This window comes from Fictibacillus enclensis, from assembly GCF_001457035.1.
GTDB lineage: Bacteria > Bacillota > Bacilli > Bacillales > Fictibacillaceae > Fictibacillus_C > Fictibacillus_C enclensis.
Window position 1 is genome coordinate 173015 of the sequence record NZ_KQ758618.1, and the last position, 115343, is coordinate 288357.

A 115343-nucleotide genomic window follows, 5' to 3' on the forward strand; every position below is an offset into this window, starting at 1 on the left:
ATCAGTTCTACTGGAAACCAGCCGATATGGAAAATGTGATGGTGAAAGTCCAGGATGGCGCAAAACCTGCAGATGCTGCAGCGGATTGGGTTAAATCACATAAAAGGCAAGTGGCGAAATGGACCAAAGGCGCACCAAAAGGCAACGGCAAAGAAGTCAGCCTTGTTTATGTAGCCTGGGAATCTGAAATTGCAAGTACGAACGTCATTGCCAAAGTACTCGAACAAGAGGGCTATAAAGTAAAACTTCAGCAAGTGGAAGCAGGCCCGATGTTTGCCGGTGTGGCAGGCGGGAGCGCTGATGCCATGGTTGCCGCCTGGCTGCCAACCACTCACAAGGATTACTACGACAAGTACAAAGGCAAGTTTGAGGATCTTGGACCAAACCTGAAAGGTACAAAGCTTGGTTTGACGGTTCCGAAGTACATGGACATTAATTCCATTGAAGATCTGAAAAAAAGCAAATAATTGATGGAGGAAGGACAGCCGCTTAGGCTGTCCTTTTTTTACTTGGACTAATGCATTTACTTCGCTAATAAATATATAAAGGAATACGCAAAAGCAGTGAATGGGGAGGCCAGCATGAATAACATCAATTGGGTTGTCAGTGATCCATATGTATTTCAAACCCTTCAGACTGTAATAGGTAAGGCTGTTGTTGTTCAAACGGAAAGGGGTTCTGTCCGGGGAACACTTAAACAGGTGGTACCGGATCATATTGTCGTGGAATCCGGAGGTAATTCGTTTTATATCCGAACCCAGCAAATCATCTGGGTAGTCCCGAATCCGCAGCTTGTTCCAGAGTAACTCAGCCATGAAAGAGATGGCGGCGAATCAAGCGGAAATCAGCGGAGGTGGAGCAACATGATGAAACGGGTCAATAAACTGGCAATTGAACTTCCAAGGCCGGAGCATGGAGATATGAACGGAGCTGCGGCCGTTCAGGAACTGCTCGGCGGGAAGTTTGGGGAAATGTCCACACTTAATAATTACATGTATCAATCGTTCAATTTTCGCGGGAAGAAAAAGTTCAAACCGTTTTATGATCTGGTGGCAAGCATAACAGCCGAAGAGTTTGGCCACGTGGAGCTCGTGGCAAGTGCAATCAATTTATTGTCATTCGGCAATACCTTTCCGGGCGATCCGGATATGACGCCTTTACAAAACGGCAAGGACGCACGTTATTCATTGCACTTTACCACGACCGCGCAGGCCGCCTATCCTGGGGATGGAATGGGCCGTCCATGGAATGGGGAATACGTAACCAACTCGGGTAATCTCGTGGCGGATCTGCTTCATAACTACCTGCTTGAAATTGGAGCCCGTACCCATAAAATGAGGGTGTACGAAATGACCGACCATCCGACAGCACGAACGATGATTGGCTACCTGCTCGTCCGCGGAGGGACGCATATTATTGCTTATGCAAAAGCCATTGAAGTGGCAACGGGTGTGGAGGTAGGAAAGATGCTCCCGGTACCGAGCCTTGATAACAACAAATTTGATTATGCGAAGCCATTCATGGACCAGGGACTCTATAATGTGCTTTATACATGGGGTGAACCGGAGTACCGGGACATCAGCAAGATCTGGAAAGGCAAGAACCCTGAAACCGGTCAGCAGTTAACGGTTATTGACGGCATGCCGGAAGGAGGAAAGGTGCCAGACTTTGAGGAACTGCCAGAAGAGTTTGCCCCAGGTATTGACCGGGACGATTATCAGCGCATTTTAAAGCGGCTGATGTCGAGTCTGTAAACGCAAAAACCCTGGCAAAGCTGCCAGGGTTTTGTTTATTGAAGAGCTTTCTTTAAAATGTCCAAGTTGCCTTTCATTAAGCTGATATAGTCTTTATCGCTGTCTTTTTTAGCTGGCGATTCAAGGTTGTGAAAGGACAGGGCTTCAGCACCGACTTCAGATTTTACTGTATCTGCTACACGGGGTTTCACGTTGTCCTCGAACAGTACATAGTTAATGTTATGTTTTTTAGAGAGCTCGATGATGGACTGCAGCTGTTTTTGTGTCGGCTCGTTGGAAGGAGAAAGACCGGAAATCGGAATCTGCTTTAAACCGTATCGTTTTTCCCAATAGCCGTATGCGGCATGGGAAACGAGAATCTCTTTTTTAGAGCTGTTCTGTATGGTTGTTTTGTAACTTTTGTCAAGCTTCATCAGCTCTGATTTTAATGCTGCATAATTCTTTTCATATTCATTTTTATGTTTGGGATCTTTTTTTATTAAAGCATCCTTAATATTTTCAGCCATTTTGACAGAGTGCACCGGATCGATGAAAACATGCGGATCGGTATCGCCGTGATTGTGTTCATGATCACTATCTTCACCTTCTGCGTGTTCTGCCTCAAGCCTTATTCCTTGTGTAGCTTTAATGACAGTCGTTTTATTTTGATCAAGTGTGTCAATCGCTTTATCGGCAAATCCCTCGAGACCAGCACCATTATAAATAAACAAATCCCCATCTGACAGTTCTGACATCGTTTGTATAGTTGGCTCGTAATCGTGGGGTTCCACGCCTGCAGGAACCACATTTTTAACCGCGACATATTTTCCCCCGATTTTACTTGCAAAATCCTTGAGAGGAAAAATGGTCGTATTTACTGTTAATTTATTAGGATCTTTATTCGAACTTGTTTCCTTTTGGCCGGAACAGGCAGCAAGAAGGAAGGAAAAAATAGAAAGCATCGCAATAAGTTTAAGATATTTCATTGAATAATCAGCCTCTCCGTACAATCTCTTTTCAAAATATATCGTAATCGTTACGATTTGTAAAGGCGTTTGTTTATTTAAATGGATTTGGAAAAGATGCCCACCATTTGTATAGTGGTATTCGGTAGAAATGATAACAAAAAACGTTTAAAAGCAGCTTCTTTGACAACTTTGTTTATCAAGAGTAAACTACAAAACGAAATGAGTACGATTTATGATAAGGAGGATTGACTGAATTGGCAAAGAAAGCAATGATTGAAAAGGAATTGAAGCGTCAGGCCATCGTTGACCGGTACGCAGAGAAAAGGGCTGAACTGAAGGCCGCCGGAGATTATGAGGGCTTAAGCAAGCTTCCTAAAAACGCGAGTCCCACACGGCTGCATAATCGATGTAAAGTAACAGGACGGCCAAGAGGCGTACTCCGCAAGTTTGAAATGTCCAGAATCGCTTTCAGGGAACTTGCCCATAAAGGCCAAATCCCTGGTGTTAAAAAATCCAGCTGGTAATGAAGGATAAAAGCATTTTTTCCAAAGCAGGAAAGAATGCTTTTTGTCATTTTGCGGAAAGATCCATATCAAATACACCCATAATATCAAGAAAGATTTCAGAAGTCATGGTTATTGCTTTTTCTGGTTGGTTGCTCCATTTTCATGTTAAGATAAACCATAATGATTACGATTTATATAAAGTTATTAAGGGAGGAACCAGAAGATGACAATCCATAAAAAAATTCCAACATACATATTAAGCGGCTTTCTTGGCTCAGGTAAAACGACGGTATTGCTGAAAATGCTTGCCGACTTTAAAACCAGAGGCCTTAAACCGGGAATTGTATTGAATGAGCTGGGGCAAGTCAATGTGGAAGGGCATCTGTTTAAAGGTGAAAAAATGCTGGAAATGCTGGACGGCTGCATCTGCTGTACGATTCAGGATGACCTGAGGGAGGAGCTCAAATTCTTTTTGCAGGAAGAAAATCAGGTGGATGTTCTGTTGATTGAGGGAACGGGCGTGGCCAATCCGAAGGAAATTTTGGAGGCCCTCACTGATCCGCGGCTTCATAACGGGTTTGAAACTCAATCGGTCATCAGTCTGGCAGACGCCAGCAAATTTCTTGAATACCAAAGCATTTTCTCCAGTTCGAGGGAGATCCGGGAGATGCTTAATGAACAGATGAGCAGCACCACGCTGATTCTTTTGAACAAGATGGACCTTATTCAGGAAAAAAATAAAGATAAAATCTATAAAAAATTGAGAAAGCTAGTTAAAGGTGAAGTAAAAATCTTTGAGACGGTGTATGGCAACGTCTCTCTTGATGAACTGTTAAAAAAGCGGATGAGCACGGTCTCCGTTACCCTGGGTGAAAGTGAGACAAATACCCACCATCATCATGACCATCACCACGAGCATCCGTTTAAAGCGGTTAAAATTGAAAATATTCCGGCAGTGGAGCGGATTCGCTTTGAAAAGTGGCTGAAAAAATTACCGGAAAGTGTGCTTCGGGCGAAGGGGATGGTGCAACTTGCTTCTCCAAGTGGTCTCTATCAATTTCAATTTGCCTCAAAAGAAGTGGAGATGGAACGGATGGAAGACCAGGAATGCTCTACGTGTCTAATTTTAATTGGCTACAATATGCCGGTTGATGACCTTCAAACATCATTCCAGAAGGAATTTCTGCAAACGCTGCAAGCATAAACGGATTTTAACGGACAAAAGGCGGAAATATGGTAAACTGGCTGTTGAACAGTGAATTGAAGGAGGATCCATCGAGTGATACGTTTTGGTGTGATAGGTACAAACTGGATTTCAGATGCCTTTTTGAAAGCAGCAGGTGATCTCGAAGAGTTTAAGCTGAATGCAGTTTATTCGCGTACAGAGGAAAAAGGCAGGAAATTTGCAGGGAAACATGGAGTTTCGACTGTTTACACGGATTTTAACGAATTTGCTTCATCCGATTTAATCGACGCGGTTTATGTGGCAAGCCCAAACTCATTTCATGCCCGGCAGGTCATTGAGCTGATGAACCATGGCAAGCACGTGCTTTGCGAAAAACCACTTGCTTCAAATGCCGATGAAATCAAGGAAATGATTGAATCGGCCAAGGCGAACAACGTGGTTATGATGGAAGCAATGAAATCAACATTTCTTCCCGGCTTCAAAGCCGTCAGGGATCACTTGTCCGAGATTGAAACCATCAGAAGGTATGTGGGCAACTACTGTCAGTATTCTTCACGATATGATGCGTACAAGGAAGGAACGATTCTTAATGCGTTCAAACCAGAGTTCTCAAATGGAGCACTCATGGACCTTGGCACATATTGCATATACCCGCTGGTGGTGCTGTTTGGCCGGCCAAAGTCGGTTAAAGCGAGCGGAATTAAGCTTGAGACCGGGGTGGACGGAGAAGGCAGCATTTTACTGACCTATGACACGATGGAAGCGGTTATTACGTATTCGAAAATTACCGATTCCTCCCTTCCTTCCGAGATTCAAGGGGAGAAGGGAAGCATTGTCATCGACCGGATCCATACACCGGAGAAGGTCGAATTACGGTACAGGGGCGGAGATTCACGGGATATCTCGGTTTCTCTCGAACATGAACCGATGTACTATGAAACGAAAGAATTCATCTCCTTGATTCAGCAGGGAAAACTGGAATCGGATATCAATTCGCACGATAACTCGCTTGCCGTAATGGAAATTATGGACGAGGTTCGCAGCCAGCTTGGCGTTGTTTATCCGAATGACCGTAAATAATAGAAAGGTAAAAGCTGCTCAAACAGAAAATTTGGGCAGTTTTTTTATTTTCAGGAAAAACTAATACTAAATTAAAGAAATTTTAAAAATGATCTGGTAGGCTGTTAGGGCAATTTGAGTGGAGTGGGGAGTTGAGATTCAATGAAGATACTTGTTGTAGAAGATGATAAGGGAGTACGTCAGGGAATTGAGAACCTTCTTTTGGACGAAAAATATATAGTTGTTTCTGAGGAAAACGGGGAGGATGGACTTTTCTCGGCAGAGGACGGCGAGTACGATGCGTTAATTCTGGATATTATGCTCCCTGGAATGAACGGATTGGAGATAGTCAAAGAATTAAGAATCCAGGGGAACCATGTTCCTATCTTATTATTGACAGCGAGGGATTCTGTAGAGGACAGAGTAAAGGGGCTCGATGCCGGAGCGGACGATTACCTGATTAAGCCGTTTGCCGGGCCGGAATTGCTGGCTCGGCTGAGAGTCCTCTTGAGAGACAGAGGGACAACTCCGGCAGAGGAGCTTTCCTTTGGCAACATTACCTTGAACAAATCAGAATACGATGGTTATGTTGATTCGAAAAAGCTCAGTTTGACCGTTAAAGAATATCAGCTGCTTGAGTATTTCTTAAGGAACCCAAATCAAATTCTTTTAAGGGATCAAATTTTTAACCGGGTTTGGGGGTATAGTTCAGACGTTGGTTTGAATGCGGTTGACGTATATGTGCATTATCTCCGGAAGAAACTTGCTCTTCATGGCTGTGAGCATCTTCTGAAAACCGTCAGAGGCATCGGCTTTATGCTGCAGGAGGAGAAGTAATGTTCAGGAAAACCCGAATACGGCTGGTCGTCATGAACACAGTTGTTCTTGTCCTTGTTCTTTGTGTGTTCAGTTCGGTTATATATGGCTACATGCATTATGTGGTCTATCATAACATTGATGATAAGCTGCATAACATAGCCGGGAAGCTGAAGAAAGAAGGGTATAAGGAAGTTGACAGTGAGCATAAAGAAGAGCGGGAAGAACGGAAGGTCAGCTATCTTTTATGGGACAAGAACGGCGCGTTTGTCAAAAGCTTTCCGGATCATACGGCTTTCCAAACAGATCTTGCCGGATTTAAACCTTCTACGTCTGACCGGCACGTTCTTTGGAACAACGAAAGTAACGAACATACCTATCGGGCTCTCGATATAAACGTAAAGGATAAATTGCCAAAATCAGTTTCAAAAGCGGACATTGAACATCTCCAGCTGGTGCTGAATATTGATCCGGAAGTTTACATGCTTAAAAATCTTCTTAAGCTGATTGTTGCATGTACGCTCCTGGGTTTGGCCATTTCAATCTTGACCGGGATGTTCCTCGCTGAGAGATCACTTATTCCCATAAGAGCCGCGTGGAATCGTCAAAGCTCGTTTGCAGCTGATGCTTCCCACGAGCTTCGCACCCCGTTATCCGTCATCCAGACCCATTTGGAAAACGTATTTCGGCATCCGCAACATTCGGTTGAACAAGAAAGTGTTGCGTTGTATAACAGTTTAAAAGAGGTGAAGAGGACCAATAAATTGGTTGCTGATCTCCTCACTCTCGCACGGACGGATTCAAATGAGGCAATGCTCTTAAAAGAAATTTTTAATCTCACTGAACTGATTACAGATGTGGTTGATCAATTTTCATTTATTGCAGAAACAAGGAATGTCAATTGTTCGAGCACAATAGAAAGTGACATCTACTTTAATGGGGACAAGGAACGCATTCACCAGCTTCTTATTATTCTTTTGGATAATGCCTTAAAGTATAACGTGGAAGACGGGAGCATTTTCCTGATCTGCAGGAAGGAGCATCATGACATCCTTCTGGTGGTTAAAGATACGGGCATTGGCATTCAAAAAGAAGACCTTCCGTTGATTTTTGACCGTTTTTACAGAGGAGATAAGAGCAGATCCCGGGAAGAAGGGGGAACGGGTCTTGGACTTTCCATCGCCAAGTGGATTGTGGAAGAGCATAAAGGAAGCATTAAAGCGGAGAGCCGTCCCGGAAAGGGCACTGAGATTCAAGTACGGCTTCCTGTGGGCATAAATAAAAGTCCCGCCAAAGAATAATGGCGGGACAGGGTTTAAGGAAAATGCTTGCGGCGGGCGGGTCGGGAATAAGAAGTTTGCCTGAGGTTTTGTAAATATGAAGAAAACTCCTTTTTGTTGGCGTTCCAAGCTTTCCATACATTGGCCGCCAGTACACCGACCAGAAGAAAGGAAAGGCCGCCAAACAGGACATAATCCGCGAGGCTAATTACGGCTGCAATTCCTCCAAACAACACTTGATCCTTGTATTTGGCAGGTGAGGTTGGCGGATCGGTCACCATGAAGAAAGCCAGGAACAAAACGGATTGGATAAATGGTGGCCGCAATGCATCCGTTACATCTCCCGTACCCATCAAGCTTAAGACAAGCAAAAGGATAAAATAGATGCCCAAAAAGGAAAACACTTGTGGAAACTTGTTCACTTTGCTGGTTATAAGATATCCTCCAATCAGTACGAGGGGGATGAACCAAACGGGGAGAGTGGCCATAGCTCCCCACCAGCTTTGGCCGCTATGAAAAGGAATGGCCGCAAACAGCAGGCCGAACGCTGCAGGATTAAAAAGAGGTTTGCGCTTAAATGATAAAAGGTTCTTTGAAACAATGGCTGCTGCAGAAGCAGCGGCTGAGACATAAAGCGGTGAGGCTTCACTCAGAACAAGAGCAATGATTAATCCTGTTATTACTGCACCATCCCAGCTGATGGTTTTTCTTTTTTGCCTAAGCGAAAAAATCATATCCACCGCAACTGCCGCTAACACAGCAGCTGCTATACTGCCAAGTCCCTGAAAAGGATGGGAATGGATGCTTCCTGTAATGGAAAGAACAAGTAACAGATATAAAAGGTAGCCTTTTGGCTTTTTAAAGAAGGCTGCAGTTTTTTTTGCAGGGGCAGACTTGGTTTTTACATTAGAAGGAGGGGCCATTTTTTTTCGGTCCATTCTGCTTTTTCCTTGCTCAGGTAAAGTATTGTAATTCATAACGTTCCTCCATTTGGTTGGTCTTCTCTATGGTCAAGTCATGGTCCACCAGAATACCGCCACAGCCCATCTTTTCCAAAAATGCTTTGCCCTTTGGCTTGCCAAGTATAAAAGCTGCTGTTGAGTATGCATCTGCAGCCATTGTATAAGGAGCTATGACGGTTGTACTGATGTAATCTGTAACGGATTGTCCATTGACGGGATCTAAAAGATGATGAGCAAAAGGAATCGCTTTGCTCTGCCGTTCATAGCTTCCGGAAGTGCAAACCGCAGAGTCGGTCATTCTCAGCAAACACAGAATATTTTTTTTGTTACCGGGATGCTGGATTCCAACCTCCCACAAATCGTTATTTTCATTTCTTCCGCCAACATATACATCTCCTCCGGCATTAATGGAGAAACCATGCATTCCCTGAAAGTGGCGGATGGCCAGGTCGACAGCAAAACCTTTGGCAACAGCCCCCAGGTCCAGAGACAAAGGCTTCCGCAAAAGAATGGTTTGTGTCTGACGGTTCAGGATCATATCCTTGTAGGTTGAAGAAGTATCGATACATTCAAATCTGGGCGCCAGCTTGCTGGTCAGATAGTGCCGATTGAACCCATGAGCAGCAAGGAGTCTCCCAAGGGTTGGATCAAACGCTCCATTTGTCAGAATGGCCATTTGCTTGGCAAAGCTCAATGCTTCAAACAATACGGCACTTACAGGAACAGCTTCACCACATGTTCTTGTTAAGCGGGATAACTCGCTGTCTGCATCAAAGCGGCTGCAGATTCTTTCTACTTCATGAAAAACATGTATGGCGCTTTTTATTTTTTCTTTACTATCTTCTTCTGAATGGGAAGAAATGGCCGTAAAATGAACCAGTGTACCCATTATCAATATGCTTTTTGTGTGTTTGTACAGTTGATTCATGGTTGCATGATCCTTTCGTTTTAGCTATATCTTGGCTTGCTGAATACAGTCATCGACAGCCTGCTGAAAATCCTCCGTGCTTAGTGTCGCCCCGCTGACAATGTCGACGTTTGCACTTTGACGAATCAGCACCTGCTGAGGAAGGTCCTGTATATAAGAAGGAGAATAGTGCGTATCGCAATTCGTAATTTCAACATCCGTGATTTTGTCTTTTTTGAAAGTAACGGCTACTTCCACTGACCCGATATGGTTGGTGGCCTGTCCGATAAAGGTTCCGTCTTTGTACACTTTATTGGTAGGCACACTATTTTTTGAAACTTGACGGGGTGGTTTAGCACCGTTTGCCGGTGTGTCAGTTTTTGTATTTGTATGATCAGTGTGAGTATGTGGAACTGCAGCGCTCTGGTCAGGCTGTGATGACACAAATCCCGCCAAATATACGGCTCCTATGGCAGAAGAGCATAGGGCAATCATTTTATTTCCCATTTTCGCCATTTTATTCCCTCCTGTCCTTGGGATAGAATTAGTGTAAAGCGCAAGTTTTAAAAAACTTTTAAAAGGAAATGAGCAGTAACAGAAATAGTTTCAGTGAGGAGAGAGGATATGACATCAATGAGAGTAAAAAAAGCGATCATTCCGGCAGCGGGGCTGGGTACACGATTTTTGCCGGCTACAAAAGCCATGCCGAAAGAAATGCTTCCGATCGTGGATAAACCAACTATTCAATATATCGTGGAAGAGGCAATCAATTCCGGAATCGAGGATATACTGATCGTTACCGGAAAAGGGAAGCGGGCGATTGAGGACCATTTTGATTACTCATTTGATCTGGAACATAGTTTATTCTCGACAGGCAAGGTCAAACTATTGGAAGAGGTGCAGCGCTCTTCGGAAATGGCTGATATTCATTATATCCGGCAGAAACATCCGAAAGGGCTTGGCCATGCGGTTTGGAGCGCACGGAAGTTTATCGGCAATGAGCCTTTTGCCGTTTTGCTTGGAGATGACATTGTTCAGGCAGAAACTCCCTGCATCCGCCAGATGATAGAGCAATTTGAACGCACGGAGTCCTCCGTGATTGGGGTAAAACCAGTCCCGGACGAAGAGACCAGCCGGTATGGTATTGTGGAAACGAGTTCAAAGTCCGGGCGCCTATACGAGGTAGCAAACTTTGTGGAAAAACCGCCTCGCGGTGAAGCGCCCTCCAACCTTGCCATCATGGGGCGCTATATTCTGACACCTGAAATTTTCTCATTTCTGGAAAACCAGGAAGCAGGAGCCGGAGGTGAAATTCAGCTGACCGATGCGATCCAAAAACTGAATCAGGTTCAACACGTATATGCCTATGAGTTTGAAGGGAATAGATATGATGTGGGAGATAAGCTGGGCTTTATTACAACTTCCGTTGAATTCGCTCTGCAGAATGAAGAGCTTCGCGAACCTCTCCTTCATTATTTAAAAGAAAGAATACTGAAACATCCTTAAAAAAAGCACCTAAGGATAAAATGTGAGGAGTGGCAAGATGGCTAAGTACTGGTCAGATCTACAGCCTGAAAAAAAACATCTGATACTGGCCTGGGCACTTCTTTTAATTTTTATGTCGCCTCCTTTTATTCTTGGTGAGGATGCACACATCAGGGTGCATGATAATATGGATTCCAATATCGCATGGTACAGGGTGCTGAAAGAAAGCGGGCAGTTGTTTGGTCCGATGGACAGCGTTATTCCCCAGATTATTAATGGCCTGCCGCGCAACGCGTTCGGCACAGAATTCAGCCTGATTCAATGGTTTCACAATTGGTTTTCATCCATGACAGCCTACGCGCTGAGCCAGGCGGTCACACGGATTTTTGCTTTTCTTGGCATGTACCTTCTATTGAAAAAACACATCCTGCCAGACAAGAAAGCCTATCCTGTATCGGTTTGGGTATCGGTTGCCTTTGCACTCACTCCGTTCTGGCCATCGGGTATGCTTAGCACCCTTGGCCAGCCTCTTGCCTTATGGGCCTTTTTGACAATCTGGAAGCATGAGGACACATGGAAGGAGTGGCTAACACTTATTCTTCTTCCTTTATACTCGAGTTTTGTTCTTGGATTTTTCTTTTTTCTCAGTGCTTTGGGTGTGTTTTGGCTTTGGGAACTGGTCACAAAAAAGCGGTGGAATTTACGTTTTTTGGGAAGCATTGCATTGATGACAGCCATTTATCTTCTGATTGAATACAGGCTTGTTTATTCACTGATAGTCCCGCAAGCCCCAACCAGCAGGGATGAATTCCAGATTTCGACCCTTGCGTTCTTGCGATCCGTCCAGCTCGTGTTCAAAAACTTTCTTTTGGGACATACCCATGACATGACGGTACATACAGTCGTCATTTTACCTGTGTTGTTTGTAGCGCTGTATAAATCCTGGGGCAGAAAAAAGGATGAAAAGCAGGTAAAGCTCTTTCAGTTTTTATTTTTACTTAATGTTTTCCTGTCCGTTTGGTATGCTTTCTGGTTTTATAAAGGCTGGATTCCCATCAAAGATCACTTTCACTTTATTACTACGTTTAACTTTGCAAGGTATCATTTCCTTCGCCCGCTTGTCATTTATGTACTCTTTGCATTGGGCATTTGGCTGTTATGGGATAAAGAGAAATGGCGGACGTGGATCCGGGCCGGTTTGATGCTTCAGGTTTTTATCCTGTGCTGTTTTAATGAGGAAATTTATTATCGTTTCTGGCAAACTCCTTCGTTTAAACAATTTTATGCGGAGAAGCAATTCCAGCAGATTGAAAGCTATATTGGAGAGCCACAATCCTCCTATCGTGTAGCCAGTTTGGGCATTCATCCTGCGATCGCTCAATATAATGGATTTTATACGCTGGATACGTACAATAATTATTATCCGTTGTCCTATAAACACGAATTCCGTAAAATCATTCAGAAAGAATTGGAAAGGAGTCCGCGGCTTGCGGCTTATTACGACGATTGGGGAAACCGCTGCTATTTGTTTTCGGCAGAGCTGGGAAAGCGTTATAACTACACGAAAAACTCCAAAAAGAGTATTAAGCATCTGCAGCTTAACACGACTGTTTTTACACGGATGGGTGGAGAATACATTTTATCTGCGGTTCCGATTGTTAATACAAAGGAAAATAATCTGCAATACATAAGGAAATTTACTCAGCGTGACTCGGCATGGACTATCTACCTTTACCGTGCCGTCAAAGAGGGTCAATTATGAAAACAGGAACAGGTGGAAAGTCGATGAATCATTCGTTTGTGCGTTTCTTAATGGTAGGTGTGGTCAATACACTTGTCGGTTTAGGATCCATCTATCTTCTGCTGCATGGTACGGGGGCTTCGTATTGGGTGGCTACATTTCTGGGAAATGCCATTGGTGCTTGTGTCAGCTATGTATTAAACCGGGTATTTACATTTAAAAGCCAATCTCCCGTCAGCGGCAGCATTATGCGCTTTATCGCAGTCATTCTGGCTTGCTATGTTATTGCCTATTATGCGGCGATCCGGATGGCTGTTTGGGGCTTTCATGCCCTGCTGCCCGAATATGGCCAGGCGGCGGATGATGCAGCGGTATTGATTGGAACAGGGCTTTATACGTTGTTGAATTATGCGGGACAAAGATGGCTGGTGTTTCCCCCGGAAAAAGGGGTCGGAAGCCATCTTTAGCTGCTTGATTTTGAGGGTTTAAAAGAGTATCATTATAAAACTGGGTTTTTTATTATTAAAGGAATGATGGATATGTTGACTTCAAACTTTAAATTGACCGGCCAATCCTGAACCGCAAAGCGGTTCGGGATTTTTTTTTCCTAAGGGAAACATTATTTTAGGAGGGGAACATGGAAATCGTACATGAAAGAGAGAAGATTGGAAAAAGGGTTGCCTGGCTTGCATTGGTCAGCAACTGTATATTAACCATAGGGAAAGTTGCAGTGGGGCTGCTGGCCGGAAGTGAATCTGTGTTTGCGGACGGAATTCACTCGGCTGCGGACATTGTGGCTTCTATAGCTGTTCTCGCTGTGGTCGGCATTTCCAATAAGCCGCCTGATGAGGACCATCCGTTTGGACATGGGAAAGCAGAAGTCCTGAGTGAAGGCTTTGTTGGAATCATTCTATTTCTTGTCAGCATTTACATTGTTGTTGAAGGGATTCTTGGTTTCCTGGGGGAGCCTGAAGCTCCTGAATACATTGCATTGGTGGCGGCTCTGTTTTCCTATGTTGCGAAACATCTTCTGTATCGCAATTCAATGAAACTTGGAGAGAAGTATAACAGTAAAGCCATCATAGCGATCGCCTTTGACCATAAAGCAGATATTGTGGCTTCTCTGGCTGCTTTTTTTGGTGTAATTCTTTCCATTATCGGCGAGAAATATAATATACACTATTTGCTCTATGGCGATGCAGCAGCGAGCTTGATCGTGGCCTTTCTCATACTAAGAATTTCTCTGAAGCTTCTGGGCTCGTCGATCGACATCCTCATGGACAAAAATATTGAGAAGCCGGTTCTTTCTCAATATCGAAAAGTCGTCATGGAGTTTCCCGATATAAAGCGAATAGACCGCATGAGAGCAAGAACACATGGACATTACATTATTTTGGACCTGCGCATATCGGTTAATTTTGATTTGAGCATTAAAGAAGGGCATGATATCGCCAGAAACCTGAGAGATGAACTTCAAACACAGTTTCCGGATATATCAGAAGTCTTTATCCATATCAATCCATACTTTCCCGACAAAGAGTGACTGATGTCACTCTTTGTTTATGCTGAAGAAAAACGGGAATAGGTTTTGCATAAGAAATGAAGGAGGAGATCTCAAATGAAAACGATTAATGTTCAGCTTGAATATACGGCAGAAGCACATGAAACGTTTGATAAGGACCTTCGTAACAAGCTAAATGATAATCTAAACAGTTTAGGGCTTAAAGTAGTTTCAATTGCAGATTTCGGCTCATCAAATGATAACCTGCCAAGCTCGGAATCCGGAAAAGCAAAACCTGACGCTTCAGGAAATCAGGTCGCCATTATCCCTGATGACAATACTTCGGCGGGAGGCCAGTCCACTCCTGATGAACAGCTGCCCGGCCATGAAAATTCCGGAAAATAGAAAACAAGACACAAAGCTTCTCATCTTCGGATGGGGGCTTTTTTTTGACTCAAGAAGCAGGAGCAAATGAATAAATCTGCATGCGAAGGAAATAGAAGAAAAATGCCGAAATAAGCAGTTAACACCGTAAACAGCTGAATATGTAGTAATATATCCTCAAATCAGAACAAATTTGTTGAAATAAAAAGGAATAATACTTAAATTGTTGAAAGGTATGTGGAGTATAGTTTCGTTTTACATTCTGAAGTTTTTACATAATCCCATATCCCGTGCCAGTAGGAAGTAAGCACTACCAATAATCCAGGAATAGAGGTGCTTACCGTGAACTATCACCAGGTTACGGTTGAAATAAAACGTGAATACGATATCTTCATCGCCCGGCAGAAGGGAAAGGTACTGGCACGGGAGATCGGATTTAATGCAGTTGATCAAGTGAGAATTAAGACAGCAATATCCGAGCTTGCAAGAAATATCTATCTCTACGCAGGCGAAGGAAAAATCATTGTAGAAGCGATCAGGGAAAACCATCGCGCCGGTATCCGTGTTTCGGCCGTCGACCGCGGGCCTGGTATTCAAGATATTAATCTGGCACTCCAATCCGGTTACACCAGTTCGGGAGGATTGGGAACAGGCTTGCCGGGTGTTCAGAAGCTTATGGATATCTTCAACGTTCATACCATGCTGGAAGTAGGAACCGAAGTTACTGCCATCAAGTGGTGTATGCAACGAATAAATTAACAGCCGCCAACTCCTTATGGAAAAAGGAATAGCGGCTTATTTTAATTCTTCTTCCATTTCTATACCGTGTTATAAGATAAAAGAAAAACACCCTCCCTTATGACCGAAGGCGGGTGATGTTTTTTGATTTTATATTTTTGGAATGAAAAAGGGACCGGTTCATAAAAGATAGTTTCCGGGCATTTCCCTTGTAATGAATAATCTCCAATAGTTGATTCAGTGCTTTTAACTGGTCGGTTTCGTTCATGCGGATGCGCCTCCTTCTTCCTACACTATATGGAGAAGTGACGGCTGATATGTTTGGGGAACAAAAAAATCAGGTTAAGTATTTCTTGTGGGTGACGGTGTTGAGCAAGATGTATTGTCCTTCTTTTAACACTTCAGCATATAATTTGGCTTCGCTTTCGGAAACGCCGATCATTATGAGTTTTTGCAGAATATTTGGTGGAGCTGGCAGGTTTTTTTGAGGCTCAGAGGGGTTGACGATGATCATGTGTTCTGTTTTCATGCCATCTTTCTTAAGTAACTTTAGTTTATTGAGAACTTTATTTTCTGAAGGATAAATACCAATAACCCTGCGAGTATTCATGGAAAAACCTCCTGTTTAATTGTTAATCGCAAATAAAAGGGAATATTATGTAAATTCCCTTTGTAGGTAACTTCAAAACTCTTTTTTAAAAACTTTTTTTATTTTAATGTTTGAACAAGAGTTAATGAGGGTAAAAAGCTTTTGAAGCAACTCACCCCCTTTATTGCCAAAGCCTATGGGTTTTGGTTTTTTTCTGCTTAGCGTACCGAGGAAAGCAGAAAGAATAGAGGAAAAAAAGAATGACAGAGGTTATTCTGGCAACGGTATTGCCGATGGTAAAGGGGGAAACAACCCGGGTAAGCCATTGCCGCATGCTCCCTGGTGATCGGATTTTGGCTGGGGTTGGGCATCCATAAAAAACAGGCACGTAAAGTGATATAAAAAGGTCTGCCTTTTCAGAGGGCTGGCTTTTTTTGCTTATATGAGCGAATTTCTTTAAAAAAAAGAAAAACAGTAGCATACTATACATTCTTCCATGCGGTATTGATTTCCAATATTTGACGCGCGAATATTTGTTCGTAAAAATTAGAGTTTCACAGGTTTGCTGTGTTATAATCTTATTAGCAAAATTTAGGACGGAGGTTATGAATGTGAGCGAAACATTTGAGCTCGTATCTTCTTATAAACCTCAAGGAGACCAGCCTGAGGCAATACGTCAGCTTGTAAAAGGAATTAATGAGAAGAAGGAAAAAATGACGCTTCTTGGGGCTACAGGTACAGGAAAAACCTTTACGGTATCCAATGTCATCAAGGAAGTAAACAAACCGACTCTGGTAATTGCCCACAACAAAACGCTTGCCGGGCAGCTCTACAGCGAATTCAAGGAATTTTTTCCGAATAACGCTGTTGAATACTTTGTAAGTTATTACGATTATTATCAGCCGGAAGCCTATATTCCGCAGTCTGATACATTTATAGAAAAAGATGCAAGCATTAACGATGAAATCGATAAGCTAAGGCACAGTGCCACGTCTTCCTTGTTTGAAAGAAAAGATGTCATTATCGTATCCAGTGTGTCCTGCATCTATGGCCTCGGGTCCCCGGAAGAATACAAGAGCATGGTAATTTCGCTGCGTACCGGAATGGAACGTGACCGCGATCAGCTCTTGAGGGATTTGGTGGACATTCAGTATAACCGCAATGATATTAATTTCACCCGCGGTACTTTTCGCGTGCGCGGCGATGTCGTGGAAATCTTCCCTGCTTCCCGTGATGAACGGTGCCTGCGTGTGGAATTTTTTGGTGATGAGATCGACCGGATTACAGAGGTAGATGCCCTCACAGGTGAAATTGTCGGCGAGCGTAATCATGTGGCCATTTTTCCGGCATCCCACTTTGTCACCCGTGAAGAAAAAATGAAGATGGCCATTCAGAGGATTGAAGCTGAACTCGAAGAGCGGCTGAAGGAATTGAATGATGCCGGCAAGCTGCTTGAAGCCCAGCGTCTGGAGCAGCGCACCCGCTATGATATTGAGATGATGAGTGAAATGGGCTTTTGCTCGGGGATTGAAAACTATTCTCTTCATCTGACATTGCGCCCCATCGGATCCACCCCGTACACACTTCTTGATTATTTTCCCGATGATTCTATGATCGTGATCGATGAGTCGCATGTGACACTGCCGCAAATACGCGGAATGTACAATGGTGACCAGGCACGTAAAAATGTACTCGTTGAACATGGATTCCGCCTGCCTTCAGCGAAAGACAACCGACCGTTGACGTTCGATGAATTTGAAGGAAAAGATAAGTTTCAGCACATTTATGTATCTGCAACACCCGGCCCATATGAAGAGGAGCATGCTCCGGAACCCATCCAGCAGATCATCCGGCCTACCGGATTGCTGGATCCAACCATTGAAGTGCGTAAGAGCAAAGGTCAGATTGACGATCTTCTTGGTGAGATTAACGACCGTGTTGCCAAAAATGAACGCGTGCTCGTGACTACGCTCACCAAAAAAATGTCTGAAGATCTGACTGATTACCTGCAGGAAATGGGTATAAAGGTAAGATACCTCCATTCTGAGATTAAAACGCTGGAGAGGATTGAGATCATCCGGGATTTGAGGCTCGGTGTGTTTGATGTGCTAGTGGGGATTAACCTTCTCAGGGAAGGACTCGACATTCCTGAGGTTTCTCTTGTTACGATACTCGATGCGGATAAGGAAGGATTCCTTCGTTCCGAAAGATCCCTGATTCAGACGATCGGCCGTGCGGCACGTAACAGCAATGGACATGTCATTATGTATGCCGACAAGATCACCAGGTCCATGGAGATTGCTATCGGTGAAACACAGCGACGCAGAAACGTACAGATGCAGTACAACGAGGAACATGGCATTGTGCCGCAAACGATAAAAAAAGCGGTTCACGATGCCATCCGGGCCACTCAGGCGGCAGAAGATGCCGAAGAGTACACATCCAAGGCACCAAAACAGAAGATGAGCAAAAAAGATCGCGAAGCCTTCATCGGGCGAATGGAAGCTGAAATGAAGGATGCGGCAAGAAATCTGCAGTTTGAACGTGCAGCAGAACTTCGCGATTTGATACTTGAGCTAAAAGCTGAAGGGTAAGGTGATAACAAGTGTCTACGAAACAAAACATTACGGTGAAGGGTGCACGCGCTCATAACCTGAAAAATATAGATATTACGATTCCTCGTGATAAGCTCGTGGTTCTGACAGGACTGTCAGGATCGGGGAAATCCTCGCTTGCTTTCGATACCATTTATGCCGAGGGGCAGCGACGCTATGTCGAGTCCCTCTCAGCCTACGCGAGGCAGTTCCTTGGGCAGATGGACAAGCCGGATGTTGACTCCATTGAGGGCCTTTCTCCCGCTATTTCCATCGACCAGAAAACAACGAGCAGAAACCCCCGTTCCACAGTAGGAACGGTCACAGAGATTTACGATTATTTACGGCTTCTGTTTGCCAGGATCGGGCGGCCGGTCTGTCCGAATCATGGCATTGAAATTACCTCTCAGACCATTGAACAGATGGTTGACCGCATTCTCGAATATCCTGAACGCACCAAGCTCCAAATTTTGGCTCCGGTCGTTTCCGGGCGAAAAGGAGAGCATGTCAAAATTCTTGAGGATATCAAGAAGCAGGGCTATGTTCGTGTTCGAGTGGACGGAGAGCTTTTGGATGTCAGCGAAGACATTAAGCTTGAGAAGAATAAGAAGCATTCCATCGATGTGGTTGTCGACCGGATTGTAGTGAAGGAAGGAATCGCCACCCGGCTGGCGGATTCGCTTGAGACGGCATTGAATTTGGCAGGCGGAACGGTAACGGTAGATGTCATGGGAGAAGAAGAGCTTTTGTTCTCTCAAAACCATGCGTGTCCGTATTGCGGATTCTCCATTGGGGAACTTGAGCCAAGATTATTCTCCTTCAACAGCCCATTCGGAGCCTGCCCATCATGCGACGGACTCGGAATGAAACTGGAGGTCGATCCGGAACTCGTCATTCCGGACTGGGACCTGACGCTAAATGAAAATGCCATTGCACCCTGGACGCCTGTAAGTTCACAATATTATCCGCAGCTTCTGAAAAGCGTGTGCACTCACTTTGGCATCGATATGGATGTTCGCGTAAAGGATCTGCCAAAAGATCAGCTTGATAAAATTTTATATGGCGGCGATACGGAGCGAATCCGGTTCCGCTATAAAAATGATTTCGGGCAGGTTAAAACGAGCGATATCTACTTTGAAGGAGTACTTGCGAACGTAGAACGCCGTTACAAAGAGACAGGTTCGGATTACATCCGTGAGCAGATGGAAGGCTACATGGGCCAAAAAGCATGTCCGACCTGCAAAGGATACCGTTTGAAAAAAGAGGCGCGGGCTGTGTTAATTAATGGTCAGCATATTGGTGAAGCGACAGCGCTGTCCGTGACCGAAGCCAAGGAATTTTTCGAGAACCTCGATCTTACCAACAAAGAACGCGCGATCGCCCGTCTTATTCTTCGTGAGATCGTTGACCGGATCGGATTCCTCGTTAACGTCGGCCTTGATTATCTGTCCTTGAACCGCGCGGCAGGAACATTGTCCGGTGGAGAGGCACAGCGAATCCGTCTGGCCACACAGGTAGGTTCAAGGCTGATGGGTGTGTTGTATATTCTCGATGAACCGTCCATCGGACTTCATCAGCGGGACAATGACCGGCTGATCCGTACGCTTGAAGAAATGAGAAGCCTCGGAAATACGCTGATCGTTGTCGAACATGATGAGGACACCATGCTGGCGGCCGATTATATTATCGATATTGGCCCTGGAGCAGGTGCCCATGGTGGAACGATTACGGCACAGGGCTCGCCGAATGAAATTATGGATGATCCAAATTCCCTGACCGGGCAATATCTGTCAGGCAAACGTTTTATTCCGCTCCCGTCCCAAAGAAGGAAGCCGGACGGAAGGAACATTGAAATTGTGGGAGCTACCGAAAATAACCTTAAAAACGTAAAAATAAAAATTCCATTGGGGCTCTTTACCGGAGTAACCGGTGTTTCCGGTTCAGGAAAAAGTACGCTCGTCAATGAAATTCTTCATAAGGCATTGGCCCAGAAGCTTCATAAAGCGAAAGTAAAACCGGGGCAGCATAAGGAAATCAAAGGGCTGGAGCATATTGACAAGGTTATTGATATCGACCAGTCCCCGATCGGACGAACTCCTCGTTCCAATCCGGCAACCTATACCGGTGTGTTCGATGACATCCGCGATGTATTTGCCTCTTCCAACGAAGCAAAGGTTCGCGGCTACAAAAAGGGCCGGTTCAGCTTCAATGTAAAAGGCGGCCGCTGTGAAGCGTGCCGCGGGGATGGGATCATTAAAATTGAGATGCATTTCCTGCCGGACGTGTATGTGCCATGTGAAGTTTGCCATGGAAAACGCTATAACCGTGAAACACTGGAAGTGAAATACAAAGGAAAAAATATTGCGGATATCCTGGATATGACAGTGGAAGAAGGGGTTGAATTCTTCGCCAACATTCCAAAGATCAACCGCAAGCTGTCCACCATCCTTGATGTCGGATTAGGATACATCAAGCTGGGCCAGTCCGCGACTACCCTTTCCGGAGGAGAAGCACAGCGGGTGAAGCTTGCTTCCCAGCTTCATAAGCGTTCAACGGGTAAAACGATCTATATCCTTGATGAACCGACAACAGGACTGCACGTTGATGACATTTCACGTTTGCTCAAGGTGCTTCAGCGCCTTGTGGATAACGGAGATTCCGTCGTCGTGATCGAGCATAATCTGGATGTTATCAAACAATGTGACTACTTGATTGACCTCGGACCGGAAGGCGGAGATAAAGGCGGTACCCTCGTGGGTGCAGGAACGCCCGAAAAGCTTGCCGAGGTTGCCGAATCTCATACCGGCCGTTATTTGGCGCCGATTTTAAAACGTGATAAAAAGCGAATGGAAACATTGCTGAAACAAAGAGAATCAGTAACAAAATAATTTGAGGCAAAAAGAAGAGCCTGCGAGAAAATCCTCGCAGAGCTCTTCTATTTTTTTAGAAATAGTAATAGCTTGTATATAAGAAAGTTGATCAAAAGGACGATCAAACTGCCGACCAGGGCAGCCAGAATCCGTTCACCAGCAGAATAGCCGGCTCCTGTGTCGGAAAACGCACTGTATACAATTCCTGCCACCATAAGCAAGGTTAAAAAAATCGTAAAAAATTTAATTCCTTTTTCAGTTGAAAACATGTTATCCTCCATTAAGATTTCCCTTTCTAGTTGGGGAGCCAGTTACCCATAAAAACTGTGGGAAGGCAAAAACAAATATCCTCTTCTAAGATAGCTTATAATAAGGGAAAAAAACAAATACTCACCCTATTTTTAAAAGGATGTCTTTTTATTTGGTAGAATTACAAAGGGTAATCCTTTTCATTGCAGCAGTAAACCAGGAGGAAATGCAGCATGAGCACAAATTTGAATCGTATTTTATCATCTCTATGTTATTTCAGCATGTTTTTTGCCCCGTTTTTATTTCCAGTCGTAATTTATTTAGCTGTGCAGGATCAAGAGGTCATGAGACATGCGAAGCGGTCCTTTCTCTCGCACCTTTTTCCCGTCATCGCTATTCCTTTGAGCATCATTATTGTGGCCGAAACCGAATTCAGCATTACATCCATTGTGGTGTGCGCCATTCTGTTTGGACTGAGTTCACTCGTAATTATGGTATGGAATATTGTTCAGGGAATAAAAACCTTAAAAGCATAAATGTAGTGCGGTATCCACCGACCGGAACAGAAAAGAACCCTGCATCCAGAAACAGCCGGCGCCGGTTTTTAAACTTTGAAGGAGGCGTCAAGTTATATGGAAGAGCGAAAAATGATTTTAAACATGCTTAACGAAGGCAAGATATCAGTGGAGGAAGCTGAAAAATTATTGCTTGCGGTTAATCATAAAAAAACGTTTGCGCTGCCTTCGGGGACATTGGGCAAAAAAAATAAAGACCATAAAAAGGTGCCTTCCCAAGGGTTTAAAGTAGGGAAGTTCTTGAACCGGGTGGTTAAGCGGATTAAGACCGCAGACTTTGACCTGAATTTTGGTCCTCATGAGGATGTCCATCATATTTTTGAAGACCGGCATGTTATGTTTGAGGACATTGATATAGAAATTTATAATGGTTCTATCACCCTTGTACCGTGGGAACGAAATGATGTTCAAATTGAATGCGAAGCTGAAGTGTATAAAATTCCAGAAGGGACAGCAGCAAAAACAAAATTTCGCAATGAAACCTTCTATGACTGCGATGCCACACGGCTTCGTTTCTATGCGAGAAATAAACATCAAAAAGTGAATGCAGTCGTTTCTATTCCAAAAAAACAATATCACGAAATCAAGTGTGTGACATTCAACGGCGGAATAAAAACGAGTGATTGTCAGAGCCGTCACCTGGAACTGAAATCTACCATAGGGTCTCTGTTCGTCAACCGATGCGGTGGCGATAAATTAAAAGCGGAAGCTTCCAATGGGAGCATTACGCTGAAGGAAAGCAATTGGAAGGAACTCGTTGCAGAAACAATGAATGGCCCCGTCCGGCTGAACGGAAAGTCCGAGCAAATTCGGATTGAGACCATCAACGGATCCATTTATTACCGTTTAGACACACCGGCATCAGGGTATGCATCTTTAAAAACAGTGACGGGTAAAATAGAAGCAGAATTACCGGGATCTCTTGAAGTGGAGGCAAGCCTGAAAACCTATGTTGGCGGACTTGTCAGCGACTTTGACGGTATGGAAGTGTTGGAACAAAAAAAGGAAGTTACGAAGAAGTTTCTCCGTTTTATTGCAAATAAGGGAAGTGAACCGGCCTACCGGATGGAAGCCGAGGCGAAGACAGGCTCCATTGCTGTACTCAAGGCAAAACAGGAAGGCTGATTATTCCGAAAGAAAGTGAAGTGCAGTAAATGTTTATGAATTGGATCATCTCTCTGCTTGTTAACACCGTCGTCCTTATGGTGGTAGCCGGCTATTATGAACCGTTTAAATTGGAGGGGGCAGGGGCAGCCCTGCTGGCCAGTATTATCCTCTCCATCTTCAACCTCTTCATCAAGCCCGTTTTGGTTTTATTGACACTTCCTGTAACGGTTTTGTCTTTCGGGCTATTTCTGATTGTTATTAATGCGGTTCTTTTAATGCTTACGGCTGAAGTCATGGGATCGAGCTTTGAAATTGACGGGTTTGGAGCTGCTTTTCTGGCAGCGATTATCATTTCAATATTGAATTTGCTGATCCAAAACTTCATTATTGAACCGATGCAAAAAAGGAAGCGTTCCAGCTAGGGGCGCTTTTTTTAGAAGATAGAATACGTTCCTGTTGTAAAAAGGAGGGGAAACATGGAGTCACAAAGGCTGATCTATCGAGCATACACCAAAGAGGACGATGAATTCTATGCTTCCATGTGGGGACAGCCGGATATTGTCCGGTACATAGGCAAGGGACTAACCAAAACGAAAAAGGAAGCGGTCCGCAGTTTGGAGAACTGGATTCTTCCAGGGTATAAAAACGGGATGGGGCTGTTTGTCATCATTCTGAAAGAAACCGGGGAGCCCATTGGACATGCCGGCCTCGTTCCCCAGGTCGTGGAAGGTCGGAAAGAAACAGAGATTGGCTATTGGCTTAAAAAGCCATTCTGGGGAAAAGGATTTGCTTCTGAAGCTGCCGGTTTTTTTATGTCATACGGCAAAGCTGAGCTTCATCAAAGCAGACTCATCTCATTGATTCATCCTAAAAATGCAGCCTCCATTGCGGTGGCGAAAAAGCTGGGCATGGTCTATGAAAAAACAGTATTCTTTAATGGAAGCCGCACGCGTGTTTATGCAACCGGCCAGCCGCAAACCATATGGAAAGCAATAACTTGCGATTAAGCCCGTAAATTGTGTTTTGTTTCCGTATTGCTGATAGTGTTACAATAAATAGGAATGCAAGAACTATAGGAGGATACCATGGCAAAAGTACATACAAAAGAGTTGATAGATAAGTTTCAGCTTGAACTGGTCAGCGGGGAAGAAGGCGTTCACCGAACCATCACCACCAGCGATATTTCCCGGCCGGGCCTGGAGATGGCAGGATATTTTACATATTATCCGGCAGAGCGCCTTCAGCTTTTGGGTAAAACGGAACTGACCTTTATCAGTGAGCTGCCGCCGCCGATTCGAAGAGAGCGGATGGAGCAGCTGTGCACGGATGAAACACCGGGAATTATCATCTCTCGTGAAATGGAGGTCCCGAAAGAACTTCTGATTGCTTCACACGGGACAGGCGTTCCGATTATGCGCACAAAAATGACAACGACCCGGCTGTCGAGCAGGCTGACCAACTACCTGGAAAGCAGGCTGGCGCCAATGACCGCTGTCCATGGTGTTCTTGTTGATATATATGGAATCGGTGTCCTGATCAAAGGGGACAGCGGGGTAGGAAAAAGTGAGACGGCATTGGAACTTGTCAAACGGGGCCATCGTCTGGTGGCCGATGATTCGGTCGAAATCCGTCAGGAAGACGAAGAAACACTGGTCGGCAGTGCACCTGAGCTGATTCAGCATCTGCTCGAGATCCGGGGGCTGGGAATCATTAATGTGATGACCTTGTTCGGGGCCGGGGCCATCCGCAACTACAAGAAGATTTCCCTCATTATTCATCTTGAAACCTGGGACTCTAAAAAGGTTTACGACCGGCTCGGGCTGGAAGAAGAAACGATGAAAATTCTGGAAACAGAAGTTCCGATCTTAACGGTTCCTGTCCGCCCCGGACGAAACCTTGCTGTTATTATAGAAGTGGCTGCCATGAACTTCCGCTTGAAGCGAATGGGGATGAATGCGGCCAAACAATTTAATGACCGATTAACTGACGCTATTGCTTCAGGCGATGATATCGAATTGTAATACATTAGAATAAGAAAGCAAAAGGAAGTGGAACCGTGGATTCAAGTATTCAACCAATCGACCGGGTTGCCTTTGAGCTGGGGCCGATTACTGTGTATTGGTATGGTGTAATTATTGGTTTAGGCGCCCTGCTGGGACTGTGTATTGCCGTTAGAGAGTCGGAAAAACGGGGGCTCGGGAAAGATACATTTGTGGATGTTGTCATGTGGGCGGTTCCGATCGCAATCATTTGCGCAAGAATTTACTATGTGTTGTTTGAATGGGATTTCTACAGCAAGCATCCTGGAAAGATCATTGCCATTTGGGAAGGCGGAATCGCTATTCATGGAGCACTTATCGGTTCGTTTTTAACCGCGTATATCTTTTCAAGGGCCCGCGGCATTTCCTTTTGGAAGCTCGCCGATATTGCGGCTCCGAGTATTATTCTCGGACAGGGAATCGGACGCTGGGGCAATTTTATGAACCAGGAAGCCCACGGGCGTGAGGTCAGCCGCAGCTTTTTGGAAAATACACTTCATCTGCCCGATTTTATTGTGAACCAAATGTACATAAATGGCGTCTATTACCATCCTACGTTTTTGTACGAATCGCTATGGGATCTTGCCGGGTTTGTCATCCTGCTGCTGCTGAGGCGGGTCAACCTCAAAAGGGGAGAACTCTTCTTCAGTTATGTCATCTGGTATTCCATCGGCCGTTATTTCGTGGAAGGCATGCGTACGGACAGCTTGATGCTCACTTCGAACCTTCGGATTGCACAGGTCATCTCGCTCGTTTTAATTGCCCTATCCATCATTCTCATTGTGTATCGCCGCAAAACGGGATTGGCAGAGAAGCGCTATCTCGAAGGATAACAAGAAAGGAATCTGACACGTTATGAAAATCAATACCGCACTTTTTGATTTGGATGGAACACTGATCAACACGAACGAGCTGATTATCGCATCCTATCTTCATACGCTTGATAAATTCTTTCCTGAACAATACAACCGGGAACATATCATCCCTCTCATGGGGATGCCATTGACCGAAACGATGGAGCATTTTGACAAAAACCAGGTGAAGGAACTGATCGAAACCTATAAGGAACATAATCTATCACATCACGAAGAACTGGTGACCGAATTTGAAGGCGTGATCGAAACGATTGAAACCCTTCACAAGAATGGATATAAATTGGGGATTGTGACGACTAAAATGAGGAATTCTGTTAATCTGGGACTGAAGATTGTCGGACTGGACAAGTTCTTTGAGACCATTGTAACGCTCGATGATGTGGAACGCGCCAAGCCTGATGCCGAACCGGTGGAAAAAGCGCTTGCGCTGCTAAATGCCAAACCGGAGGAAGCCATCATGGTCGGTGACAGCAAATACGATATTCTGGCCGGAAAAAATGCCCGTACAAAAACAGCCGGTGTTTCGTGGACCATACGAGGAAGGGAATACCTTGAGGAGTTTTCTCCCGACTACATGCTCGATCATATGACAGATCTGCTTACCATATTAGGAGAGAGATAACGTGAGAAAAACGGAACGGTATCATGTCCAAGGCAAAAATTCGCTCTATCAAATTTACGCTACCGTTCCATTTTGGAAGGTGGCAAAGAATTTTATGGCCATCCAAATCGCACGCTATACTCCTTTTCTTCCGGTGAAAAACTGGATGTACAGGACCTTTTTGGGCATGAAGGTGGGTGAGGACACGGCAGTTGCTCTGATGGTGATGATGGATATCATGTTCCCGGAACGGATAACCATTGGGAGAAATTCCGTTATTGGTTACAATACGACCATTCTTGCTCATGAATACCTCATTTCCGAGTATCGTCTCGGAGATGTGCACATTGGGGATGAAGTCATGATCGGAGCGAACAGCACCATTTTGCCTGGTGTCTCCATTGGGGATGGAGCGATCGTGTCGGCTGGAACGCTTGTGCACAAGGATGTACCTGCGGGCGCTTTTGTCGGAGGAAATCCAATGCAGATGATTTATACGAGAGAAGAGCGTGAAGGACGCGAACGGGAAAAAAGTTGAATTTTGTCGTGCTTTCGCCTATTGGGTTTTCTGTATGTTAGGAGTATACTTAAAGCAAGACAACTCGGTAAGCAGGAGGGAAGTAACTTGAACCGGAAATCTTTTTCTATTTTTTTTGTAAGAGATACATTCAAAGTAGGGCATTTAATGGATGAGTGCAACGTGAGCCAGCATCCTGCAGCCCAGGCGAGCAACAATACAGAACATCTTGCGACAAGGGATGCTTACCGTTTCCGTGCAGCAGTTTCCAAGCTAAAAGGAAGCTCGTTTGTGAAGCATTATGAACTTCACGACGATAAAGCGAGCGTGTATTATTTTGGCGATTATACATCCTATCGAAAGTTGGTTCCTCAGACTTCTCTTACAAAAGAAGATTACCTGCATTATCTGGGTTCGGAGGAAGCTGTCTGTCAGCTCCTTCTTGATTCCACCGTTTACTTGCTAAAAGAACTCCATTTCCTTAATCATATTACGATCGAAATTCCTAACCATGGAAAAAAGTATACCGTCAGTGTTTCTCGCACTGAACTGAATGAGCACCTGAATTGTGAGCTTTCGGACATGAAAGATGGACACCACCATCGCTTTTATCTGCTCTGCCGCGAGTATGAGGTAAAGAACTTTGCCGCCCGTTTTGTTAAAAAGAAACGCATTCGCAGAAAACAATAGTAGATTATAACTAAACTCAAGCTTTCTCTTTTTTGAGGCGTTGGGTTAAACATCGGAACCCAGCCGCCTCCCATGAGTCAGCTGGGTTTTTTGTTTTTTAAGGAGCTATTCCATTAAGGATTCCATCATCTCCCGGTTCAATGGGCCGATGTGTTGCTGAACGATTTGGCCTTGGGGACTGATGACAAAGGTAGTCGGAAGCGTCACCACATGAAATCTTTCACTCACTTCCCCTGTTTCGTCGAGCAGAATGGGAAACGTCAGCTTGTGTTTATTGGCAAAGCCGCGGGCGGCCTGTACAGAATCTTCAGAAGTGAGATGTACCGATAGGATTTCGATCGGTCTCCGGCTGTTTTCTTTATAAAAGCGCTCGATTTCTGGCATTTCTGCCTGGCAGGGAGGGCACCAGCTTGCCCAAAAATTTAAAAATACGGTTTTACCTTTAACCTGTGACAGAGTCACCTTCCGGCCATCTAATGTTTTCAGCACAAAATCAGGAGGAACATTTCCTCGTTTAAGGCCGGTGGTTGAAACGGCCACCGCTTTACCTTTTGTTTCGTCACTCTTTAGCCAAAAGAAGGATGTACTGCTCAAACCCAGCATCAAGACCAACGCAGCATAGATTGGAAGAAGACGCCTCTTTTTCCTGGTTAAAAAGATGGCCAATATACCTGAAACTATCAGGCAAAAAAGAGAAGAAGCTGCATCTTTTGCGAGAAAGGCTTGAAAACCTCCATACAGGAGCAAAAAGGAAAATCCCACCAGACAAAGAATATGTAAAAAGGTGGAAAGCGGAAGAGAAGATCGAGAAAGCTGAATGAATACATACAAAAGGGCTGCGGCTGCACCAATCAGGATACCCGGTTTGCCCCCGGAAAAATAGAGCAGATAGACGGGATGTTTGATAGTCAGGACTGGGTGCAACAGAAAATAGCTTATTTTCCATACGAAAATCAGTAACAGGACCGCATTCCACGTAAGGTGCCATTCCTCCAGTTGTGCTTGGGTAATTCTTTGCTTTAGATAAACGGTTCCAAAGGCGGCCAGAAAGGAAATCAGCAAACAGGCTGTTCGTTCATCCAAATGCAGGGCTCCCCATTGAATATAGTCTTTCAAAATCAGTCTCCTCCTTCTCTGCGTACGTCTAGTATTTACCATATACGCAATTAAGGACAAGTATGTTATCACATTTGGTAAGGAGGAAAGTCAGTGGGCGGTGTAGAAGATAAAATTCGTGAAAAGTTTAAATGTGTAAAGTGCGGCCATGGCCGGTGCAAAACGAAAGAGCTTGCGATGACTGGATCGGGGCTCAGCAAGCTGCTGGATCTCCAGCATAATCATTTTTTATTTGTTTCATGTGAGAACTGCGGATATGTTGAAGTGTACAATCCATCCATTCTGGAAGGAAAGAAAGGACAGCTTGGAACCATTCTGGATCTTTTCTTTGGGTAAAAAAAGCTTCAGCACAAAGAGGGCATGTGCTGAAGCTTTTTCTTTTTGTCTTGTTACAGCAGATAGAATCCGACACCCATAATCATATAGGCAGCAAGCAGTGTCAGTCCTTCAAACCAGTTGGTGTCTCCGTCATTTGTCAGGGAAATGGTCAAAAAGACGGCCAGCACCATGGATACCAGTTCGGGCATCGAAAATACAAGGGACATTTGCTTTTCGAAAAATACGGAAATCAAAACCAGAACCGGTGCAACAAACATGGCAATCTGCAGGGTGGAACCCACGGCAATTTCGACCGTGATGCCTACTTTGTTTTTATAAGCCATCATCACGGCAGAGGCATGCTCTGCCGCATTACCCACGATAGCAACAATGATGATCCCGATAAAGATTTCACTCCAGCCGAGCGTCTCGCCTACCTCTTCAAAGGTATGGACAAGGTTCTCGGATATGTACGCAACAGCAAGTGTGGCAAGGCCCAGCACAAGGATGGATTTTGACTTGGTCCATTCCGCCGTTTCTTGCTCCTCATTTTCTCCTTTTTCTTCGTCATAGGCATAAACTCCGCGATGTGTGACGAGTTTAAAGTATAGAGCAGCGAGATAGAGAACGATCATGATGGCAGAAACCCAGATACTGAGAGTAAATGATTCCTGATCATTTAGTGTCATGGAGAAGACTTCAGGGAATACAAAAGCGACGACGATTGCAAAGATCATAAGACCTGCATTGTGCTGGGCATCATGAACATTGAACCTCTGACGCTTGAACTTGAGTCCGCCAATAAAGAAGGATAATCCTCCAACCAGCAAGAGGTTTCCCAGTACAGAACCGGTCAGGGAAGCGAGCACCACCGGAACCAGGCCGGCTTTTAAGGCGAAAATGGAAATAATCAGTTCAACTGCGTTTCCAAAGGTAGCATTAAGCAGTCCGCCAATCCGCGGTCCAACCACGATCGCCAAACTTTCCGTTGCCCTCCCCATATAAGAGGCTAGGGCTATAATCGTGACACAATAAAGAACGAACGAGATGACGGCCGGCCAGTGGAGCAAGGCCGCTGCCACAGACAAAGGAACACCGGCTAAAATGAGTATAAAAAATATTCGATTGATCACAGAGTAAGCTCCTTTATCATAATTTTTTTAATGATCTTGTAGCATTATTCCCTCTTTTTATCTTCTGTAACGTATTTTAACGCGTTTAAAAGAATGCATGCAAGAGGGTCAAAGAGGGGGATGTTGACGAACCGCAGAAAGAAGTGTAGACTACAACGTATAATTTATCTCGGTAGTATATTAGCGAACTAAAGCATAAGTGAAGGTGTGAGTCGATGTCGAAGCCATTTGTTTTTGAAAAGCCAATGGGAATGAGGGATACTCTTCCTGTTTTATATCAAGTAAAGCAGCAGGTTCGAACCGTAATGGAACAGGAAATCCGTGAATGGGGATACCAATTCATCCAAACCCCTACACTCGAATATTACGATACGGTGGGAGAAGCTTCCGCCATACTGGATCAGCAGCTTTTCAAATTACTGGATTCAGAAGGGAAGACGCTCGTACTGAGACCGGATATGACGGCTCCGATTGCGCGTGTTGTTTCCTCTTCTATGAAAGATGTTTCCTATCCGATCCGGCTGGCGTATGATTCAGCGGTGTTCCGATCCCAGCAGCGGGAGGGCGGACGTCCGGCGGAGTTTGAACAGGTTGGAGTGGAATTGATCGGAGACGGTACTTCAAGTGCCGATGCCGAAGTGATTGCACTGATGGTATCCACGCTTTCGAAGACGGGATTGCAGGAGTTTAAAGTGGCTGTTGGCCATATTGGCTTTTTGAATGAGCTTTTTGTTGAAGTTCTTGGAAATGAAGACCGTGCTGAAGAATTGTTACGTTTTTTATATGAAAAAAATTATGTGGGCTATGCCAGCCATGTGAAGAGCCTTCCTTTATCTTCGATTGATAAAAAGCGACTGCTGGATCTTCTTCATCTCCGCGGAGGAGAGGAAGTACTGAAGTCAGCTGAGGATTTGACAGCAGTTGGAGGAAGAAAAGCGATCAGTGATTTAAGAGAGCTTTTGAACATTCTTGCACTGTATGGTGTGCAGGATAAGGTGGTCCTTGATTTTACGTTATTCAGCCATATGAGCTACTATACAGGAATTGTTTTTGAAGGGTATACCAATGAACTGGGTTTCCCGCTATGCAGTGGAGGCCGTTATGATCAGCTCTTGGGTGAGTTCGGGCGAAGTGCCCAGGCGATCGGGTTTGGTATAAGGCTGGATTACCTCCTTGAAGCACTCAGTGCAAAGGAACCATCCGCTCCACGGTCATGCATCATCTTTAGTGCGGAAAACCGAAAAGAAGCCATTGCCAAATCTCGTGAACTTCGGGAACAGGGACGTTCAGTCGTGGTTCAGGATATATCGGGTGTCGGCAATGTGGATGAATACAGCGGCCGGTTTCAAGAAGTGATTTATGTAATCGGTAAAAGCGGGAAAGGAGAGGCACGATGAGCAGTTTACTCACAGTGGCGATGCCAAAAGGCCGTATTTTTCAGGAAGCTGTAGAATTGTTGCGCCAGGCGGGCTATCCGCTGCCTCCCGAGTTCGAGGATTCTAGAAAGCTGATCATTGAGATCGAAGAGGCGGGTATGCGTTTTATCCTGGCCAAGCCGATGGATGTTCCAACCTACGTGGAACACGGTGTGGCGGATGTCGGCATTGCTGGAAAAGACGTCATGCTGGAAGAAGAGCGGGACGTGTATGAGGTTCTTGATCTGAAAATCAGTGACTGCTACTTGGCGGTGGCTGGTCTCCCGGAACAAAAGGTGCATTCCGTCGCACCGAAAATCGCAACGAAATATCCGAATGTGGCAGCCCACTATTTCCGCGAACAAGGGGAACAGGTGGAAATTATTAAATTAAACGGTTCCATCGAGCTCGCTCCGCTGATTGGCCTGGCAGACAGAATTGTGGATATTGTATCAACCGGTAGAACATTGAAGGAAAACGGACTGGTTGAGCTGGAGAAAATCAGGGAGATTACTTCCCGTATTATTGTGAATCCTGCAAGCTACCGCATGAAGGCTGGCGTGATCGACGAACTGGTCGAGCGTTTAAGCAAAGTGGTGGAGAGCAAGGAGGAGATCAGGTGAGGATTGAACGGGCAACAAATCTAAACAGCTTGAAGCGAAATATTGATCAGGACTCAGAAGCCCAGCTGAAAGCGGTAAAGAGCATCTTAACCCAGGTACGTGAGCAGGGCGATGCGGCATTGTACGAGCTTACCGAGAAATTTGACAAGGTTCTGCTGAGTGAGCTGGAAGTAACAGAAAAAGAGATCGAGCAGGCTTACAGCGAAGTCGATGACGAAATGATTGCCATTATAAAGGAAGCAGCAAAAAATATTGAAGACTATCATGTGCAGCAGAAGAAGCAGTCCTGGTTTATTACCAAAGAAGACGGAACGCTGCTTGGACAGAAAGTAACGCCGCTTGATTCAGTCGGTGTGTATGTGCCTGGAGGAACGGCAGCCTATCCATCTTCGGTGCTTATGGGTGTGGTTCCGGCGAAGGTAGCGGGAGTCGGGCGAATCGTACTCGTTTCCCCTCCAGGAAAGGACGGAAAGCTTCCGGCTGGTGTACTGGTTGCCGCCAGAGAAAGCGGGATCAGCGCGATTTATAAAGCAGGCGGCGCCCAAGCGATTGGCGCGCTTGCCTACGGTACAGAAACCATTCAGAAGGTGGATAAAATCGTCGGGCCGGGAAATGTATACGTAGCATTGGCGAAACGGGAGGTCTTCGGCACGGTGGATATTGACATGATTGCCGGACCGAGTGAGATTGCCGTGCTGGCTGATGAAACCGCCAATCCGGTTTATGTGGCTGCCGATTTACTGTCACAGGCCGAGCATGATCCGCGTGCCGCTGCCGTTTTGGTTACCACTTCTGAAGAACTGGCAAACCAGGTGGCGGAGCAAGTTGAACTACAGCTTAAAACGCTGCCTAGACAAGAGATTGCCCGGGAATCGATTGAAACGTATGGAGCGATCTATCTGGTAGACAGCCTGAGCCAGGGTGTGGACGTCATCAACGAAATCGCTCCTGAGCATTTGGAAGTCATGACAGAGCACCCAATGGAGCTTTTGGGGAAAATCAAACATGCCGGGGCTATTTTTCTAGGGCCGAATTCGTCAGAGCCGGTTGGAGATTATTTTGCCGGAAGCAACCATGTATTGCCGACGAGCGGAACGGCACGCTTTTCCTCGCCTCTCAATGTGGATGATTTTACAAAAAAATCGAGTGTCATCATGTACAGTGAGAGCGCCATAGAGGAAAACGCCAAAAAAATCGCAGCATTTGCCCGGCTTGAGGGATTGGAAGCCCATGCCCGGGCAGTAGAGAAAAGACTGGGGGAAAGTGAACATGAGTAACCGGACGTATTCAATCGAACGAAATACAAAAGAAACACAGATAGCCCTCTCTTTTGATATTGATGGAGACGGACAGGCGTCTATTGATACACCTGTTCCGTTTTTAAACCATATGCTTGACGGCTTTGCCCGCCACGGGCTTTTTAATTTAAAGGTAAACGCCACGGGTGATACCGAAATTGATGACCATCATACGACCGAGGATGTGGGAATTTGTCTTGGGACTGCGATTAAAGAGGCGCTTGGAGATAAAATGGGGATCAAACGCTATGGCAACGCATTTGTGCCGATGGATGAAACCCTTGCACAAGTTGCCATCGATTTAAGCAACCGCCCGCATTTAGAATTCCGGGCAGAGTTTCCTTCCCAAAAGGTAGGAACCTTTGATACCGAGCTTGTACATGAATTCTTCTGGAAACTGGCTCTTGAAGCGCGAATGAATCTTCACGTGATTGTTCACTATGGAACCAATACGCATCATATGATCGAGGCGGTCTTCAAGGCGTTTGCCAAGGCGCTGGATGAAGCGACCCTCATCGACCCGAGGGTGAAGGGTGTTCCTTCCACAAAGGGGATGTTGTAAATGATCGGCATCATTGATTATGGAATGGGAAATCTTCATTCGGTAAGCTCGGCGCTCAAACGGCTGGAGCAGCCCTATTTTCTGTCCGATAAAAAAGAAGAGCTGGATCAAGCGGACAAGCTTCTTTTGCCTGGTGTGGGATCGTTTAAGGATGCCATGCTGATTCTGAATGGAACTGGCCTTACCGATTTTATAAAGGAAGCAGCAGCAGCCGGAAAACCGCTTTTAGGAATTTGCCTCGGCATGCAGCTGTTATTTGAAGAAAGTGAAGAGAATGGCCTCACAAAAGGACTGGGACTTCTGCCTGGCAGAGTTGAACGGTTTTCAGGGGTCACAAATAATGGGGAAGCATACAAAGTGCCTCATATGGGATGGAACAAACTGCAGTACAACCGCAGATCTCCTCTTATTGAAAACCTTGAGGAAGGGTTTGTTTATTTTGTTCATTCGTATGTGGTTCAAAGTGATGATCCCGAAACTGTCATTGCAGAGGCGCAATACGGGGACAGGGCGGTACCGGCCGTCGTCGGCAGTAACAACATCTTCGGCACACAGTTTCATCCGGAAAAAAGTTCGGAAGTCGGCATGACGATCTTGAGCAATTTTTGCAATCTGGCAGAGGAGGCAAAGGCATGAGCGAATTTATCTTGTATCCTGCAATTGACATGCGCGGTGGAAAATGCGTAAGGCTGCTGCAGGGAGATTACAACCAGGAGACCGTATACGGAGACTCTCCATTTGATATGGCAAAGCAATTTGCAGAAGCGGGAGCCAAGTGGATTCACATGGTCGACCTGGATGGCGCGAAAGCCGGAGAACGGGTCAATCATCAGCATGTGGTCAGGGTGGCCAATGAACTTCAGGTGTCGGTGCAAATCGGCGGGGGCATCCGTAATGAAGAAGATGTCGCTTTTTACCTGGAGGAAGGCGTAAACCGGGTGATTCTGGGAAGTGCAGCCATTTCGAATCCGGAATTTGTTGTTAAAATGCTCAGGAAGTATGGCAGCCAGATTGCCATCGGAATTGATGCGCGTGACGGATATGTTGCAACAGAAGGCTGGCTCAACACCTCAGAGATCGAAGCGTCTGAGCTGGCGGAGAAGCTCGGGAATGAAGGAGCTGAGACGTTTATTTTCACGGATATCTCCAAAGACGGTACACTAAAAGGGCCAAATACGGAAGCCATTGGTGAGCTCGCTGGATTAACCGGTAAAAATGTCATTGCTTCAGGTGGTGTAAGTTCTCTTGATGACCTGGCTGCCTTAAAGGCAGATCACCGCGGCATCGGTGGTGCCATTATTGGAAAGGCGCTTTACACAGGGCGGTTTACACTGCAGGAAGCGTTGGAGAAGGTGAAATAAATGCTGACAAAACGAATCATTCCTTGCCTGGATGTAAAAGAAGGCCGGGTGGTAAAAGGAATTCAGTTTTTGAATTTGCTTGATGCAGGTGATCCTGTGGAGCTTGCGGCTTTTTATGACAGAGAAGGCGCCGACGAGCTTGTTTTTTTGGATATTTCAGCTTCACATGAAGGACGCCAGACGATGATCGACGTGGTGGACCGGGTAGCGAGCCAGCTGGCCATCCCTTTTACAGTGGGAGGAGGCATTAACTCACTCGAGGACATGAAACGAGTTCTTCGGGCCGGAGCAGACAAGGTGTCGGTAAATACAGCAGCCTTGCTGCGTCCCGAGCTGATTACCGAAGGGGCGGACTATTTTGGTTCACAGTGTATCGTCACGGCGATTGACGCCAAGTACGATGAAAGCCTTGGTTCCTGGAGGGTGTACACGCATGGAGGACGCAAGCCGACTAATTGGGAAGTGACCGATTGGGCCCGGGAAGCCGTCAAGCGTGGAGCCGGCGAAATCCTGCTGACAAGCATGGATCAGGACGGGGAAAAAACCGGGTTTAATCTTGCGCTGACCAAAACCGTCAGCGAGGCGGTAACCGTGCCTGTTATCGCTTCAGGCGGAGCCGGTAATGCCCAGCATTTTTATGAAGCTTTTACAGATGGAAAAGCGGATGCTGCTTTGGCCGCAAGTATTTTTCATTATAAAGAAACCTCGGTCCGGGAAGTAAAGAAAGACCTAAAAGAAAAAGGAGTGGTGATCCGATGAACCTGTCTTCCATCAAGTTTGATGAAAAAGGATTGATTCCTGCGATTGTCCAGGATGCGCGGACAAAAAAGGTATTAACCCTGGCTTATATGAATGAAGAGTCACTGAAAAAAACACTGGAGATTGGTGAAACGGTGTTTTACAGTCGTTCCCGCCAAGAGATTTGGCATAAAGGGGAAACGTCGGGTAACACTCAAAAAGTGATCGATATCCATGTGGATTGTGACCAGGATGCCCTGGTGGTGTTTGTGGATCCGAAGGGACCTGCATGCCATACTGGTGCCGAGAGCTGTTTTGGAGCTGGAGCTTCCGATTTGTCTGAGGCAGAAAAGAGCGGGAAAACCTCTTATGGAGACATTGTTCCTGGTAAAGAAGACAGCCAAGGAAAACCGCAGGATATTTTGAATGTGCTGCAGGGACTCATTGCCGAGCGCGAACGGGAAATGCCGGAAGGGGCCTACACGACCTATCTATTTGATAAAGGCGTGGACAAGATCCTGAAAAAGGTCGGAGAAGAAGCATCAGAGGTTATTATTGCGGCGAAAAACCGCGATAAAGAAGAGCTGAAATGGGAAGCAGCCGACCTGATTTACCACCTTCTTGTTCTTCTTCAGGAACAAAAGCTTCCGTTTGCTGAAGTTTTGAGTGTTTTAGAGGAACGCCATACATCAAAAGACCGTAAATAAGTTTTTGTGAGGCCGCCGGCGAGGTTCCGGGGCCTTTTTGTCCCTTCACTGGCCGAATTGGGCGTAATTTTGGATAATTGGGCGCAAACTGATAATATTTGAGCATAAATTAAATTAATTGGGCGAAAAAGCAACATATTCGAGCAAAACTGAATTCAAACTACTTCCCTGTCCCACATTCCTAAAACAATTTCAAAAATATGTTAAATTTGTACTTGTATTCACCTGCCCAATACACTAAACTAGTGAGAAAACAATTTCGTGAAAAGTAATGAGAGGAACGAGTAGTAGCGGTCTCCCTGTTTTAGAGAGCCGGTGGCAGGTGCAAACCGGTACAAAGACCCTTATGAATTACCTCCTCGAACTTTCTTTGTGAACGTCCGGTCCTGCGGATCGTAGCAAGGAACGGCATGAACCGTTATTTCTCCAAGTGGAAGCGATGCTTCAACAAGGGTGGTACCGCGTGAAAAACCACGTCCCTTTTATACAGGGATGTGGTTTTTTTATATTAATCAGAAAGGAATGGTTTTGATGAACACGAGTATGGAGCAGCTGTCTGCATTCCAGAGAAAAGAGATGGAAAGGCAATACGCGTTGTATGCCAATGGCGTGAACGAAATCATTCCTGCCCTTGAGCTGAAGCAGAAGATTGCCAAATCGTTGCTTAAAAAGAAGCCATTGAAGGTGAAGCTGGGTTTGGACCCTTCCGCTCCGGATGTTCATATCGGGCATACCGTCGTGCTGCAAAAACTGAAGCAGTTTCAGCAAAACGGCCACATTATCCAGCTGATTGTGGGAGACTTTACAGGGAAAATCGGGGATCCCACCGGTAAGTCTGCCGCCCGGAAACAGCTGACAGATGAAGAGGTTAAGCATAATGCACAGACGTACGTTGAGCAGTTCGGAAAAGTCCTGGATATGAAGAAGGTGGAGCTTCACTATAATTCTCAGTGGCTGCGCCTGCTGAACTTTGAGGATGTCATCCGGCTGGCGGGCAGTATCACCGTGGCCAGGCTGCTGGAACGGAACGATTTTAGCCAGCGGATCACCACCGGAAAGCCGATTTCTCTTCATGAATTTTTTTACCCGCTGATGCAGGGCTATGATTCGGTGGTTCTGGAAAGTGATATCGAACTTGGCGGAACGGATCAGCATTTTAATGTATTGATGGGGCGGCAGCTTCAAGAACACTACCAAAAAGAAAAGCAGGCGGTCATACTGCTGCCTTTATTGGAAGGTCTTGACGGAGTGGATAAGATGTCAAAATCGAAGGGCAATTACATCGGCATTCATGATAAGCCCAATGATATGTTTGGGAAAACGATGAGTATTCCTGACGAGGTGATTCCCAAATACATCGATTTGGCCACTGATTTTGATCTTGAGAAAAAGAAACTGCTGAAGGAGGATTTGAAGAGCGGCAGGCTTCATCCCCGTGATGCCAAAATCATGATTGGTGAAAACTTCGTGACCATGTTTCATGGAAGGAAGGCATCAGAGAGCGCAGTCCATCATTTTCAGCAGGTTTTTCAAAACAGAAAACTCCCAGAAGATATACCAACCATGGTGTGGCAAAAAGCCCCCAAAATCCCGATAGTCGATCTGATTGTCGAGTTGGAACTGCTCCCGTCCAAGAGCGAAGCGCGCAAAATGATCCAAAACGGAGGAATTAAACTGAACGGGGAAAAAGTGGTAAACAAATCACTTGAGATTGAGATAAAAAATGATACAATCATTCAAGTAGGAAAAAGAAAGTTCTTAAAAATTACGTTATAGATCATCATCACCGTTTCCTTTTTCGGGAGGCGGTGATGTTCTGTCAAGAAGAAGTGGATGACAAAAAGTGTCTGCAACATCCATATTGCGGAATCGATCTTATCTATTTATATAGGAATATGAAAGCATAAAAAAACCTTTGTCGAAAGTTTCCTTGACAAAGTTACAAAAAGGGTATGCAAGACACTTTTGGTGTGTGGTATACTTTTTTGGGTTGAATGGAACGGAGAGAAAAAAAGGCTATGTAATGGACCTTTTTACATAGAATTGGAGGAAAGAATGAAAAAGGAAAAACACGCGGAAAGTGACATGCGAATACTTCCTTTCATGCAGGATGGAACCGACTATTTCCATCGGGGTATTAAAGCTTATCAGAAAAAGGATTTAAACAAAGCAAAGCGTTTTTTTGAACGGGCGGTGCACTTACAGCCGGAAGAACCGACATTTTATTGCCAGCTGGCCACCACATTGGCCGAGCTGGGTGAATATGATAGATCAAACCTGTATTTAGACCAGGTTCTTGAAACAATGGGACAGGACATTAGTGAATGCTATTTTTTCATGGCAAACAATTATGCGCATATGGGAATGTTTGCAGAGGCCGAAACGTACGCTTCTCTATACATGAGAAAGGACCCGGACGGCGAATTTGTTGATGATGCACTTGAATTGCTGGATCTCATCCACTTTGAAACCGGAAGCGAGCCGCTTACAGAAGAAGAGGAGCTGATTGTCGGGCATGAAGAGGCACGTAGCAGTATTGAAAACGGTGAGCTTGCCGAAGCAAAGGCTCAGCTGGCAGACTTGATCCGCAAGCATCCTTCGTTCTGGGCGGCCTATAACAATCTTGCATTGACCCATTTTTATTTAAAAGAATATGACGAAGCATTGGGCGTGCTGAACCAAATTCTTGAGAAAAACCCAGGCAACTTAAATGCTTTGTGCAACCTTGCCATTTTTTATGAACAGCTGGGCCGAATGGATGAAGCAGTGCAGCTGGTGGAGAGCCTGAAGAAGGTTTTCCCCATCCATCCCGATCACCGTTACAAGCTGGGCAGTACATTTGGGTATTTCAATGAGCATGACTATGCGAACCGCTGGCTGGCTTCTATCAACAAGCATTATTATTTCAATGACCCGGCTTATCTTCATTTCCTGGCAGTTTCTTATTTTGCCACAGGAAAGGAGGAACGGGCCCTCAATTGCTGGTCAAAAGCACAGGAAATCGATCCCGATGGACAGGTGGCCCCTTACTATTTAAAACAAGCAAGAGATGGATTACTTACGGTCACAGGGACAGATTACCAGTACCGTATCCCTTGGATGGCTAAACAGGAAATAGCCCAAAAACGCGATTTTGTGCAGCGATTTAATAATGTGACGCGCGGCCTTCAAAAAAATAAATTGGTGCATTTAACCCTGATGAGGGGGAACAATAGCGAGGAAAACATTGAAATGCTCAGGTCGTTTTGCGGAAGGCTTGATGAGCATTCGGTTCTGAAGGAAGTCGCAGCCCATCTGTTACTGGAGATGGAACCTAAAATGCCAGTTTCCATTAAACGGGAAGACGGGGAACATCAGGTTGAATCCATGTCACCGATTGTGGCAAGCGGATTAAACATTTTGTCCATTCTAAAAGAGAACGGCGCGTCGATTGATGATGATGTTACGTTTTTGTGGCTTGAAACCATGATTTTGGCCCGTTCCGACAGTTCCCTTTTAAGGAATCATACGGCCATTGCGGCAGCAATCGATTATGTGGCAAGGAAAAGAAAAGACGGCGCGTCGCAGCGCCAAATTGCAGAGTTGTATGGAATTACGGTTTCCATGCTTGCCTCCCGTATTCAGTTTATTAAACGGGGCCTGGAACGGGTGGATTGAGCAAATCGATGGACGAAACCGCTTTTGCCCTATACCATGTAGGTACAATATCCGATATCTAAAGACAGATGTTCTGGGGATGGACAAAAGGAGTGGATCAAGATGAGTGAAGAGAAAATTTACGACGTACTAATCATCGGAGCAGGTCCCGCCGGTATGACAGCTGCTGTCTACACATCACGGGCAAACCTCAGCACATTGATGCTTGAGCGCGGAATTCCGGGTGGACAAATGGCCAATACCGAGGATGTAGAGAACTATCCGGGATTTGAAACCATCCTGGGGCCTGAGTTATCCAATAAAATGTTTGAACATGCCAAAAAGTTCGGGGCAGAATATGCCTATGGCGATGTAAAAGAAATTATCAATGGTGAAGAATATAAAACAGTTGTGACTGGAAGCAAACAATTCAAGGCGCGTTCCATTATTATCGGAACCGGTGCAGAGTACAAAAAACTCGGCGTGCCCGGAGAAAAAGAATTTGGCGGACGCGGCGTTTCCTACTGTGCGGTTTGTGATGGAGCGTTCTTTAAAAACAGAGAGCTTGTCGTGGTAGGCGGAGGAGACTCCGCAGTAGAAGAGGGCGTATATCTCACACGTTTTGCCACCAAAGTAACGATTGTTCACCGACGTGATAAACTGCGTGCCCAACAAATTCTTCAACAGCGTGCGTTTGATAATGACAAGGTGGATTTCCTGTGGAATCACACCGTCAAGGAAATTCACGGAGAAAACAACAAGGTCAACAAACTGACCCTTGTAAGCACGGAAACGGGTGAAGAACGTGAATTTGTTGCGGATGGCGTATTTATCTATGTTGGTATGCTTCCGTTAAACAGAGCGTTCCTCAACCTTGGAATTACAAATGAGGCAGGTTATGTGGAAACCAACGAGTTAATGGAAACCAGAGTTCCCGGAATTTTCGCTGCCGGAGACATCAGGGAGAAAACATTGCGCCAGATTGTAACCGCCACAGGTGATGGCAGTATCGCGGCCCAGTCTGCACAGCATTATGTTGAGGAATTGAAGGAACGGATCAAAGTCTAAATCCGTAATTGTGTTTTAATCAGAATGTAACAGTGGTGACATAAAAAAGGGGTACAATAATTAATAAGAAATTGACCCCCTTTTTATAAAGAGCAAGACTTTGGCGCGGATAGCTTCCGCGCCCTTTTTTTGTGGAGCCGGCAAAAACCCTCGGAAAATGACGGAACGAGTTCGTTGTGAGGGACCCCCATTTTTAGTATACTAATGTTAATGTAACAGCTTATCGAGGTGAACATTGTGCAAAGAGTAACAAACTGTGTACTAGTTAAAGAAAATGAAGTGCTCCTCCTGCAAAAACCAAGAAGAGGCTGGTGGGTTGCGCCAGGCGGGAAGATGGAGTCAGAGGAGTCCATCAGGGATTCAGTCATCCGGGAATATCGCGAAGAAACAGGAATCTACATCAAGAATCCTCAATTGAAAGGCGTATTTAATTTTATTATTAAAGAGCAGGACAAGATTATTTCTGAATGGATGATGTTCACCTTTTTAGCAACCGAAGCTGAAGGAGAAGCATTGGAAGAAAGTGAAGAAGGGAAGCTTGCCTGGAAACCTGCTGCAGAAGTAAGAAACCTGCCGATGGCTCCTGGCGATCATCACATTCTTGACTATGTCCTGTCCGGAACAGGAATGATTTTTGGAACGTTCACTTATACACCGGATTTTGAACTTTTATCATACCGCCTTGATCCGGCATAAGAAACGGTTATCAGAGAGCCGGAACTTCACATACACTATAGACAAACCGATTCGACAAGGGGGAGAGCGGCCATGGAAAAGCAGGATGTACAAATGGTAATCATTACAGGGATGTCAGGTGCCGGAAAAACCGTAGCGATGCAAAGCTTTGAAGACCTTGGTTTCTTCTGTGTTGATAATCTTCCGCCCGCCCTTCTGCCTAAATTTGTAGAGCTTATGGAAGAGTCGCATGGAAAGCTGAACAAGGTGGCGCTTGTTATGGACTTAAGGGGCCGCGAGTTTTTTGACCAGCTGTTTTCAACGCTGGACCAGCTTCCTGTTCATTCGCACATTCAGCCTCAAATTATTTATCTTGAAAGCAAAGATGCCGCACTTGTCCGCAGGTATAAAGAAACGCGGCGGTCGCATCCGTTGGCGAAAAGCGGAAACCCTCTTCAGGGCATCATGCAGGAAAGAGAAATGCTTGAAGAACTGAAGGGCCGTGCACAGCAGGTGATCGACACGACTGACCTCAAACCGATTCAATTGCGCGAAAAAATCATTGAGCGTTTTTCACCGGAAAAATCGCATCCGTTTACAGTGAACGTTATGTCGTTCGGATTTAAATACGGAATGCCAATTGATGCGGATCTCGTGTTCGATGTTCGGTTTTTGCCGAACCCGCATTACATCGATCATATGCGTCCAAGGACAGGGCTTGAGCCGGATATCTCAGAATATGTACTGCGATGGCCGGAAACCAAGACGTTTCTTGAAAAGCTGATCGATTTGTTAAACTTTATGATCCCGCAATATAAGCGGGAAGGAAAAAGCCAGCTGATTATCGGAATCGGCTGCACAGGAGGCAAGCACCGTTCGGTTGCTCTGGCAGAGTACATTAAAAACGCTCTGTCCAAGGAATTTGTAACGTTGAGCAGCCATCGTGACATGGGAAAGGATAAGTCATAAATGAAACCTATATCAAAAGTCGTCGTTCTGGGAGGGGGAACAGGGCTCTCTGTTCTTTTGAGAGGCTTAAAAAGGTTTCCTGTTGATATCACGGCCATCGTAACGGTCGCTGATGATGGCGGAAGCTCAGGGCGCCTTAGAAAAGATTACGATATGCCTCCTCCAGGCGACATACGCAATGTTCTTGCCGCCTTATCAGAGGTAGAACCGCTTGTGGAACAGCTTTTCCAGCACCGGTTTACAACGGGTGACGGCATTACCGGGCATTCCCTCGGAAATTTGCTGCTTGCTGCCATGCATGATATCACAGGGGATTTCGTCATGGGAATCAAGGAATTAAGCAAAGTGTTAAACGTACGTGGACAGGTGCTTCCGGCAGCTAATAAAAGCGTTATCTTAAACGCAGAATATGAAGATGGATCAATCATCACAGGTGAATCAAAAATTCCTTTGCGGAACAAACGAATCAAACGTGTATTTTTGACACCTGACCATATAGAACCGCTGCAAGCAAGCGTGGATGCGATCAATGAGGCCGATTTAATTGTGGTGGGACCGGGAAGCCTTTATACAAGCATCCTTCCCAATTTATTGGTTGGGGGTATTCGGGAGGCAGTTTCTAAGTCAACGGTGCCTAGAGTTTATGTTTGTAATGCCATGACCCAAAAAGGGGAGACCAACCACTTTTCAGCCAGTGACCATGTGCAGGCACTGATTGACCATTTTGGGGAAAAAATCATTGATGTAGTGATTGTAAACAATGAAATTATACCTGCCGAGTTTCTTGAGCTATATCGCGAAGAAGGAGCCGAGCAGGTTCTATGTGATATGGAACGTTTAAAATCTTTTGGTTTTGACATTATTAGTGATAATATAATTCAATACGGCACATTAGTACGCCATGATGCGAGACGTGTATCTGAACTTCTTCTTTCGTTGCTGTAACGAAGAAAATAATCAGAAATTCAGGCTGACAGCAGCAGTGTTACCCTCACGTTACCGTACAGGACAGGAGAGGGGTGAGAAAAAGATGTCATTTGCAGCAGAAACCAAAAAAGAACTAACCAAGCTTGAAATCAAAGATTGCTGTGCAAAGGCGGAACTGGCGGCACTTATTCGGATGAATGGCTCCATTTCTTTTTCCAACCGTCAGATTGTTTTGGACATTCCAACTGAAAATGCAGCAATCGCCCGTCGAATCTATACATTGATTAAGAGAGTATATTCCTTTCATGTAGAGCTTCTTGTCCGTAAAAAGATGAGGCTGAAAAAGAACAATGTCTATATTGTAAGGCTGACTCGGGAAGCAAGGACTCTGCTTGAGGATTTAAATATTATAGATGAAACCTTTACATTTAACCGCGGCATTGCAGATGAGATTCAAAAAAAAGCGTGCTGCCGCCGATCATACATGAGAGGAGCTTTTCTTGCGGGCGGTTCCATTAACCATCCTGAGACAAGCTATCATCTCGAGATTTTTTCCATGTATGAAGAACATACTGCCGCTCTTTGCGAATTAATGAATACCTTTGATCTTAAAGCGAAAATGCTCGAGCGGAAAAAAGGGTATATTATTTATTTGAAGGACGGTGAAAAAATATCCGAATTCCTGACTCTGATCGGCGCGCACAATGCGATGCTGTACTTTGAGGATGTAAGGATTTTAAAGGATATGAGAAACTCGGTGAACCGTCTGGTAAACTGCGAAACAGCCAACCTGAATAAAACAGTCGGGGCAGCGATGAGGCAGGTTGAAAACATTAAGTTTATTGAAAATGAGGTTGGACTAGAAGTGCTTCCCGATAAGCTCCGTGAAATTGCCGAACTCAGGGTGGCTCATCAGGAAATCACACTGAAAGAGCTCGGGGAAATGGTTTCCTCCGGACCTGTCAGCAAATCCGGTGTCAATCACCGTCTGCGTAAGATCGATGAAATCGCTAACAAAATTCGTTTAGGCCAACCCATTTCTAAATAAAGCACCCCATCATTTTATATATCTATTAAGGAGGAACAGCCATGATTGAAAAGCAGGTAACCGTTCAATTGAAAACTGGACTGCAAGCTCGTCCCGCAGCCTTGTTTGTTCAGGAAGCGAACCGTTACAATTCGGAAGTGTTTGTTGAAAAAGACGGAAAGCGTGTAAACGCAAAAAGCATTATGGGTATCATGAGCCTTGCCATTGGTTCAGGCGTGGATATTACCATCTCTGTGAGCGGCCATGATGAAGAAGAAGCCATGAAGGGGCTTGAAGCTTTTATTACAGAACGCGACTAGGACAAGCAACAAATAAAAGGGCAAAAGCCGTTTGCGATGATGAGATCATCGTTATTCCACTTTTGCCCTTTTGTTATTTTTTTGTTTTGGCGAACATTGCAAGAATCACTAGAAAGATAACAATTACGCCGATGGAAATCAAGACGTTGTAAAAATTCATTCCACCCTCCAAATTGAAAAAAGCCGCTCATTGGCGAGCGGCTTTTTTTATTGTTTTAAAGGTTTTTTGGATCTTCTACAGAAGAAATCACCCGGTCAACCAATCCGTATTTTACAGCATCTTCAGCCAGCATAAAGTTGTCGCGGTCGGTGTCGCGCTCGATGACTTCAAGTGGCTGTCCAGTTCTTTCGGAAAGAATCTTGTTTAGTTGTTCACGCATTTGGATGATGCGGCGGGCATGAATTTCGATATCCGTTGCCTGACCGCGTGTTCCGCCGAGCGGCTGGTGAATCATGACTTCAGAGTTCGGTAGGACATAACGCTTTCCTTTTTCACCGGCTGCAAGCAGGAATGCTCCCATGGAAGCAGCCATACCAATGCAGATCGTTGAAACATTTGGCTTAATAAAGTTCATGGTGTCATAAATCGCCATACCAGCTGTAATGGATCCGCCAGGACTGTTTATGTAAAGGGAAATATCCTTTTCAGGGTCCTCGGCAGCCAAGAAGAGCAACTGGGCCACGATGGAGTTTGAAACATTGTCGTCAATTCCGCTTCCAAGCATGATAATACGGTCTTTTAACAGACGGGAGTAAATATCATATGCGCGTTCGCCACGGTTTGTTTGTTCAATAACTGTAGGAATTAAATTCATGAATAATCCTCCTTATAGGGTGTGTTTTCATGTGTTACTGTCATCATACAAAAAAGGTCAAAAAAGGTCAAACGAAAAGCTTCTTAGTTTGTTAATTCTATGTAGAGGCGCAACAATCCTTTATTTAACAATATGTTTGGACTATCTTCATCATTCCCGGGTTGCCGGGATTTAAACCTGCCCGCCCTAAAGTTTTCAGAGATAAAGAGTGTTGTGCCAGCAGATAAACGTCTGCACCTTACGAATTTTTTATATTGTTGTATGCTTCTTCCAAGTTGCGGATCCGCCTGACAATTTCTCCGTTCTTATTTAAATGGTCGTTGATGAGCGTGCCTACGATGGAGCGGTAATACGCGTTCATGGCATGGGATTTTGTAAACACATCCTTGTTCCGCTCGATATATTGCAAAAAGTTCTCTTCGAAAAATTTCACTGAAAATTGTTCAGCCATTGTTTTAGCACTCCTTTTTTTCAACTGTTTATATCGTATCAGATTCCTTGTTACTACCCTAATGAAAAATTTCAGGGTGTAAACATTAAATAATATTTCTCCTCCTTTTGACAATTGGAAATTCCCGTGATATAGTTGTCCTGACCATATACGTGTTATGATGCTGGATGTAAACGGTAAATGTTTTGCTTTTAGTTAGTAGCAATGTAACATGGTTCCAATTTTTAAAGCGCTTTAAATGCGCTGACAGGAGGATATACCCATGCAAAACGGGAAAGTAAAATGGTTTAACGCAGAAAAAGGATTCGGCTTCATCGAAGTTGAAGGCGGAGACGATGTATTCGTACACTTTTCTGCAATCCAATCTGAAGGTTTCAAATCTTTAGACGAAGGTCAAGAAGTATCTTTCGAAATCGTTGAAGGTGCTCGCGGACCACAAGCTGCTAACGTTACTAAACTTTAATAGCGTGATAAAAAGAGCCAGTCATGGCTCTTTTTTTGTTTTTTGGAAACAGCTTCTATTAAGAAAAAGTGTTGTGCTTTGCGAATCTGTAGTATCATAGCTATAGGAGGGATTCGTATGGAGCTGGGTTTATTTCAACAACAAAACTTAAGTCTTGTTATGACAGCTGAGCTTCGCCAGGCCATTGCCATCCTGCAATATCCTTGCTATGAACTTTCTCGGTTTTTACAGGAACAGGCGGTAGAGAACCCGTTAATCGAGTTGTCCGAATCATCCGCTGTTTTCGAGAAAAGTAAAAAGAAAGCGCTTCAAAAAGACCGTTCTCACCAGGATGCTGACATAATCGGGAGGATGCAGCCGGCCGAATTAACCATGCATGACCATCTTCTTCATCAGGTGCTTGATATGCCTATTCCTGAAAACCAGGCAGCTGTGGTGCGTTACCTTATACTGAATATTGACGAAGCAGGGTATCTGGACATTACCAAGGAGGAAATGCTTGAACGCTTTACCATTCCTTCTGCTTTATTTCATGAGTGCATCGATTGGCTGCATCAGCTGGAGCCGGCTGGAATAGGAGCAAGAAACCTAAGGGAATGCCTGATTCTTCAGATGAAGGCATTGGGGATGTCAGAGTATGATCTGCCGTATCAGGTGGCGGATCACTATCTGGATCTGCTCGCAGAGAGAAAACTGAGGCAGATTGCAAGTTTGCTCGCTGTTACCGTCCAGGAGGCTGAACAGGCGGCAGACTTTATTCAGTCACTTGATCCTAAACCAGGCAGGAAACTCTCACAGCCATCTGATATGGGTTACCTGTATCCCGATTTATCCGTCACTGAGAACAATGGGAGCTATTCCCTTGCCGTTAACGAACAATTTATACCCAAAATCCGGTTGAATGAAGGCTATGCCGATCTTCTCCAAACAAAAGCCGGCGGGGCTGCACAATACTTGCAGGAACACTTCCAAAAGCTTCAATGGCTGCAAAAGAGCCTGGAGCAGCGGAAAAACACGCTGATCATGATTGCCAAAGAGATTGTATCAGCTCAGCAGCGATTTTTAAAGTGGGGACCGGAGCACCTTGTTCCCATGACCTTGAAGGAGGTCGCTGACCGGATCGGTATGCACGAATCGACTGTCAGCCGGGCAGTCAAAAACAAAGTCATTCAGACGCCAAGAGGAGCGTTTGAACTAAAGTATTTTTTTACAGCCAAGATAGAAACAGTAGGCGGAGAGAATGCATCTGCACAAACCGCAAAGCTCGCGATCAAAAAACTGGTTGATTCCGAGGACAAAGCCAAACCCCTTTCGGACCAGGCGATTGCCGAAAAGCTGATTTCGGAAAAAGGGTTAAGTATTTCAAGAAGAACTGTAGCGAAATATAGAGAAGAATTGAATATCCCTTCTTCATCCAAACGGAAAAGGTACTCATGACAGCTCTTAAGCCAAAGAGCTGTTTTTCTTTTTTCGTTAAAAGAAAAACATGGAAAAATTAGATGAATAAAACGAGTCCAATGGGGGAACAACTAAATGAGTCCAATTACCATTACATTTTATACGAAAAATCACTGTCCTCTTTGCGATAAAGCACATATGATATTAGAGGAGCTCCAGGAAGAAATGCCATTGGAGATCCGCAAGATTGATATTTACCAGTCAGACGAATTGATTGAAAAATACGGGCTGATGATCCCGGTAATAGCGGCAGAGGGTGAAGAGCTTCAATACGGACAAATCAATAAAGAGAACTTAAGAAAGCGCTTACTAACAATTAATAAGTAATTTTTGTTGAAATGTTGTCACATCTTTTGTTAGAATGAAGAAGACTTAAACGATAGTCATTTTTTTATCCCCTAGTCGGGACGCAAAATGACTATCCGGGACGATTTTTGTCCCTGGTATTGGACTCCTCTGATGTTCTGCCGTATACAAGATAGGGGAATGCAAGATGAACGATTTAATAGAAGTACAGAAGAAGCTTTTGCCAGATCTTCTGGAAGTCATGACAAAACGGTACAGCATTTTAAAAATTGTTCGTTTCCATGAACCAATCGGCAGACGAAATCTTGCAGTTAACCTTAATATGACGGAAAGGGTTCTCCGTTCCGAAGTTAACTTTTTGAAAGATCAGGGGCTGCTGTCCATTCTTCCTGGAGGAATGTCACTGACACAAGAAGGATTGAGTGTCCTTGAACGACTTGAAGTTCTTATTAATGAACTTTCGGGTCTTCGCGTTTTAGAAATGAGGTTAAGGGAAAACTTAAGTTTGTCGGAAGTGATTATTGTTCCGGGCGATAGTGATAAAGAGCCATGGATTAAAAACGAAATGGGGAAAGCGGCTGCCATGAGGCTTAAGCAGGAGCTCACCGGTCATCATGTGATTGCGGTAACCGGTGGAACAACCACTGCCTCAGTCGCTGAAATGATGACACCCGGGACGAAAGACCAGGATCTTCTGTTTGTACCGGCCAGAGGCGGTCTTGGTGAAAAAGTCGAAAACCAGGCGAACACCATTTGTTCGACCATGGCAGCAAAAGCCCGAGGAAAGTACCGTCTGCTTCATTTGCCCGATCAACTGAGCAAGGAAACCTACCTCTCACTGATGGAAGAACCCGGGGTAAAAGAAGTGATGGAACTGATTCATTCCGCAAGTATAGTCATCCATGGGATTGGCGATGCTAAAACAATGGCAAACAGAAGAAATTCTTCTTCTGCTGTGCTCGAAAAGCTGGAACGCGAAAAAGCTGTAGCGGAGGCTTTTGGCTACTACTTCAATCAAAAGGGAGAAGTTGTCCATCGCGTTCGAACGATAGGTCTTCAATTGAACGACCTGAAGCATAGTGATTTTATCATGGCTGTTGCCGGTGGCTCTTCGAAAGCGGAAGCCATTGCAGCATTTATGAAACATGGTCCGAAAAAAGTTCTGGTGACTGATGAAGGAGCCGCTAATAAACTTCTTTCAGGAACATGAAAATCTATGTAACTTTTTGTGACTAAAGAGCATTGCTCTTTAACTATATTTTTCTTCTAATAATAAGGAGGTCATTTTAAATGGCAACTAAAGTTGGTATTAATGGATTTGGCCGTATTGGTCGTAACGTATTTCGTGCAGCACTAAACAACCCTGAGGTTGACGTAGTGGCAGTAAATGATTTAACTGATGCAAACATGCTTGCTTTCCTATTAAAGCATGACACAGTGCATGGCAAACTTGATGCTACTGTTGAAGTTGGTGAAAATTCACTAATCGTAAACGGAAAAGAAATCAAAGTATTGGCTGAGCGCGACCCAGCTCAATTGGGATGGGGAGACCTTGGTGTAGAAGTAGTAGTTGAATCTACTGGACGTTTCACAAAACGTGCAGATGCTGCTAAACACCTTGAAGCTGGCGCTAAAAAAGTTATCATCTCTGCTCCTGCAAGCGATGAAGATATCACCATCGTAATGGGTGTTAACGAAGACAAATACGAAGCAGGAAGCCATCACGTTCTTTCCAACGCTTCTTGTACAACAAACTGCCTTGCACCATTTGCTAAGGTTCTTAACGAAAAATTCGGTATCAAACGCGGTATGATGACTACTGTTCACTCTTACACAAATGACCAGCAGATCCTTGATCTTCCGCACAAAGATTACCGTCGTGCACGTGCTGCTGCAGAAAACATCATTCCTACAACAACTGGTGCTGCAAAAGCCGTTTCACTAGTACTTCCAGAGCTTAAAGGAAAACTTAACGGTATGGCAATGCGTGTACCTACACCAAACGTATCATTAGTTGACCTTGTTGCTGAACTTGACAAAGAAGTTTCTGCTGACGAAGTGAACGCAGCATTGAAAGAAGCCGCAGCTGGCCCTCTTAAAGGAATTCTTGGATACAGTGACGAGCCGCTTGTTTCAACTGACTATAACGGAAACACTAACTCTTCTACAGTTGATGGTCTTTCTACAATGGTTATGGAAGGCAACATGGTAAAAGTTATTTCTTGGTATGACAATGAAACTGGTTATTCCAACCGTGTTGTAGACCTTGTTGACTTTATTGCTAAAAAAGGCCTTTAATAAAAGAGAGAATTAAACTGGAGGGGAAGGGTTGTTAAAGGCCCTTACCCTCTTTCCTTTGAAAGCACTGATTTTATGGGAGGCGGGCATTGATCTGAACTTCCCGTTTTCTCATGCCTGTTTTAGGTTAAACTAGGTTGTGAACCAAGGATTCTCTTCTTCTCTATTCAAGACTGTCAGGAGGTTATACTTATGAACAAGAAAACAGTTCGTGACATCGACGTTAACGGCAAAGTGGTGTTCTGCCGCGTTGACTTTAATGTTCCGATGGAAAATGGAGAAATTACCGACGATACTCGAATTCGTGCGGCTCTCCCAACGATTCAATACTTAACAGAGCAAGGGGCCAAAGTGCTGTTGGCCAGCCATCTTGGACGACCGAAAGGCCAAGTGGTGGAAGAGCTTCGCTTAAACCCGGTAGCCCAGCGTTTGAGCAATCTTCTTGGAAAAGAAGTTGTCAAAACAGATGAAGCCTACGGGGAAGAAGTGAAAAAGGCACTGACTGGCCTTGAGAACGGAAACGTCATCCTTCTTGAAAATGTCCGTTTTTATCCTGGAGAAGAAAAGAATGATCCTGAACTGGCGCAAAAATTTGCTGAATTGGCAGATGTCTATGTGAATGATGCGTTTGGTGCGGCTCACCGTGCCCATGCATCCACAGAGGGAGTTGCAAAGCTTCTTCCGGCAGTTGCAGGCTTTTTGATGGAAAAAGAGCTTGATGTACTTGGAAAAGCTCTATCTAATCCTGAACGTCCGTTTACAGCCATCATCGGCGGCGCAAAAGTAAAGGACAAAATTGATGTAATCAATAACCTTCTTGATAAGGTGGACAACCTGATCATCGGCGGCGGTTTGGGTTATACATTTATCAAAGCGCTAGGCTATGATGTTGGTAAATCACTGCTCGAAGAAGACAAAATCGAAACCGCGAAGAGCTTTATGGAGAAAGCGAAGGAAAAAGGCGTGAACTTCCTGATTCCTGAAGATATCCTTGTTGCGGACGATTTCTCTAATGATGCCAATACAAAAGTGGTAGGCATTGATTCCATCCCATCTGATTGGGAAGGTCTTGATATTGGTACGAAAACGATTGAAAAGTACCAAAACACCATTAAAAATTCGAAACTTGTAATATGGAATGGGCCAATGGGCGTTTTCGAAATTGATGCGTTCTCCAAAGGTACTCGCTCCATTGCAGAAGCACTTGCAGAGGCAAATGACACTTACAGTGTGATTGGCGGCGGAGATTCTGCAGCAGCCGTTGAAAAGTTTGGCTATGCTGATCAAATGAGCCACATCTCCACAGGTGGCGGTGCTTCTCTTGAATTCATGGAAGGCAAAGAGCTTCCTGGAGTTACTGCACTGAACGACAAGTAAGTCCTAAGTATTACATTTGAAAAGAAATCGACGAAGATTCGTGCAATCTCCCGCATTGTCCTCTGAACCTTGCGGGCGCTTTGTACGTTCTTAGGAAGGTGAAAAACATGCGAAAACCGATTATTGCAGGAAACTGGAAAATGAACAAAACACTTTCAGAGGCAAAATCATTTGTCGAAGAAGTGAAAGGATCCATTCCGTCTGCTGACACAGTGGATTCTGTCGTTTGTGCTCCGGCATTGTTCCTTGACGCTCTTGTACAAGCATCAAAAGGAACTGACCTTGGAGTAGGTGCGCAAAACATGCATTATGAAGAAAGCGGAGCATTTACGGGGGAAATCAGCCCGGTTATGCTGAAGGATCTTGAAGTTGGCTATGTTGTTCTTGGCCATTCCGAACGCCGTGAATATTTTGGTGAAACAGATGAGCTTGTTAACCAAAAAACAAAGGCAGCATTCTCACATGGATTGACTCCAATCGTGTGCGTAGGTGAAACGCTTGAACAGCGTGAAGCTGATCAAACAAAAGATGTCGTTAAGTCACAAACGGAAAAAGGGCTTCAAGGCCTTTCTGAAGAACAAGTCAAGTGTACTGTGGTTGCTTACGAGCCAGTATGGGCAATCGGTACAGGAAAAACAGCTTCTTCTGAAGATGCTAATGAAGTATGTGCTTATATCCGCAGTGTGATTGCTGGACAATTCTCACAAGAAGCGGCAGACGCAGTCCGTATCCAATACGGCGGCAGTGTAAAGCCAGGCAACATCAAAGAATTGATGGGCATGTCCGATATTGACGGAGCTCTTGTTGGAGGAGCAAGCCTTGAACCGCAGTCTTTTCTTCAACTTTTGGAAGGTGTAAACAATGCCTAACAAACCTGTAGCACTGATTATTCTTGATGGATTTGCATGCCGCGATGAAAAAAAAGGAAATGCCGTAGCGCACGCAAAGAAACCAAACTTTGACCGATATTGGGAAACTTATCCCCACAATCATTTGACTGCATGCGGTGAAGCGGTTGGGCTTCCTCCGGGACAAATGGGGAACTCAGAAGTCGGGCACTTGAATATTGGTGCAGGCCGTATTGTTTACCAGAGTCTTACCCGTGTAAACCTTGCGATCAAAGAAGGGGAATTCTATGAAAACCCTACGTTCATTGATGCCATGGACAATGTGAAGAAAAAAGGGACAAACCTTCATATTTTCGGCCTTCTTTCCGATGGAGGAATCCATAGTCACATCGACCATATTTTTGCCTTGCTTGAAACGGCCAAAAGACAGGGAGTAGAAAAGGTATACCTTCATGGCTTCCTGGACGGAAGGGATGTTCCTCCGCAATCGGCAAAAGGTTACATCCAAGAGACGCTTGATAAGATGAAAGAGCTTGGTGTAGGACAAATTGCAACCTTGTCCGGCCGTTACTATTCAATGGACCGCGACAAGCGATGGGATCGTGTAGAAAAATCATACCGGGCCATGGTTTATGGCGAAGGACCTGATTATACCGATCCGCTTGAAGTGGTGGAAGACTCCTACAAAAATGAAATCTACGATGAGTTCGTTCTTCCTTCCGTTCTCAAGAACGAAGACGGAACGCCGGTGGCTACCATTCAGGATGGAGATTCAATTATTTTCTGTAACTTCCGTCCGGACCGTGCCATTCAGATTTCCCAGGTGTTCACAAACGAAGACTTCCGCGGATTTGACCGTGGAGACAAGTTGCCAAAGGACATTCACTTTGTGTGTCTGACAAACTTCAGTGAAACGGTAAAAGGCGATGTCGCATTCAAGCCGACGAACCTGGATAACACACTGGGTGAAGTGCTATCTCAACAAAACTACAAGCAGCTGCGTATTGCAGAGACAGAAAAATACCCGCACGTCACGTTCTTTTTCAGCGGCGGACGCGAAGCTGAATTTGAAGGTGAGACTCGGATTCTGATTAACTCTCCAAAAGTAGCGACGTATGACTTAAAGCCGGAAATGAGCGTATATGAAGTAACCGATGCTCTAGTGAAAGAGATCGAAGCTGAGAAGCATGACGCGATTATTTTGAACTTTGCCAATCCGGATATGGTTGGACATTCCGGTAAGCTCGAGCCTACAATTAAAGCAATTGAAGCTGTCGATGAATGTCTCGGCAAGGTAGTCGATGCCATCCTTGAAAAAGACGGTTATGCCATTATTACAGCTGACCACGGAAACTCTGATGAAGTGGTAACGCTCGAAGGCAAGCCTATGACTGCTCACACCACCAACCCGGTGCCGGTTATTGTAACGAAAAAAGACATTGAACTTCGGGACGGCGGCAAACTTGCCGATCTCGCTCCGACATTCCTGACACTGCTTGGCGGCAAGCAGCCGAAAGAAATGACCGGCGAATCATTGATCAAAGATTGAATCATGCAACCGTAATCAGGCAATCGACAGAGGGCCCCTGGAGGTTCGCCTGATTCCTGAAATATTAACCACAATTGAAAAGGAGAGAATAACTATGTCAGCAATTATTGAAGTTTATGCTCGAGAAGTATTGGACTCCCGCGGGAATCCAACAGTAGAAGTAGAAGTTTACACAGAGTCCGGTGCATTCGGACGTGCCATCGTTCCAAGCGGTGCATCAACAGGTGAATATGAAGCAGTTGAGCTTCGAGACGGAGACAAAGGCCGTTACCTTGGTAAAGGTGTAAAAACAGCAGTAGATAACGTAAATACCATTATCGCTCCTGAATTGATTGGCTATGATGCATTGGATCAAGTCGGCATCGACAAAACGTTGATCGAGCTTGATGGAACTGAAAACAAAGGGAAATTGGGAGCTAACGCCATCCTAGGTGTTTCCATGGCGGTTGCCCGTGCTGCTGCAGACCTTCTTGGTATTCCTCTATACATGTATCTTGGAGGATTCAACTCTAAAACTCTTCCAGTTCCAATGATGAACATCCTGAACGGTGGAGAGCATGCCGACAACAACGTGGACATCCAGGAATTCATGGTAATGCCTGTTGGCGCTCCGACTTTCTCAGAAGCTCTTCGTATGGGTTCTGAAATCTTCCACAGCCTGAAATCCGTTCTTAAAGAAAAAGGATTGAACACAGCTGTTGGTGACGAAGGCGGATTCGCTCCTAACCTTTCTTCTAACGAAGAAGCGCTTCAAACAATCATGGAAGCTATTGAAAAAGCAGGATACAAGCCTGGAGAAGAAGTTCGTTTGGCAATGGACGTTGCCTCTTCCGAGCTCTTTAACAAAGAAGACGGAAAATACCACCTTTCTGGTGAGGGTGTAGTTAAATCTTCTGAAGAAATGGTTGCGTTCTATGAAGATCTTGTTTCTAAATACCCAATCATCTCAATCGAAGATGGTTTGGATGAAAACGACTGGGATGGCCACAAGCTGTTGACTGACCGTCTTGGCGACAAAATTCAACTTGTTGGGGATGACCTTTTCGTAACTAACACAAACAAACTGGCTCAAGGAATTGAGCAAGGCGTGGGTAACTCCATCCTGATCAAAGTGAACCAAATCGGTACGTTGACTGAAACATTCGACGCAATCGAAATGGCAAAACGTGCAGGCTACACTGCAGTTATCTCTCACCGTTCTGGTGAAAGTGAAGACAGCACAATTGCTGACATCGCAGTAGCAACAAACGCCGGCCAAATCAAAACAGGTGCTCCGTCCCGTACGGACCGCGTAGCGAAGTACAACCAACTTCTTCGCATCGAAGACGAATTGGCAAGCATCAGCCGCTACCCTGGTTTGAGCGCATTCTACAACCTTAAAAAGTAATTTTAGTAACATAAAAACAGGCTGGAACCAAATGGTTCCAGCCTGTTTTTTTATTCCAGAGCAAATAAGGGACGAGGAGCCAGGCCGTGAGCTTGGAGAAAGCCTGACGGCAACGATTATCAGCAGCAGTGTTGTCAGAGCAACCACAAATTGAAAAAAACTGAAAAGCTGATTGACCACGTAATTGATCACAAACAGCAGCCAGAATGCTTTCGGCCGGAAACCGTATTTGTGATAAATCACGGCTGCTGCCCATATCATGCCGATGGTTTGTCCGGAAGGGATCCACGAAGGTTTGTTTAACGCATCATACCATTCACGGTCAATCGGGAATAAAACACTGGAAGCATAAAATAGCGCATAGAGCAGGATGAAAACGAAGACGCTTTTTTTCATGGATGTTTCTTCCTTTAAAAATCAAGTCGTGTCTTCTTCATTAGTATGTTTAGTAGCGGAAAGCAGAATGCCGGATAAATGCCAATTTCCGATAGAGCGGTGGTGGTAAACAAGCGGTCAATAAGATTGAAAATTTAAACAACAGAGCGCATAATGAAAACGGATACGTAAGTTAACGGAAAGAGGAGGAAATAGTCTTGAAGCATTTTGATATTGCGGTTATACCGGGAGACGGAATAGGCAAAGAAGTGGTTCCGCCTTCATTAAACGTTCTGAACACTATTGCTGAGCTCCACGGCGGCTTGAAATTCAGCTTTACCGAATTTCCATGGAGCTGTGAATATTACCTTGAACATGGAGAAATGATGCCGGAGTCAGGACTTGAAACGCTAAAAAATTTTAATGCGATCTTTCTGGGGGCTGTGGGAAATCCGGAAATGGTTCCCGATCATATATCCTTATGGGGCCTTCTCATTAAAATTAGAAGGGCATTTGAGCAAACGATCAATATCCGCCCGGCTAAATATTTCAAAGGACTTCGTTCACCACTTGTTAATCCAAAAGATTTTGATCTCCTCGTTGTGAGAGAGAACAGTGAAGGAGAGTACAGTGAAGTAGGAGGAAGGATTCACAGCGGCCAGGATGAAACGGCGATACAGAATGCTGTTTTTACAAGAAAGGGCACGGAAAGGGCAATGAGATATGCATTTGACCTTGCCAAACAGCGTAAGAACCATGTGACGTCTGCAACCAAATCCAATGGAATTGTTCATTCGATGCCGTTCTGGGATGAAGTGTTTCGAGATGTACAAAAGGATTATTCTGATATTGGAACCGCCTCTTATCATATCGACGCTCTGGCAGCGGCCTTCGTCACGAAACCGGAAATCTTTGACGTAATCGTTGCTAGTAATTTATTTGGTGATATTTTAACAGATATCGGCGGAGCCATTATGGGAAGTATCGGAATTGCTCCGGCTGCTAACCTGAATGTGAACGGAAAGTATCCTTCCATGTTTGAGCCGGTCCATGGCTCTGCTCCTGACATCGTTGGCAAAAATATTGCCAATCCGATTGGACAGATATGGACAGCCAAAATGATGCTGGATCATTTTGGTGAAGCTGAGCTGGGACAGAGACTTATTGATGTCATCGAGGAAGTGACCGAGGATCAATATAAAACACCCGATATTGGAGGGAAGTCTACAACCAATGTGGTTGCTGATGAAATTTGCTCACGACTTCTTAAAAGCGAAGCACTTTCAAAATGATAAAGAAGCAGGTCATATTAACATGTGGCCTGCTTTTTTCTGATTGACTCCGTGATGTGAATCAAACAGGTTTTAAGAAGAACATAAAGATAGATATTCCTTGTTACATAGACTCATATTATGATAAGTATTACAACAATAGAATTTTGGAGATTGAAGGGGGAGTGAGAAACATGTCGATGTTCGAAATGAACCTTGAACGGCTCTGTATCCGCGAAATCAAATCGAGTGATGCAGGGGTTATTGCTCACTGGAAAAGCGATCCTTTGTTTCGAAAGATGTCTACCGGAGGCATGACCATTATCAACGAAGGCAACCAGAGGCAGGATATCGAAAAAAGCCTTGTACTCCCAAATGAAACTTATTTGATGGTATTGGAAAAGAAAAGCAGGAAGCCGGTGGGCTATGTCCGCTTTAACTGGATGGGGAGCATTCAGCGTTTCGGGTGGCTCCGGTTCGGGCTGGGCGAGGAGAGAGGAAAAGGATATATGCGCGAAGCTTTGAAAGGGATATTTCACCATCTATTTCAGGAGGAAACGCACAGGATAGATGCAGAGGTATTCGAATATAACGAGAGAAGCCTGCATCTTCTTGATACTCTTGGTTTTAAAAGAGAGGGGATCAGGCGGCTGGCTCACTATGATGAGGAGCGCTATTATGATATACACGTGCTAGGCCTCCTGAAATCAGACTGGCAGGAGCACGAGTCGGCGGCTGCCCATAAGGCGGCCGTAAAATAACCTTTTCATTTTACGGCAAAGCGTTATAATGAAAATAGCTGAATAACGGTTAAGGTCCGTTTTATGTCAAATAAAACGTTAAAAGGGAAGCTGGTTCAATCCCAGCACGGTCCCGCCACTGTAATCGGTAGAGCTTCTTTTATATCCACTGTTCGTTAAAGAATGGGAAGGAGAAGATGTTCGATGACCGAGAGTCAGGAGACCTGCCTTAGCCGCATGTGCGATCCTTCGAGGAAAAGGTGAAGCAATTGTAATCATTGAAAAATGAGTTACTGTTGATTCGCTCTCCGAAGGGAGGGCTTTTTTGTTTGCACAAAACGATCAGCTAAAAGAAGTACATACAGGAGCGTGGAAAACGTGAAGAAATTAACTCAGATTACCATGATGCTGCTGCTCGTCATCGCCGTCATGGCCGGCTGTTCAGCCGGAAACCAGTCAGCAGACAAAAAAGAAAAGGGTGCCAATTCACCAAAAAGTGAATTCCCCGTAACCATTAAAGATGCATCAGGCGAAAATGTAAAAATTGAGAAGAAGCCAAAGAAAATTGTCTCGCTGATTCCGAGCAATACCGAGGTCGCATTTGCACTCGGTCTGGACAAGGAAATCGTCGGTGTTTCTGACTTCGATAATTATCCGGAAGCTGCCACAAAAAAAACGAAGATTGGCGGCATGGACTTTAACGTCGAAAAGATTGTTGGCATGAAACCGGATCTTGTGCTTGCTCATGCTTCAAGTGCACACACTTCCAAGCAAGGAATCGACCAGCTCAAAAACGCTGGTATAAAAGTTGTTGTAATTAATGAAGCACAGAACTTTCAAGACACGTACAAGTCCATAAACATGATTGCAAAAGCAACAGGCACCCAAAAACAGGGGGATAAGATCGTTAAGTCCATGAAGGATGATCTTGCCGACATCAAAGAAAAAGCAAAGCAAGTGAAAAAGGAAAAGAAAGTCTGGGTGGAAGTGGCACCGGCTCCTGAAATTTATACAGCAGGCAAAGGAACGTTCATTGATGATATGCTGACCGCCATCCATGCAAAAAATGCCGCGGGAAGCCTGAAGGGGTGGTCAAAGGTATCAGAAGAACAGCCGGTCAAATACAATCCCGATGTGATCGTGACCACGTACGGATATTATTCCAAAAATCCGAAAGAGCAGATTCTCTCCCGTAAAGGATGGAAAGACATTCCGGCTGTTAAAAACAAGAACATTTATGATGTGCACTCAGACAAGGTGACAAGACCGGGGCCGCGTTTGATTGAAGGAGTGGAGGAGCTTGCAAAAGCCATCTATCCGGACGTATACAAAAAGTAAACTAATTATTTCATATGGCGCAGTGCTGCTGTTATTGTGCTTCGCCGTTGCATTGGGGATTTCGGTAGGTTCCATACCTATCCCCCTTTTTCATGTTATTCAAATATTAGGCGCCCATATTTTTCACTATCCTGTTCCCGATAATATTGATACATCGATGGTCAACATCGTCATGGCGATCCGGTTTCCGCGGGTCGTGCTGGCCATGCTCGTGGGATGTGCGCTGGCACTTTCCGGCACGGCGTTTCAGGGATTGCTGAAGAACCCGCTGGCTGATCCGTATACGCTCGGTGTGTCGTCAGGCTCGGCACTCGGGGCGGTTATTGTCTTATTCTTTGGTATTCAGCTGCCGTTTCTTGGCAGTTTTACGCTGCCGGTTTTCAGCATTATCATGGGGTTTCTTACATTGATCGGTGTAATTTATTTTGCGAGGCTTGTACAGCAAAACCTTTCTGTTGAGACCATCATCCTGGCCGGGGTGTTATGCAGTTCCTTTCTCGGGGCGGTCACGTCACTGTTGATTGCTTTAACCGGAGATGAACTGAGACAGATCATCGGCTGGCTGCTAGGCAGTGTTTCGATGAGAGGCTGGGCCTATGTAGAACTGATTGCTCCCTTTTTAATCGCAGGATTGCTGATTCTGCTGGCAAGCGCGCGTGAACTTAACGCGCTATCATTCGGTCAGCAGGATGCCAGGTCCATTGGAGTTGATGTTAAAAAACATACGGGGCTTGTTTTGTTTGGAGCTTCGCTTCTGACAGGGTCGGCCGTCGCTGTGTCGGGGACCATTGGGTTTGTCGGTCTTGTAATACCCCATATGGCCCGCATGATCTGGGGAGTTGATCATCGCCATCTGCTTCCGCTTTCCATGATGCTTGGAGGCGTGTTTATGGTTTTGGTTGATTTACTGGCGCGGACCATTATTTCACCGACAGAACTTCCTATCGGTGTACTGACCGCCATTATCGGAAGTCCGATTTTTGCGGTAATCTTTATTCGTTATCGGCGAAAGAAGGTGACTACATGATTAGCGTACAACAGCTTTCCGGAGGCTACGACGGCAAAAAGGTTGTGGACGATCTCTCGTTTTCCGTGGAGAAAGGGAAAATTACCGGGATTATCGGACCGAACGGAAGCGGAAAGACAACGCTCATGAAAATGATCAATGGAATGCTTCCGTTTCAGTCAGGTGAAGTGTTGATCAAAGACAAACCGATCAGCAGCTATTCCGCCAAGGAACTGGCAAGAATTATCGCCGTATTGCCGCAGCATGCCGAGAGTTCGTTTGATTTTACGGTAAGAGAGGTCGTGGCGCTTGGACGCTATCCGTTTTATAAAGGATTATTAAAACATTCAACACCACATGACGATGAAGTGGTTCAAAACTCCATGGAATTTACAGGGGTTGAGGAGTTTGCGGATAAAAGTATCCTGCTGTTGAGCGGCGGAGAGCGGCAGCGTGTTCTGTTGGCCAAGGCGCTCGCACAAGAGCCTGAAATTTTGCTGCTGGATGAACCGACCAACCATCTGGATTTGGCCTATCAAATGAAACTGATGGATCTGTTAAAGGATTGGGTGGAAGGCTGCCAGCTGACGGTCGTGGCCATTCTTCATGACCTGAATATTGCCAGTCTGTATTGTGACCAGGTTCTTCTTCTGGATAAAGGGAAAATGAAGGCGATTGGAAAGCCTGGTGACATTATGGACAGCAGGATGCTTCAATCGGTATATAAGACGAACTTAAGCCGGCAGGAACATCCGCAAAAGGCAAAGCCGCTCATTGCGCTCGTTCCCCGGCAGCAGGACGAACGGAAGGACCTGTCTGAGATTGTCCTCGAGGCTACACCTGAAACCATGATTTTTCGCAGTCCGTTCTCGTTAAAAACCATGTCATCTGCTCTCATCGGGGGAGGATATCAGTGGGCTAACACATTTGTGAACCGCCATGTGAACAAAAATTATAATGTGGATGATGCCCAAAAAGAATTTGAGGATTATCTGTTTTCCATTTCTCTCAATCCAAACGATACCGTTGGCATGATGACAGCGGCGAGGCTTCAGGATGCTGGAATGGTATCGGTCGAAGAAAAAGGTGTAAAACTGCTTGTCGCCTCCACTGTGGGAACAGGTAATGCGGTGGATGCGGGACGATCGTGGGAACGGAAGGATCAGCCCATGCCCATTGGTACGATCAATATCTGGATTTTCATGGAGGGTAAGCTGACGGACGAAGGCTTTGTTCAGGCGATGATGACGGCGACAGAAGCCAAAGCGGGGGCACTCCGCGACTATGGCATTAAAGATCCGGTAACAGGAACTCCAGCGACCGGTACATCGACCGACAGTGTTTGTATTGCCGCAACCCAAAACGGAGAGGAAATGAGGTATGCGGGGACGATCACACCGGCAGGAAAAGCGATTGGAAAAGCGGTCTATCAAACGGTAGGAACCGCTATTGAAAACTATAGAAAGAGAATGCTGCAACCATGATGATTGCTTTACATTTACTGTCGATTGTTCTTGCTCTGATCATTGACCAGCTGATCGGTGATCCCCGCTGGCTGCCGCATCCGGTGAAAGGGTTCGGCAAGATGATCAGCCGGCTGGACCGGGCATTGAACAGAGGAAACTATAAAAAGCTGAAGGGGCTCTTCATGCTCTTTCTTATTTTGGCTATAACTCTGGCACTCTCATTTTTTCTTATTTTCTTTGCGTATTCGGTTCATATGATTTTAGGTGTTTGTCTCGAGTCTATTCTGATTTCTACGACCATAGCAGCAAGAGGGCTGAAAGAGGCAGGGCGTTCCGTTTATGACCCGCTTGTCCGCGGAGATCTGGAGGAAGCCAGAACGAAATTAAGCTGGATTGTGGGAAGAGACACACAAGGCCTTCCTTCTCAGGAAATAGTGAGAGGTGTGGTGGAAACCGTGGCAGAGAATACGAGCGATGGCGTAACTGCCCCGCTTTTCTTTGCTTTTATCGGCGGGGCTCCGCTTGCCTTGCTGTACCGGGCCGTAAATACATGCGATTCCATGGTAGGCTACAAGAATGACAGATACAAAGACTTTGGCTGGGCATCGGCCAGGCTGGATGATGTGCTGAATTATATCCCTGCCCGTCTTACAGCGTTTTTGATGGTCTTTCATGCAATGATGAAGAAGCGTCTGACGTTTGCCTGGCTGAAGGAAGAAGCCCGTCACCATCCGAGTCCCAACAGCGGCTGGGGAGAAGCAGCTGTTGCCGGGCTGCTGGGCATACGGCTCGGAGGAACCAATTATTATAATGGCCTGGTATCTTATCGCCCGTTCATCGGCCGGGCACAATACAGCCTGAAACCGATACATATTGAAAAGACGATCGTCATCATGCAGCAAGCAGTCACATGGTTCACGATTATATTACTTGCAGCGGGAGGGATCTATATTGTTGCTGCCCAATCATGGAGCTAACCCGGAGCTGCTGGCCCGATCGCTTCAGACTGAACTGAAGGAAAACAGCCTGGATTTTAGTGTGAACGTTAATCCGTATCCTCCGCTCGTCAATCTCAAGGAGGTTTGGGGATCTCTTTATGAAGAGATCCTTCACTATCCCCATCCATCTGCAGCTCCCTTTTTGCAATTGGCAGCGGAAATGGCCGGGCTCGGTCCAGAACAGGTTCTGGCAGGAAATGGAGCGGCAGAGCTTATTTTTCTCATCGCCCAAGCTTACAGAGGCGCCAATGTGCTGATTATTGAACCTGCGTTTTCAGAATACAGAGAAGCATGTGAAGCGAATGGATGCAAGGTTGAGAGTTTTATAACGCAGGAGGAATCAAAATGGGGGATTTCTTTTGAGGAATTAGAAAAATCCCTTGAAGGCAAACAGCTTTGTTTTCTGTGCCAGCCCAATAATCCAACAGGAACTGCTCTTGATTCAGTTGAATTGGAAAAGCTTTTGCAACTTTGTTCAGAGAAAAAGGTGACCCTGGTTGTCGATGAAGCGTTTGTTCATTTCATGGAAAATCCGGTAACTGCTGTGCCTTTACTGGCTCATTTTAACAATTTGATCCTACTGCGTTCCTTAACAAAGATGTTTCACTTGCCCGGTCTGCGGCTCGGCTACGCCATGTCGTCCCTAGATTTGATTTTAAAAATGAAGAAATACCAGCCACCGTGGAGTGTAAACGGACCGGCTCAAAAAATCGGGATGCTTTGTGTTGCGCAGGAAAAACCAATTGCTGCTGATATTGCTGAAAAGACGGCAAACGAACGAAACCGGCTGTTTCCTGTCTTGCGCCGCCTGGGCTTCGAGCCCTCTCCTTCTCTAGTTAATTTTTATTTGTTACGAGAAAAGGGAGAAGAAAAGGACCAGATGGACCTGATTAAGTATTTACTCTCAAGAAGGATTATTGTCAGGCATACCTTCAATTTTAACGGCCTGGAAGGAAGATTTATCCGTCTGGCGATCCGGACGCCCGAGGAAAATGATGTGCTGCTGGATGTTCTTGAAGGGTGGAATGCATCATGCTGATTTTTATAACTGGAGGCGTGAGAAGCGGAAAGAGCTCATTTGCTGAAATGGTAGCGGTATACCACGGCAATAAAGGGTACCGCCTTCATTATGTCGCCACATGCGACCAAAGTGGAGAGGAGATGGCCGAGCGCATCAACCGGCACAGGGAGGACCGTGAGAAAAGCGGGTACGCTTGGAAAACGTGGGAACAGCCCAGGAATATTCATGACTTGTGCACCGTTTTTAAACAAGAGGAAGTGATCCTGCTCGACTGTTTAACCAATCTTGTCAGCAATGAGCTTTTTGACGGGTGGCAGGAAAATAGGAAACAGTGGGAAGGGATTGCGTTTCGGGAATTGGTTTTTCAAAAAATCATGGATGCAATCATTGAGCTGGAGAAGCAATGCGGAGTCCTGATTATCGTTTCCAATGAAGTGTTTCAAGGCCTGCTGCCCGATGACAGCGGAACGTTTTACTTTATGCAGATAATGGGGCATCTGCATCAGCATATTGTGAGGCAAGCCCACTGGGTGTACCAGGTAGAGTTTGGCATGCCGATTTTACGCAAAGGATATGATGCGGATGAAAACCAATGCACAGCCTGTACGGTTTAGCTCATTGTACGGCTTGGGGCTGGCTTTGCAGTTTTTAACGGCCTTCCCTATTCGGACAGCGTTCCCGTGGACGAAGGAAACAAGTAAATGGAGCGTGTACTGGTATCCGGTTGTTGGCCTGCTGCTCGGCGGATTAACTGCCGTTCAGGCGCATTTTCTGAGTCAGCAATCGTTCATATCTCCCTTGATGGTCAGTTTTTATTTATTCAGTTTTTCTGTCGCATTAACAGGTGGACTGCATCTCGACGGATGGATGGATTGCAGTGATGCCTATTTTTCATACGGAAGTAAAGAAAAAAGGCTGGAAATCATGAAGGATCCGAGGACCGGGGCATTTGGCGTTGTATCCGTCCTATTTCTGCTGAGCTGGCGTTTTCTGTTGATCTACGAAAGCCTGAGGATTGCACCTGAGAAGAGCTGGCTGCTGTTTCTGCTCATTCCGTTTCTGGCCCGTACCAGTATGGGCTGTCTGCTAATTTCTGCTCCCCTGGCTAAGGAGGAAGGCATGGCATTTGCCATAAAGCAGAATATTTCAAAAATGAGCTTTGGAATGTACGCATTATATTTCTTGGGTGTGGGAGTCGGTTCATGGCTTGCAGGCATGCTTTTTTTATTTACGGGTCTGACGATCTTAGGAGCTTTATTTTTTCTTGTGAGCAAACGGTTTGCAACCATTGAGTTTGGCGGAATTACAGGAGACGCGCTTGGTGCGAGTTCAGAAGGGATGGAAACCGTATTATGGCTCGGAGGGTGGCTGTTACTCTCCTTCGTCACGGGCTGACGCTGGAGAATCAGCAAAAGAAATACATTGGATACAGTGATCCTCTTCTTTGCGAAGAGGGTAGGAATGAATTGAGAGAAATGCAGGAAAAGGAAAGCTTTTTACCTTCAGATGTGGTCCTTTCAAGTGACCGGAAACGGTGCCTGGAGACCGCAGAAATTCTTTTTCCAGGCCAGCAGATCATCACGAGTCCGGCACTTCAGGAGATCCATTTTGGCGAATGGGAAAATCAAACGTATAAAGAGCTTTGTCATGACCGCCACTACAGAGAATGGATTGATGATCCATTTGGAACATGCCCCCCCGGGGGAGAGCATTTTCATGAATTTGAAAAACGTCTGCTTTCAGTATGGGAAGAGGAGATCTGGCCATTGGCGGAGCAAAACGGACATGTGACAGTGGTCACCCATGGCGGTCCGGTCCGCTTGTATTTATCGATGTTTGCTCCTGAACCAAAAGAAATGTGGGAGTGGAGTGTTTCCCATGGAAGAGGGTACACACTGGTTTGGAAAGAAAACAAAGGGAGGTTAAATGCATTATGCACTTTGTTACAGGAGGCGCCTTCCACGGTAAAGCCAAGTGGGTGATGGAAACCTATTCAGCCTCGAGGAAGATGGAGGGCTGGTTTAATCTGTATGATGCCGTGTGCCCAGAGGCCGATGAGTTCAAAACTTCGCTTGTCGTACTAGAAGGAATGGAGCAGTTGGTGAAGAAGGTTGTACAAGCGAATAAAAAGGGAACAAGAGAAGTGCTTAAGAAAAAATTGCATGCCTGGCTGGAATGGGAATCAGCCCTGCCTGGCCGCCGGCTTGTTTTGGTTGGAACAGACATCGGAAAAGGCATAGTGCCGATGGAGGAAGAAAACAGGAGATGGCGTGATGTTTCCGGCTGGTTTTTTCAAGATTGTGCGATGGCGGCTGAGAAAGTGCATGTGGTCTGGTATGGGTTGGAACAGACGATAAAATAAAAGGAGATGATCGGAATGAAGCTTTACACACGTACTGGAGATGAAGGAAAAACAAGTGTGATCGGAGGCCGGCTGGATAAAAACCATATCCGTGTTAATGCCTATGGAACACTGGATGAGCTGAACAGCTTTGTTGGGGTGGCCGTTACAAAGCTCCAGGATGCCAAGTATGACGATATCCGGAACGAACTGGTGAAGATCCAGCATGAGTTGTTTGACTGCGGCGGCGATCTTTCAGCTGTAAAAAAGGATTATCCATATAAAGCAAACACCGACATGATCACCTTTTTGGAAGAGCGCATTGATGAATACATTAAAGAAGCTCCAGAGCTGGAACGCTTCATTCTTCCGGGAGGTTCAGAGGCTTCAGCCGCGATTCATGTTTGCCGTACAGTAGCAAGGCGGGGAGAGCGGGAAATTGTGGCGCTGAAGCAGGAGAATGAAATCAACCCGGTTGTTTTAAAATATGTGAACCGCTTATCCGATTACTTTTTTGCCATTGCCCGGGTGATTAATTTCCGCGAAGGAGTAAAGGACGTGGAGTACGAACGAAGTGCGATCGTTTTCCGTGGAGGCAAGCGAAAAGAAAATGACACGAAATAAACATATCGCGCTGTTTACGGCGTTTGTTTCTCTGGCAGTAGCCGGTTCGTTTATCAAAATTCCTTCTCCAATAGGCAGTGTGGCCTTTGATTCCATGCCCGCCCTGGCTGCGGCTGCGTTAATGTCGCCATGGTCGGGGCTTGCTGTTGCCTGTTTTGGGCATTTGCTAACAGCCGCCCTGGCCGGTTTTCCTTTGGGACCGCTCCATTTAGTGGTAGCGGTTCAGATGGGACTCCTGGGCTTCTTTTATGGCGTGCTATACAGAAAAAATGCGAAAACCGCTGCCACATTGATGTTTATAACAGGAAATGGTGTCCTGGCTCCGCTCTGCTTCTGGACTGTTTTGGGAAAAGCGGTCGTTCTCGGACTTATCCCAAGTCTGCTGGCTGCTGCTGTGCTGAATGGTTTGACCGCACTTGTAATCATCCCGCGAATAAAGCGGTCGTTCCGGCATTCTGCCATGAGGATCAACCATGAAAAGAAATCGTGATATAACCGTGCAGGGCTTTGGCTCTGGGCATGTGGCGGTGATTGCCGCGGATAACTCTGGGGGAATTGGCAGCCTTCCGATGGATGAGGTAAAGGTCCCTTATGAGGTAGTCGCCCAGTATGGCGCCCGGGTCTGCGCGATGGAAGTGCTGGCTGCCGGGGCACTGCCCGTTTCGTTCATTATCCACTCCTTTAACGGTGAAGGGGCATGGAACGAGCTCGTGACAGGAGCACAAAAGACGTTTGCGGAGCTTGGTCTCGATACTATCGAAATCACGGGAAGCTCCGAAAGCAATATGAACATGGTCCAGTCCGCTTCTTCTTTCACAATGATCGGCAGGGCGGCTCATCATGATTTGAAAATGGGAATCACGCCTTCAATTGCTAAAGTGGCGGTCATAGGTGCGCCCCTTGTCGGGGAGGAAGTGATCAGCCGTTCTAAAGAGGGAATTTCATTATCTCTATTCCGGCAGCTGCTGAAAACAGACGGCATTTATGAAATCCTGCCTGTCGGCTCCAAAGGCATTGGATACGAGCTCGGGGTACTGTGTGGTTCTTCGGCAAGGTTCAAGAGTACCCTGCCATTGGATAAGTCAGCCGGGCCATCTACATGCGTGCTAATCAGTTATGACGAAAAACAGCATTCCGCCATCAGAAGTTTGTGCGGAATGCTGTTTCATGAACTTGACCCATTATTTTAATTGTGACCGCTCATTAAAAAACGTCCGGTAGCCATATTGAACAAAAAGGATGACGCTGAATGATACCGATCCGGCAATCCCCAGCATGATCGCAATCTGATATTCAATCGCAGTGAGCGGGGAGATACCTGACAAAATCTGGCCGGTCATCATGCCTGGAAGAAATACGATTCCCATGCCGACCATCGAATTGATCGTGGGAAGAATGGCGGAATCAAACGCACGGTCGACGAGTTCTTTGGAAGCGGCTTTTGGAGTTGCCCCGAGCATCAAGGCTGCTTCCACCATGCGTTTTTGCTTTTTCATGCCCTCCACAAGGTGATTGACCCCAAGCGTTATCCCTGTCATGGCATTCCCAATGATCATCCCGGCAATCGGTATAACATACCTCGGCTCAAACCAGGGAGAGAACTGAATGACCACATAGTTGAAAAATAGAAGGCTGACGAGAGTTCCTACTGTCATCGAAACAGCGATGACTTTTTTTAATGAAGAAGATAAATCGTATTTGATCCGCTTAAAAACGTTATAGATTGCAAAAATTTCCATGAGAACGAAAATGAAAAGAGTCAGAAGGGGATGCGGGTGCTTGAATACATAGGTGAGGATATACCCCGCGAGCACGAGCTGGATCGTCATTCTCAGGGTTCCGATGATAATCTCTTTTTCCCTCGCTATGCCTCTCCACTTCACAATCACCGTCAATACCACGATAAAGAGATAGGCAGACAGAAGCTGCCACAACGAAATATCAATAATTTTATCGTTCATCAGCAGCCTCCTTTATTTTCTAATTGTACCTTTCAAGATGTACCGGCACGTCAGCGTAACGGTCTGCAATTTGATTGGAGTGGGTGACTATGATGACCGTTCTATTCTTTTGTTTGGCCTTTTTTAAAAAAGATGAGATGACCTCATCCGCTGTTTCGTCATCAAGGGCGGATGATGGCTCGTCCAGCAGATAAACTTCCGCATCAAGCAAAAGAACCCGGGCCAGCGCAAGCCGCTGCTGCTCTCCGCCGGACAATCCCTCTGCATCTGTTTTTAATGATTTTCGTAAATGCACACTATGTAAAGCTTCTTCAAGCACTCGATCATCTGGCACCGCTTTCTCCGAGAACACCAGTCCGGCGACAAGATTATCTTTTACGGTGCCGGGAAATATGGCGGGCATTTGCTGAAGCATGATCACGTTTCTTCGATGCTGTACAGGATCAAGCGTGGCGATATCCTTCCCTTTGTAGAACACCTTGCCTTCATCCGGGCTGATCAGGTGATTCAGCAGTTTCAGCACCGTTGTTTTTCCGCTGCCGCTTTCTCCGGTAAGAATGCTCACTTTATTTTCTTCCATACGTAAATGACCAATCTTCAAAATATCTTTATAGCGAATCTCTTTTAGTTCAAACATGGGTCAATGCCTCCTTCCTGACAGCCCCTTTATGGCACGATAAATTATTTGGAATACGTTGCCGAACGAATGCCCGTATGATACATTAAGTATAGTGTAACGTTGTCCGTGGAGGTGTGACAAATGCAAACAGCAGCAACAGTTTTATTGGTGATTGTTTCGATCGCACTTATTATAGTCGTTGTTCTTCAATCTGGCCGTTCGGCAGGATTATCAGGAGCGATTACTGGTGGCGCCGAGCAGTTATTTGGAAAACAAAAAGCCCGTGGAATGGATGCCGTCCTGAGCAGGCTGACGATTATTCTCGCCACATTGTTCTTCTTGTTGGCGATTGCGGTAGCGTATTTTATCTAATGATACCCCAACAGCAGGTGAATTTTTCACTTGCTGTTTTTATTTTTTTATCCGCCAGTTTGAAAGCTTTTTCCAATAGGGATATGGTATGATTTTTTACGGACATTATAGGGTAACTAATGATAAAAAAGGTGATAATATGATTGGCTGTCTTTGTCTTCATGGCTTTACCGGCAGTCCGTATGAAGTAGAGCCGGTTACCCGCTATTTAGAAGAACATACCGATTGGCTGATTTCAGTGCCGACCTATCCGGGGCATGGAGAGCAATTGATGCTGAAGGGGATTACACACAAGCTTTGGATCGATGAAGCAGAACGCGCCTTTTTGGAATTGCGGAAAAAGAGCGACACGCTCTATATTCTCGGGTTCTCCATGGGTGGAATCATCGGCGGTTATCTTGCATCGAAGTACGGATGCGATAAACTCATCCTGCTCAGTGCCAGCGCTTACTATATGAACCCGGCACAGATGGTGAAAGATATCAAGGACATGATCATAAAAGGTATGCGGGGAACGCTGAAGGATGATGAACTGTACCTGCGATACCGGAAAAAGTTTATGGATACTCCGCTTTCCGCCACGTTCGAATTCCGGAAGCTCGTCAAAACGCTCAAGCCTTCGTTTCGTGCTATTGATGTACCTACTCTGATTATCCAGGGGGAGTGCGACGGACTGGTGCCGCGCAAGAGCGCAGAGTATATTTATAAAACCATACCATCGAAACGTAAGAAGCTATGTTATTTAAAAGAATCAAAGCATATGATCTGCCACGATGTGAATCAGGAACAGCTGATCGAAGAAGTTTTTCAATTTTTAATGGAACCAACGAAGTAAGGGAGAGTAAGCAGCATGATGAAAATTACAGCACCAAAACCATTTATGTTTGAAGGAGGAAAACGGGCGGTATTATTATTACATGGCTTTACCGGCAGCTCAGCGGACGTTCGCATGCTGGGCCGTTTTCTGCAAAAGAAGGGATACACCTGCCATGCTCCACAGTACAAAGGGCACGCTGTCCCACCGGAAGAACTCGTACATACAGGCCCGGATGACTGGTGGAAGGATGTTATGGATGGGTTCAACCTTCTAAAAGAGAAGGGACATACGGAAATTGCCGTTTGCGGATTGTCGCTTGGCGGTGTTTTTTCATTGAAACTGGCTACCGAGCAGCCGGTGATGGGTGTCGTGCCAATGTGCGCACCAATGCATGTGAAAAGTGAAGAAACGATTTACCAGGGTGTGCTGGAGTATGCCCGTGAATACAAAAGCCGAGAAAATAAGTCGCAGGAGCAAGTGGATCTGGAGATGGAGGCGTTCAAAAAGACCCCTATGAATACCTTAAAGGGCCTTCAACAGCTCCTGGGTGATGTGCGAAATTCCATCGACATGGTATACGCACCTACATTTGTTGTACAGGCTAGACATGACGAGATGATTAATACGGACTCTGCCAATATTATTTACAATGAAGTGGAAAGCGATCTAAAGGATTTGAAATGGTACGAAGAATCCACTCATGTAATCACACTTGGCAAGGAAAAGGAACAGCTGCACGAGGATGTTTACACCTTCCTGGAAAAGCTGGACTGGACCATGGAGTAACGTTTTTCCCATAAGGAGGAGATGTAGTGGATAAGCAGCAACTGCTTGCGTTCATGAAAGAAGAAGCATATAAACCGCTTAGCGTTCAGGAACTGGAAGACGCCTTTGGGCTCCAGGAAGCGGATGATTTTAAAATTTTGGTTCGCACACTGAACGAGATGGAAGACGAGGGGCTTGTTGTCAGAACAAGAACAAACCGATACGGTCTTCCTGACAAAATGAATCTTGTTCGAGGAAAGGTGCAGGCTCATGCGAAAGGGTTTGCTTTCGTCCTCCCTGAAACAGGAGAAGGAAAAGACGTCTACGTTTCTCAGGGAGACATGGGCAGTGCCATGAACAATGACGTGGTGCTCGTACGCCTTAACACCAATTCAAAAGGCTCTCATCCGGAAGGTACCATTATCCGCATTTTGGAGCGTGGTGTAACAGAAACAGTAGGAACATTCCAGCAAAGCCGCAGTTTTGGGTTTGTGGTCGCTGATGACAAACGGATTCCGAATGATATTTTCATCCCGGCTGAAGGGGTAAATGGTGCCATTGAAGGCCATAAAGTCGTTGTTAAAATCACCAAGTACCCTGAAGGGCGAAACAGTGCAGAAGGAGAAGTCATCCACATTCTCGGCCATAAAAACGACCCTGGCGTGGATATCCTTTCCGTCATTTTCAAACACGGGCTGCCAAGAGAGTTCCCTGAAGAGGTGCTTGAACAGGCAAACAGTGTGCCTGACACCATTGATCCGAATGATATCGAAGGCCGCCGTGATCTGCGCGACCAAACCATCGTCACGATCGATGGCGAAGATGCTAAGGATTTGGATGATGCTGTTAATGTAATCAAGCTTGATAACGGCAATTATAAACTCGGTGTCCATATCGCTGATGTCAGTCACTATGTAACTGAAGGATCACCAATCGATGTGGAAGCGTTGGAACGGGGTACAAGTGTGTATCTCGTGGACCGGGTTATTCCGATGATTCCTCACCGCCTGTCCAACGGGATCTGTTCATTGAATCCGCGGGTGGACCGCCTGACGCTTTCCTGTGAGATGGAAATCACGCCTAAAGGCGAAGTGATCAAGCATGAGATTTTCCCAAGTGTGATCAAGACCGTGGAACGGATGACCTACACGAACGTACGGAAAATCCTGCAGCGTGAAGACGACGACGTCTTAAAACGTTATGAGCCGCTTATTCCGTTTTTTGATGGAATGGGCGAACTGGCCGAAATTCTGCGCAAGCGCCGATTTAACCGAGGTGCTATTGACTTCGATTTCAGTGAAGCGCGTGTCATCGTCAATGAAAATAGCGAGCCGCAGGAAGTGGTGCTTCGCGAACGGTCGGTAGCGGAACGCCTGATTGAGGAGTTCATGCTGTGTGCCAACGAAACGGTAGCGCAGCACTTCCATAAGGCCGATCTTCCGTTCATGTACCGGATCCATGAAGACCCGGATGCAGAGAAGCTGCATCGTTTCCTTGAATTCATCGCCATGTTTGGCTATGTACTAAAAGGCGGAGTGGAAGAGGTTCATCCGAGTTCACTGCAAAAACTTCTTGAAGAAGTAAAAGGCGAGCCGGAAGAAATGGTGATCAGCAAAATAATGCTCCGTTCCATGAAGCAGGCGAAATACTATCCGGAAAGCTTGGGCCACTATGGTCTGGCGACCGAGTTCTATACGCACTTTACTTCACCGATCCGACGTTATCCGGACTTAATCGTTCACCGGTTGATCCGGACGTATCTTATTAACAAAAAGACCGATCCAAGCACGGTGGCAAAATGGAAAGGACAGCTTGAGAAAATCGCCAAGCATGCTTCCGACCGGGAACGCCGCGCGGTGGATGCCGAGCGTGAAACGGACGATCTAAAAAAAGCTGAATTCATGCAGGATAAAATCGGGGAAGAGTACGAAGGTGTCATCAGTTCCGTAACCAACTTCGGGTTGTTTGTAGAACTTCCCAATACCATTGAAGGTCTCGTACATGTGAGCTACCTGGCTGATGATTACTACCGCTATGATGAGAAGCATATGGCCATGATCGGTGAACGCACAGGGAACGTGTTCCGGATCGGGGATGAACTTGCGGTTAGGGTCATCAATGTGAATCTCGATGAACGGGCGATTGATTTTGAGATCGTGGGTATGAAGGGAACACCCCGCAAACGGGGAAAAGACCGTCCAACAGTCATTGAAGGCGAAGGACGAAAGCGAAAAACACGCCGTCCTGAAGCCGACCGAGGGGACAAAGGCGGATCAACAAAAGGCAAGAAAAAGCCATTCTATAAAGGGAATATCACGAAAAAGAAAAAGAAAAACAAAAAGAGATAAACCAGTGCAGGGAAACGTCATGCGGCCTTAAGCTTTATTTGACGTTTCCTGACCAATTCAGTATAATTAAGGGTGCACTTGTTTTGGGGAGGTCATGAAGCATGCCAAGAGGAGAAGGAAAACTTGTCGCTCAAAATAAAAAAGCGCGGCATGATTATCATATAGAAGAAACCTTTGAGGCAGGCATCGTCCTCCAGGGTACTGAAATCAAAGCCATCCGGGCTGGCAGGATCAATTTGAAGGATTCATTCGCCCGTGTGCAAAATGGAGAACTGTTTCTTCACAACATGCACGTGAGCCCGTACGAACAGGGAAACCGGTACAACCATGATCCGCTCAGAACACGCAAACTGCTTCTTCACAAGAAGGAGATCGCCAAGCTTTTGGGCCAGACAAAAGAGCAGGGATACTCGATCGTCCCATTGAAGCTGTATCTTAAAAACGGATTTGCGAAGGTTTTAATCGGCTTGGCCAAGGGTAAAAAGAACTACGACAAGCGGCAGGATCTGAAGAAAAAAGATGCAAAACGCGAGATCGAACGTGCCTTCAGGGATCGCCAAAAGGCATAAACTGGAGAGTGTGGCCGGTTGAAATAACCGCGTAAAAATGCTATACTTTATTTTGTTGCTAATAACTGAATAAAAGGTTGCAGCAGCTTTAACCTCCCGTAAGATTCACCCCGGGATTTCTATCATGGGGACGTTACGGATTCGACAGGGGTAGTTCGAGCTTAAGTTGCGAGTCGAGGGGGTCGGCCTCGTTAAAACGCCAACGCCTATAACTGGCAAAACTAACAACAACCTAGCTTTAGCTGCGTAATAGCACTTTAGCTGATCCTCCCTCCATCGCCCATGTGGTAGGGTAAGGGTCTCACTCTTAGTGGGCTACGCCGGCTGTCCTCCGCCTGAGGACGAAGGAAGAGCGCAATCAGGCTAGCACTTCAAACGCCTGTCGATAGGCAGCTGAAGTCGCGAAACGCGAATCTATCGACTACACTCGTAGAAGCTTAAGTGCCGTTATCTTTGGACGTGGGTTCGACTCCCACCGTCTCCACCAATACATACTGTTGGTGTTACTTAAAAATGTATGTTATATAATATTTTCACATATTTCTTTGCATAGTGCTTTCAGACCTAACCGAGTTAGGTTTTTTTACATTTGTAATATCTCAAGATAACCTGTATTAAGGGTCAGCTCATTCAATGGTTGACCTGAAGAACAAGAAAGGGTGGCACCATGTTTAACGCCATCTAAATGGTTATTCATAATATTTTGCCCATTCATTAAAAATGGTTGGCGAAATCTGTTTGACCCCTTGAAGGAATTCCTCTGCATATCCAAGCTTTTCAAGACCCGATATTAACTTCCTGGGATAAGTTCTATCAGTGGTAAATGCCCGTTTGTGGTCGATCACTTTTACCTCCCCCTTCTCGTTGAAGTAAATATGACGGACCTCTGTATCGTGTCTCAAAAAACCGATCCTCTTTAATTCAGAAAGCATGTATAATATTTGTCTTATTTTTGAGTCAGAAAAACGTTTCTTTTCTTTGAGGTATTTTTTTAGATTATATCCGTTGACATACTCCATGACAATATAGTTCGATCCATACTCATAGAGTCGGGGAATGATTGGGGATGATTGTCCCTTCTTTAATGCCTCCAGTTCAAGTTTTTGGGTTTTTTCTTTCCAGAAAATTTTTACACATTTATTGTGACTAATTTGAAAAACCGCTCCATCACCGCCCTTGCCAAGCTGTTTGTATTTTTCGAGATTTTCCAATGCTAATTTTCCTTTATTTCTGGCTGCTATCGCCGTTATGCTTTCCATCCATACACTTCCTTTATTAAAATTGGACTTCAGCAGCAACTACGTTGATCTCTGCTAGTATAAACCGAATTCCTTTCCCCAGCTGTTTATTTTTTCAATGTATCTTTTTAGCAGAATACTTTGTTCTCCATTCAACACCCTTTTAAGGTGATTTAGGAGTCTTTTCTCTAATGTTCTCTGTAAATAAGTCATTTTTAATAGCTTTAGGATGTCTGTTTGGAAGGTTATTCCTTCTTTTTGCATTTCCTGAGCGTATAACAGCATGCAATGACTTCTTATTTCTTCTTCCTTTTTATGCCAGTCGGTTCTGAAATCAATCAACAATTCAACCAGAACAACCATATCATACGAACAGGGTGCGTACTTGGCAGACTCCCAGTCGATCATTTGAATGTTCCAATTTACTTCATCTGTTCCGTTTTGGCAGCAAAGATTATGAAGATGAAGATCACCGTGGATGAGGCATTGCCCTGCTTCCATAATTTCCGGAAAGAAAATTGGCCCTTTTTGCAGGACATTTTGAATAGTGTTGTATCCAGGTTCTACTATTCCTCTTAAACCAGGATCTTTCATAGCAAGATCTAGATATTCTTTTGTTTTTTCAATATGGTTGCTTCTTTCTGTGTTTGCCAGCGCAGAATCATATCGGGGCAGCCAGGAATCAAACGAATCCTTGTACCTGGTTATCCGATCACCAAATGTGCGGGCATGAAATTTTGCAGCAGTTGGAATGATAAGATCGAGATGTCTGGGCGTAATCTTGATTTGCCCGCGCAAAGGTTGAATAAATTCTGTAAATAGCCAGATTTCGTCATCATTTACTCTTTCCTCAATCCAATACATTTTTGGCATAAATTCAGCCATGGCGGTATATCCTCTGCGGTACATGTTAATTTCCACACGATGATTTTCATTAAAAGGTGGTTTAAATATTTTAAGGACGGCGGGAAGACTGTTTATGCCATCTGTAAGGATCAGTTTCCAGATACTTGTTTTTTCCCTCGAATTTTTAAGGCATTCTATTTTATCTTCAGGCAATGCAATTTCATGATCTGAAAAAAATTCAAACTTTTTTTTCCATCTAAATTGATTCCACTGTTTTACGATTTGTTCTTTACTGCTCAATGCAGAAATCCCCCCTAATTTCTATTGAAAATCTCACTTTCTCGCCCATAAATATCGAATGTGGGACACAAAGCTTCTTATAAATGGGAGTGGATCCTTCCAGCTGAATAAAGCTTCTATCTTATGTCCGGAAAGGCTTTTTATCCATTCGGTAATCGTCATTTTCCCGTTTTTTTTGTTTTGGCGGAAGGATAGAAAATCGCGGACCAGGTAAACCCATTTGATGCCTTCTGTCTGTTTCGTCACTGGGGAAGGATTTTGTCCAGTTACCAGCAAATAGTTCAAGTATGCTAAATTTACACCGCAAGCTATTGACAATCTTTGGGTTAACCCAATCCTGGGGTTAATCTCAATAAATTTCAACTTGCCGTCTCTTTCATCCCTCTTAAATTCCGCAATTGCCAGGCCTTTTAACTTGATATTACGCAAAAATGGCACTGCCATATTTATTACGTCCTCATCTCTGATACTTAATGCCATGGCGGTTGAACCGAAGTCTGGAGGGAATTGGTGGAGTTTTTGATTCATCCAGAGTCCAATTAGATTCATTTCCTCATCAAATAAAGTTTTTACTGAATAAATGGATGCCTCTTCTCCAGGAATCACCTCTTGAATCATGAGCTCTCCAAAACGGCTGTAAAAGAGGTACTCTTCCCTTAACTGGACTGGATTTTCAACTAATATTGCTTTTTTATACAGATGATGATCGATACGTTTCCGGAAATTGGAGGAAATGACTGGTTTTAATATACAGGGGAATATTACTTCAGAAGCAATCCGCTCAAGATGATCTTCATCATCAATAATGAACGTTTTAGGACATGGAACGTTATATTTTACTGATAAATCGTAGGTTAATCTTTTATCTAACACAGCCTCGATTAATGAATGGTCAGGTAAAAGAAAAAGATAATTCAAAGACAACTGATCTCTGTATTTTGATATAAAACGTACATAGTCATCCGATCCAGCGTAGAGTACCGCTTTCTCCTCAAATGTTTGTCCTAGCCTTGTAAGGTGCTCTAATAATTTTTCTTCCTCAGAAACAGGATTAGGGCATACATCGCAGCTTGCATATCTGGTTTTTCCAATTTTTTGCTTACTCTCTGTATCAAATGCATATACTTTTATGCCTTGTTCGGCTAAGCTCCGAACGATTCCGATCCCAGTCGCACTTAGATCTAAAACTACGGCTGGTAGATCATGCCTCACTGCATCTCACCTCTGTGCAAAAAAGATTGATAAACTTCTTCAATCTTTCTAGTCATACTGGCAATCGTTAAATGCTGTTCAGCAAAGCATTTAGCATTTTGTGCTAAAGAATTCCTTAGTATGGAATCATCCAGAAGGATCGTTAATTTTTCCGCTAGTTGCTGAGGGTTACCCGGTTCAGCTATAAGCCCCGAATGATTGTCCTGAATAATTTCTGGTATTCCGCCACAGTTTGTTGTAATGATCGCCTTCCGGGCGAACATCGCCTCTATCACAGAAATGGGAAGTGTATCACTGGTAGTTGGCAGGACAAAAATATCTGATCGTTTTAATATTTTTGGAATATCCTTTCTCTTTCCTAGAAAATGCACATTTTCCAGCTGTAAATCCTGACATTGGCGTTCAAGCTCTTCTCTCATTGATCCTTCCCCTACAATCCATATTTCTACATTTTCAAGCTTGTTTCTAATGAGGGAAAGTGCCTCAAACAGGTATTTATGTCCTTTACGCGGCCGGAGTCGAGAGATACAGGTAATAATGGTCTTACCTGAAGTATTCTTCGATTTCTCTGGAGGATCAATTCCAAAATCGATTCCAGTGTAAACCGTTGTCATTTTTCTTTCCTCAGCACCTAATCCGTTTAGCAACGGTCGAAAATATTCACATAAATTAATGATATGGGTCGAGCTTTGAACGGCTTTTCGGTCAATGGCCAAAAAGTAGGCTTCTTCTACAGACCCTTTTTCAATTAGATTAAACTTTAGCCGTGTATGTGTCATAAATCCGTGGGGAGTGAACAGCAGCGGTTTTTGATAGTCTTTATTAAGCTGGTGCATTACATTAGCTGTAAACCGGTCCTGTGCGTGAATAATATCATATTTAGAAATATCCACGCACTTTAGCATCCATTCATATTTTTGCATTCGCCAAACGTTTTGGATGATCTTTTCACTGAAACTTCCATACCTTTTAACAAAAAATTGTTTTACATCCTCCATAAATGTTTGTCGCATTCCTTCAATATAACTTTTTTCGAAGTGATTAGGAGCTGCAATATGGACAGTGTGGCCTAAGCCTTCCAATCCGGATTTAAGTGCAGTGATGTAGTTTTGCAATCCGCCAACAAAAGGGTAGTCCCAGAAAGTAGTGATTAAGATTTTCATTTTTTTCTTTTGTCTTAATTCAGAGGGTTTCACGAAATCTGGTTTGTTTTTATCTTTTTTTAAAGCTTTTGTCAGTCCATAATATTGATCCATTGCAGATACTAAATGGGGATAGGGGATAAATAATGGAGGTTTTCGGCGTGTCATCTCCATACCCTCCTGATGATTTCAAACGCTTCCGCATAATTTGTTCCACCAGGGCCAAGGATTTCATCGTCTGGATGAGCAGCAATCACTATTACATCGATACTCATGTATTTCACCTCAATTTTTTTTCCGTTCTTTTATATATATGGACATACCTTTAGCTAGGAAACTGACATTAGTGGAGGTATTTATAGATTATTTATCATAGAATGAATTGGCAGTTTATTTATGCTCGAATCCGTAATGGTAAATTTCCACGTCATATCCCGTGTCTTCTGCTTGTGCCCAAATCCGCGGCGACCTTTTATTAAAATCTTCGCTCCACATCATCGGTCAAATTTTGGACAAAGTCCACTGCCACTTTAGGTGTAACAGCTCTCCTTGTTTTCAGTCAACGTGTACTCCATAAGTTTGCCGAGTCCATGCTGATAACGGTCTGTGCTGTTCATGATCAATTCCTCCTGAATAGTAACTGCTTAACAAGACCCACTTTATCTCACATTGAATCATGCGATACATAGAAATATATTAATTATTCATTTTAGGCATGGAGGCAGAACGAATCTTAAAAGATTTGGATTCTAGCGTGAAGCAGGGAGCGAAAGTCCGTCTTCGCAGAAAAGTAGAAGGAAACGTCTTTCAGCCAACTGTTTAAACGATATGCCGATCGATTCAGGACTCGGCCGTTTTAACGGTGAATGGGTCCTTGAAGAATTTACAACGCTTAAATGGCTGAAATTCCCCATCTAAAATAGAACCATAGGTTTGAGAGGAGCCATGGTTCATGTAAGTAGAGGGGATTTTTTTATGATCAAAGTTAGGCTTTTTTAGTTAAGGCTTCGCTAACTTTTCTTTCTTATGAATGTCTTCCGTTCCGCCATCCATAGCTGTCTTATAATAGGAACATTTATGTTGGATGATCTCCATTGTCTTTTTCAACTCTTCCATCTGTGCTTCCACATTGGCTTTTCGTTCCAAAAACATCTTATATCTTTGCTCTAGAGTGGAATCTCCCTCTGAACACCAATCAATAAATGTCTTGATTTCCTTAATCGGCATCCCGGTGGCTTTGAGGCATTCGATTACTTTTAACGCACTGATATCGGATTCTTTAAACAATCGATTTCCGTTGGGTGTACGTTCTACGAATGGCATAAGTCCTTCTTTGTCGTAGTAACGCAACGTATATACGGTAAGATTCAATTCTTTCGCAACTTCGCTTATGGAATATGTCTTCATAACTAATCTCCTTCATATAGACTTCGAGTTAACTCTATGGTTTGGGAAATTTTATCACTGAACGTCCGGCATGTCAAAACCAACTTGGAGGCAACAGAAATTGTTTTCTGAATATAGGATGTAAATGCTTGACCTAGAGTTAACTGTAAGTAATAACATGGGGATACAAGAGAAAAACGTTCTCTTGAAAAACATACATAATGGAGGTTCTTTCATGATAACTGCTAAAGCACGAGCTGTAGATGGTCCAGACACTCCTTTTCGAGAAGCTGAAATTAATCGGCGCGATCTTGATACACATGATGTTCTAATTGAAATTAAGTTTGCAGGCATTTGCCATTCTGATATCCATACGGCTCATGGTGAATGGGGCGAAGTGAATTATCCACTTGTGCCAGGACACGAAATTGCGGGATTTGTCACAGAAGTAGGAGCAGAAGTCACAAAGTACAAGGTCGGTGACAGAGTAGGCGTTGGATGTATGGTCGACTCCTGTGGTGAATGTGTGAACTGCCAAAAAGGGGAAGAACAATATTGTCTTAAAGGAAATGTTCCTACTTATGCAGGTGTTGATAAATACGGAGAGCCAACTCAGGGTGGTTATTCTACCCACATCGTTGTAACAGAGGACTTCGTCGTCAGAATTCCTGATAACATCGAGCTTGACGCAGCAGCACCATTACTTTGCGCAGGGATTACGACCTATTCTCCATTACAGCATTGGGGGGCTGGTCCAGGAAAGAAAGTAGCGGTTGTTGGTATGGGTGGTCTTGGCCATATGGCGGTGAAAATTGCACATGCTATGGGTGCCGAGGTTACGGTTCTGTCCCAATCGTTGAACAAAAAGGAAGATGGTTTGGAGTTTGGCGCAAAAGATTATTATGCCACAAAAGATCCGGAAACCTTTGAGAAGCTTGCGGGAACCTTTGATCTGATTATCAATACAGTAAGTGCAAAGATTAATATGGATGCTTACTTCTCACTTCTCACGCTTGACGGTACACTTGTCAATGTCGGTGCGCCTGCAGAGCCACTAGAAGTAAATGTGTTTTCTCTTATCGGTCATCGCCGTTCATTTGCCGGTTCTATGATCGGAGGAATCCGTCAGACACAGGAGATGCTGGATTTCTGTGCAGAGCATAACATTGCTCCTAAGATTGAGGTCATTTCAGCTGACCAAATTGACGAAGCCTATAAGCGCGTGCTGGCTTCTGATGTAAAGTATCGTTTCGTCATTGATACAAGCACAATCTGAGTTGTGTTGTAAGAAGTCCCAAAGCCTGGCTTTTGGGGCTTTTTTCGTGTGTTTTAAAGAGACAATTACGATTCATATGTTGGATAACCGTCAAATGCGGACATATTTAACGATTGAATGTAACCTATTTCCATTTATATTGATTGACATATGAAATCAACAGGTGTTTTTAATAATACTGCTAAGATATGAGAAGGATGGCTTTTTTTATTGACAATTTTGGAAACATGGTTGACATCTTTCTAGGAATCTCATAAAATTGAACTCGAGATTGATAATCATTTTCAATAGATGAAATTATATAGATTTTAGTTAAGGTTTAAAAGGAGGCCTCATTGATGTCCAGGCTGCACGCTGAAAATTTGACGGTTACATACGGTGAAAGGGATATAGTGAAGAATCTCGGAGTTTCCATTCCGGATGGACAAATTACGGCGATTATCGGGCCAAACGGCTGCGGAAAGTCAACGCTTTTGAAAACGTTGTCCCGTATTTTGAACCCGAAAACCGGCATGGTGTATCTCGACGGGAAAGGAATCAGTAAAGAACCAACGAAGAAAATTGCTCAAAAGATGGCGATTTTGCCTCAGTCCCCGGACGCACCTGAAGGACTGACAGTGGGTGAGCTTGTTTCCTACGGAAGATTTCCTTATCAAAAAGGTCTGGGAAAACTTACGAAAAAGGATTACGAGGTCATTGACTGGGCGCTTCAAGTTACCGGCATCCATGAATTTAAGGACCGTCCGGTAGACGCCCTCTCAGGCGGACAGCGTCAGCGGGTATGGATTGCGATGGCTTTGGCGCAGGAAACAGACATCATCTTATTGGATGAACCGACCACGTACTTGGATATGTGCCACCAGCTCGAAGTTCTTGAACTGTTGGACCACTTGCACAGAGTGGAAAAACGGACGATCGTGATGGTGATTCATGACCTGAACCACGCGGCCCGCTTTGCTCATCACATGGTGGCGATGAAAGACGGCTCGATTCAGAATGAGGGTACACCTGAAGAGGTGATGACACGCCAGGTGCTTCGAAACGTATTCAATATCGATGCCGAAATCGGTATTGACCCAAGAACGAGGAAGCCGGTGTGTCTGACATACGATATTATAAAGCCTGTTGAGCTTGTTGAGAACTTGGCGTAATCTTGCGCCTTTCTTTTTTACCTTCAATTGAGAATGATTATTATTGATAAAGTATAGGGGGAACTTGTAAGATGAAAAAGCATACAAAAAAACTGTTTATTGGCTTGATGGCCGTCGTTCTTATACTGGCGCTATCAGCTTGCGGCAATAAAACGGAAGAAAATACTGATTCTGGTAAAAAAGAATCCAAAACAAGAATCTATAAAGGCGAAAATGGCGATGTAAAAGTTCCGGCCCATCCAAAGCGTGTGGCCATGATGGCAGCGACATATGCAGGAAACCTGCTTGAGCTGGGAATTACGCCTGTAGCCGTTAACGAATATCCGAAGCAAAACAAATTTTACGGAAATAAATTGGACAATGCGGAAGTGGTGACAGCCGATTCTTATGAAAAGCTTCTCGAGCTCAATCCTGATTTGATTATTACCTACTCCGATGATAAAAACCTCAAGAAATACAAAGAGATTGCACCAACCGTCACCATGACGTACGACAAATATGACTACCTTGAGCAGCATGTTGAAATCGGAAAAATGGTAGGTAAAGAAAAGGAAGCAAAAGCATGGGTAAAAGAGTGGAAGAAAGAAGCCGCTGATGCCCGTGAAAAAGTACAATCTGCCATCGGTAAAGATAAAACGTTTATGGTTATGGAAGCCTATGGAAAAGACATGTATGTTTACGGAAAGAACTGGGGACGCGGAACTGAGGTTATTTACCAGGCACTGGGACTAAAAGCACCTAAGAAGCTGCAAGAAGATGTGTTCGGGCCTGGCTGGAAAGCGATCTCTACGGAAGTCATTCCAAAATACGCAGGTGATTATATTTTTGTAGGAACGGGTACAGGGAATCCTGACAATTCCTTTATGAAGTCAAACGTATGGAAACAACTTCCTGCTGTAAAAAACGGACATGCGATCAAATTTGATTCAGAATCGTTCTACTTCAATGACCCGATTTCCCTTGAAAAAGAACTGGACTTTGTCGTAAATGAACTCACGAAAAAGAACTAAATCGCATTAAGAAAAGGGTAGCAAGCTATGTTCAAGACAAAAACCAAACAAATTAAAGATCATACTGTATATTCTCGGCCGACAGCAGGAACAGCCATCCTGCTGCTCGGCCTTGTTCTGCTTCTTATAAGTGTCGGGGTAGCTATTTCGGTCGGAGCGGCGAAGATCAATGTTCTTACCGTTTGGAATGCCGTTTTAAATTATGACCCTGGCAGGGAAGCCGACCGGATCATTGTCAGTCTTCGTTTGCCAAGAGAGCTCGGAGCAGCGGTGGTTGGAGCGGCTTTTGCCGTCAGCGGTGCAATCATGCAGGGGATGACCCGCAATCCGCTTGCAGATCCGGGGTTACTCGGGTTGAATGCCGGAGCTAGTTTTGCTCTTGCCTGTGTGTTTGCGTTTTACTCAGGAGCAGACTATTTAACGGTCATGATAATCTCCTTTATCGGTGCGGGTATTGGAGCGGGAATGGTATTTGGCCTGGGATCGATGAGGAGAGGCGGACTTTCTCCGATCCGCATTACGCTTGCCGGTGCCGCAGTTTCCGCCCTTCTTTCGTCATTGGGAGAAGGCATCGCGTTATACTTTAAGCTTTCGCAAGACCTTGCCTTTTGGACGGCCGGCGGGGTATCGGGCACCAGTTGGACACAGCTTAAGATTATCGTTCCCGTGGTTGTGGTGGGAATTGTGGTCGCTGTCCTGTTTTCAAGGCAATTGACGATGCTTAGTTTTGGTGAAGAAGTAGCAAAAGGGCTGGGACAGAATACGCTGCTCACGAAAATCGTTTTGATGACCGTGGTGCTGATTCTGGCTGGTGCAGCCGTGTCACTGGTGGGTGCTATTGCCTTTGTGGGACTAATGGTTCCGCATATTGTCAGGTTTTTGGTTGGCACGGATTATCGCTGGATCATTCCTTGTTCCGCCGTATTTGGAAGTGTGCTGATGGTTTTGGCCGACACCTTCGGGCGGGTAATCAATGCGCCCTATGAGACCCCTGTGGGAGCGGTCGTGGCGATGATTGGTGTTCCGTTTTTCCTCTACCTTGCCAGAAGGGGAGGAATGAGCCGTTGATGAATCCCGGTCATGCAAAAAAGGTGCGTATAACAACCATCTTCGCGATCGTGCTTTTGATCGCCGTGTTTATTGTAAGTGTGGCAACCGGTTTTGCCTCACTCACCCCAACAGAGCTGTTTCGGACGATTTTCGGGCAGGGAACACCGAAAGAAAATCTTATTTTGTTTGAGTTCAGGCTGCCGCGTATTTTTGTAGCAATCCTTGCTGGAATGGGCCTCGCGGTTTCAGGTGCCATTCTTCAAAGTTTAACGAAAAATCCGCTGTCAGATCCGGGCATCCTCGGTATAAATGCCGGTGCCGGACTGATGGTGGTCGTTTACATTATGTTCTTTACTGTGGAATCCTCCAGTTCGCTGTATATTCTTCCGCTTTTTGCTCTGGCAGGAGGGGGGGCAACCGCAGCGATCATCTATATCATGTCTTACAAAAAAGGGGAGGGGGTTGAACCGGCACGACTTGTGCTTGTGGGAGTCGGTTTGGCAGCCGCTCTCGCGGGAGCTACCCTTACCCTGGCGACCAGGCTGGATATGGAGAACTACGCGTTCATGGCCAATTGGCTCGCAGGGCGGATTTGGGGTGATGATTGGGTTTTCGTCCTTTCATTGCTTCCCTGGATTTTATTGCTATTTCCGCTATCCATGGTTAAATCAAATGTATTGAACATGCTGAACTTGAACGAAAACGTGGCGATTGGGACTGGTGTGAATGCCGGAAGAGAACGAATTGTGCTGATCATCATCGCTGTTGCCCTTGCTTCAGCGTCAGTGGCTGTCAGCGGCGGCATTGCCTTTGTGGGCCTTATGGCTCCGCATATCGCAAGGTCACTCGTCGGTCCGCGGCACCAATCCTTTCTGCCGCTGGCAGCGCTGATCGGAGCGATTCTGCTTCTGGCCGCGGATACGATTGGAAGAATCATTCTTGATCCAAGCGGCATTCCGGCTGGAATTATCGTAACTTTAATTGGAGCGCCATATTTTATGTACCTGTTGGCGAGAAAATAAGTGATGCATGAAGCTGAGGCTGGTATTTAACCGGCCTCTCTTTTATAGGATGTAAAAGTTGACATGATCAGTTGATTGCCATATTATTATGTAGACCGATCACTATAATTTCGAGGTGGGAAATGTGGCTAATAAAAAGGAAAGCACGAGGAATTGTATATTAGGTACTGCTTCCCGTCTGTTTCAATGCCAAGGATACCATGGAACAGGTTTGAAGCAGATCATAGAGGAAAGCGGAGCACCGAAAGGCTCCATTTATTATCATTTTCCAGACGGTAAAGAAGAGATTGCTCTTGAAGCGATTGAATTGATGAAACAGCATGTACTGCAGGCAGCAAAAATGGATTTAAGCGGCAAGGGATCAGCTGTAGAAGGCTTTGTGCATCATATTGAGAAGGTTTCTTTTTTATTTGATTCTGAACAGAAGACCACGGGATTGCCCATCGGACTGATTGCTTCGGAAACAGCTGAATCCAATCCGAAACTCCGTGAAGCCTGTAATTCCGCTTTTTCAAACTGGCAGTCTTTGTACGCTGAGGTACTTGTGGGATTCGGTTTTAATGAAAATAAAGCAGCCGATTTGGGTGTGACCATTAATGCGCTGATTGAAGGAGGCTGTATTTTATCGATGACAAATGGCAGTGGGGAACCATTGCGTTCAATTGCAAAGCAAATACCATTTTTGCTTATGAATGAAGAATAAAGAAAAAGTATCACTAGTATAGGGGGAATAAAAAAATGGCATCTGAATCACAAGTAACCGCCAGTGAAAGCGGTCTTGATCATATAAAAGTAACACCCGTAATCATCTCTTTTGTGGTAGCCGGGTTTATCGGGTTATTCAGTGAAACAGCCTTAAATATGGCGTTAAGCCATTTAATTCATAGTCTGGGAATCCACGAAACGACAGCACAATGGCTGACAACGGGGTATTTGCTTACCCTCGGGATCCTGGTTCCTGTATCTGGCATTATTCTGCAATGGTTCACGACCCGGCAGCTGTTTATTACTTCACTGATATTTTCAATTATAGGTACATTTATAGCCGCTATAGCACCTGCCTTCAGCGTATTGATGATCGCACGCGTTGTGCAGGCACTTGGAACCGCATTGCTGTTGCCGCTCATGTTTAATACGATCTTATTCATTGTGCCGCCTTATAAACGGGGAAAAATCATGGGGATTATAGGTTTGGTGATCATGTTTGCCCCGGCAGTAGGTCCAACACTGTCCGGCCTGATTCTTAAGAATCTAACATGGCACTGGATCTTCTGGATATCGCTTCCTCTCTTAGTGATGGCCCTCATTTTTGGTCTGTTTTTTATGCAAAATGTAACAACACCAACTAAACCAAAAATTGATTTGATTTCTATCGTACTATCCTCTATTGGATTTGGTGGGATTGTATATGGATTCAGTTCTGCTGGAGAAAGCGGCGGATGGAGCAGCACGCCGGTCATTATTGCACTTGTCGTTGGTGCGATTGGCCTGCTTTTATTTGTCACTCGCCAGCTGAACATGGAAAAGCCAATGCTGAATCTGAAAGCTTTCCGCTATCCGATGTTCTCGCTTGGCGTGCTTATGGTTATTGTAAGCATGATGGTTATTTTGTCTTCCATGATCCTATTACCGCTTTACCTTCAAACTTCTTTGGCACTAAGCACATTTGCCGCAGGGCTTCTTCTCCTTCCAGGAGGTGTGATCAATGGTCTTCTGTCTCCTGTTATGGGAAGTCTTTTTGATAAATTTGGACCTAAGTGGCTCGTGATCTCCGGACTGGTGATTACCCTGGGGTCCATGCTTGGCTTTTCAAGAATCACATTGGACACAACTTCAGGAAAGATTGTCATTCTGCACATTTTAATGATGGTCGGAGTTTCTATGGTGATGATGCCCGCCCAAACGAATGGCTTGAATCAGCTTCCCAAGGAATTATATCCGGACGGAACGGCGATCATGAATACCCTGCAGCAAGTGGCTGGGGCAATCGGAACCGCAGTTGCGATTTCTATTTTATCTTCTGGGGTACAGCGTTATATGGAAACAACCGATGATAAGACCAACCCGTTGAATCCGCTTCTTGCTTTTACAGAAGGGGTACAGCAGGCATTTCTATTTGCGATTATCATTACGATTGTCGGATTGATCATTTCATTCTTCATCAAGCGTGTAAAAGTCTATCGAGAAGCGTAATTTTGTTTAGAGTGAGTGCCTATGGTGCTCACTCTTTTTTTCTCACCAAATTTTAATCTTTCTCCAAAGTTGTTCTAATGTGGCATGGGTAGGATTTAATCATAACTACTAAGGAGGAATATAGGATGAAAAAGAAAACGAAAATGATGACAGGTGCATTGGCTTTATCTCTTTTAACGTAGAGATCTTTCATCCTTTCAATGAGCAGCAAATCATCTGGGCAAACCGGGAAGGGTTAAAGCATAGATTACGGTCCATTCAATAAATAAAAAAAATGAGAGCCTCAGCTTAGTTGAGGCTCTCATTTTGTTATTTAACTTGCTGGGCATTAAATACTTTTACATCGAGTGGACGGATTAAATAGTTTTGGGCTTTGCCGACAAACTGAGTGAAATGGCTGCTCTTGTTGTGAGCGTCTACTGCCTCTAAGTCTTTCCATCCTTCTACCATGAGGTAAGCACTGTCTTCCACGGTATCTTTAAAAAGTTCATAAGACACATTGCCGCTCTCTTCCTGAGATGCGGAGATCAACTGTTGTACTTCTGCAAGAAATTCTTCTTCCTTTGTTGGATTAACGAACATTTTTGCGTGAATTAATATCATTATTATTCTCCCCTTTGTAAATGTTGGATTATTTCCATTCTGCCACTTTTTCAACAGGTAAGCGAACAGATTCGTATCCGGGATTTGCTGCTTTTCCGATGGAAATCAGCATAACCGGTACATACCGGTCCTTGTCCAATCCAAAGGCTTCAGCAATTTGGTCTTTTTCATAACCGCCGATCGGGCATGTATCATAGCCATGCGCACGGGCAGCCAGCATAAGACTCATGGATACAATTCCACCATCGACGAGAACAACGTCTTTATTGTCTGCGGGATCGATGGTTTCAAAGTGAGCAGAAAGCTTTTCCATCATTTGTTCTTTCACTTCTTGTGGCATAAATCCTTGTTCAACCGCATTGCTGTAAATTTCTTCTCCGTTGTCAAAGTTGTTCAGATCGCCAAAGACTGCGATCATAGCAGCTGATGTTTCTACCTGAGAAGAATTGAATTTCGCCAAAGGCAATAGGGTTTGTTTGGCTTCGTCGCTTTCAATGACTAGAAAACGCCAAGGCTGCATGTTGGTAGAAGAAGGCGCCAACGTCGCTTTTGACAGGATTTCTGTCATTTCTTCTTTGCTGATTTTAACAGAAGGATCGTAATAACGGATCGAACGGCGTCCTGTTAGGATTTCATTATAGTCATTGATGAGTGTTGTATTCATGAGTACATTCTCCTTTATTTATGCTGTTCTAAGGTGTCTGAAGGTTAACCTTCAATTTGTTCGGCGTTCTGCTGCATGCGCTGAAGCATGTCAACAAGTACAGGGAGTTCTTTTTCTGTAAAACCTTGAAGAAGGTTGGTGACAAACTGATCCCTTTCCTTTCGATAGGAAAGGATTTTGCTGCGGCCCTGCTCCGTCAAGCTTACAAGGGTGACGCGGTTATCCTGCGGGTTCTTTCTGCGGTTCACCATTCCTGAAGCCTCCAGTTGTTTTAAATGCCTGGTGACCGCTGCGTTATCAATGTGCACCACTTTTTGCAGCGTTGTTTGGCTGATCTCTTCCGCATCATATAAATGCTGAAGAAGCTCCAGGCGGGACTGGCTGATCCCGGTACAACGTTCAAACTTGGGACTGATCTGGTAGTGAAGCTCCCGTAATATATAAGCAATTTGCGCTTTTGACGCGCATGAATGGTCCATGGAATCTCCTCTTTCCTATCCAAAAAATAGAGTGAAGGGATAATCTTTGATACCTCAATGTTTGATACGTCAAACAATATAACGCGATTAAAATATTTTGTCAACAAGAGTGTTTTAAAGTTAAGGATTTATTAAGCTTCACGAATTAAACTTTGTTTATACCTCATGAAGAACAGAGATCTACTGAACTTTTAAATACAGGAGTGTGTGATAACTGAATAAAAAAGTGAAGTGGTCGGTCATCTCCGTTAGCGCAGTGACGGAGGAACCATTTATCTTGGAGCTGTAATGATACGTGCAAAAAACTTAGTCATTGATAAAAAAAGCCCGCGGCATACACCGTGGGCATTTTTTATCTATAAAAGCTCAATGCCCATAATACGGGCGATATCCTTTCGGTCGCTTTCCAGCTCCTTGATGCCTTTTAAGTTTGCCAGCATTCCTTGAAACACCATTTTGTTCGGTGTTTCTTTTTCATTTTCACTCAGCAAAAATTCTATGACACTTTTCAGTTCATCCCTTTTTTCTGCCGAAAGGGGAAGGCCGTCCATGGTTTGTGCCATTGTAAAAAGGCGCTGGTGGATGGTATCCTGCAAGGTTTGTTCGCTATGAAGATGCAATCGCGAAAACAGTTTTTCCAGATTATCACTGGAGATCATCACTGCCTTCTTTTTCTTCAGGCCAGCTACAATATCATCAAGCCGCTGAAGCAAAAACTCTGCCAGGGCCTCCGGCTGGAGAAGCTGGTCATCGAAAACAAATATACGGATGTAGGTGTTTTGCAGCCCCTGAGCCATCAGGATTAAGTCTCCCAAATGAGGAGTAATATGCTCTCCATACAGTGCGAGCAGGTTTTTCTCCAGCCATTTCATCGACTTGTACTGCGTTTTCAGCATATGCTTCCGCATTTCTTCGTTGATCGTGGAATTTTGTTCCCTGAAATGCATGATGATAAAGTTTTTATGTTCCGTAAAGGAAGTAAATAGCGCAATCATCTGCTTTTTGATTGTTTCACGTGGAGGCAGGTTTTGGCCTTCGATTTCTGAAATTCTATGGGTGATTTTATCATTATAGAAATGAAAAAGAGCTACCATCAATTCTTCTTTTGATGAAAAATAATTATAAAATGCTCCTTTTGACATTCCGGCATGATCGGTTATATCCTGGATCGATGTTGAATGAAATCCTTTCTCTGCAAACAGAGCAATCGCAGATTCAATTATTTCGACTTTTCTTTGTTTCATCCTAAACCTCCGAGTAACTGTTTTTCCAATTAAATTGCCAAAAGATACCTATTGATCATTCGTTCTGTATAATTCCTTGCATTACAGCTGACGGTCCGATATATTTAAATCTGTTATGACCGTTCGTTTATATTATAGCATAATCCGACTGGTCAGTCATTAGTGGAGGGAGCAAGAAGAATGAGTGCAATTATCCGATTCTGTTTAAAGAATAAATTTGCCGTTTGGCTGTTAACGCTGCTTGTCGTAGCCGCCGGATTGTATTCCGGTTTAAATATGAAGCTCGAGACGATGCCGAACATCAATACACCGATTGTGTCCGTATCAGCAGCCTATCCAGGTGCAACACCTGAAGAGGTAGCAGATAAAGTGACCATTCCGATTGAGAAGAAGATCAAGAATCTGTCAGGAGTGAATTCGGTCACTTCCTCTTCTTATCAAAACGTCTCATCGGTACAAATCGAATACAGTTTTGATAAAGACATGGAAAAAGCAAAAGAGGAAGTACAGGAAGCTCTTGCCAACATTAATCTCCCTGATTCAGTGGACGATCCAAACGTGTCACGGCAAAGCTTTAATGACCTTCCGATTTTGTCGTTAAGTGTATCCGACAAGGACAAATCGCTGAAGGAACTTACCAAGGTCGTTGAAGATGATGTCGTTCCAACTCTTGAAGGAGTGGAGGGCGTTTCATCCGTACAGGTAGCCGGACAAAACGTGGAAGAACTCCAGCTTGATTTTAAAGACGATGAATTAAAGAAAAACGGATTGACGGAAGACAGCGTCAAGCAATTCATTAAAGGCGCCAATTCCTCCATGCCGCTTGGTTTGTACAATTTTAACAACACCGAAAAATCGGTTGTTGTTGATGGAAATATTACCACTGTAAAAGAACTGAAAAACCTTGAAATCCCGGTAACACCTCAAGCATCTGGTGAAGGAAGTCAGGGCGCAGGCGCATCTGCGGGTCAAGGAGCCCAGCAACAGTCGGGCGGTCAAGGAGCCCAGCAGCAGTCGGGCGGTCAAGGAGCTTCCCTGCAGGCTGCTGCAAACCAGCAAGCGCAGCCAACAGAACTTCCGACTGTAAAGTTAAAAGATGTTGCTACCATCAAAACCGTCGGAAAAGCAGAGTCCATTTCAAGAACGAATGGCCAGGAATCCATCGGTCTTCAAGTGATCAAATCCGCCGATGCCAATACGGTAAATGTGGCTGATGCAGTAAATAAAGAATTAAAGCAGTTGAAAAAAGAGCACGAAGGTTTGAAGACGGTCAACGTATTTGACCAGGCAACACCAATCAAGGATTCAGTCAGCACGATGCTGAACAAAGCGTTGATCGGCGGATTGTTTGCCATCATCATTATCCTGCTGTTTTTACGGAATTTCCGCTCTACCATTATCGCAGTTATTTCTATCCCGCTATCGCTGTTAATGGCGATTCTGGCGTTAAAACAAATGGACATCACGCTGAACATTATGACCCTTGGAGCGATGACGGTTGCCATCGGCCGGGTAGTGGATGACTCTATTGTAGTGATCGAAAATATCTATCGCCGGATGTCACTTAAAGGGGAAGGGATTCGAGGCAAACAGCTCATTACAGCTGCTACCCGAGAAATGTTCATTCCGATCATGTCTTCCACGATTGTAACCATTGCGGTATTTTTACCATTGGGTCTAGTAAAAGGGCCGGTCGGTGAGCTCTTTATGCCGTTTGCCCTGACGATTGTTTTTGCTCTTGTGGCATCCTTAATCGTGGCGATTACCGTTGTACCGGCTTTTGCTGATTCTTTATTTAAAAAAGGACTTAGCAAAAAGAAAGAAGTGGACAACGAAAAGCCTGGCGCCCTTGCCGGTTTTTACAAAAGAGTATTGAACTGGTCGCTAAGCCATAAGATTGTTTCGTTTGGTCTTGCCATTCTTTTGCTTGCTGGCAGCTTGTTCCTGGTACCGAAGATTGGCGTCAGCTTCCTGCCGTCAGATGAACAGAAGATGGTCATTGCTACCTTTAATCCGGAACCGGGCCAGACGAAAAAAGAAGTGGAAGTTGAGGCACTAAAAGCAGAGAAACTTCTGCTGGACCGCAACCATGTTAAAACGATTCAATATTCCGTTGGCGGGGAGAACCCGATGAACCCCGCGGCCAGCAATCAGGCCATGTTCTTTATGGAGTATGACAAAGATACGCCTAACTTTGAAAAAGAACAGAAGAAGGTCATTGATGATCTCAAGGGAACCACCGACAAGGGAGAATGGAAGGCGCAGGACTTTGGCGCTACCGGTGGAAGCAACAAACTTGAAATCCAAGTCTACGGAAATAACATGAACGACATCAAACCGGTCACCGAGAAGGTCCAAAGGATTCTCAGCGACCGGAACGATTTGAGAAACGTAGGTTCCAGCCTTTCCAAAGCGTATCAAGAATACACACTTGCCGCAGATCAGGAAAAGTTAAGCAAGCTTGGTCTTACAGCCAGCCAGATTGGCATGGCATTGAACGATTCAGGTGATCAATCCGCCTTAACAACCCTGAAGAAAGATGGAAAAGACGTCAACGTTTATGTGAAAGTGGATAAAAACAGCTACAAGAATATTGATGATCTTACCGGCAAGAAGCTGCAGTCAGCGACTGGAAAAGAAGTAGCCATCAGTGATGTCGCAAAAGTAAAAGAAGGTGAAACCGCAGATACCGTTACACGTAAGGATGATAAGATTTATGCGAGTATAAGCGGTGATGTGACGAGCAAGAACGTGAACAAAGTGTCCACGGACGTCCAAAAAGATATCGACAAACTGGATCTTCCAGATGGAGTGGACTTCAAGATGGGCGGCGTTACTGAGGATATTAACGAGTCCTTTACTCAACTCGGCCTGGCCATGCTTGCCGCGATTGCGATTGTCTATTTTGTACTTGTCGTGACGTTTGGCGGCGCTCTTGCACCATTTGCGATTTTGTTCTCCCTTCCGTTTACGGTGATCGGTGCGCTCTTGGCTCTGTATATCGCGGGTGAAAGCATCAGCATTTCTGCCATGATTGGCGCTCTGATGCTGATCGGAATCGTGGTAACAAACGCAATCGTGCTGATTGACCGCGTGATCCATAAGGAAAACGAAGGACTGTCAACAAGAGAAGCACTCTTAGAGGCAGCTGCCACCCGCTTGCGTCCGATTCTGATGACCGCATTGGCCACCATTGGCGCATTAATCCCGCTCGCCCTCGGGTTTGAAGGCGGAGGCTTAATCTCCAAAGGCCTTGGCGTTACGGTTATCGGCGGTCTCACCAGCTCCACGCTGCTGACCCTGATCATCGTGCCAGTGGTTTATGAGTTTTTAATGAAGTTAACGAGAAAAAACAGAAAGCGCAAAACCGCTGAATAATTGGTTTTAAGAGGTCTGCCCGGCTGGGGCGGACCTTTTTATGTGGAGGGGTTTTAGGGTAGTGAAGCGAATTATAAGTAAGTGAGGTGATGAAAAAATGACAGTAGAAGAAATCATGAACCAGCTGGAAGAAATGGGCTCAGAGCAAACGATGAAAACCTTTAAGAATCATGGCGCACAGGAACCGTTTTTTGGCGTGAAGGTAGGTGACTTGAAGAAGCTGGTTAAGTTTGTGAAGAAGGATCAAGAGCTGGCTCTCGCATTGTATGATACAGGAAACCATGATGCGATGTACCTCGCCGGACTTGCGGTGGATCCGAAAAAGCTGACAAAAGAGCAGCTGGAACAGTGGGTAGATAAAGCGTATTGGTACATGCTTGCGGAGTATACCTTAGCCAATGCGGCAGCAGAAAGCCCGTTTGCGCTGGAGTTGGCGCACAAGTGGATGGATGATGACCGGGAGATGGTGGCTGCATGCGGCTGGAGCACCTATGCGGGCTATATGTCGATTACCGCGGACGAAGAACTGGACATGGAGGAAATTTGCGGGTTGCTGAAACGGGTGGAAGAGACCATCCACGGGGAGCGAAATCGTGTTCGTTACGCCATGAACGGTTTTGTGATCATGGCCGGAAGTGCCGTAGCCGAACTGCATGACGAAGCCTTTGCTGTCGCAAACCGGATCGGCAAGGTTGATGTGAATGTCGGCGACACCGCCTGTAAAGTCCCGCTTGCTGCTGACTATATCTTAAAAGTGAAGAACCGCGGCAAGGTCGGCGTGAAAAAGAAGACATGTATTTGCTAGTTTGGATGTTGATGGGGAAGGAGGTGGGGCTTTGTGATGTGAATAAATGGGTCGAAATTAGTCGAAATGCATTGAGGTTAATCGGTTTGAGAATATTTAAACCAAATTTGAGAATAAAGTGACTTGTTTTGAGAATATATAAGATTTTTTGAGAATAAAAGCAGGTACCCGATCAGGTCCTTCAAGTGAAACGGCATGAGACTCAGCTTAGTTCTTGGCTAAACAAACATAAAACCCCTGAAATTCCTATTAAATCTTTTGTAGTAATCAGCAATCCAAACTCCCAAATTGCAATTTCCCCCGAACATAAATATCTTCGTAAAAATATCCTTCATCGGGAAGCCCTCCCTCTTAAAGTCTCTGAATTAGATACTTTTCATGAGAATGTACTTACGGATAAACAGTTAAGGAAAATCATTCGTCTTCTATTATAACAACACAGCGAGGCAAACTCCGATATCTTAGAGCAGTTTGATATAAGAAGACATGAATTACTAAAAGGAGTTATATGCATGGACTGTGGCCTCACACCAATGGAAAGAAGACATGGAAGCGGGTTTTGTGCAAACTGTTATTGTACCTGCAAAAATGCGGATATTGATGCTCTTAAAGACTATTCCTGTCTGATTAGCCAGGCGATCACCAACCAGCAAGCAAGGGAGTTTCTTTGTATCTCTTCAATTCATTTAACCACTCGATTATTGCAATCAATACCACACACCACCAACGAAATCACAAATCCACCATCTACCACCTCCCCTCCAGCGACTAGCCCACTTTTTCATTTCACTTTTCCGCTCCAATGCCGTATACTCAGATACTAAAAGGCAAAGAAATGGAGATTGGGCAAATGAATGAACAGGCACGAAACACGAATAAAGCGAGACTGCTGATCAGCTGTGGGGACCAGCCGGGAATTGTGGCGGCAGTATCACAGTTTTTATATGGCCAGGGAGCAAATATTGTGGAATCCAACCAGCATTCCACGGACCCGGAAGCGGGAATGTTCTTTATGCGCGTGGAGTTCGAAATCGATAACCTGCACGAGCGGGCGGACGGGCTGAAACAAGCGTTTTCGAAAATCGCCTCCGAGTTTAACATGGACTGGCGGCTGTCACTGGCATCCAAACGAAAAAGGACAGCCATTTTTGTTTCAAAAGAACCGCACTGTCTGCTTGAACTTTTATGGGAATACCAAAACGGGGATTTGGATGCAGATATTTCGCTTGTCATCAGCAATCATGAAACCTCAAAAGGGTTGGTGGAGTCGCTAGGCATTCCGTTTTATTACATACCGGCGAACAAAGACATTCGCCAGGAAGTGGAGGAAAAACAGCTTCAGCTGCTGGCTGAGTATAACATTGAACTCATCATACTGGCGCGTTACATGCAGATTTTAACACCTAATTTTGTATCAAAACATCCGCACCGCATCATCAACATTCATCATTCATTCCTGCCGGCTTTCATTGGGGCCAATCCGTATGAAAGAGCCTATAACCGGGGTGTGAAGCTGATTGGGGCAACGTCTCATTATGTAACGAATGATCTCGATGAAGGTCCAATTATCGAGCAGGGAGTTGAGCGCGTTAGCCACCACCATAATGCGGAGGATCTGAAGAAAATTGGCCGTTCGATCGAACGAAGTGTGCTGGCGCGTGCGGTAAACTGGCATCTGCAGGACCGTGTGCTCGTTCACGAAAACAAAACCATTGTTTTTAATTAATTCAAAAAGTTTTTTAAAATAGGACTTTTTTCGCAGATATTGTCAAACCATGACGTATGTACTAAAATGACCATTATTAGCAAAGAATAATCCTTGTATAGTATCAGTACAATCGAATTCGGTCTGATAGTCTCTACCTGGCAGCCGTTAAATGCCGGACTACAAGGAAGTATGAATACATCAATGGAATGGTCACTTATCTTTGTTGGGAAAAAAACCTTTTTTCTCATATGGATAGACCCATTGCCCTTGCTTTCATGCTTTCTGTCCGGTGGACGGTGAGCAGGAAATAAGGGCTTTTTATATACGGAAAAAAAGTGGGAGTGGTTGGTTTGTATTTTTTGATTAATCTGCTTGGCATCCTGGTTGTGGTTGGCGTTGTTTTTGCGTGTTCCCCAAACCGAAGAAATGTGAAATGGAAATCGATCGGCGTTTTGTTTGTTGTTGAGCTGCTGATTACGTGGTTTATGCTCGGAACGAAAATTGGTACGGCGATCATTGACCGGTTTGCGGCGTTTTTCTCCTGGCTCATTCAATGTGCAAATGACGGTACGGCGTTTGTTTTTCCATCCGTTATGGCGAACGAAAACGTTGATTTCTTCTTTAGTGCCTTGCTTCCTATTATTTTTGTTGTTACCTTTTTTGATATTCTTTCGTATTTCGGTATTTTAACGTGGATCATTGATAAGGTCGGCTGGGTCATTTCGAAAATTTCAGGTTTGCCAAAGCTTGAAAGTTTCTTCTCCATTCAGATGATGTTTCTCGGGAATACCGAAGCGCTTGCAGTTATCCGCCAGCAACTGGTGGTGCTTAAACAACACAGGCTTTTGACGTTCGGTTTGATGAGCATGAGCAGTATCAGCGGCTCTATTATCGGCGCGTACTTAACGATGGTGCCCGCAACCTATGTGTTTGCGGCGATTCCGCTTAACTGTCTGAACGCGCTGTTGCTTGCTAGTATTTTGCACCCGGTGGATGTATCGAAAGAGGAGGACGTGGTTTACGTTCCGCCGAAGGAAGAAAAGAAAGATTTCTTCTCCACCATTTCAAACAGTATGCTTGTTGGTATTCGCATGGTCATTGTCATTCTCGCCATGGTCATCGGATATGTGGCATTAACGTCTGCGGTAAACGGCATTCTCGGCTTTTTCATCCATGGTCTTACGATTCAAAAAATCTTCTCATTCATCTTCAGTCCGTTTGCGTTCCTTCTGGGGCTTCCTAAACATGATGCCATGTACGTGGCGAAGTTAATGGGGATTAAACTGGCAACCAATGAATTCGTGGCCATGATGGATTTGAAAACACAATTGAAATCACTCCCGCCGCACACCGTTGCGGTTGCCACAACCTTCTTAACCTCATTTGCGAACTTTAGTACGGTCGGTATGATTTATGGAACGTACAACTCCATCCTCGGAGAAGAAAAGTCTGTGGTGATCGGTAAGAACGTTTGGAAACTGCTTGTGAGCGGAATGGCCGTATCACTATTGAGTGCGATGCTTGTTGGACTTTTTGTTTGGTAAAAAATAAGAAGGCCTTTCGGAATTATTTTCCGGAAGGTCTTTTTTTTCATTTTTTTACAAAAATTAATTTGACAATAAACAAACGATATCATATTATGTTTGTAAATAACTAAACGATAATAGGAGTTGTTTGTTTAATGGTTATATCCGATCGTTTTTGGGAAGCGCCGCTTGAGGATCTGAAAAAGGGTTATCTCGAAGAAAAGGAACAGTTTGTTTGCCTGCTCTGCGGAAATGAGGTAGAGAAGGGCATTATTTATCCACAGGACAATATTCTGTATGAAGCAGAAAAATTCATGAATCTTCATATTCAAAACGAACACGGATCGGTTTTTGATTATCTTATCGGTCTTAATAAAAAGCTGACCGGACTTACGGATCACCAAAACCGGCTGCTGCGTCTTTTTTATGAAGGAAAAAGTGACACCGAAATCAAGAAGGAGATGGAAGTCGGAAGTACTTCGACCATCCGGAACCACCGGTTTGTTTTAAAGGAAAAAGAACGACAGGCGAAAATGCTGCTGACACTGATGGAACTGATGAAAGAAAAGGATGAGCATGCGCCGTCATTGATCGCGCCTCACCAAACAGCTACCATGGTGGATGACCGGTACAATGTGACAAAAGAAGAGCAGGAGAAGATGCTTAAAAAGTATTTTATTGAGGGAAGCAAGTCATTAAAAACATTTCCGGCAAAAGAGAAGCAAAAGCTTGTGGTATTGCGTGAAATTTCTACCTTGTTTCATCCAAAAGAGACCTACTCTGAAAAGGATGTGAATGAGGTATTGAAAAGTGTTTATCACGATTTTGTCACGTTGCGAAGATATATGATCGAGTATGGGTTTCTGGATCGAAAACCGGATGGAAGTTCCTATTGGCTGAAAAAATAAGAGAAGGAAGGAAACAGTTTTGAACAGAAAGAAAGAATTAAAGCAGCAATATCTTGAAACAAAAATTGAAGCGGGTGTTTACGCCATAAAAAATACCGTGAATCATAAAGTGTTTGTGGGAAGCACCCGGAATTTAAAAACATTAAACGGTCGAAAGTTTGAGCTGGAGCAAGGTTCCAGTACGAACAGAGAGCTTCAGGCTGACTGGAATTTCTACGGAAAAGATGCATTCCAATTCGAGGTGCTGGAAACGCTGGAGAAAAAAGAAACAGGTTACTTTAATGAAAAACGGGAACTTGAAGTACTGGAGGACAAATGGCTACAAGAGCTGAAGCCATTTGGAAGCCGTGGCTATAATAAGGAAAAACCGCGATGAATGGAAATGAAGCGTTACAGGAACAGCCTTCACAGATGACGGTGATGAAGCCGATGATGCTTTTCCTCGTACCGCTGCTGTTCAGCAATGTGATGCAATCCGCTGGACAGCTGGTGGGCATGGTCATTATCGGGAGATGGCTTGGGGTCGACAGCGTGGCTGCGATCTCTGCCTTTTTTCCGTTGTTCTTTTTGCTCATATCGTTTGTGATCGGCATCGGTTCAGGAAGCTCCATCCTGATCGGGCAGGCGTTTGGGGCAAACAATGAGGAAAAGCTGAAGGCGATCGTTGGCACCACGTTAACCTTTACCTTTTTGCTCGGGGTGGTGCTTGCTATACTGGGCGGCATTTTCACGTATGAAGTGTTGCGAATCATTGGTACACCTGACAACATTATTCAGGTGAGCGCCCATTATGCGCGCATTCTTTTCTGGTCGCTCCCGGTTTTGTTTCTTTATTCGGTGTACACAACCTTCATGAGGGGAACCGGGGATTCCAAGACTCCGTTTTACTTTCTGGTTGTGAGTACGGTACTGAATATTGCTTTAATGCCGGTGTTTGTGTTTGGCTGGATGGGTTTCCCTGAGACGGGTGTTTACGGTGCGGCTTATTCATCGTTAGTCTCTACCGTTGTTGCCTTTATCGCGATGATTTTTTATTTGCGAAAAACCAGTCATCCGCTACAGTTTGATTCCTCAATTGCCAGCAAACTGAAAATCAACAAGGAACTGCTGAAGCTGTTGCTAAAGCTGGGCATTCCATCCAGTATCAGCATGATCCTGCTGTCCATATCGGAGATTGCAGTCATTTCGTTCGTTAACCTATATGGATCGGATGCTACGGCCGCCTACGGGGTCGTTAACCAGGTGGCAAGCTATGTGCAGATGCCGGCCATCTCATTGAGTATCGCGGTATCAATTTTTGCGGCTCAATCGATTGGAGCCAACCAGATGGAACGGCTGAAACTGGTCATTCGGTCAGGACTGTTGCTTAACTACTTGCTTGGAGGAACAATCATTATCCTGATCTACCTTTTCTCCCGGCCGATTTTGAGTTTGTTCCTGACCAACGGGGAGACGGTGGATATCGCTCACAGTCTTTTGGTGATCACGTTGTGGAGCTATGTGATTATGGGCCACTCCGCGATATTAAATGCCACAATGAGAGCGAGCGGTACTGTCCTGTGGCCAACGATATTGAGTATCCTGCCCATTTGGCTGGTTGAGGTTCCGCTTGCTTATTACCTCTCCCAATATACCAGTCTTGAAATCAGAGGAATCTGGGTCGGGTATCCCGCCGCCTTTATTGTTACGCTTGCCCTGCAGTATGCGTATTACCGGTTGTCATGGAAGAATAAACAGATTGTCCGTTTGATTGATTAGTAAAAAAACCGCTTTGGGTTGAAACCAAAGCATTTTTCATTCGTAGTAGGTAAGGGAGTGCAAGCGTTCAGGAGGTTTTTATGCAAAACTGGATTACTGATGTGATCGAACAATTCGGGTATATCGGCGTGTTCTTTATGATTGCCCTTGAAAATATTTTTCCGCCGATTCCCTCCGAAGTTATTCTTACATTCGGGGGAATGATGACGTCCTTTTCCAAGCTTACGGTGTGGGGTGTGATTCTGGCTTCCACGGCGGGTTCTGTATTTGGAGCAGCAGTGCTATTTAAAATCGGTACCTATCTCGATGTTCCGCGACTCGAACGAATCGTTGACCGATGGGGACATATACTAAGGTTGAAAAAGGAAGACATTCATAAAGCGGACAGCTGGTTTGACCGTTTTGGCTATTGGGCGGTGTTCCTTTGCCGGCTCGTTCCCTTAATCAGAAGTTTGATTTCTATTCCGGCGGGGATGTCAGGCATGAGGTTCAGCCTTTTTCTGTTGTTCACAACGCTCGGCACATTGATTTGGAATACGATTCTGGTCTATGTCGGCGCCGCGTTTGGCCGAAACTGGGAGCAGGTGGTTTATTTTATGGACATCTATTCCAACTTGATGTATGCCTTGCTTGCTGCTGGACTGTTGCTCTTCTTGTTTTTATATGTAAAGAAGAGAAGAGGAAGATAAGAAAAAACAGGAGAAGATTCATGCTTCTCCTGATTCTTGTGCCATCATTTTCCTATAGGTGTTCCACCATCCTGGGTAAGAACCGTTTTTGAAGGGGTAAGAGGAAAAACACCGGACGCAGTCAGTACACCCAAAATAACAAATCCTACTCCAAACAGCTGTGGGTAAGTAACCGCTGCTCCTGAAGGACGTTTTACCAGATCCTATTTTTTGTATGCCTAGATTCCACCATAAATAACCGAACACGGACGTACAAAAACCATAAAGAGAATGGCAGGCGAAAAAAAACTTACAGCATATTTCCCAAGATTGAATGTGGCTCCGGTAAATACTGCAAAAGCCGAATAAGAATATAGACTCTCTGATTTTTCATCTCCTCGCATCCTCTTCCAATAATGTGTTTTGCAGTTTTTCCTTGGTGATCATCATGATGCCTTCCAGTTCCCGCTTTTTCTCTTCCATGTTTCTCAGATGCTTTTCCAGGATGTTTACTCTTTCCGTCAGAACAGGGACGGCCTTGTAATCCGGGTCTTCCGCAAGACTGTCCCAGATGTACCCATCCTGCACGAATTCTTTCATTTCTTCCAAGGGCATCCCGGTATCCTTCAGGGTTTTTAAAAACATGATGAATGCCATAACTGTTTTCGAATATAAGCGCTTATGGCCATTCTGCCTTTCGGGTTTTGGAAGTCATCCCAGCTTTTCATAGTAACACAGTGTATGGGCACTGATGCCCGTATTTATTGCCGCTTCACCGATCGTATACATAATAAATCATCCCCTTCTTTTTTAATCAAGATTACAACTTAGAGTCAGCTTTAAGTCAATGGTAATTTGGAAAAATAAGCAAACCATCTATGGGATTTTTATTTTCAGGTACATATATATTTTTGCTCCTTTCACCGTAAGATAGCACATAAGGTTTGTTACAATAAGAAAGAAAAACAAATCACAGACAAAGAAGGGGTCTGGCAAAATGAGTAAATTAGTAAAGATGAAAACGGTGCTTGTTACGGGATATGCGAAAGCGCCACAGGGAAGTTCCATGTTTGAACTATACAAAACTTCCGGCATTGTTATGGAAATTGACACAGAGACCAATTTGATTGTGAATGCTGAATTTACCTTTGTTACAGAACTGGCAAGGGACTTCTTGAGAAGAGTGATCGTGGGTTATGATCTTTCTCAGGGACTTGACGGTTTGGTTCAGAGAATAGAAGATTATTATTATACGCCATCCACCAATTCAGTCATTATGGCGGTAAAAGCGGCGTACAAAAGATATATGGAAAAGATGAGACAGTCGCAAACAACTCATTGAAACCGTTTGCAGATCTTGCTAAAATAAACAATAATTAAAGAGTATACGATTGGAAAGTGTCTTCTTAATGGTGAAACACACCCATTTCACAGTAATTAGGAAAGTCCCGCTATCCATAGCAGTAGGGAATCGCGTCAGACTCCTTATGCCTATGGTTTAGTGCGGGCTTTTTTTGGTGCTCTTTGGAAAGGAGATGGATATTTAAATATTAAGTATTCAAAATTTTCTATACTAGTGACATAATAGATTTGAAGGAAAAGTTTTATCGTGACGAGTTTAGAAAACGCTTTACTAAATTATGAAAAGGGGACTGGAGATGAAAAGTGAAGCAAGTGCAGGCACGGAACTCAACCATACGTCTATGAAAAACGCGGGAGCTCCGCCACAGACATGGGGCCAAAAATTGAAAATGATCGGTCCGGGCTTTGTTGTGGCGGCTACCGGTGTGGGAACAGCTGATATGATCACAGCTATCGTTATCGGAACATCGTTCGGGATGACCTTTGTTTGGGCGGTTATTGTAGGGGCTATTTTAAAATACTTTTTGAATGAAGGAGTAGGCCGCTGGTATTTGGCCACCGGACAAACGATCTTGCAAGGGTGGCATTCACTGGGAAGATGGGCAACAGGTTATTTCGGTGTTTATACTGTCATCTGGGGATACATATACGGTGCTGCTGCAGCCTTAACGTGCGGTCTTGGCATGCATGCGATGTTTCCCATCATGCCGGTTTGGGCTTGGGCGGTTGTCCATTCGCTATTGGGCTTTGTCCTCGTTTGGACAGGGCGTTACCTTTTGTTTGAACGGATTATGACCGTGTTGATTGGTGTGATGTTTATTACGATTATCGGGACTGCCCTTCTCTTTTTACCAAGCTTGGGAGAATTTGCGGGTGGTATTGTTCCTAAAGTTCCAGATGGGTCCTTCGTGCTTGCGCTCGGTTTGATTGGCGGAGTAGGCGGAACCATCACCATGGCATCCTATGGCTACTGGCTGAAGGAGAAAGGATGGAACGGCAGGGGATGGATTTCTATTATGAGACTGGATGCCAAAGCTGCGTATGCCATGACGGGCCTTTTCTGCATGGCAGCACTTATAATTGGTGCTAAATTTTTATATGGTACAGATGTTGAACTTCGTGGAGACCAGGGGCTAATCAACCTTGCCCAAATGCTGGGTGAAGAATTTGGAACTCCGATGAGATGGCTGTTCCTGGTTGCCTTTTGGTCAGCGGCCTTTACCTCACTTCTTGGCGTATGGAACGGTGTGCCTTATCTGTTTGCTGATTTTATTAAAACGATTCGTTTGAAAAAAGGAGAAGTGAAAGCGATAAAGCCGGTCTCAGAAAAGGAGCCGATGTATCGTCTATACCTGGCATGGCTGACGTTTCCTCCAATGCTGATCTTTTTCTTCGGAAAACCGGTGGAATTGATTATCCTGTATGGAGCACTTGGCGCGTTGTTCATGCCGTTTTTGGCCATATCTCTTGTGGTTCTTCTGAATTCGAAGCGGGTTGAGGCGGAATATCGAAACAAGTGGCTCGCCAATGCCGTACTTATTGGATGTATACTGATGTTTGCTTTTCTTGGAATCAATGAGCTGCAAAACATCTTTAAATAATCCTCAAGGAAGGGCTTGTCCAAAGGGACAGGCTCTTTTTGTATGGAAAAAAGGATTTTTGGTAAAATAGAGCCAATTAACTATAGAAGAAAGTAAGATTATTATAGAAGGATGTGAGCAGCAGATACGATCTGCTGAAATGAAAATGACAATAAAAATTGTGATTGCGGATGATAATTCCTTTATACGGGAGGGCATGAAAATCATCTTGAGCACATATGGAGATTTTGAGGTGCTCGCAACGCTTAATGACGGACAGGAGGCCGTGGACTATTGTAAATGGAACAAAGTGGATATCGCTTTGCTTGATGTACGGATGCCGAACATGAACGGAGTGGAGGCAACAAAGCTGATTGCGGAACAGACAGTCACAAAGCCGGTAATCCTTACTACCTTTGATGATGATGAATACATATTTGATGCCATTAAAAACGGGGCAAAAGGGTATCTGTTAAAAAATACAGAGCCCGAGCGGATCAGAGAGGCTATAAAAAGTGTTTATCATGGCAATACCGTGATGCAGGATGTAGTGCTGGATAAATTAAAATCAAATATGGACGGAAGCAAAAAAGATGAGCACAAGATTGACGCCAGCTTGTTTACCGAGCGTGAAATGGGCATCATGGCACTGATCGCCAAAGGATACTCCAATAAATCCATTGCCAAGCAGCTCTTCATATCGGAAGGTACGGTTGCCAACCATATCACGTCTATTCTGGGCAAAACCGGACTGGAGCATCGGACACAGATTGCCATCTATTATTTAACCGGGTCTGTTGGGTAGAGGCGAAATAAATGGAACTATGGATCATTTACACCAAGCTGGTCGTTGTGCTTTTTCTTGCGGTCAGCTATGCCCACGCCAATGTGGATAACCTGCCGAACATCGTTTTTTGCCTTCTTTTGTATATCAGCATGAATAGTATCTTGTATGTATTCAGCAAGGAAAGAATCAGACAAGGGATTCTGCTGGGGTCGGTCATCCTCATCTGTCTGTCCTTTTACGATGTGAACCCGCTGTTGATTCTGCTGCTGCCCATCAATTTTTATGAGTTGGCATCTCCTTTTATTAAAGTGAAGTGGGCCCTTTTGGCACTGGGATTAATTCCGGTTTTTTACTTGCCGGAAGCAGAATATCTTTATGGCCTGGTGTCCGCTTTTAGCTTCGTGTTGTTTACGATGGCTACCCGCTATTCGGAAAAAATGATGATGTATGAAGATAAGCTCGATAAAATGAGGCATGATATACAGCGTCTTACGGCCAGTCTCAATGAGAATCAGGAATACATTAAACAGTCGGAATACACCAACCGCCTAGAGGAAAGAAACCGGATCTCCCAGCAAATTCATGACAGCATCGGACACTCCATGACCGGAGCACTCATTCAGATGGAAGCGGCGAAAAGTCTGCTCAGCCTGGATACGGAAAAAGCAAAGGAGCTTATGCAAAACGCCATTGCCATTTCCAAACAAGGCATTGAAGATATTCGGATCACCTTAAAGAACATGAAACCTCCAACAGAACAGATGGGAGTACAACGGTTGAAGCTGATTCTCGAAGAGTTTTCCGTCAAACACCGGATCAAGGTTCCTTTTGTCTATAAAGGGAACATGGATATGATCACACCAATTCAGTGGAAGATTATCACAGAAAATGTTACGGAAGCATTGACGAACGCCTTAAAATACAGCAGAGCAACGGAGATTTCCATTGAAATTCATGTACTCAACCGGATGGTCAAAGCAGAGGTTAAAGATAATGGAAAAGGTGCCCAAAGGGTTGTAAAAGGCCTTGGCATCATGGGGATGGAAGAGAGGACCGCATCAGTGAACGGAACCGTCATTGTTGATGGGACGAACGGATTTTCCGTTACGACCCTTCTTCCCATGGGCTAAAGGAAGGTACTCATGGAAAGAACATGAGAATTCTCATATGAAAAGAGTGAACTAATGCACTGCGTTGGTTCGCTCTTTTTCCGTATACTGACACTATAAAGAATAACTAGAGGTGAGATGGATGAACGTTTTGGAAATTAATAATCTTACAAAAAAATTCGGTGACTTCATCGCTGTAGACAATATGTCCCTAACAATTAAAGAAGGAGAAATCTTCGGCTTTCTTGGTTCGAATGGAGCCGGGAAAAGTACCACAATTAATATGATTGCAGGGTTGCTGAGGAGCAACGAAGGAGAAATCAAAATTCTTGGCAAGAACATTGCAAGTCAAAGCAAGTTTGCCAAAAGAAACATCGGCATTGTTCCACAGGATTTGGCCATTTACGAAGATTTGACAGCCTATGAGAATGTCCGCTTTTTTGCCGGGCTTTATGGCCTCAGAGGTACAGAACTGAAAGACCGGGTAGAGGAGGCGCTAAAGTTCGTTGGCTTGCTCGATAAACAGAAGAGCTTGCCGAAAAACTTTTCCGGCGGCATGAAGAGAAGGCTTAACATCGCATGTGCCATTGCCCATAAGCCCAAACTCATTATCATGGATGAACCAACAGTAGGCATTGATCCGCAGTCGAGAAATTATATCCTGAATTCGGTTAGGCAATTGAACGAGATGGGATGCACCGTTATCTACACGAGCCATTACATGGAAGAAGTTGAAGAGATTTGTACGAGAATTGCCATCGTAGATCACGGCAAAGTCATCGCAGAAGGAACCAAAGAACAGTTGAAAGCCATTATCACCGATACGAAAGACATCTGGGTCGATGTAAAATCCAACGATAGCCTGGAAGAAAGTGCCATCAAGGAAATTAACGGAGTAAATACCGTTCAAGTCGAAGAAAACGTCGTTAAAATCAACTCCCAGGCCGAGGTAAGCAACCTGAATAAAATCATCCAGTATTTTATCAACCGCAACATCGAAATCCGTTCCCTCAAGGAGCAAGCACCCAACCTCGAAACCGTCTTCCTCACCCTAACCGGAAGAAACTTGAGGGATTAAGGAATTTTGGCAAAGCCAAAAGTTCCTACCATTAACAAATGGCGATAGCCAAAATCTCCTACCATTAACAAATGGCAAAGCCAAAAGTTCCTACCATTAAAAACAGCGCTAGCCAAAAGTTTTTACCTTAATGAGCCTAACAGAGAAGCTCAATTTGTTTGTAGCTTCATTGGGGTTGATTGTAGTGAAGGTGCGAGACTCCGACGGGAGATGCGTGCCAGGTGAAACCAGTGAGGCGCTTGCACCGGTAAAGTAGGCGCTTGCACCGGTAAAAGCGAGCAACCTGAAACGAGAAATCAACCAAACTCCGAAGTGAATTTTATAAAAAATCAAGGAGGTCCTCCCCTGTGAACGTGTTAAACATTGCACTTCTGCAGTTGAAAATCAGCATCAGGGATAAACGAACGATTATCTTCATGCTGGCGTTTCCTATCGTCATGATGCTGGTTCTTGGATCAGCGTTATCCAATGCGTTTGATAACCAAGTAAAAATAGATAAAATGAAGGTCCTTTATAAAGAAACGGACAACACGAGCATAGCACCCTATTTTGAACAATTCACGGAAGCGGCCAAAAAGGAAAATATTCATTTTTATAAAGCCTCGGATACAACCGATGGTAAAAAGGCAGTAAGGCAAAACCACTATGATGCCTATGTAGAGGTTTCCAATAAGGGAATGAATTTCTACGGCAGTGAACGAAACAGCATCGAAAGCAGTATTGTTCAGGGCATGCTGACTGCGTTTGCGGATAAGTATAATCTTGTGAGCCAGGTGGCCAAAGTGAAGCCCGATCAGACACAAGCGGTGCTGGCGAGCGGAACCTCACATGATTATGTAAAGGAAACATCATTAAACGCCAAAAAAGCACCAGGTTCGATGGATTATTATGCGGTGGCGGTAACCACAATGATTGCCCTATATGGAGCGATTGGAGCAACCTTCCTGCTCAGAGGAGAAAGAACCCGAAATACAGCAGTGCGCCTTGCCGTTGCACCGATCAACAAAGCTGAAATCTTTCTGGGTAAAATCATCGGGAGCATTGTGCTAAACCTGTTGTCTCTTTTATTGATCGTTGCTGTAAGTTCATTCTTGTTTAAAGCGAACTGGGGAGATCATCTCGGTTTCGTTATCATCATTCTACTGTCAGAAGTTTTCCTTGCTGTCAGTTTCGGCCTTGGCATCAGCTACATGGTGAAAACCGGTGAGGCTGCAAGAACGCTCATTCTGATTATCCTTCAGCTTGCCTCATTCTTTGGGGGTGCGTATTTCAAAATTGAAGGCGCAGACGGTATTATGAAGTTCATCATGAACCTTTCCCCGATTACATGGGCGAATACAGCCATAACCAAAATTATTTATAACAATGATCTCGCTGCCTCTCTTCAAGTTATTGGTTTAAACCTGGGTATTGCGATTGTCTTTTTAAGCATTGCCATCGTCTCGTTTAAAAGAAGGGAAGGGTTTTAAATGAAAGAAGTTCTTTGGCTCATCTCAAATTCGTTGAGATCTATCGTAAAAAACAAAAAAAGATTATTTACCTACCTGTTTGTTCCGCTGATTGGTATTCTTATCGGGATCGCCGCTTACGGGAACACGGGCCCGAGTACGATGTATGCAGGTGTCGTTAATCATGACAATGGAAAAATAGCAAAAGATACTGTGAAATTCATCAGCGGAATCAACCATGTTAAGGTCTCTAACATCGATTCTTCAAAAATAAACGACCAGATTGCATCTGGAAAACTGGATTGTGTAATCATCCTGGATTCAGGCTTTTCAAAAAGTGTGATGAATGGAAACCCGGACCATATCGAGATGGTTTCGATTAAAGGTGCCTCTATCACAGGCTTTGTAAAATCCTATGTGAACAATTATCTGTCCAATGTGGCTTCCTTGAGCAAAGCGGCAGGAGGAGATCACACCGCATTCCAAAAAATGTACGATCAGTACAAAGATTCAAGCTTCAAGGTTAATGCTCAATCATTAAAGGATACGTCCAAAAATAATGACATTACCGGCCAGACGATCGGCTTCCTCATCATGATTATGCTCTCCAGTGCAGGTGGATTATCCGAGATTATCATTCGTGAAAAGGAAAACAGAACGTATTTACGCTTAATGTCATCGCCAATCAACAGCCGGATCTATGTCTTTTCCAATGTGGTTGTGAACATGATTATCATGACTGTGCAAATTTTAATTACACTCACAGTGATGACAAAGGTATTTCACATTTCTCCAGGTGTTCCATTCTGGACGATGGTTGGAGTGCTATTGATCTTCGCGCTTGCCGGAGTAGGACTATCGCTTGTTATTACTTCCTTTGCGTCTACTACCGCTTCCTCAGGAGCGATGCAAAACTTGATCATGACGCCAACATGCCTTCTGGCAGGCTGCTTCTGGCCAGTGGAAATCATGCCAAAGACCATGCAGAAAATTGCAGAATTCCTGCCTCAGAGATGGCTGCTTGATACCATCACCCAGCTGCAAAAAGGGCATTCGCTTAGCAGCCTTTCCATGAACATTTCCATTCTATTCGCCTTTGCGTTGGCATTCTTCATGATCGCCATTTACAAATTCAGCCGCGGAAACAACGTAAGAAACTTTATTTAATAGTAAATCCCCTTTGGTTATCCAAAGGGGATTTTGCGTTATGGCTTTAATACGACCTTAATGCATTCATCCTGATGATCGTTGAAGGTTTGATAGGCCGCGCTTGCCTGATCCAGAGGAACGCGGTGGGTAATAATTTCTGTCGGGTCGAACTCCTTATTGGCGATTTTATCAAAAAGCATTGGCATGTAATGAATTACCGGAGCCTGCCCCATTTTCAGGGTGATGTTCCGTTCAAAGATATTTCCAAGCGGAAACATATTATACATGGACCCGTATACACCGGTCATTTGAATGGTACCGAACTTTTTAACCGCTCTGATGGCAATCTGGACCGCACTCAGTGTCCCGCCCTGAAGCTTTAATTTTTGTTCAATGGCTTCCACGGCTGACTTTTTGCCATCCATCCCGACACAGTCGATGACTACATCAGATCCTCCGTTGGTAATCTCATGAATATGGGCGCCCATATCATCGAACTGATCAAAATTAAAGGCTTCCACATTGTTCATCTTGACGGCGTGGTTCAAGCGATATGGAACATTGTCCACAGCGATGACCCGCTTGGCGCCTTTCATCCAGGCGAATTTTTGCGTCATCAGGCCAATAGGTCCGCAACCAAGAACGACAACCGTATCTCCTTCTTTAACCCCGGCGTTTTCCACGCTCCAGTAGGCAGTAGGAAGAACATCTGACATGAAGAGGACGGCCTCGTCTTCGAGTTCAGCGGATTCCGGTATGACAAACGGCATAAAGTTCCCATATGGGACGCGCAGGTACTCAGCCTGTCCGCCGCTGTAGTCACCATAGCGCTCTGTAAATCCGAAATATCCTCCGGTATCAAATTCAGGATTACGGTTGGAATTATCACATTGGCTTTCCATCTCATGCTGGCAATAATAACAGTGGCCGCATGAAATGTTAAATGGTAAGACGACACGGTCCCCTTTTTTTACACGGGTAACATCAGGACCCACTTCTTCCACTATGCCCATTGGTTCATGTCCAATGACATAATCCTTATGTGCAGGCAGAGCGCCCTGATAAATGTGCAAATCCGATCCACAAATGGCAGTGGAGGTAATACGTACAATAATATCTTCTTTTTCCTGCAGTCTGGGATCTTCTACATTTTTTACTTCGATCTCTTTTGCTCCCTGGAACGTAACGGCCTTCATAATCAACCTCCTAAATATGGTATAAAATCCTATACCCTTTGTGAGATATTTTATCCACCATTTACATAAACGTTAAAAAAGCAGCTCTCGCAAGGAGAAGCTGCTTCCGTCATTCATTTATGGATTGGTTGACCACATGCCTGCATTTTTGATGAAAATACGCGGGTTTAATTTGAGTTGGTAAACCATGAACTCCGCCATGTCTTCCGGCTGCATGACTTTTTCAGGATTGCCGTCCGTCAGGTTGGTTTCAATCGCCAGGTCTGTTGCGACAGTACTTGGTGTAAGGGCACTGACCCGGATATTGTGTTTTCTTACTTCGAGCATGAGTGATTCTGTTAATCCAAGAACTGCAAATTTGGAGGCACTGTAGGCACTCGTTACCGGTGCTCCTTTTTGTCCTGCAGAGGATGAAATGTTAATGATGTCGCCCGCTTTTCGTTTAATCATTTCTGGCAAGACCGCTCGGGTGACATTGTAGACACCCATAACATTCACGTCTATGATGTTTTTCCACTCTTCTGGCGAAAGCTCGAGAAATCCGCCAAATTTGGCGACCCCGGCATTGTTGATTAATATATCAATTTGATTTAAATCAGAAGTAAGGGTTTCTACCGCTTTTACAACTGCATCATAGTCGGTGACGTCAGCTTCAGCGACGGATACTTTTACTCCATATTCCTTCAGTTCTGCTGCCGTTTTTTCCAGGTTGGCAAGGGTCCTTCCCAGAAGACCGACATGAATGCCTTCTTTCGCAAAAGCGATGGCAGTGGCACGGCCGATCCCCCGGCCAGCTCCGGTAATAAGCGCCGTTTTTCCCTTTAATGTCTGCATAAATATTCCTCCTTTATGTACACGGAAAGGACCGCTAAAAGCAGTCCAATCCCTGTAAATCTTCTTCTACTCCAGATTGGCATGACGGCCGAACATGGTGTCGGTATCAAGCCCTTTTCTTTCCATAAAACGCAGAATCACCGCATCGAAAAACAACAGCAGTGTTTGTTCGAATAAGGATCCCATTGGTTGAATGGTTTTATACTCGTTATCCGATTGGTCCTTTGGAGAGCCTGGCAGTTTCACGCAGGCATCTGCCATTTTTCCCAGCGTTGAGTCAGGGAAAATGGTAACGGCCATTACTTTTCCACCAATGCTTTTGGCTTTTTCCGCCATCGTGATCAAGCTTTTCGTTTCCCCAGAGCCTGAGGCGAAAATGATAAGGTCATTTTCGGTAAAGTTGGGAGTCACCGTTTCACCGATTACATAGGAATCAAGCCCCATATGCATCATCCGCATCACGAAGGATTTTCCCATCAATCCGCTTCGGCCGGCTCCTGCAACAAAGATCTTTTTGGCAAGGAGAATTTCATCCACAAGCTTTTCTGCTTCTTGATCTGAAATTAAGTCCGCAGCTCTGCTTAATTCCTTCACAATTTCCGAATAATAATGTGAAGCTTTCATAGTTAATTCCTTAGTTTTGCTTGATTAATTCTTGGATTTTAGCTGCAGTTTCTTTTTTGTCATCTTGTCCGGTAATACCACCGCCGACAATGACAAGATCAGGCTGTGCTGCCACAACTTCAGATAAGGTTTCAAGTTTGATGCCGCCAGCAACAGCAGTCTTTGCGTTTTTTACCACGCGTTTGATGGCTTTCAAGTCTTCAAACGAATTTTTTCCTGCCGCTTGTAAATCATAACCGGTATGAACACAAATATAATCAACACCAAGATTATCGAGTTCTTTCGCGCGTGTTTCAATGTCTTTAACAGCGATCATATCAACAAGGATTTTTTTGTTTTGTTTTTTGGCTTCTTCCACAGCACCCTGGATGGATGCATCTTCAGCAGCGCCAAGAATCGTAATAATGTCTGCACCTGCTTCGGAAGCTTTCATTACTTCGTATCCTGCAGCATCCATGATCTTCAGGTCAGCCAGAACCTTCAAATTCGGGAATGCTTCTTTCATCGCTTTAACGGCTCCAAGGCCTTCATTAATAACAACCGGAGTACCGATCTCCACGATATCAATGTGATCTTCTACTTCTTTCACCAATTGGATGGCTTCTTCTGTATTGACAAGGTCTATCGCTAGTTGTAATTCCATTGTTAGTTCTCCTCCTGTGATGTCTTATCTAGGTTGATGCTACCTGTAATATTTCCTTAAACGATAATCGTCATTCGAAAAGGATAGTTGTAAGTATACCTCTTATTTACATTTTGTGAAGTACTGACTTTAATATTACATAGTGTCAAAAAGTATACTATGAGTTATACTAGGGGTGGAGGTGATAAAAGATGTCTAGAATGGATGGAAAGATGTTTAACTGCGAAAAAGAATTAACACTGTCCGTCATCGGAGGCAAATGGAAGATGATCATTTTATGGCATTTGGGGAAAGAAGGGACCAAACGTTTTGGTGAACTGAAAGCGTTGATTCCCGGCATAACACAGCGCATGCTCGTCAACCAGCTGCGAGAGTTGGAAGAAGACAAGATTATTCATCGAGAAGTCTATCCCGTTGTTCCGCCTAAAGTGGAGTACTCATTAACAAAGCAAGGCGAAAGCCTGATGCCGATATTGGATGCCATGTACCAGTGGGGAAAAGATTACATGGTCACCATG

The 115343-nt window shown here is 44.7% G+C and carries 122 protein-coding genes, 1 other RNA gene, 1 pseudogene, 2 riboswitches and 1 other annotated feature (2 of these 127 running past the window's edge); of the genes and pseudogenes, 94 read left to right on the top strand and 30 right to left on the bottom strand.

From position 1 onward, the window contains the following. From AS030_RS24565 to AS030_RS11250, 3 genes are all read left to right on the top strand, one after another. Positions 1-467, top strand: the end of a protein-coding gene (locus AS030_RS24565) for a glycine betaine ABC transporter substrate-binding protein (RefSeq protein WP_061971947.1). Its footprint begins 1276 nt before the window's first position; 467 of the gene's 1743 nt are visible here — the last part of the coding sequence; the start codon falls outside the window, past its left edge; it ends in the stop codon at positions 465-467. Positions 468-581: 114 nt separating this feature from the next. Next, positions 582-806 carry a YuzF family protein gene (locus AS030_RS11245; RefSeq protein WP_061971948.1) on the top strand — a complete coding sequence of 75 codons (225 nt, stop codon included), beginning with the start codon at positions 582-584 and terminating at the stop codon, positions 804-806. Between the two features lie 57 nt (positions 807-863). After that, the gene (locus tag AS030_RS11250) at positions 864-1754 is read left to right on the top strand and encodes a manganese catalase family protein (RefSeq protein ID WP_061971949.1); all 891 of its coding nucleotides are present in this window, start codon (positions 864-866) and stop codon (positions 1752-1754) included. Positions 1755-1789: 35 nt separating this feature from the next. On the opposite strand, the gene AS030_RS11255 is transcribed toward AS030_RS11250, so the two are convergent. Next, positions 1790-2719, bottom strand: coding sequence for a metal ABC transporter solute-binding protein, Zn/Mn family (locus AS030_RS11255; protein WP_061971950.1), 930 nt, complete (start codon positions 2717-2719; stop codon positions 1790-1792). 236 nt (positions 2720-2955) lie between these two features. Here AS030_RS11255 and rpsN point away from each other — a divergent pair, with 236 nt between their 5' ends. The 5 genes from rpsN (at position 2956) to AS030_RS11285 (ending at position 7569) form a co-directional block, all read left to right on the top strand. Then, positions 2956-3225: a 30S ribosomal protein S14 gene (gene rpsN / locus AS030_RS11260; RefSeq protein WP_061971951.1), complete on the top strand. Its 270-nt coding sequence runs from the start codon at positions 2956-2958 to the stop codon at positions 3223-3225. Between the two features lie 205 nt (positions 3226-3430). Further along, complete coding sequence (locus tag AS030_RS11270) at positions 3431-4411, top strand: CobW family GTP-binding protein (protein ID WP_061971953.1); 981 nt, start codon at positions 3431-3433, stop codon at positions 4409-4411. Between the two features lie 75 nt (positions 4412-4486). Continuing rightward, complete coding sequence (locus AS030_RS11275) at positions 4487-5473, top strand: Gfo/Idh/MocA family protein (RefSeq protein ID WP_061971954.1); 987 nt, start codon at positions 4487-4489, stop codon at positions 5471-5473. A 141-nt stretch (positions 5474-5614) separates the two neighbouring features. Continuing rightward, positions 5615-6289, top strand: a complete 675-nt coding sequence (locus tag AS030_RS11280) for a response regulator transcription factor (RefSeq protein ID WP_061971955.1) — start codon at positions 5615-5617, stop codon at positions 6287-6289. Next, positions 6289-7569, top strand: a complete 1281-nt coding sequence (locus tag AS030_RS11285) for a sensor histidine kinase (RefSeq protein WP_061971956.1) — start codon at positions 6289-6291, stop codon at positions 7567-7569. The genes AS030_RS11280 and AS030_RS11285 overlap by 1 nt, the downstream gene beginning before the upstream one ends. A gap of 14 nt (positions 7570-7583) precedes the next feature. On the opposite strand, the gene AS030_RS11290 is transcribed toward AS030_RS11285, so the two are convergent. The 3 genes from AS030_RS11290 to AS030_RS11300 are packed head-to-tail and all read right to left on the bottom strand — an operon-like array spanning position 7584 to position 9933. Next, entirely contained in the window at positions 7584-8525 is a 942-nt protein-coding gene (locus tag AS030_RS11290; RefSeq protein ID WP_061971957.1) for an RnfABCDGE type electron transport complex subunit D, read from the bottom strand. Continuing rightward, positions 8503-9438 (bottom strand): FAD:protein FMN transferase, encoded by a 936-nt coding sequence (locus tag AS030_RS11295; RefSeq protein WP_061971958.1) that lies wholly within the window; start codon positions 9436-9438, stop codon positions 8503-8505. The genes AS030_RS11290 and AS030_RS11295 overlap by 23 nt, the downstream gene beginning before the upstream one ends. Positions 9439-9462: 24 nt before the next feature. Next, positions 9463-9933, bottom strand: coding sequence for an FMN-binding protein (locus AS030_RS11300; protein ID WP_061971959.1), 471 nt, complete (start codon positions 9931-9933; stop codon positions 9463-9465). 117 nt (positions 9934-10050) lie between these two features. Between AS030_RS11300 and galU the strand changes: the two genes are divergently transcribed. From galU to AS030_RS11330, 6 genes are all read left to right on the top strand, one after another. Continuing rightward, entirely contained in the window at positions 10051-10923 is an 873-nt protein-coding gene (galU, locus tag AS030_RS11305; RefSeq protein WP_061972901.1) for a UTP--glucose-1-phosphate uridylyltransferase GalU, read from the top strand. A gap of 37 nt (positions 10924-10960) precedes the next feature. Then, positions 10961-12664 (top strand): DUF6044 family protein, encoded by a 1704-nt coding sequence (locus tag AS030_RS11310; protein WP_061971960.1) that lies wholly within the window; start codon positions 10961-10963, stop codon positions 12662-12664. Next, a complete protein-coding gene (locus tag AS030_RS11315) occupies positions 12661-13110 on the top strand; it encodes a GtrA family protein (protein ID WP_240482323.1) in 450 nt (149 codons plus the stop codon). Before AS030_RS11310 ends, AS030_RS11315 begins: the two co-directional genes overlap by 4 nt. A gap of 176 nt (positions 13111-13286) precedes the next feature. Beyond that, entirely contained in the window at positions 13287-14186 is a 900-nt protein-coding gene (locus AS030_RS11320; protein ID WP_164989024.1) for a cation diffusion facilitator family transporter, read from the top strand. A 75-nt stretch (positions 14187-14261) separates the two neighbouring features. Continuing rightward, positions 14262-14549, top strand: a complete 288-nt coding sequence (locus AS030_RS11325; RefSeq protein ID WP_061971962.1) for a hypothetical protein — start codon at positions 14262-14264, stop codon at positions 14547-14549. A 321-nt stretch (positions 14550-14870) separates the two neighbouring features. Then, a complete protein-coding gene (locus tag AS030_RS11330) occupies positions 14871-15287 on the top strand; it encodes an anti-sigma regulatory factor (protein WP_061971963.1) in 417 nt (138 codons plus the stop codon). A gap of 97 nt (positions 15288-15384) precedes the next feature. Here AS030_RS11330 and AS030_RS23590 read toward each other — a convergent pair whose 3' ends face one another. Next, positions 15385-15534, bottom strand: a complete 150-nt coding sequence (locus tag AS030_RS23590) for a hypothetical protein (protein WP_156412569.1) — start codon at positions 15532-15534, stop codon at positions 15385-15387. Positions 15535-15603: 69 nt separating this feature from the next. Beyond that, entirely contained in the window at positions 15604-15876 is a 273-nt protein-coding gene (locus tag AS030_RS11335) for a hypothetical protein (RefSeq protein ID WP_061971964.1), read from the bottom strand. A 590-nt stretch (positions 15877-16466) separates the two neighbouring features. On the opposite strand from AS030_RS11335, the gene uvrB reads away from it, so the two are divergent. Continuing rightward, positions 16467-18449 carry an excinuclease ABC subunit UvrB gene (uvrB, locus tag AS030_RS11345; protein WP_061972906.1) on the top strand — a complete coding sequence of 661 codons (1983 nt, stop codon included), beginning with the start codon at positions 16467-16469 and terminating at the stop codon, positions 18447-18449. 11 nt (positions 18450-18460) lie between these two features. After that, positions 18461-21337, top strand: coding sequence for an excinuclease ABC subunit UvrA (gene uvrA, locus AS030_RS11350; protein ID WP_061971966.1), 2877 nt, complete (start codon positions 18461-18463; stop codon positions 21335-21337). A 47-nt stretch (positions 21338-21384) separates the two neighbouring features. Here the strand turns inward: uvrA and AS030_RS11355 are convergent, their stop codons facing one another. Further along, on the bottom strand, positions 21385-21588 hold the full coding sequence (locus AS030_RS11355) for a hypothetical protein (protein ID WP_061971967.1): 204 nt from the start codon (positions 21586-21588) through the stop codon (positions 21385-21387). Between the two features lie 213 nt (positions 21589-21801). Here AS030_RS11355 and AS030_RS11360 point away from each other — a divergent pair, with 213 nt between their 5' ends. From AS030_RS11360 to AS030_RS11400, 9 genes are all read left to right on the top strand, one after another. Further along, positions 21802-22104 (top strand): magnetosome magnetite crystal formation protein family, encoded by a 303-nt coding sequence (locus tag AS030_RS11360; protein ID WP_061971968.1) that lies wholly within the window; start codon positions 21802-21804, stop codon positions 22102-22104. 96 nt (positions 22105-22200) lie between these two features. Continuing rightward, a complete protein-coding gene (locus AS030_RS11365) occupies positions 22201-23268 on the top strand; it encodes a DUF4097 family beta strand repeat-containing protein (protein WP_061971969.1) in 1068 nt (355 codons plus the stop codon). A gap of 29 nt (positions 23269-23297) precedes the next feature. After that, entirely contained in the window at positions 23298-23672 is a 375-nt protein-coding gene (locus tag AS030_RS11370; protein ID WP_061971970.1) for a phage holin family protein, read from the top strand. Between the two features lie 54 nt (positions 23673-23726). Next, the gene (locus AS030_RS11375) at positions 23727-24257 is read left to right on the top strand and encodes a GNAT family N-acetyltransferase (RefSeq protein WP_061971971.1); all 531 of its coding nucleotides are present in this window, start codon (positions 23727-23729) and stop codon (positions 24255-24257) included. 78 nt (positions 24258-24335) lie between these two features. Continuing rightward, positions 24336-25271, top strand: coding sequence for an HPr(Ser) kinase/phosphatase (gene hprK, locus AS030_RS11380; RefSeq protein WP_061971972.1), 936 nt, complete (start codon positions 24336-24338; stop codon positions 25269-25271). A 35-nt stretch (positions 25272-25306) separates the two neighbouring features. Continuing rightward, positions 25307-26122, top strand: coding sequence for a prolipoprotein diacylglyceryl transferase (gene lgt / locus AS030_RS11385; protein WP_061971973.1), 816 nt, complete (start codon positions 25307-25309; stop codon positions 26120-26122). Positions 26123-26144: 22 nt separating this feature from the next. Continuing rightward, entirely contained in the window at positions 26145-26786 is a 642-nt protein-coding gene (gene ppaX / locus AS030_RS11390; protein ID WP_061971974.1) for a pyrophosphatase PpaX, read from the top strand. A 1-nt stretch (position 26787) separates the two neighbouring features. Further along, positions 26788-27303 (top strand): acyltransferase, encoded by a 516-nt coding sequence (locus tag AS030_RS11395; RefSeq protein ID WP_061971975.1) that lies wholly within the window; start codon positions 26788-26790, stop codon positions 27301-27303. Positions 27304-27390: 87 nt separating this feature from the next. Then, entirely contained in the window at positions 27391-27972 is a 582-nt protein-coding gene (locus AS030_RS11400) for a hypothetical protein (RefSeq protein WP_061971976.1), read from the top strand. A gap of 105 nt (positions 27973-28077) precedes the next feature. Here the strand turns inward: AS030_RS11400 and AS030_RS24570 are convergent, their stop codons facing one another. Continuing rightward, a complete protein-coding gene (locus AS030_RS24570; protein WP_061971977.1) occupies positions 28078-29088 on the bottom strand; it encodes a peroxiredoxin family protein in 1011 nt (336 codons plus the stop codon). Positions 29089-29181: 93 nt separating this feature from the next. On the opposite strand from AS030_RS24570, the gene AS030_RS11410 reads away from it, so the two are divergent. Further along, the gene (locus AS030_RS11410; RefSeq protein WP_061971978.1) at positions 29182-29424 is read left to right on the top strand and encodes a zinc ribbon domain-containing protein; all 243 of its coding nucleotides are present in this window, start codon (positions 29182-29184) and stop codon (positions 29422-29424) included. Between the two features lie 53 nt (positions 29425-29477). On the opposite strand, the gene cax is transcribed toward AS030_RS11410, so the two are convergent. Next, a complete protein-coding gene (cax, locus tag AS030_RS11415; protein WP_176716395.1) occupies positions 29478-30536 on the bottom strand; it encodes a calcium/proton exchanger in 1059 nt (352 codons plus the stop codon). 218 nt (positions 30537-30754) lie between these two features. Between cax and AS030_RS11420 the strand changes: the two genes are divergently transcribed. The 16 genes from AS030_RS11420 (at position 30755) to AS030_RS11495 (ending at position 45865) form a co-directional block, all read left to right on the top strand. Further along, complete coding sequence (locus AS030_RS11420) at positions 30755-31936, top strand: ATP phosphoribosyltransferase regulatory subunit (protein WP_061971980.1); 1182 nt, start codon at positions 30755-30757, stop codon at positions 31934-31936. Continuing rightward, a complete protein-coding gene (hisG, locus tag AS030_RS11425; protein WP_061971981.1) occupies positions 31933-32577 on the top strand; it encodes an ATP phosphoribosyltransferase in 645 nt (214 codons plus the stop codon). The genes AS030_RS11420 and hisG overlap by 4 nt, the downstream gene beginning before the upstream one ends. Then, positions 32574-33854, top strand: a complete 1281-nt coding sequence (gene hisD / locus AS030_RS11430) for a histidinol dehydrogenase (protein ID WP_061971982.1) — start codon at positions 32574-32576, stop codon at positions 33852-33854. The genes hisG and hisD overlap by 4 nt, the downstream gene beginning before the upstream one ends. Then, positions 33847-34437: an imidazoleglycerol-phosphate dehydratase HisB gene (gene hisB / locus AS030_RS11435; RefSeq protein WP_061971983.1), complete on the top strand. Its 591-nt coding sequence runs from the start codon at positions 33847-33849 to the stop codon at positions 34435-34437. The genes hisD and hisB overlap by 8 nt, the downstream gene beginning before the upstream one ends. Beyond that, positions 34438-35073 carry an imidazole glycerol phosphate synthase subunit HisH gene (gene hisH / locus AS030_RS11440; protein ID WP_061971984.1) on the top strand — a complete coding sequence of 212 codons (636 nt, stop codon included), beginning with the start codon at positions 34438-34440 and terminating at the stop codon, positions 35071-35073. Next, positions 35070-35798 carry a 1-(5-phosphoribosyl)-5-[(5-phosphoribosylamino)methylideneamino]imidazole-4-carboxamide isomerase gene (gene hisA, locus AS030_RS11445; protein WP_061971985.1) on the top strand — a complete coding sequence of 243 codons (729 nt, stop codon included), beginning with the start codon at positions 35070-35072 and terminating at the stop codon, positions 35796-35798. The genes hisH and hisA overlap by 4 nt, the downstream gene beginning before the upstream one ends. After that, positions 35799-36557, top strand: a complete 759-nt coding sequence (gene hisF / locus AS030_RS11450) for an imidazole glycerol phosphate synthase subunit HisF (protein WP_061971986.1) — start codon at positions 35799-35801, stop codon at positions 36555-36557. Beyond that, entirely contained in the window at positions 36554-37243 is a 690-nt protein-coding gene (gene hisIE / locus AS030_RS11455; protein ID WP_061971987.1) for a bifunctional phosphoribosyl-AMP cyclohydrolase/phosphoribosyl-ATP diphosphatase HisIE, read from the top strand. Before hisF ends, hisIE begins: the two co-directional genes overlap by 4 nt. Before the next feature lie 262 nt (positions 37244-37505). Continuing rightward, positions 37506-37727 (top strand) — a binding site (T-box leader). Positions 37728-37774: 47 nt separating this feature from the next. Then, complete coding sequence (gene tyrS, locus AS030_RS11460; protein ID WP_061971988.1) at positions 37775-39019, top strand: tyrosine--tRNA ligase; 1245 nt, start codon at positions 37775-37777, stop codon at positions 39017-39019. 279 nt (positions 39020-39298) lie between these two features. Then, a complete protein-coding gene (locus tag AS030_RS11465; protein ID WP_061971989.1) occupies positions 39299-40900 on the top strand; it encodes a tetratricopeptide repeat protein in 1602 nt (533 codons plus the stop codon). A gap of 102 nt (positions 40901-41002) precedes the next feature. Beyond that, positions 41003-41947, top strand: a complete 945-nt coding sequence (trxB, locus tag AS030_RS11470) for a thioredoxin-disulfide reductase (protein WP_061971990.1) — start codon at positions 41003-41005, stop codon at positions 41945-41947. A gap of 237 nt (positions 41948-42184) precedes the next feature. Then, entirely contained in the window at positions 42185-42643 is a 459-nt protein-coding gene (locus AS030_RS11475; RefSeq protein WP_061971991.1) for an NUDIX hydrolase, read from the top strand. A gap of 72 nt (positions 42644-42715) precedes the next feature. Next, positions 42716-43591: an RNase adapter RapZ gene (gene rapZ, locus AS030_RS11480; RefSeq protein ID WP_061971992.1), complete on the top strand. Its 876-nt coding sequence runs from the start codon at positions 42716-42718 to the stop codon at positions 43589-43591. Then, positions 43592-44536 carry a gluconeogenesis factor YvcK family protein gene (locus AS030_RS11485; protein WP_061971993.1) on the top strand — a complete coding sequence of 315 codons (945 nt, stop codon included), beginning with the start codon at positions 43592-43594 and terminating at the stop codon, positions 44534-44536. Positions 44537-44621: 85 nt separating this feature from the next. Then, complete coding sequence (gene whiA, locus AS030_RS11490; protein ID WP_061971994.1) at positions 44622-45566, top strand: DNA-binding protein WhiA; 945 nt, start codon at positions 44622-44624, stop codon at positions 45564-45566. A 41-nt stretch (positions 45567-45607) separates the two neighbouring features. Further along, positions 45608-45865 (top strand): HPr family phosphocarrier protein, encoded by a 258-nt coding sequence (locus AS030_RS11495; RefSeq protein ID WP_061971995.1) that lies wholly within the window; start codon positions 45608-45610, stop codon positions 45863-45865. 215 nt (positions 45866-46080) lie between these two features. Here the strand turns inward: AS030_RS11495 and clpP are convergent, their stop codons facing one another. Both clpP and yvfG read right to left on the bottom strand, forming a co-directional pair. Beyond that, entirely contained in the window at positions 46081-46680 is a 600-nt protein-coding gene (gene clpP, locus AS030_RS11500; RefSeq protein ID WP_061971996.1) for an ATP-dependent Clp endopeptidase proteolytic subunit ClpP, read from the bottom strand. A gap of 238 nt (positions 46681-46918) precedes the next feature. Then, positions 46919-47131 (bottom strand): protein YvfG, encoded by a 213-nt coding sequence (gene yvfG, locus AS030_RS11505; protein WP_061971997.1) that lies wholly within the window; start codon positions 47129-47131, stop codon positions 46919-46921. A gap of 262 nt (positions 47132-47393) precedes the next feature. Between yvfG and cspD the strand changes: the two genes are divergently transcribed. The 9 genes from cspD to eno all read left to right on the top strand — a co-directional run bounded on the left by cspD (position 47394) and on the right by eno (position 56817). Beyond that, entirely contained in the window at positions 47394-47594 is a 201-nt protein-coding gene (gene cspD / locus AS030_RS11510) for a cold-shock protein CspD (RefSeq protein ID WP_061971998.1), read from the top strand. 117 nt (positions 47595-47711) lie between these two features. Continuing rightward, positions 47712-49031 carry an RNA polymerase factor sigma-54 gene (rpoN, locus tag AS030_RS11515; protein ID WP_061971999.1) on the top strand — a complete coding sequence of 440 codons (1320 nt, stop codon included), beginning with the start codon at positions 47712-47714 and terminating at the stop codon, positions 49029-49031. A 96-nt stretch (positions 49032-49127) separates the two neighbouring features. Continuing rightward, a complete protein-coding gene (locus AS030_RS11520) occupies positions 49128-49379 on the top strand; it encodes a glutaredoxin family protein (protein ID WP_240482324.1) in 252 nt (83 codons plus the stop codon). 166 nt (positions 49380-49545) lie between these two features. Next, positions 49546-50568 carry a sugar-binding transcriptional regulator gene (locus AS030_RS11525; RefSeq protein ID WP_061972000.1) on the top strand — a complete coding sequence of 341 codons (1023 nt, stop codon included), beginning with the start codon at positions 49546-49548 and terminating at the stop codon, positions 50566-50568. Positions 50569-50648: 80 nt separating this feature from the next. Further along, entirely contained in the window at positions 50649-51656 is a 1008-nt protein-coding gene (gene gap, locus AS030_RS11530; RefSeq protein WP_061972001.1) for a type I glyceraldehyde-3-phosphate dehydrogenase, read from the top strand. A gap of 192 nt (positions 51657-51848) precedes the next feature. Then, positions 51849-53033 carry a phosphoglycerate kinase gene (locus tag AS030_RS11535; protein ID WP_061972002.1) on the top strand — a complete coding sequence of 395 codons (1185 nt, stop codon included), beginning with the start codon at positions 51849-51851 and terminating at the stop codon, positions 53031-53033. 107 nt (positions 53034-53140) lie between these two features. Next, positions 53141-53902, top strand: a complete 762-nt coding sequence (gene tpiA / locus AS030_RS11540; RefSeq protein WP_061972003.1) for a triose-phosphate isomerase — start codon at positions 53141-53143, stop codon at positions 53900-53902. Continuing rightward, a complete protein-coding gene (gene gpmI, locus AS030_RS11545; RefSeq protein ID WP_061972004.1) occupies positions 53895-55430 on the top strand; it encodes a 2,3-bisphosphoglycerate-independent phosphoglycerate mutase in 1536 nt (511 codons plus the stop codon). The genes tpiA and gpmI overlap by 8 nt, the downstream gene beginning before the upstream one ends. A 94-nt stretch (positions 55431-55524) precedes the next feature. Beyond that, positions 55525-56817, top strand: a complete 1293-nt coding sequence (gene eno, locus AS030_RS11550; RefSeq protein ID WP_061972005.1) for a phosphopyruvate hydratase — start codon at positions 55525-55527, stop codon at positions 56815-56817. On the opposite strand, the pseudogene AS030_RS23040 reads toward eno, so the two are convergent. Beyond that, positions 56807-57213: pseudogene (locus AS030_RS23040) on the bottom strand (TspO/MBR family protein). The gene eno and the pseudogene AS030_RS23040 sit on opposite strands and share 11 nt — an antisense overlap. 197 nt (positions 57214-57410) lie before the next feature. Here AS030_RS23040 and AS030_RS11555 point away from each other — a divergent pair. From AS030_RS11555 to AS030_RS11620, 14 genes are all read left to right on the top strand, one after another. After that, complete coding sequence (locus tag AS030_RS11555; RefSeq protein WP_061972006.1) at positions 57411-58484, top strand: tartrate dehydrogenase; 1074 nt, start codon at positions 57411-57413, stop codon at positions 58482-58484. 173 nt (positions 58485-58657) lie between these two features. Next, positions 58658-59224 (top strand): GNAT family N-acetyltransferase, encoded by a 567-nt coding sequence (locus AS030_RS11560; RefSeq protein WP_061972007.1) that lies wholly within the window; start codon positions 58658-58660, stop codon positions 59222-59224. Between the two features lie 35 nt (positions 59225-59259). Next, positions 59260-59449: riboswitch (cobalamin riboswitch) on the top strand. 132 nt (positions 59450-59581) lie between these two features. Beyond that, positions 59582-60541 carry an ABC transporter substrate-binding protein gene (locus AS030_RS11565; RefSeq protein ID WP_061972008.1) on the top strand — a complete coding sequence of 320 codons (960 nt, stop codon included), beginning with the start codon at positions 59582-59584 and terminating at the stop codon, positions 60539-60541. Beyond that, the gene (locus tag AS030_RS11570) at positions 60504-61568 is read left to right on the top strand and encodes a FecCD family ABC transporter permease (protein ID WP_061972009.1); all 1065 of its coding nucleotides are present in this window, start codon (positions 60504-60506) and stop codon (positions 61566-61568) included. The genes AS030_RS11565 and AS030_RS11570 overlap by 38 nt, the downstream gene beginning before the upstream one ends. Beyond that, positions 61565-63031: a heme ABC transporter ATP-binding protein gene (locus AS030_RS11575; protein ID WP_061972010.1), complete on the top strand. Its 1467-nt coding sequence runs from the start codon at positions 61565-61567 to the stop codon at positions 63029-63031. The genes AS030_RS11570 and AS030_RS11575 overlap by 4 nt, the downstream gene beginning before the upstream one ends. Continuing rightward, a complete protein-coding gene (gene cbiB / locus AS030_RS11580) occupies positions 63031-63990 on the top strand; it encodes an adenosylcobinamide-phosphate synthase CbiB (protein WP_061972910.1) in 960 nt (319 codons plus the stop codon). Before AS030_RS11575 ends, cbiB begins: the two co-directional genes overlap by 1 nt. Next, positions 63965-65050: a threonine-phosphate decarboxylase CobD gene (gene cobD / locus AS030_RS11585; protein WP_061972011.1), complete on the top strand. Its 1086-nt coding sequence runs from the start codon at positions 63965-63967 to the stop codon at positions 65048-65050. Before cbiB ends, cobD begins: the two co-directional genes overlap by 26 nt. Then, positions 65044-65646, top strand: coding sequence for a bifunctional adenosylcobinamide kinase/adenosylcobinamide-phosphate guanylyltransferase (locus AS030_RS11590; RefSeq protein ID WP_061972012.1), 603 nt, complete (start codon positions 65044-65046; stop codon positions 65644-65646). Before cobD ends, AS030_RS11590 begins: the two co-directional genes overlap by 7 nt. Then, positions 65615-66427, top strand: coding sequence for an adenosylcobinamide-GDP ribazoletransferase (gene cobS, locus AS030_RS11595; RefSeq protein WP_061972013.1), 813 nt, complete (start codon positions 65615-65617; stop codon positions 66425-66427). Before AS030_RS11590 ends, cobS begins: the two co-directional genes overlap by 32 nt. Further along, a complete protein-coding gene (locus AS030_RS11600) occupies positions 66385-67014 on the top strand; it encodes a histidine phosphatase family protein (RefSeq protein WP_074440546.1) in 630 nt (209 codons plus the stop codon). Before cobS ends, AS030_RS11600 begins: the two co-directional genes overlap by 43 nt. Beyond that, complete coding sequence (locus tag AS030_RS11605) at positions 66966-67394, top strand: bifunctional adenosylcobinamide kinase/adenosylcobinamide-phosphate guanylyltransferase (RefSeq protein WP_061972015.1); 429 nt, start codon at positions 66966-66968, stop codon at positions 67392-67394. The genes AS030_RS11600 and AS030_RS11605 overlap by 49 nt, the downstream gene beginning before the upstream one ends. Before the next feature lie 15 nt (positions 67395-67409). Continuing rightward, the gene (locus tag AS030_RS11610) at positions 67410-67997 is read left to right on the top strand and encodes a cob(I)yrinic acid a,c-diamide adenosyltransferase (protein WP_061972016.1); all 588 of its coding nucleotides are present in this window, start codon (positions 67410-67412) and stop codon (positions 67995-67997) included. Beyond that, a complete protein-coding gene (locus AS030_RS11615) occupies positions 67984-68487 on the top strand; it encodes an ECF transporter S component (protein ID WP_061972017.1) in 504 nt (167 codons plus the stop codon). The genes AS030_RS11610 and AS030_RS11615 overlap by 14 nt, the downstream gene beginning before the upstream one ends. Beyond that, positions 68471-69187 carry a hypothetical protein gene (locus AS030_RS11620; RefSeq protein ID WP_061972018.1) on the top strand — a complete coding sequence of 239 codons (717 nt, stop codon included), beginning with the start codon at positions 68471-68473 and terminating at the stop codon, positions 69185-69187. The genes AS030_RS11615 and AS030_RS11620 overlap by 17 nt, the downstream gene beginning before the upstream one ends. Here AS030_RS11620 and AS030_RS11625 read toward each other — a convergent pair. Together AS030_RS11625 and AS030_RS11630 are read right to left on the bottom strand one after the other, a co-directional pair. Then, on the bottom strand, positions 69179-69958 hold the full coding sequence (locus AS030_RS11625; RefSeq protein ID WP_061972019.1) for an ABC transporter permease: 780 nt from the start codon (positions 69956-69958) through the stop codon (positions 69179-69181). The genes AS030_RS11620 and AS030_RS11625 overlap by 9 nt on opposite strands. Positions 69959-69977: 19 nt before the next feature. Next, entirely contained in the window at positions 69978-70595 is a 618-nt protein-coding gene (locus AS030_RS11630; RefSeq protein ID WP_061972020.1) for an ABC transporter ATP-binding protein, read from the bottom strand. A 123-nt stretch (positions 70596-70718) separates the two neighbouring features. Between AS030_RS11630 and secG the strand changes: the two genes are divergently transcribed. From secG to ssrA, 6 genes are all read left to right on the top strand, one after another. Next, complete coding sequence (secG, locus tag AS030_RS11635; RefSeq protein WP_061972021.1) at positions 70719-70949, top strand: preprotein translocase subunit SecG; 231 nt, start codon at positions 70719-70721, stop codon at positions 70947-70949. A 139-nt stretch (positions 70950-71088) separates the two neighbouring features. Further along, positions 71089-71784, top strand: a complete 696-nt coding sequence (locus tag AS030_RS11640) for an alpha/beta hydrolase (RefSeq protein WP_061972022.1) — start codon at positions 71089-71091, stop codon at positions 71782-71784. Positions 71785-71799: 15 nt separating this feature from the next. Then, on the top strand, positions 71800-72552 hold the full coding sequence (locus AS030_RS11645) for an alpha/beta hydrolase (RefSeq protein WP_061972023.1): 753 nt from the start codon (positions 71800-71802) through the stop codon (positions 72550-72552). Positions 72553-72578: 26 nt separating this feature from the next. Next, on the top strand, positions 72579-74879 hold the full coding sequence (gene rnr, locus AS030_RS11650) for a ribonuclease R (RefSeq protein WP_074440547.1): 2301 nt from the start codon (positions 72579-72581) through the stop codon (positions 74877-74879). Positions 74880-74980: 101 nt separating this feature from the next. Beyond that, on the top strand, positions 74981-75448 hold the full coding sequence (smpB, locus tag AS030_RS11655; RefSeq protein WP_061972024.1) for an SsrA-binding protein SmpB: 468 nt from the start codon (positions 74981-74983) through the stop codon (positions 75446-75448). Between the two features lie 126 nt (positions 75449-75574). Further along, positions 75575-75935, top strand: a transfer-messenger RNA (tmRNA) gene (gene ssrA / locus AS030_RS11660). 202 nt (positions 75936-76137) lie between these two features. Here the strand turns inward: ssrA and AS030_RS11665 are convergent. The 6 genes from AS030_RS11665 to AS030_RS11685 form a co-directional block, all read right to left on the bottom strand. After that, positions 76138-76707, bottom strand: a complete 570-nt coding sequence (locus tag AS030_RS11665) for a kinase (RefSeq protein ID WP_061972025.1) — start codon at positions 76705-76707, stop codon at positions 76138-76140. A 54-nt stretch (positions 76708-76761) separates the two neighbouring features. Then, a complete protein-coding gene (locus AS030_RS11670; protein ID WP_061972026.1) occupies positions 76762-77832 on the bottom strand; it encodes a phosphotransferase in 1071 nt (356 codons plus the stop codon). 33 nt (positions 77833-77865) lie between these two features. After that, positions 77866-79044: a carboxylate--amine ligase gene (locus AS030_RS11675; RefSeq protein ID WP_061972027.1), complete on the bottom strand. Its 1179-nt coding sequence runs from the start codon at positions 79042-79044 to the stop codon at positions 77866-77868. After that, positions 79041-80354 (bottom strand): glycosyltransferase family 4 protein, encoded by a 1314-nt coding sequence (locus AS030_RS11680; protein ID WP_061972028.1) that lies wholly within the window; start codon positions 80352-80354, stop codon positions 79041-79043. Before AS030_RS11680 ends, AS030_RS11675 begins: the two co-directional genes overlap by 4 nt. Further along, positions 80351-80461, bottom strand: coding sequence for a PIG-L family deacetylase (locus AS030_RS24320; protein WP_218061146.1), 111 nt, complete (start codon positions 80459-80461; stop codon positions 80351-80353). The genes AS030_RS11680 and AS030_RS24320 overlap by 4 nt, the downstream gene beginning before the upstream one ends. Before the next feature lie 724 nt (positions 80462-81185). Further along, complete coding sequence (locus AS030_RS11685) at positions 81186-81593, bottom strand: MerR family transcriptional regulator (protein WP_061972029.1); 408 nt, start codon at positions 81591-81593, stop codon at positions 81186-81188. Positions 81594-81807: 214 nt separating this feature from the next. Here AS030_RS11685 and AS030_RS11690 point away from each other — a divergent pair, with 214 nt between their 5' ends. From AS030_RS11690 to AS030_RS11720, 7 genes are all read left to right on the top strand, one after another. Continuing rightward, positions 81808-82848, top strand: coding sequence for an NAD(P)-dependent alcohol dehydrogenase (locus AS030_RS11690; protein ID WP_061972030.1), 1041 nt, complete (start codon positions 81808-81810; stop codon positions 82846-82848). Positions 82849-83186: 338 nt separating this feature from the next. Next, complete coding sequence (locus AS030_RS11695; RefSeq protein WP_061972031.1) at positions 83187-83999, top strand: ABC transporter ATP-binding protein; 813 nt, start codon at positions 83187-83189, stop codon at positions 83997-83999. 71 nt (positions 84000-84070) lie between these two features. Beyond that, complete coding sequence (locus tag AS030_RS11700) at positions 84071-85009, top strand: iron-hydroxamate ABC transporter substrate-binding protein (protein ID WP_061972032.1); 939 nt, start codon at positions 84071-84073, stop codon at positions 85007-85009. Between the two features lie 27 nt (positions 85010-85036). Beyond that, positions 85037-86077, top strand: a complete 1041-nt coding sequence (locus AS030_RS11705; RefSeq protein WP_061972033.1) for a FecCD family ABC transporter permease — start codon at positions 85037-85039, stop codon at positions 86075-86077. Beyond that, positions 86077-87081, top strand: coding sequence for a FecCD family ABC transporter permease (locus AS030_RS11710; RefSeq protein ID WP_061972034.1), 1005 nt, complete (start codon positions 86077-86079; stop codon positions 87079-87081). Before AS030_RS11705 ends, AS030_RS11710 begins: the two co-directional genes overlap by 1 nt. A 124-nt stretch (positions 87082-87205) precedes the next feature. Further along, a complete protein-coding gene (locus tag AS030_RS11715; RefSeq protein WP_061972035.1) occupies positions 87206-87784 on the top strand; it encodes a TetR/AcrR family transcriptional regulator in 579 nt (192 codons plus the stop codon). Positions 87785-87819: 35 nt separating this feature from the next. Then, entirely contained in the window at positions 87820-89274 is a 1455-nt protein-coding gene (locus AS030_RS11720) for a DHA2 family efflux MFS transporter permease subunit (protein WP_061972036.1), read from the top strand. A gap of 309 nt (positions 89275-89583) precedes the next feature. Here AS030_RS11720 and AS030_RS11725 read toward each other — a convergent pair whose 3' ends face one another. From AS030_RS11725 to AS030_RS11740, 4 genes are all read right to left on the bottom strand, one after another. Then, entirely contained in the window at positions 89584-89877 is a 294-nt protein-coding gene (locus tag AS030_RS11725) for a putative quinol monooxygenase (protein WP_061972037.1), read from the bottom strand. A gap of 28 nt (positions 89878-89905) precedes the next feature. Beyond that, entirely contained in the window at positions 89906-90541 is a 636-nt protein-coding gene (locus AS030_RS11730; RefSeq protein WP_061972038.1) for a nitroreductase family protein, read from the bottom strand. A gap of 44 nt (positions 90542-90585) precedes the next feature. Then, positions 90586-91020 (bottom strand): MarR family winged helix-turn-helix transcriptional regulator, encoded by a 435-nt coding sequence (locus AS030_RS11735; protein WP_061972039.1) that lies wholly within the window; start codon positions 91018-91020, stop codon positions 90586-90588. A 356-nt stretch (positions 91021-91376) separates the two neighbouring features. Next, complete coding sequence (locus AS030_RS11740) at positions 91377-92264, bottom strand: TetR/AcrR family transcriptional regulator (RefSeq protein ID WP_061972040.1); 888 nt, start codon at positions 92262-92264, stop codon at positions 91377-91379. Between the two features lie 180 nt (positions 92265-92444). On the opposite strand from AS030_RS11740, the gene AS030_RS11745 reads away from it, so the two are divergent. From AS030_RS11745 to AS030_RS11780, 8 genes are all read left to right on the top strand, one after another. Further along, on the top strand, positions 92445-95642 hold the full coding sequence (locus AS030_RS11745) for an efflux RND transporter permease subunit (RefSeq protein ID WP_061972041.1): 3198 nt from the start codon (positions 92445-92447) through the stop codon (positions 95640-95642). 97 nt (positions 95643-95739) lie between these two features. Continuing rightward, positions 95740-96447 carry a DNA alkylation repair protein gene (locus AS030_RS11750; RefSeq protein ID WP_061972042.1) on the top strand — a complete coding sequence of 236 codons (708 nt, stop codon included), beginning with the start codon at positions 95740-95742 and terminating at the stop codon, positions 96445-96447. A gap of 850 nt (positions 96448-97297) precedes the next feature. Further along, a complete protein-coding gene (gene purU / locus AS030_RS11755; protein ID WP_240482329.1) occupies positions 97298-98173 on the top strand; it encodes a formyltetrahydrofolate deformylase in 876 nt (291 codons plus the stop codon). A gap of 73 nt (positions 98174-98246) precedes the next feature. Beyond that, positions 98247-98355, top strand: a riboswitch (purine riboswitch). A gap of 150 nt (positions 98356-98505) precedes the next feature. After that, positions 98506-99699: a nucleoside transporter C-terminal domain-containing protein gene (locus tag AS030_RS11760; protein WP_061972044.1), complete on the top strand. Its 1194-nt coding sequence runs from the start codon at positions 98506-98508 to the stop codon at positions 99697-99699. A 137-nt stretch (positions 99700-99836) separates the two neighbouring features. Then, a complete protein-coding gene (locus AS030_RS11765; RefSeq protein ID WP_061972045.1) occupies positions 99837-100589 on the top strand; it encodes a DUF2087 domain-containing protein in 753 nt (250 codons plus the stop codon). 19 nt (positions 100590-100608) lie between these two features. Further along, positions 100609-100965: a GIY-YIG nuclease family protein gene (locus tag AS030_RS11770; protein WP_061972046.1), complete on the top strand. Its 357-nt coding sequence runs from the start codon at positions 100609-100611 to the stop codon at positions 100963-100965. Beyond that, positions 100962-102347, top strand: coding sequence for an MATE family efflux transporter (locus AS030_RS11775; protein WP_061972047.1), 1386 nt, complete (start codon positions 100962-100964; stop codon positions 102345-102347). Before AS030_RS11770 ends, AS030_RS11775 begins: the two co-directional genes overlap by 4 nt. A gap of 80 nt (positions 102348-102427) precedes the next feature. After that, complete coding sequence (locus AS030_RS11780; protein ID WP_061972048.1) at positions 102428-103036, top strand: DedA family protein; 609 nt, start codon at positions 102428-102430, stop codon at positions 103034-103036. Between the two features lie 369 nt (positions 103037-103405). On the opposite strand, the gene AS030_RS11785 is transcribed toward AS030_RS11780, so the two are convergent. Together AS030_RS11785 and AS030_RS24815 are read right to left on the bottom strand one after the other, a co-directional pair. After that, the gene (locus tag AS030_RS11785) at positions 103406-103615 is read right to left on the bottom strand and encodes a hypothetical protein (protein ID WP_141687073.1); all 210 of its coding nucleotides are present in this window, start codon (positions 103613-103615) and stop codon (positions 103406-103408) included. 111 nt (positions 103616-103726) lie between these two features. Further along, a complete protein-coding gene (locus AS030_RS24815) occupies positions 103727-103804 on the bottom strand; it encodes a MerR family transcriptional regulator (protein WP_129480452.1) in 78 nt (25 codons plus the stop codon). 208 nt (positions 103805-104012) lie between these two features. On the opposite strand from AS030_RS24815, the gene AS030_RS11790 reads away from it, so the two are divergent. From AS030_RS11790 to AS030_RS11820, 7 genes are all read left to right on the top strand, one after another. After that, a complete protein-coding gene (locus AS030_RS11790) occupies positions 104013-104357 on the top strand; it encodes a DUF3870 domain-containing protein (RefSeq protein WP_141687074.1) in 345 nt (114 codons plus the stop codon). A gap of 316 nt (positions 104358-104673) precedes the next feature. After that, positions 104674-105978 carry an Nramp family divalent metal transporter gene (locus AS030_RS11795; RefSeq protein ID WP_338082328.1) on the top strand — a complete coding sequence of 435 codons (1305 nt, stop codon included), beginning with the start codon at positions 104674-104676 and terminating at the stop codon, positions 105976-105978. Positions 105979-106123: 145 nt separating this feature from the next. Then, entirely contained in the window at positions 106124-106762 is a 639-nt protein-coding gene (locus tag AS030_RS11800; RefSeq protein ID WP_061972921.1) for a response regulator transcription factor, read from the top strand. An 11-nt stretch (positions 106763-106773) separates the two neighbouring features. Next, a complete protein-coding gene (locus AS030_RS11805; protein WP_061972050.1) occupies positions 106774-107874 on the top strand; it encodes a sensor histidine kinase in 1101 nt (366 codons plus the stop codon). 121 nt (positions 107875-107995) lie between these two features. After that, a complete protein-coding gene (locus AS030_RS11810; RefSeq protein ID WP_061972051.1) occupies positions 107996-108931 on the top strand; it encodes an ABC transporter ATP-binding protein in 936 nt (311 codons plus the stop codon). Positions 108932-109278: 347 nt separating this feature from the next. Next, positions 109279-110400, top strand: a complete 1122-nt coding sequence (locus AS030_RS11815) for an ABC transporter permease (RefSeq protein ID WP_061972052.1) — start codon at positions 109279-109281, stop codon at positions 110398-110400. Beyond that, positions 110401-111546, top strand: coding sequence for an ABC transporter permease (locus tag AS030_RS11820; protein ID WP_061972053.1), 1146 nt, complete (start codon positions 110401-110403; stop codon positions 111544-111546). Between the two features lie 38 nt (positions 111547-111584). On the opposite strand, the gene AS030_RS11825 is transcribed toward AS030_RS11820, so the two are convergent. From AS030_RS11825 to hxlA, 4 genes are all read right to left on the bottom strand, one after another. After that, on the bottom strand, positions 111585-112724 hold the full coding sequence (locus AS030_RS11825) for a zinc-dependent alcohol dehydrogenase (protein ID WP_061972054.1): 1140 nt from the start codon (positions 112722-112724) through the stop codon (positions 111585-111587). 117 nt (positions 112725-112841) lie between these two features. Beyond that, complete coding sequence (locus AS030_RS11830) at positions 112842-113558, bottom strand: 3-ketoacyl-ACP reductase (protein WP_061972055.1); 717 nt, start codon at positions 113556-113558, stop codon at positions 112842-112844. A 66-nt stretch (positions 113559-113624) separates the two neighbouring features. Next, positions 113625-114182, bottom strand: coding sequence for a 6-phospho-3-hexuloisomerase (gene hxlB, locus AS030_RS11835; protein WP_061972056.1), 558 nt, complete (start codon positions 114180-114182; stop codon positions 113625-113627). Between the two features lie 10 nt (positions 114183-114192). Continuing rightward, complete coding sequence (hxlA, locus tag AS030_RS11840; protein WP_061972057.1) at positions 114193-114825, bottom strand: 3-hexulose-6-phosphate synthase; 633 nt, start codon at positions 114823-114825, stop codon at positions 114193-114195. A 191-nt stretch (positions 114826-115016) separates the two neighbouring features. On the opposite strand from hxlA, the gene hxlR reads away from it, so the two are divergent. Continuing rightward, a protein-coding gene (hxlR, locus tag AS030_RS11845) for a transcriptional activator HxlR (RefSeq protein ID WP_061972058.1) crosses the window boundary here: on the top strand, positions 115017-115343 show its 5' portion. Its footprint extends 30 nt past the window's final position; 327 of the gene's 357 nt are visible here — the first part of the coding sequence; it begins with the start codon at positions 115017-115019; its stop codon lies beyond the right edge, outside the window.

Coding starts and splice junctions, on each gene's coding strand:
- ppaX (WP_061971974.1), top strand. CDS start 26,145: ATGAAAATCAATACCGCACTTTTTGATTTGGATGGAACACTGATCAAC.
- AS030_RS11740 (WP_061972040.1), bottom strand. CDS start 92,264: ATGAAACAAAGAAAAGTCGAAATAATTGAATCTGCGATTGCTCTGTTT.
- hisF (WP_061971986.1), top strand. CDS start 35,799: ATGCTGACAAAACGAATCATTCCTTGCCTGGATGTAAAAGAAGGCCGG.
- AS030_RS11705 (WP_061972033.1), top strand. CDS start 85,037: ATGTTCAAGACAAAAACCAAACAAATTAAAGATCATACTGTATATTCT.
- AS030_RS11735 (WP_061972039.1), bottom strand. CDS start 91,020: ATGGACCATTCATGCGCGTCAAAAGCGCAAATTGCTTATATATTACGG.
- AS030_RS11250 (WP_061971949.1), top strand. CDS start 864: ATGATGAAACGGGTCAATAAACTGGCAATTGAACTTCCAAGGCCGGAG.
- AS030_RS11610 (WP_061972016.1), top strand. CDS start 67,410: ATGAAGCTTTACACACGTACTGGAGATGAAGGAAAAACAAGTGTGATC.
- galU (WP_061972901.1), top strand. CDS start 10,051: ATGAGAGTAAAAAAAGCGATCATTCCGGCAGCGGGGCTGGGTACACGA.
- AS030_RS11300 (WP_061971959.1), bottom strand. CDS start 9,933: ATGGCGAAAATGGGAAATAAAATGATTGCCCTATGCTCTTCTGCCATA.
- whiA (WP_061971994.1), top strand. CDS start 44,622: ATGTCATTTGCAGCAGAAACCAAAAAAGAACTAACCAAGCTTGAAATC.
- AS030_RS11790 (WP_141687074.1), top strand. CDS start 104,013: ATGAGTAAATTAGTAAAGATGAAAACGGTGCTTGTTACGGGATATGCG.
- AS030_RS11360 (WP_061971968.1), top strand. CDS start 21,802: ATGAGCACAAATTTGAATCGTATTTTATCATCTCTATGTTATTTCAGC.
- AS030_RS11640 (WP_061972022.1), top strand. CDS start 71,089: ATGATTGGCTGTCTTTGTCTTCATGGCTTTACCGGCAGTCCGTATGAA.
- yvfG (WP_061971997.1), bottom strand. CDS start 47,131: ATGGCTGAACAATTTTCAGTGAAATTTTTCGAAGAGAACTTTTTGCAA.
- hprK (WP_061971972.1), top strand. CDS start 24,336: ATGGCAAAAGTACATACAAAAGAGTTGATAGATAAGTTTCAGCTTGAA.
- AS030_RS11700 (WP_061972032.1), top strand. CDS start 84,071: ATGAAAAAGCATACAAAAAAACTGTTTATTGGCTTGATGGCCGTCGTT.
- AS030_RS11575 (WP_061972010.1), top strand. CDS start 61,565: ATGATTAGCGTACAACAGCTTTCCGGAGGCTACGACGGCAAAAAGGTT.
- AS030_RS11725 (WP_061972037.1), bottom strand. CDS start 89,877: ATGATATTAATTCACGCAAAAATGTTCGTTAATCCAACAAAGGAAGAA.
- hisH (WP_061971984.1), top strand. CDS start 34,438: ATGATCGGCATCATTGATTATGGAATGGGAAATCTTCATTCGGTAAGC.
- AS030_RS11810 (WP_061972051.1), top strand. CDS start 107,996: ATGAACGTTTTGGAAATTAATAATCTTACAAAAAAATTCGGTGACTTC.
- AS030_RS11745 (WP_061972041.1), top strand. CDS start 92,445: ATGAGTGCAATTATCCGATTCTGTTTAAAGAATAAATTTGCCGTTTGG.
- AS030_RS11645 (WP_061972023.1), top strand. CDS start 71,800: ATGATGAAAATTACAGCACCAAAACCATTTATGTTTGAAGGAGGAAAA.
- rpoN (WP_061971999.1), top strand. CDS start 47,712: ATGGAGCTGGGTTTATTTCAACAACAAAACTTAAGTCTTGTTATGACA.
- AS030_RS11795 (WP_338082328.1), top strand. CDS start 104,674: ATGAAAAGTGAAGCAAGTGCAGGCACGGAACTCAACCATACGTCTATG.
- AS030_RS11600 (WP_074440546.1), top strand. CDS start 66,385: ATGGCTCGGAGGGTGGCTGTTACTCTCCTTCGTCACGGGCTGACGCTG.
- hisIE (WP_061971987.1), top strand. CDS start 36,554: ATGAACCTGTCTTCCATCAAGTTTGATGAAAAAGGATTGATTCCTGCG.
- AS030_RS11820 (WP_061972053.1), top strand. CDS start 110,401: ATGAAAGAAGTTCTTTGGCTCATCTCAAATTCGTTGAGATCTATCGTA.
- AS030_RS11710 (WP_061972034.1), top strand. CDS start 86,077: ATGAATCCCGGTCATGCAAAAAAGGTGCGTATAACAACCATCTTCGCG.
- AS030_RS11485 (WP_061971993.1), top strand. CDS start 43,592: ATGAAACCTATATCAAAAGTCGTCGTTCTGGGAGGGGGAACAGGGCTC.
- AS030_RS11605 (WP_061972015.1), top strand. CDS start 66,966: ATGCACTTTGTTACAGGAGGCGCCTTCCACGGTAAAGCCAAGTGGGTG.
- AS030_RS11245 (WP_061971948.1), top strand. CDS start 582: ATGAATAACATCAATTGGGTTGTCAGTGATCCATATGTATTTCAAACC.
- AS030_RS11365 (WP_061971969.1), top strand. CDS start 22,201: ATGGAAGAGCGAAAAATGATTTTAAACATGCTTAACGAAGGCAAGATA.
- AS030_RS11730 (WP_061972038.1), bottom strand. CDS start 90,541: ATGAATACAACACTCATCAATGACTATAATGAAATCCTAACAGGACGC.
- AS030_RS11680 (WP_061972028.1), bottom strand. CDS start 80,354: ATGACACGCCGAAAACCTCCATTATTTATCCCCTATCCCCATTTAGTA.
- smpB (WP_061972024.1), top strand. CDS start 74,981: ATGCCAAGAGGAGAAGGAAAACTTGTCGCTCAAAATAAAAAAGCGCGG.
- AS030_RS11695 (WP_061972031.1), top strand. CDS start 83,187: ATGTCCAGGCTGCACGCTGAAAATTTGACGGTTACATACGGTGAAAGG.
- AS030_RS24815 (WP_129480452.1), bottom strand. CDS start 103,804: ATGTATACGATCGGTGAAGCGGCAATAAATACGGGCATCAGTGCCCAT.
- AS030_RS23590 (WP_156412569.1), bottom strand. CDS start 15,534: ATGAACGAAACCGACCAGTTAAAAGCACTGAATCAACTATTGGAGATT.
- AS030_RS11295 (WP_061971958.1), bottom strand. CDS start 9,438: ATGAATCAACTGTACAAACACACAAAAAGCATATTGATAATGGGTACA.
- AS030_RS11720 (WP_061972036.1), top strand. CDS start 87,820: ATGGCATCTGAATCACAAGTAACCGCCAGTGAAAGCGGTCTTGATCAT.
- AS030_RS11785 (WP_141687073.1), bottom strand. CDS start 103,615: ATGAAAGAATTCGTGCAGGATGGGTACATCTGGGACAGTCTTGCGGAA.
- AS030_RS11310 (WP_061971960.1), top strand. CDS start 10,961: ATGGCTAAGTACTGGTCAGATCTACAGCCTGAAAAAAAACATCTGATA.
- AS030_RS11620 (WP_061972018.1), top strand. CDS start 68,471: ATGAAAAGAAATCGTGATATAACCGTGCAGGGCTTTGGCTCTGGGCAT.
- AS030_RS11690 (WP_061972030.1), top strand. CDS start 81,808: ATGATAACTGCTAAAGCACGAGCTGTAGATGGTCCAGACACTCCTTTT.
- AS030_RS11280 (WP_061971955.1), top strand. CDS start 5,615: ATGAAGATACTTGTTGTAGAAGATGATAAGGGAGTACGTCAGGGAATT.
- eno (WP_061972005.1), top strand. CDS start 55,525: ATGTCAGCAATTATTGAAGTTTATGCTCGAGAAGTATTGGACTCCCGC.
- purU (WP_240482329.1), top strand. CDS start 97,298: ATGAATGAACAGGCACGAAACACGAATAAAGCGAGACTGCTGATCAGC.
- AS030_RS11665 (WP_061972025.1), bottom strand. CDS start 76,707: ATGGAAAGCATAACGGCGATAGCAGCCAGAAATAAAGGAAAATTAGCA.
- AS030_RS11800 (WP_061972921.1), top strand. CDS start 106,124: ATGACAATAAAAATTGTGATTGCGGATGATAATTCCTTTATACGGGAG.
- AS030_RS11290 (WP_061971957.1), bottom strand. CDS start 8,525: ATGAATTACAATACTTTACCTGAGCAAGGAAAAAGCAGAATGGACCGA.
- AS030_RS11375 (WP_061971971.1), top strand. CDS start 23,727: ATGGAGTCACAAAGGCTGATCTATCGAGCATACACCAAAGAGGACGAT.
- cbiB (WP_061972910.1), top strand. CDS start 63,031: ATGATTGCTTTACATTTACTGTCGATTGTTCTTGCTCTGATCATTGAC.
- AS030_RS11825 (WP_061972054.1), bottom strand. CDS start 112,724: ATGAAGGCCGTTACGTTCCAGGGAGCAAAAGAGATCGAAGTAAAAAAT.
- AS030_RS11765 (WP_061972045.1), top strand. CDS start 99,837: ATGGTTATATCCGATCGTTTTTGGGAAGCGCCGCTTGAGGATCTGAAA.
- AS030_RS24320 (WP_218061146.1), bottom strand. CDS start 80,461: ATGAGTATCGATGTAATAGTGATTGCTGCTCATCCAGACGATGAAATC.
- AS030_RS11805 (WP_061972050.1), top strand. CDS start 106,774: ATGGAACTATGGATCATTTACACCAAGCTGGTCGTTGTGCTTTTTCTT.
- AS030_RS11775 (WP_061972047.1), top strand. CDS start 100,962: ATGAATGGAAATGAAGCGTTACAGGAACAGCCTTCACAGATGACGGTG.
- AS030_RS11780 (WP_061972048.1), top strand. CDS start 102,428: ATGCAAAACTGGATTACTGATGTGATCGAACAATTCGGGTATATCGGC.
- AS030_RS11315 (WP_240482323.1), top strand. CDS start 12,661: ATGAAAACAGGAACAGGTGGAAAGTCGATGAATCATTCGTTTGTGCGT.
- hisG (WP_061971981.1), top strand. CDS start 31,933: ATGAGCAGTTTACTCACAGTGGCGATGCCAAAAGGCCGTATTTTTCAG.
- clpP (WP_061971996.1), bottom strand. CDS start 46,680: ATGAATTTAATTCCTACAGTTATTGAACAAACAAACCGTGGCGAACGC.
- AS030_RS11270 (WP_061971953.1), top strand. CDS start 3,431: ATGACAATCCATAAAAAAATTCCAACATACATATTAAGCGGCTTTCTT.
- trxB (WP_061971990.1), top strand. CDS start 41,003: ATGAGTGAAGAGAAAATTTACGACGTACTAATCATCGGAGCAGGTCCC.
- tpiA (WP_061972003.1), top strand. CDS start 53,141: ATGCGAAAACCGATTATTGCAGGAAACTGGAAAATGAACAAAACACTT.
- AS030_RS11630 (WP_061972020.1), bottom strand. CDS start 70,595: ATGTTTGAACTAAAAGAGATTCGCTATAAAGATATTTTGAAGATTGGT.
- AS030_RS11335 (WP_061971964.1), bottom strand. CDS start 15,876: ATGAATACTCGCAGGGTTATTGGTATTTATCCTTCAGAAAATAAAGTT.
- AS030_RS11535 (WP_061972002.1), top strand. CDS start 51,849: ATGAACAAGAAAACAGTTCGTGACATCGACGTTAACGGCAAAGTGGTG.
- AS030_RS11560 (WP_061972007.1), top strand. CDS start 58,658: ATGTCGATGTTCGAAATGAACCTTGAACGGCTCTGTATCCGCGAAATC.
- AS030_RS11255 (WP_061971950.1), bottom strand. CDS start 2,719: ATGAAATATCTTAAACTTATTGCGATGCTTTCTATTTTTTCCTTCCTT.
- hxlA (WP_061972057.1), bottom strand. CDS start 114,825: ATGGAATTACAACTAGCGATAGACCTTGTCAATACAGAAGAAGCCATC.
- tyrS (WP_061971988.1), top strand. CDS start 37,775: ATGAACACGAGTATGGAGCAGCTGTCTGCATTCCAGAGAAAAGAGATG.
- AS030_RS11325 (WP_061971962.1), top strand. CDS start 14,262: ATGAAAACGATTAATGTTCAGCTTGAATATACGGCAGAAGCACATGAA.
- AS030_RS11525 (WP_061972000.1), top strand. CDS start 49,546: ATGAACGATTTAATAGAAGTACAGAAGAAGCTTTTGCCAGATCTTCTG.
- cspD (WP_061971998.1), top strand. CDS start 47,394: ATGCAAAACGGGAAAGTAAAATGGTTTAACGCAGAAAAAGGATTCGGC.
- AS030_RS11495 (WP_061971995.1), top strand. CDS start 45,608: ATGATTGAAAAGCAGGTAACCGTTCAATTGAAAACTGGACTGCAAGCT.
- AS030_RS11465 (WP_061971989.1), top strand. CDS start 39,299: ATGAAAAAGGAAAAACACGCGGAAAGTGACATGCGAATACTTCCTTTC.
- AS030_RS11285 (WP_061971956.1), top strand. CDS start 6,289: ATGTTCAGGAAAACCCGAATACGGCTGGTCGTCATGAACACAGTTGTT.
- AS030_RS11750 (WP_061972042.1), top strand. CDS start 95,740: ATGACAGTAGAAGAAATCATGAACCAGCTGGAAGAAATGGGCTCAGAG.
- rapZ (WP_061971992.1), top strand. CDS start 42,716: ATGGAAAAGCAGGATGTACAAATGGTAATCATTACAGGGATGTCAGGT.
- AS030_RS11590 (WP_061972012.1), top strand. CDS start 65,044: ATGCTGATTTTTATAACTGGAGGCGTGAGAAGCGGAAAGAGCTCATTT.
- AS030_RS11830 (WP_061972055.1), bottom strand. CDS start 113,558: ATGCAGACATTAAAGGGAAAAACGGCGCTTATTACCGGAGCTGGCCGG.
- hisA (WP_061971985.1), top strand. CDS start 35,070: ATGAGCGAATTTATCTTGTATCCTGCAATTGACATGCGCGGTGGAAAA.
- cobS (WP_061972013.1), top strand. CDS start 65,615: ATGAAAACCAATGCACAGCCTGTACGGTTTAGCTCATTGTACGGCTTG.
- gap (WP_061972001.1), top strand. CDS start 50,649: ATGGCAACTAAAGTTGGTATTAATGGATTTGGCCGTATTGGTCGTAAC.
- AS030_RS11370 (WP_061971970.1), top strand. CDS start 23,298: ATGTTTATGAATTGGATCATCTCTCTGCTTGTTAACACCGTCGTCCTT.
- gpmI (WP_061972004.1), top strand. CDS start 53,895: ATGCCTAACAAACCTGTAGCACTGATTATTCTTGATGGATTTGCATGC.
- AS030_RS11420 (WP_061971980.1), top strand. CDS start 30,755: ATGTCGAAGCCATTTGTTTTTGAAAAGCCAATGGGAATGAGGGATACT.
- secG (WP_061972021.1), top strand. CDS start 70,719: ATGCAAACAGCAGCAACAGTTTTATTGGTGATTGTTTCGATCGCACTT.
- AS030_RS11625 (WP_061972019.1), bottom strand. CDS start 69,958: ATGAACGATAAAATTATTGATATTTCGTTGTGGCAGCTTCTGTCTGCC.
- AS030_RS11615 (WP_061972017.1), top strand. CDS start 67,984: ATGACACGAAATAAACATATCGCGCTGTTTACGGCGTTTGTTTCTCTG.
- AS030_RS11355 (WP_061971967.1), bottom strand. CDS start 21,588: ATGTTTTCAACTGAAAAAGGAATTAAATTTTTTACGATTTTTTTAACC.
- AS030_RS11685 (WP_061972029.1), bottom strand. CDS start 81,593: ATGAAGACATATTCCATAAGCGAAGTTGCGAAAGAATTGAATCTTACC.
- AS030_RS11520 (WP_240482324.1), top strand. CDS start 49,128: ATGAGTCCAATTACCATTACATTTTATACGAAAAATCACTGTCCTCTT.
- hisB (WP_061971983.1), top strand. CDS start 33,847: ATGAGTAACCGGACGTATTCAATCGAACGAAATACAAAAGAAACACAG.
- hxlB (WP_061972056.1), bottom strand. CDS start 114,182: ATGAAAGCTTCACATTATTATTCGGAAATTGTGAAGGAATTAAGCAGA.